This is a genomic window from Microbacterium ureisolvens, assembly GCF_019511645.1.
Lineage (GTDB): Bacteria > Actinomycetota > Actinomycetes > Actinomycetales > Microbacteriaceae > Microbacterium > Microbacterium ureisolvens_A.
Genome location: NZ_JAEUAX010000008.1, coordinates 57,265 through 145,640 on the forward strand (window position 1 = coordinate 57,265; position 88,376 = coordinate 145,640).

At 70.3% G+C, this 88,376-nt stretch carries 77 protein-coding genes (1 of these 77 running past the window's edge); 16 read left to right on the plus strand and 61 right to left on the minus strand.

What is annotated here, in order from left to right; genetic code table 11:
- On the plus strand, positions 1-1,732 hold the 3' portion of the coding sequence (locus JNB61_RS14515) for an acyltransferase family protein (RefSeq protein ID WP_220340093.1). 278 nt of this gene lie to the left of the window's left edge; only the last 1,732 of its 2,010 coding nucleotides appear in the window; its start codon lies off the left edge, out of view; it ends in the stop codon at positions 1,730-1,732.
- 308 nt (positions 1,733-2,040) lie between these two features.
- Here JNB61_RS14515 and rplQ read toward each other — a convergent pair whose 3' ends face one another.
- The 47 genes from rplQ to JNB61_RS14750 form a co-directional block, all read right to left on the minus strand.
- Positions 2,041-2,589, minus strand: a complete 549-nt coding sequence (gene rplQ / locus JNB61_RS14520; RefSeq protein WP_159846847.1) for a 50S ribosomal protein L17 — start codon at positions 2,587-2,589, stop codon at positions 2,041-2,043.
- 74 nt (positions 2,590-2,663) lie between these two features.
- Positions 2,664-3,653: a DNA-directed RNA polymerase subunit alpha gene (locus JNB61_RS14525; RefSeq protein WP_116194480.1), complete on the minus strand. Its 990-nt coding sequence runs from the start codon at positions 3,651-3,653 to the stop codon at positions 2,664-2,666.
- 165 nt (positions 3,654-3,818) lie between these two features.
- Entirely contained in the window at positions 3,819-4,217 is a 399-nt protein-coding gene (gene rpsK / locus JNB61_RS14530; RefSeq protein ID WP_018171470.1) for a 30S ribosomal protein S11, read from the minus strand.
- Positions 4,218-4,250: 33 nt separating this feature from the next.
- Positions 4,251-4,625: a 30S ribosomal protein S13 gene (rpsM, locus tag JNB61_RS14535; protein ID WP_045301516.1), complete on the minus strand. Its 375-nt coding sequence runs from the start codon at positions 4,623-4,625 to the stop codon at positions 4,251-4,253.
- A 169-nt stretch (positions 4,626-4,794) separates the two neighbouring features.
- On the minus strand, positions 4,795-4,911 hold the full coding sequence (gene rpmJ, locus JNB61_RS14540; protein WP_005050492.1) for a 50S ribosomal protein L36: 117 nt from the start codon (positions 4,909-4,911) through the stop codon (positions 4,795-4,797).
- A gap of 64 nt (positions 4,912-4,975) precedes the next feature.
- Positions 4,976-5,197: a translation initiation factor IF-1 gene (infA, locus tag JNB61_RS14545; RefSeq protein WP_018171468.1), complete on the minus strand. Its 222-nt coding sequence runs from the start codon at positions 5,195-5,197 to the stop codon at positions 4,976-4,978.
- A gap of 192 nt (positions 5,198-5,389) precedes the next feature.
- Positions 5,390-6,088 (minus strand): DsbA family protein, encoded by a 699-nt coding sequence (locus JNB61_RS14550; RefSeq protein WP_220291877.1) that lies wholly within the window; start codon positions 6,086-6,088, stop codon positions 5,390-5,392.
- Between the two features lie 10 nt (positions 6,089-6,098).
- Positions 6,099-6,956 (minus strand): type I methionyl aminopeptidase, encoded by an 858-nt coding sequence (map, locus tag JNB61_RS14555; protein WP_159846853.1) that lies wholly within the window; start codon positions 6,954-6,956, stop codon positions 6,099-6,101.
- A 4-nt stretch (positions 6,957-6,960) separates the two neighbouring features.
- A complete protein-coding gene (locus JNB61_RS14560; RefSeq protein WP_220340094.1) occupies positions 6,961-7,548 on the minus strand; it encodes an adenylate kinase in 588 nt (195 codons plus the stop codon).
- Positions 7,545-8,867 carry a preprotein translocase subunit SecY gene (gene secY / locus JNB61_RS14565; RefSeq protein WP_159846859.1) on the minus strand — a complete coding sequence of 441 codons (1,323 nt, stop codon included), beginning with the start codon at positions 8,865-8,867 and terminating at the stop codon, positions 7,545-7,547. Before secY ends, JNB61_RS14560 begins: the two co-directional genes overlap by 4 nt.
- Before the next feature lie 98 nt (positions 8,868-8,965).
- Positions 8,966-9,577, minus strand: a complete 612-nt coding sequence (gene rplO / locus JNB61_RS14570) for a 50S ribosomal protein L15 (RefSeq protein WP_159846862.1) — start codon at positions 9,575-9,577, stop codon at positions 8,966-8,968.
- Positions 9,577-9,762 carry a 50S ribosomal protein L30 gene (rpmD, locus tag JNB61_RS14575; RefSeq protein WP_018171461.1) on the minus strand — a complete coding sequence of 62 codons (186 nt, stop codon included), beginning with the start codon at positions 9,760-9,762 and terminating at the stop codon, positions 9,577-9,579. Before rpmD ends, rplO begins: the two co-directional genes overlap by 1 nt.
- On the minus strand, positions 9,762-10,451 hold the full coding sequence (rpsE, locus tag JNB61_RS14580; RefSeq protein WP_220291879.1) for a 30S ribosomal protein S5: 690 nt from the start codon (positions 10,449-10,451) through the stop codon (positions 9,762-9,764). The genes rpmD and rpsE overlap by 1 nt, the downstream gene beginning before the upstream one ends.
- Positions 10,448-10,807: a 50S ribosomal protein L18 gene (rplR, locus tag JNB61_RS14585; protein ID WP_045301506.1), complete on the minus strand. Its 360-nt coding sequence runs from the start codon at positions 10,805-10,807 to the stop codon at positions 10,448-10,450. Before rplR ends, rpsE begins: the two co-directional genes overlap by 4 nt.
- A 2-nt stretch (positions 10,808-10,809) precedes the next feature.
- On the minus strand, positions 10,810-11,346 hold the full coding sequence (gene rplF / locus JNB61_RS14590; protein ID WP_159846868.1) for a 50S ribosomal protein L6: 537 nt from the start codon (positions 11,344-11,346) through the stop codon (positions 10,810-10,812).
- Between the two features lie 6 nt (positions 11,347-11,352).
- Entirely contained in the window at positions 11,353-11,751 is a 399-nt protein-coding gene (rpsH, locus tag JNB61_RS14595; RefSeq protein ID WP_116194490.1) for a 30S ribosomal protein S8, read from the minus strand.
- A 135-nt stretch (positions 11,752-11,886) separates the two neighbouring features.
- A complete protein-coding gene (rplE, locus tag JNB61_RS14600; RefSeq protein WP_159846871.1) occupies positions 11,887-12,477 on the minus strand; it encodes a 50S ribosomal protein L5 in 591 nt (196 codons plus the stop codon).
- Between the two features lie 2 nt (positions 12,478-12,479).
- Positions 12,480-12,839 carry a 50S ribosomal protein L24 gene (rplX, locus tag JNB61_RS14605; protein ID WP_159846873.1) on the minus strand — a complete coding sequence of 120 codons (360 nt, stop codon included), beginning with the start codon at positions 12,837-12,839 and terminating at the stop codon, positions 12,480-12,482.
- Between the two features lie 4 nt (positions 12,840-12,843).
- Positions 12,844-13,212: a 50S ribosomal protein L14 gene (gene rplN, locus JNB61_RS14610; RefSeq protein ID WP_045301495.1), complete on the minus strand. Its 369-nt coding sequence runs from the start codon at positions 13,210-13,212 to the stop codon at positions 12,844-12,846.
- The gene (gene rpsQ / locus JNB61_RS14615; protein WP_056371390.1) at positions 13,209-13,523 is read right to left on the minus strand and encodes a 30S ribosomal protein S17; all 315 of its coding nucleotides are present in this window, start codon (positions 13,521-13,523) and stop codon (positions 13,209-13,211) included. Before rpsQ ends, rplN begins: the two co-directional genes overlap by 4 nt.
- Complete coding sequence (gene rpmC / locus JNB61_RS14620; protein ID WP_220291881.1) at positions 13,523-13,837, minus strand: 50S ribosomal protein L29; 315 nt, start codon at positions 13,835-13,837, stop codon at positions 13,523-13,525. Before rpmC ends, rpsQ begins: the two co-directional genes overlap by 1 nt.
- The gene (gene rplP / locus JNB61_RS14625) at positions 13,837-14,256 is read right to left on the minus strand and encodes a 50S ribosomal protein L16 (RefSeq protein ID WP_067354305.1); all 420 of its coding nucleotides are present in this window, start codon (positions 14,254-14,256) and stop codon (positions 13,837-13,839) included. The genes rpmC and rplP overlap by 1 nt, the downstream gene beginning before the upstream one ends.
- On the minus strand, positions 14,256-15,038 hold the full coding sequence (gene rpsC, locus JNB61_RS14630) for a 30S ribosomal protein S3 (RefSeq protein ID WP_159846877.1): 783 nt from the start codon (positions 15,036-15,038) through the stop codon (positions 14,256-14,258). Before rpsC ends, rplP begins: the two co-directional genes overlap by 1 nt.
- Positions 15,038-15,436 carry a 50S ribosomal protein L22 gene (rplV, locus tag JNB61_RS14635; RefSeq protein WP_045301488.1) on the minus strand — a complete coding sequence of 133 codons (399 nt, stop codon included), beginning with the start codon at positions 15,434-15,436 and terminating at the stop codon, positions 15,038-15,040. The genes rpsC and rplV overlap by 1 nt, the downstream gene beginning before the upstream one ends.
- A 22-nt stretch (positions 15,437-15,458) precedes the next feature.
- Positions 15,459-15,740: a 30S ribosomal protein S19 gene (gene rpsS, locus JNB61_RS14640; protein WP_045275479.1), complete on the minus strand. Its 282-nt coding sequence runs from the start codon at positions 15,738-15,740 to the stop codon at positions 15,459-15,461.
- Positions 15,741-15,752: 12 nt separating this feature from the next.
- Positions 15,753-16,592: a 50S ribosomal protein L2 gene (gene rplB / locus JNB61_RS14645; protein ID WP_220291883.1), complete on the minus strand. Its 840-nt coding sequence runs from the start codon at positions 16,590-16,592 to the stop codon at positions 15,753-15,755.
- 24 nt (positions 16,593-16,616) lie between these two features.
- On the minus strand, positions 16,617-16,916 hold the full coding sequence (gene rplW, locus JNB61_RS14650; RefSeq protein WP_159846879.1) for a 50S ribosomal protein L23: 300 nt from the start codon (positions 16,914-16,916) through the stop codon (positions 16,617-16,619).
- Positions 16,913-17,575, minus strand: coding sequence for a 50S ribosomal protein L4 (gene rplD / locus JNB61_RS14655; RefSeq protein ID WP_159846881.1), 663 nt, complete (start codon positions 17,573-17,575; stop codon positions 16,913-16,915). Before rplD ends, rplW begins: the two co-directional genes overlap by 4 nt.
- Before the next feature lie 4 nt (positions 17,576-17,579).
- Positions 17,580-18,239 (minus strand): 50S ribosomal protein L3, encoded by a 660-nt coding sequence (gene rplC, locus JNB61_RS14660; RefSeq protein WP_159846883.1) that lies wholly within the window; start codon positions 18,237-18,239, stop codon positions 17,580-17,582.
- Positions 18,240-18,247: 8 nt separating this feature from the next.
- Positions 18,248-18,556: a 30S ribosomal protein S10 gene (gene rpsJ, locus JNB61_RS14665; RefSeq protein ID WP_018171443.1), complete on the minus strand. Its 309-nt coding sequence runs from the start codon at positions 18,554-18,556 to the stop codon at positions 18,248-18,250.
- Positions 18,557-19,028: 472 nt separating this feature from the next.
- Positions 19,029-20,081, minus strand: coding sequence for a hypothetical protein (locus JNB61_RS14670; protein ID WP_220340095.1), 1,053 nt, complete (start codon positions 20,079-20,081; stop codon positions 19,029-19,031).
- 530 nt (positions 20,082-20,611) lie between these two features.
- Complete coding sequence (locus JNB61_RS14675) at positions 20,612-23,881, minus strand: hypothetical protein (RefSeq protein WP_220340096.1); 3,270 nt, start codon at positions 23,879-23,881, stop codon at positions 20,612-20,614.
- Positions 23,882-24,152: 271 nt separating this feature from the next.
- Positions 24,153-24,371, minus strand: coding sequence for an Rv0909 family putative TA system antitoxin (locus JNB61_RS14680; RefSeq protein WP_220291897.1), 219 nt, complete (start codon positions 24,369-24,371; stop codon positions 24,153-24,155).
- A 176-nt stretch (positions 24,372-24,547) separates the two neighbouring features.
- Positions 24,548-25,741, minus strand: a complete 1,194-nt coding sequence (gene tuf, locus JNB61_RS14685) for an elongation factor Tu (RefSeq protein WP_056371402.1) — start codon at positions 25,739-25,741, stop codon at positions 24,548-24,550.
- A gap of 158 nt (positions 25,742-25,899) precedes the next feature.
- Positions 25,900-28,014, minus strand: a complete 2,115-nt coding sequence (gene fusA, locus JNB61_RS14690; RefSeq protein ID WP_220291899.1) for an elongation factor G — start codon at positions 28,012-28,014, stop codon at positions 25,900-25,902.
- Between the two features lie 74 nt (positions 28,015-28,088).
- Entirely contained in the window at positions 28,089-28,559 is a 471-nt protein-coding gene (gene rpsG / locus JNB61_RS14695) for a 30S ribosomal protein S7 (protein WP_042538706.1), read from the minus strand.
- Positions 28,560-28,564: 5 nt separating this feature from the next.
- Positions 28,565-28,933 (minus strand): 30S ribosomal protein S12, encoded by a 369-nt coding sequence (rpsL, locus tag JNB61_RS14700; RefSeq protein ID WP_018171438.1) that lies wholly within the window; start codon positions 28,931-28,933, stop codon positions 28,565-28,567.
- A gap of 381 nt (positions 28,934-29,314) precedes the next feature.
- Positions 29,315-29,893 (minus strand): hypothetical protein, encoded by a 579-nt coding sequence (locus JNB61_RS14705; protein WP_220340097.1) that lies wholly within the window; start codon positions 29,891-29,893, stop codon positions 29,315-29,317.
- On the minus strand, positions 29,890-31,542 hold the full coding sequence (locus tag JNB61_RS14710; RefSeq protein ID WP_220340098.1) for a DUF5684 domain-containing protein: 1,653 nt from the start codon (positions 31,540-31,542) through the stop codon (positions 29,890-29,892). Before JNB61_RS14710 ends, JNB61_RS14705 begins: the two co-directional genes overlap by 4 nt.
- Positions 31,539-34,100 (minus strand): transglutaminaseTgpA domain-containing protein, encoded by a 2,562-nt coding sequence (locus tag JNB61_RS14715; protein WP_308291274.1) that lies wholly within the window; start codon positions 34,098-34,100, stop codon positions 31,539-31,541. The genes JNB61_RS14710 and JNB61_RS14715 overlap by 4 nt, the downstream gene beginning before the upstream one ends.
- Entirely contained in the window at positions 34,097-35,506 is a 1,410-nt protein-coding gene (locus JNB61_RS14720) for a DUF58 domain-containing protein (RefSeq protein WP_220340099.1), read from the minus strand. The genes JNB61_RS14715 and JNB61_RS14720 overlap by 4 nt, the downstream gene beginning before the upstream one ends.
- Positions 35,503-36,468, minus strand: coding sequence for an AAA family ATPase (locus JNB61_RS14725; protein ID WP_159846902.1), 966 nt, complete (start codon positions 36,466-36,468; stop codon positions 35,503-35,505). Before JNB61_RS14725 ends, JNB61_RS14720 begins: the two co-directional genes overlap by 4 nt.
- Before the next feature lie 49 nt (positions 36,469-36,517).
- The gene (locus JNB61_RS14730; protein ID WP_220340100.1) at positions 36,518-42,487 is read right to left on the minus strand and encodes an Ig-like domain-containing protein; all 5,970 of its coding nucleotides are present in this window, start codon (positions 42,485-42,487) and stop codon (positions 36,518-36,520) included.
- The gene (locus JNB61_RS14735; RefSeq protein ID WP_220291918.1) at positions 42,487-43,626 is read right to left on the minus strand and encodes a serine/threonine-protein kinase; all 1,140 of its coding nucleotides are present in this window, start codon (positions 43,624-43,626) and stop codon (positions 42,487-42,489) included. The genes JNB61_RS14730 and JNB61_RS14735 overlap by 1 nt, the downstream gene beginning before the upstream one ends.
- 171 nt (positions 43,627-43,797) lie before the next feature.
- A complete protein-coding gene (locus JNB61_RS14740; RefSeq protein ID WP_159846911.1) occupies positions 43,798-44,466 on the minus strand; it encodes a spermidine/putrescine ABC transporter substrate-binding protein in 669 nt (222 codons plus the stop codon).
- 72 nt (positions 44,467-44,538) lie between these two features.
- The gene (locus JNB61_RS14745; RefSeq protein ID WP_159846915.1) at positions 44,539-45,117 is read right to left on the minus strand and encodes a hypothetical protein; all 579 of its coding nucleotides are present in this window, start codon (positions 45,115-45,117) and stop codon (positions 44,539-44,541) included.
- A gap of 32 nt (positions 45,118-45,149) precedes the next feature.
- Complete coding sequence (locus JNB61_RS14750) at positions 45,150-46,109, minus strand: ABC transporter (RefSeq protein WP_220340101.1); 960 nt, start codon at positions 46,107-46,109, stop codon at positions 45,150-45,152.
- 114 nt (positions 46,110-46,223) lie between these two features.
- Between JNB61_RS14750 and JNB61_RS14755 the strand changes: the two genes are divergently transcribed.
- On the plus strand, positions 46,224-46,817 hold the full coding sequence (locus tag JNB61_RS14755) for a hypothetical protein (protein ID WP_220340102.1): 594 nt from the start codon (positions 46,224-46,226) through the stop codon (positions 46,815-46,817).
- A 22-nt stretch (positions 46,818-46,839) separates the two neighbouring features.
- Here JNB61_RS14755 and JNB61_RS14760 read toward each other — a convergent pair whose 3' ends face one another.
- Positions 46,840-47,454: a hypothetical protein gene (locus JNB61_RS14760; protein ID WP_220291933.1), complete on the minus strand. Its 615-nt coding sequence runs from the start codon at positions 47,452-47,454 to the stop codon at positions 46,840-46,842.
- 270 nt (positions 47,455-47,724) lie between these two features.
- Between JNB61_RS14760 and JNB61_RS14765 the strand changes: the two genes are divergently transcribed.
- The 4 genes from JNB61_RS14765 to JNB61_RS14780 all read left to right on the plus strand — a co-directional run bounded on the left by JNB61_RS14765 (position 47,725) and on the right by JNB61_RS14780 (position 52,885).
- Positions 47,725-48,516, plus strand: coding sequence for a hypothetical protein (locus tag JNB61_RS14765; RefSeq protein WP_220340103.1), 792 nt, complete (start codon positions 47,725-47,727; stop codon positions 48,514-48,516).
- Positions 48,513-48,932 (plus strand): phage holin family protein, encoded by a 420-nt coding sequence (locus JNB61_RS14770; RefSeq protein ID WP_220291937.1) that lies wholly within the window; start codon positions 48,513-48,515, stop codon positions 48,930-48,932. Before JNB61_RS14765 ends, JNB61_RS14770 begins: the two co-directional genes overlap by 4 nt.
- Complete coding sequence (locus JNB61_RS14775) at positions 48,932-49,606, plus strand: DUF3618 domain-containing protein (protein ID WP_220340104.1); 675 nt, start codon at positions 48,932-48,934, stop codon at positions 49,604-49,606. The genes JNB61_RS14770 and JNB61_RS14775 overlap by 1 nt, the downstream gene beginning before the upstream one ends.
- A gap of 264 nt (positions 49,607-49,870) precedes the next feature.
- Positions 49,871-52,885, plus strand: a complete 3,015-nt coding sequence (locus tag JNB61_RS14780) for an HYR domain-containing protein (protein ID WP_220291940.1) — start codon at positions 49,871-49,873, stop codon at positions 52,883-52,885.
- 161 nt (positions 52,886-53,046) lie between these two features.
- On the opposite strand, the gene rpoC is transcribed toward JNB61_RS14780, so the two are convergent.
- Both rpoC and rpoB read right to left on the minus strand, forming a co-directional pair.
- On the minus strand, positions 53,047-56,919 hold the full coding sequence (rpoC, locus tag JNB61_RS14785) for a DNA-directed RNA polymerase subunit beta' (RefSeq protein WP_159846938.1): 3,873 nt from the start codon (positions 56,917-56,919) through the stop codon (positions 53,047-53,049).
- A 41-nt stretch (positions 56,920-56,960) separates the two neighbouring features.
- Positions 56,961-60,461 (minus strand): DNA-directed RNA polymerase subunit beta, encoded by a 3,501-nt coding sequence (gene rpoB / locus JNB61_RS14790; protein ID WP_159846941.1) that lies wholly within the window; start codon positions 60,459-60,461, stop codon positions 56,961-56,963.
- Positions 60,462-60,759: 298 nt separating this feature from the next.
- On the opposite strand from rpoB, the gene JNB61_RS14795 reads away from it, so the two are divergent.
- The 3 genes from JNB61_RS14795 to JNB61_RS14805 all read left to right on the plus strand — a co-directional run bounded on the left by JNB61_RS14795 (position 60,760) and on the right by JNB61_RS14805 (position 68,051).
- Positions 60,760-63,393: a DUF4062 domain-containing protein gene (locus tag JNB61_RS14795; protein ID WP_220340105.1), complete on the plus strand. Its 2,634-nt coding sequence runs from the start codon at positions 60,760-60,762 to the stop codon at positions 63,391-63,393.
- 173 nt (positions 63,394-63,566) lie between these two features.
- Positions 63,567-65,756 carry a CHAT domain-containing protein gene (locus JNB61_RS14800; RefSeq protein WP_220340106.1) on the plus strand — a complete coding sequence of 730 codons (2,190 nt, stop codon included), beginning with the start codon at positions 63,567-63,569 and terminating at the stop codon, positions 65,754-65,756.
- Between the two features lie 69 nt (positions 65,757-65,825).
- Complete coding sequence (locus tag JNB61_RS14805; RefSeq protein ID WP_220340107.1) at positions 65,826-68,051, plus strand: caspase family protein; 2,226 nt, start codon at positions 65,826-65,828, stop codon at positions 68,049-68,051.
- 18 nt (positions 68,052-68,069) lie between these two features.
- On the opposite strand, the gene JNB61_RS14810 is transcribed toward JNB61_RS14805, so the two are convergent.
- Both JNB61_RS14810 and JNB61_RS14815 read right to left on the minus strand, forming a co-directional pair.
- Entirely contained in the window at positions 68,070-69,683 is a 1,614-nt protein-coding gene (locus tag JNB61_RS14810; RefSeq protein WP_308289235.1) for a 5-oxoprolinase subunit B/C family protein, read from the minus strand.
- Positions 69,677-70,432: a 5-oxoprolinase subunit PxpA gene (locus JNB61_RS14815; RefSeq protein ID WP_220340108.1), complete on the minus strand. Its 756-nt coding sequence runs from the start codon at positions 70,430-70,432 to the stop codon at positions 69,677-69,679. The genes JNB61_RS14810 and JNB61_RS14815 overlap by 7 nt, the downstream gene beginning before the upstream one ends.
- Positions 70,433-70,594: 162 nt before the next feature.
- Between JNB61_RS14815 and JNB61_RS14820 the strand changes: the two genes are divergently transcribed.
- Positions 70,595-72,436 (plus strand): dipeptide ABC transporter ATP-binding protein, encoded by a 1,842-nt coding sequence (locus JNB61_RS14820; protein WP_220340109.1) that lies wholly within the window; start codon positions 70,595-70,597, stop codon positions 72,434-72,436.
- A 79-nt stretch (positions 72,437-72,515) separates the two neighbouring features.
- On the opposite strand, the gene JNB61_RS14825 is transcribed toward JNB61_RS14820, so the two are convergent.
- The 3 genes from JNB61_RS14825 to JNB61_RS14835 form a co-directional block, all read right to left on the minus strand.
- Complete coding sequence (locus tag JNB61_RS14825) at positions 72,516-73,478, minus strand: ABC transporter permease (protein WP_220291970.1); 963 nt, start codon at positions 73,476-73,478, stop codon at positions 72,516-72,518.
- The gene (locus JNB61_RS14830) at positions 73,475-74,479 is read right to left on the minus strand and encodes an ABC transporter permease (RefSeq protein ID WP_159848995.1); all 1,005 of its coding nucleotides are present in this window, start codon (positions 74,477-74,479) and stop codon (positions 73,475-73,477) included. The genes JNB61_RS14825 and JNB61_RS14830 overlap by 4 nt, the downstream gene beginning before the upstream one ends.
- A 108-nt stretch (positions 74,480-74,587) precedes the next feature.
- The gene (locus tag JNB61_RS14835) at positions 74,588-76,246 is read right to left on the minus strand and encodes an ABC transporter substrate-binding protein (RefSeq protein WP_220340110.1); all 1,659 of its coding nucleotides are present in this window, start codon (positions 76,244-76,246) and stop codon (positions 74,588-74,590) included.
- 257 nt (positions 76,247-76,503) lie between these two features.
- Between JNB61_RS14835 and JNB61_RS14840 the strand changes: the two genes are divergently transcribed.
- The 3 genes from JNB61_RS14840 to JNB61_RS14850 all read left to right on the plus strand — a co-directional run bounded on the left by JNB61_RS14840 (position 76,504) and on the right by JNB61_RS14850 (position 78,533).
- Positions 76,504-77,367, plus strand: coding sequence for a spermidine synthase (locus JNB61_RS14840; RefSeq protein ID WP_220340111.1), 864 nt, complete (start codon positions 76,504-76,506; stop codon positions 77,365-77,367).
- A 96-nt stretch (positions 77,368-77,463) separates the two neighbouring features.
- Complete coding sequence (locus tag JNB61_RS14845) at positions 77,464-77,991, plus strand: hypothetical protein (RefSeq protein WP_159846970.1); 528 nt, start codon at positions 77,464-77,466, stop codon at positions 77,989-77,991.
- A gap of 50 nt (positions 77,992-78,041) precedes the next feature.
- Positions 78,042-78,533, plus strand: a complete 492-nt coding sequence (locus JNB61_RS14850) for a SprT-like domain-containing protein (protein WP_220340112.1) — start codon at positions 78,042-78,044, stop codon at positions 78,531-78,533.
- A 6-nt stretch (positions 78,534-78,539) separates the two neighbouring features.
- Here JNB61_RS14850 and JNB61_RS14855 read toward each other — a convergent pair whose 3' ends face one another.
- The gene (locus JNB61_RS14855; RefSeq protein WP_220340113.1) at positions 78,540-79,181 is read right to left on the minus strand and encodes a 2-phosphosulfolactate phosphatase; all 642 of its coding nucleotides are present in this window, start codon (positions 79,179-79,181) and stop codon (positions 78,540-78,542) included.
- Between the two features lie 110 nt (positions 79,182-79,291).
- On the opposite strand from JNB61_RS14855, the gene JNB61_RS14860 reads away from it, so the two are divergent.
- The gene (locus JNB61_RS14860) at positions 79,292-79,873 is read left to right on the plus strand and encodes a hypothetical protein (protein WP_308291275.1); all 582 of its coding nucleotides are present in this window, start codon (positions 79,292-79,294) and stop codon (positions 79,871-79,873) included.
- Positions 79,874-79,906: 33 nt separating this feature from the next.
- Here the strand turns inward: JNB61_RS14860 and JNB61_RS14865 are convergent, their stop codons facing one another.
- The gene (locus JNB61_RS14865; RefSeq protein WP_220340114.1) at positions 79,907-80,500 is read right to left on the minus strand and encodes an NADPH-dependent FMN reductase; all 594 of its coding nucleotides are present in this window, start codon (positions 80,498-80,500) and stop codon (positions 79,907-79,909) included.
- 140 nt (positions 80,501-80,640) lie between these two features.
- On the opposite strand from JNB61_RS14865, the gene JNB61_RS14870 reads away from it, so the two are divergent.
- Together JNB61_RS14870 and JNB61_RS14875 are read left to right on the plus strand one after the other, a co-directional pair.
- On the plus strand, positions 80,641-82,383 hold the full coding sequence (locus JNB61_RS14870) for a hypothetical protein (RefSeq protein WP_159846979.1): 1,743 nt from the start codon (positions 80,641-80,643) through the stop codon (positions 82,381-82,383).
- Positions 82,380-83,708: a hypothetical protein gene (locus JNB61_RS14875; RefSeq protein ID WP_220340115.1), complete on the plus strand. Its 1,329-nt coding sequence runs from the start codon at positions 82,380-82,382 to the stop codon at positions 83,706-83,708. Before JNB61_RS14870 ends, JNB61_RS14875 begins: the two co-directional genes overlap by 4 nt.
- Positions 83,709-83,760: 52 nt before the next feature.
- Here JNB61_RS14875 and JNB61_RS14880 read toward each other — a convergent pair whose 3' ends face one another.
- From JNB61_RS14880 to JNB61_RS14895, 4 genes are all read right to left on the minus strand, one after another.
- Positions 83,761-85,242, minus strand: a complete 1,482-nt coding sequence (locus JNB61_RS14880; RefSeq protein ID WP_374226643.1) for an ABC transporter permease — start codon at positions 85,240-85,242, stop codon at positions 83,761-83,763.
- Positions 85,239-86,015, minus strand: coding sequence for an ABC transporter ATP-binding protein (locus JNB61_RS14885; RefSeq protein ID WP_220291993.1), 777 nt, complete (start codon positions 86,013-86,015; stop codon positions 85,239-85,241). The genes JNB61_RS14880 and JNB61_RS14885 overlap by 4 nt, the downstream gene beginning before the upstream one ends.
- Before the next feature lie 151 nt (positions 86,016-86,166).
- Positions 86,167-86,805, minus strand: a complete 639-nt coding sequence (locus JNB61_RS14890; RefSeq protein ID WP_220292461.1) for a response regulator — start codon at positions 86,803-86,805, stop codon at positions 86,167-86,169.
- Between the two features lie 126 nt (positions 86,806-86,931).
- Positions 86,932-88,119, minus strand: coding sequence for a sensor histidine kinase (locus JNB61_RS14895; RefSeq protein WP_220340116.1), 1,188 nt, complete (start codon positions 88,117-88,119; stop codon positions 86,932-86,934).
- Positions 88,120-88,376: the final 257 nt, after the last annotated feature.

The window sequence follows — 88,376 nt, forward strand, 5'->3', positions numbered from 1 at the left end:
GGTGTGCTCGGCGCTCGCCTGGGTGGTCGGCGGCGACGTCCTCGTCGACCTCGACGCGCAGGTGCTGGGTGCCGCGACGTTCAGCTACAACTGGGTCTCGGTCGCGGGCGGCGGCGGGTACTTCGCGGCGGCGACGCCCGAGCTGTTCCGCAACTTCTGGTCGCTCGCGGTCGAGGAGCAGTTCTACGTGCTCTGGCCCCTGATCTTCCCGCTGTTCCTGCTGCTGCCGCGCGCGTGGATGCGCACGGCGGCCGCCTTCGCCCTGGCGGCTGCGTCTGCCGTGTGGATGGGTGTGGCGATCGCGGGCGGCAGCGACGTCACGCGGGCCTACTTCGGCACCGACACGCACGCGTTCGGGCTGCTGCTGGGCGTCGGCCTGGCTTTCCTGCTGGCGCGGGTGTTCCGGGTCACGGATGCTGCGCCCGCGGCGCTCGTGGCGACCACCAGCGACGGCGAGCGGGGGCCGCAGTGGCGCCCGGTGCCTGACGCGGCGCTCGTGGCGGCACGACCCCGCTGGGTCGACGCGCGCGCTGCGCGTCACATCTCCGGCGCCGCAGGTGTGTTCGCCCTGGCGGGCCTGGTCGCGCTCGCGATGGTGCCGCAGAGCTCCACGGCCGCGATGTTCCCCGGCGCCCTCCTCGCCGCGAGCGTGCTGAGCGCCGTCGCCATCGTCGCCGGGGTGTGGCCGGGGTCCTGGTTCGGCCCGGCGATCGACGTGCGGCCGATGCGCTGGATCGGCGACCGCTCCTACGGCATCTACCTGTGGCACTGGCCGCTGCTCGTGCTCGCCGTCGCGGCGTTCGCGCCCGATACGACCGTCGCCGCGGCGCCGATGTGGATCGGCCTCGGCGTGCTCGCGGCGACGGCCGCAGCATCCGCTCTGTCGCTCCGCTATGTCGAGACACCCGTGCGCCGTCACGGATTCCGCGCCTCGATGCGCCTGCTCGCCGCGCGCGTGCAGGGCGGACCCGGTGCCCGCCTGCGGGCGCTCGGCGTCGCCCTCAGCGGGGCGCTCGTGCTCGCGGGCGCGGGCGCTGCCATCGCCGTCTCACCCGACGAGACCAGCGCCGAGGCGGCGGTCGAGGCAGGGCGTGAGGCGCTCGAGAAGGCCCTGCGCGAGACCCCCGCGCCGATCGCCCCCAGCCCTTCCGCGACGGATGCTGCGCCCCCCACGACCACCGAGGTCACCGGCGACCAGATCAGCGCCGTGGGCGACTCGGTCATGCTCGCGTCGGCCGCGGGACTCGTGGAGCGACTGCCGGGCATCGAGGTCGACGCCGAGGTCTCGCGCTCGATGTGGGCCGGACCCGAGATCGTCGACGAGCTCGACGCCGCCGGGCGCCTGCGCCCCTACGTCGTGGTCGCCCTCGGCACGAACGGCGCGGTCGATCCCTCGTCGCTCGAGCACCTCGCCGACACCGTCGGCCCGAAGCGGGGCCTCGTGCTGGTGAACGCGTATGCCCCGCGCGACTGGATCCCCGGCGTCAACGCCGAGCTCACGGCGTTCGCGGACGACCACCGCAACGTCATCGTCGCCGACTGGTCGGGCGCCATCGCGCCCCACGAGGACCTGCTCGCCGGCGACCGGATCCACCCGGGCGCCGCGGGCGGGCGGATCTTCGCCGACACCGTCGCGGCCGCCGTCGACGAGCTGGCCGAAGAGCGCCGCGAGGACGCCGCCGAACGGGCCGACCGCCTCGCCGAGATCCTCAGCGCCGACCTCCTGCCCTGAACCTCCGGTCGGGTCGCGAGTCGCAGCATCCGTCCGGCTTGCCCGCTCGCCGGCTTGCCCGCTCGCCTGCTCGCCTGCCCGTCGCACGCTCGCCTGCCCGTCGCACGCTCGCCTGCTCGCCTGGCCCGTCGCACGCTCGGTCGCCCGCTCGCCTGCTCGCCGGCCGTCGCACGCTCGCCTGCTCGCCGGCCGTCGCACGCTCGGTCGCCCGCGAGCAGCCTGCCCAGACGCAGCGAGGCCCGCCACCCAGTGGGTGGCGGGCCTCGCGGTGCAAGGGTGCCGGGCTGCTGCGCCCGGCGGGATCCGCTTTACGCGGACTTCTCCTCGGCGGGAGCCTCGACGGCCTCCTCGGCCGCAGCCTCGGCGGCGGCGCCCTCCTCCTGCGACTCGGCGCCGGCTTCGGCGGCCTCGTCGGTGGCGGGGGTCTCCTCGGCCGGAGCCTCCTCGGCAGGAGCAGCCTTCGCCGCGGCGGCCTTCTTGGCCGACGGCTTCTTCGTCACGGGCTCGAGGACGAGCTCGATGACGGCCATGGGCGCGTTGTCGCCCTTGCGGTTGCCGACCTTGGTGATGCGGGTGTAGCCGCCGTCACGGTCCGCGACCAGCGGAGCGATCTCGGTGAACAGGACGTGCACGACTTCCTTGTCACCGATGACCGACAGCACGCGACGACGCGCGTGCAGGTCGCCGCGCTTCGCGAACGTGATGAGGCGCTCGGCGAGCGGACGCAGGCGCTTGGCCTTGGTCTCGGTCGTCTTGATCGACTTGTGGGTGAACAGCGCGGCGGCGAGGTTCGCAAGCAGCAGGCGCTCGTGGGCGGGGCCGCCTCCGAGGCGGGGACCCTTGGTGGGCTTGGGCATTCTCAGTTACTCCAGTGTGAAAAGTCGGTCGGGGGGACGGATGCCGCTATCCGCGGCATCCGGAACCAATCGGCTCAGACGGTCTCGTCGTCGTAGCCGCCGTAGAAGTGCGCGCCGTCGAACCCGGGGACCGAGTCCTTCAGCGACAGGCCGAGCGAGACGAGCTTGTCGCGCACCTCGTCGACCGACTTCTGACCGAAGTTGCGGATGTTCATGAGCTGCGTCTCCGAGAGGGCGACGAGCTCCGACACGGTGTTGATGCCCTCGCGCTTGAGGCAGTTGTACGAACGCACCGACAGGTCGAGGTCCTCGATGGGCATCGACAGCTCGTTCGAGAGGACGGTCTCGACCGGCGCCGGGCCGATCTCGATGCCCTCGGCCTCGACGTTGAGCTCGCGGGCCAGGCCGAAGAGCTCGGTCAGGGTGCGACCGGCCGAGGCGACGGCGTCGCGCGGGGCGATCGAGGACTTGGTCTCGACGTCCAGCACGAGCTTGTCGAAGTCGGTGCGCTCACCGGCACGCGTCGCGTCGACGCGGTACGAGACCTTGAGCACCGGCGAGTAGATCGAGTCGACCGGGATCTGGCCGGCCTCGGCGTACTCGTTGCGGTTCTGCGTCGCCGAGACGTAGCCGCGGCCGCGCTCGATGGTGAGCTCGAGCTCGAACTTCGCGGTGTCGTTGAGCGTCGCGATGACGAGCTCGGGGTTGTGCACCTCGACACCGGCCGGCGCCGAGATGTCGGCGGCGGTGACCTCACCGGCGCCCGTCTTGCGCAGGTACGCGGTGATGGGCTCATCGCGCTCGCTGGAGACGACCAGCTGCTTGATGTTGAGGATGATCTCGGTGACATCCTCCTTGACACCGGGAATGGTGCTGAACTCGTGGAGGACGCCGTCGATGCGGATCGACGTCACGGCTGCGCCGGGGATGGACGACAGGAGGCTGCGACGCAGCGCGTTGCCGATCGTGTAACCGAAGCCGGGCTCCAGCGGCTCGATGACGAAACGGCTGCGGAACTCCCCGATCTTCTCCTCGGTCAGAGTGGGACGCTGTGCGATGAGCACTATGTGTTCCTTTCGATCACGTGCCCGCTATATGACACGTGCGGTGGGTGAGGTGTTGAGTTTTACTCGGGGGATGCCTCGGGCCCTGCTGGTCTGCGGGGTCAGGGCATCCGTGAAGCGTGCGGTAGCCGGGGCACCCACGAGGGGTGCCCCGGCTCCGGGATGTCAGACGCGGCGGCGCTTGGGCGGACGGCAGCCGTTGTGGGCCTGCGGCGTCACGTCCTGGATCGAGCCGACCTCGAGGCCGGCGGCCGTGAGGGAGCGGATCGCGGTCTCGCGGCCCGAGCCCGGACCCTTCACGAAGACGTCGACCTTCTTGACGCCGTGCTCCTGCGCCTGGCGGGCAGCGGACTCCGCGGCCATGCCGGCGGCGTACGGCGTCGACTTGCGCGAGCCCTTGAAGCCCACGCCACCCGACGACGCCCAGCTGATGACGGCGCCCGACGGGTCGGTGATCGAGACGATTGTGTTGTTGAACGTCGACTTGATGTGGGCCTGGCCCAGCGCGATGTTCTTCTTCTCCTTGCGGCGCGGCTTGCGCGCGGCGGACTTGGCCTGTGCCATTGCTTTGCTCTCCTAAACCCTGGGGGCCGCGCCTTAGCGCGCCTTCTTCTTGCCGGCGACGGTGCGCTTCGGGCCCTTGCGGGTACGGGCGTTCGTCTTGGTGCGCTGCCCGCGCACGGGGAGGCCGCGGCGGTGGCGCAGGCCCTCGTAGGAACCGATCTCGACCTTGCGGCGGATGTCGGCGGCAACCTCGCGGCGGAGATCACCCTCGACCTTGTAGTTGCCTTCGATGTAGTCGCGGAGCGCGATGAGCTGGTCGTCGCTGAGGTCCTTGACGCGGATGTTCTCGTCGATCTCCGTCGCAGCGAGGATCTCGTTCGAGCGGGTACGGCCGACGCCGTAGATGTACGTGAGGGCGATCACCACGCGCTTGTCGCGCGGGATGTCAACGCCGGCAAGACGTGCCATGCGGTTCTCCTGAGAGTTGGTGGAGGTGTGGAGCAGTGTCGGTGCCCGGGCCCCCAGCCCGAGGTGTCCCCCGCTGTTCCTCTCGTCGAGGGCGGGTTCTGACGCTGCCGAGTGGCGTATTCAGTTGTGGGATCCGGATGCCTCGAGTCGAGGCATCCGGCAGACCTGATCAGCCCTGGCGCTGCTTGTGGCGCGGGTTGCTCTTGCAGATCACCATGACGCGACCGTGGCGACGGATGACCTTGCAGTGGTCGCAGATGGGCTTGACGGAGGGGTTGACCTTCATGATTTCTTCTCTTCGCTGTCTTCACCGGGCACGCCGGAGCGTGGGGTGTTACTTCTCGACCGGCCTAGCGGTAGCGGTAGACGATGCGCCCGCGGGTGAGGTCGTAGGGCGACAGCTCCACGACGACACGGTCCTCGGGGATGATGCGGATGTAGTTCTGCCGCATCTTGCCGGAGATCGTCGCGAGGACCTTGTGGCCGTTGCTGAGCTCAACGCGGAACATCGCGTTGGGCAGCGCTTCGGACACGACGCCCTCGATCTCGATGACACCGTCTTTCTTCGCCATACGCTCGCTAACACTTGTGCAGACCGGTCGATCTGCGGTGGATGGGATTCGGTGCGGCGACACGCCAATACAGGCGCAACGCACCAAAGATCAAGCATACGTGATAGTGGATGCCTCGGCAACCTGGTCCAGGTCCTTCCCAGCACGGACAGAACGGATGCCGGGGGGGCGCGGCATCCGTTCTCGGAAGGTCTACTCGAAGAGCGTCGCGAGGGAGCCCGCCGGGGGCAGCTGCGAGTTCGCGATGACCTCGCCGTTGACGGCAATGGTCGGCGTGCCGATCCCCTGGGACCCGGGCTGGATCGGGGTCTGTTCGGTCATCGTCGTGACGAAGCCGGCGTACGTGCCGTCGTTGACGCACGAGTCGATGCCCGTCACACCCACGCCGGACGCGATCTCGAGGATCTCGCTGTTCGTGAGACCGTTCGACCCCTCGGCGGGCTGATTCTCGAACATCGCCTGCAGGAACGGCAGGGAGGCGTCGGGGTCGGCTGCCGCGACGCAGTAGGCAGCGTTCGCCGCACGCGTCGAGAACTGGGTCCCGTTGGACTGGCTGTCGAGGATCGAGATCGGATGGATGCCGAGCGTGATGCTGCCGTCGTTCACCATGCCCTCGATCTCGGCGCCGTAGATCTGCTCGAACTGATTGCACACGGGGCACATGAAGTCGATGTACGTGTCGAGGCGGTCGGGACCGTCGCCGACGAGGATGGCTCCCGTCTCGGCATCGATGCCCGCGGAGGACGGGGTGTTCACCTCGGTCGGCAGCGGCTTGGGCGTCGCAGCGTTGTTGAGCGACACCACGAGGACGGTGACGAGCACGAGCGCCACCACGACGCCCAGGGTCACCCAGATCGCGAACCAGTTGGTCTTGCGGGCCGTCTGTGCCATGTCGAGCCTCCTAGGCGATCTCGCGCGGCGTGACGCCGAAGGGCGCAAGGCCCGCGGCGCCGCCGTCGGGTGCCGTGAGCACCCAGATTCCGTCTTCGTGAACCGCGACGCTGTGCTCCCAATGGGAGCCCGCCGTGCCGTCGATCGTGGAGACCGTCCATCCGTCGTCCTCGACGAACGTGGCCTGGTCGCCGATCACGACCATGGGCTCGATGGCGAGCACGAGTCCGGGACGCACCTCGGGTCCGGGATCGGCGACGCGGTAGTTGAAGACGGACGGCGACTCATGCATCTTGCGGCCGATGCCGTGCCCGACGTACTCGCGCAGGATGCCGTAGGTGCGGGCAGTCCCGTCCGAAGAGCGCGGCGAGTTGGCTTCGATGTACTCCTCGATAGCGGTGCCGACCTCGCCGATGTGCTTCGCGGTCGCGAGCGCGGCGATGCCTGCCCACAGCGACCCCTCGGTCACATCCGACAGGTGCTGCCGCGCGGCGACGACCTCGGGGCGGCTGTCGTCCGGAAGGACGAACGTGAACGCGGAGTCCCCGTTCCATCCCTTGTACTCGGCGCCGGCGTCGACCGACACGATGTCGCCGGGCGCGAGCACTCGGTCGCCGGGGATGCCGTGCACGACCTCCTCGTTGACCGAGGCGCAGATGGTGTGACGGTACCCGCGCACCATCTGGAAGTTGGACTTCGCACCCCGGCCGGTGATGAGAGCGGATGCCGCGGCATCCAGCTCCGCCGTGGTCACGCCTGGAGCGATCAGGCTGCGGGCCGCGTCGAGCGCCGCGGCCGTGATGAGCCCGGGCTCCACCATCGCCCGCAGCTGGGCGGGCGACTTGTAGATCGAACGGCGGAGCGACACGGGATCAGGCGGCGCGGCGGAGGCCGCGCCCCTTGAGCGCCGCGATGATGCGGTCGGTGATCTCGTCGAGAGAGCCCACGCCGTCGATGTGCAGCACGAGGTCGCGCGCCTCGTAGACGCCGACGATCGGGGCCGTCTCGCGCTCGTAGATCGCGAGGCGGTTCGCGATGACCTCTTCGGTGTCGTCGGTGCGACCCTGCTCCTGCGCACGCTGCGCGATGCGGGAGATGCTCTCCTCACGCGGCACGTCCAGGAGGATCACGGCGTCGAGCTCTTCGTCGCGGCCCTCGAGGAACTCGTCCAGGTGCATCACCTGGGCGACGTTGCGGGGGTAGCCGTCGAGGAGGAACCCGCCCTCTGCGTCCTCCTGCGAGAGGCGCTCGCGCACGACGGCGCTGGTCAGCTCGTCGGGGACGAGGTCGCCCGCCTCGATGATGGCCTTGACCTGGCTGCCGAGCTCCGAGCCGTCCGCGACGGCGGCACGGAACACGTCGCCCGTCGAGATGGCCGGGACGCCGAACGCCTCGGCGATGCGGATGCCCTGCGTTCCCTTGCCCGAACCCTGCGGGCCGACGATCAGAAGTCGCGTCATCGGAGGAGCCCTTCGTAGTGGCGCTGCTGGAGCTGCGCGTCGATCTGCTTCACCGTCTCGAGACCCACGCCGACGATGATGAGGATGGAGGCGCCGCCGAACGGGAAGTTCTGGTTCGCGCCGACCGTCGCCAGGGCGATGAGCGGCAGGAGCGCGATCAGACCGAGGTAGATCGAGCCCGGGAGGGTGATGCGGGTGAGGACGTAGTCCAGGTACTCCGCCGTCGGACGACCAGCACGGATGCCGGGGATGAAGCCGCCGTACTTCTTCATGTTGTCGGCGACCTCGACGGGGTTGAACGTGATCGCGACGTAGAAGTAGGTGAAGCCGACGATGAGGAGGAAGTACAGCGCCATGTACAGCGGGTGGTCGCCGCGCACCAGGTACAGCTGGATCCACGCGACCCAGGCGGGAACCTCTTCGCCCGCCTGCGGCTGGTTGAACTGCGCGATGAGCGCCGGGATGTACAGCAGCGACGAGGCGAAGATGACGGGCACGACGCCTGCCATGTTGACCTTGATCGGGATGTACGTGTTCGTGCCGCCGTAGGTGCGGCGACCGACCATGCGCTTGGCGTACTGCACCGGGATGCGGCGCTGCGACTGCTCGACGAAGACGACGAGCCCGACGACGACGATGCCGACGGCCAGCACGAGCAGGAAGACCTCGAAGCCCTTGGACTGCCAGATCGCCCACATCGAGGCGGGGAACGCGGCGGCGATCGAGGTGAAGATCAGCAGCGACATGCCGTTGCCGATGCCGCGCTCGGTGACGAGCTCGGCGAACCACATGATGAGGCCGGTGCCGGCGGTCATCGTGATGATCATGAGCAGCTGCGCCCACCACACGTCGTTCGTGAGGAGGTTCTCGCACTCGGGAACACCGGTGGTCCCGAAGAGCTGGCCGCTGCGCGCAACGGTGACGAGGGTCGTCGACTGCAGGAGCGCCAGCGCGATCGTGAGGTAGCGCGTGTACTGCGTGAGCTTCGCCTGGCCCGCCTGGCCCTCCTTGTAGAGGGTCTCGAAGTGCGGGATGACCACGCGCAGCAGCTGCACGATGATCGTCGCCGTGATGTACGGCATGACGCCGAGAGCGAAGATCGACAGCTGCAGGAGGGCGCCGCCGGAGAACAGATTCACCAGCGAGAGGAGGCCCTCGGTGCCGGCGGACTGCCGCAGACACGACTGCACGTTCGGGAAGTCGACGAACGGTGCGGGAACATGCGCACCGAAGCGGTACAGGGCGATGATCGCCAGGGTGAATGCGATCTTCCGACGCAGGTCGGGTGTGCGGAAGATCCGCGCGATGGCGCTGAACAAGAGGATTCCTCCAGAGGGGGCGTCGGCACGCAGACGTGCCGACGTCCAGGGTAACCCAGTGGGGGCCGGAGCAAGCTCCGACCCCCACTGTGCGCGTATTACTTGACGGCGCCGCCCGCGGCGACGATCTTCTGCTCGGCGGAAGCCGAGACCTTGTCGACCGACACGTTGAGCTTCACCGAGATGTCGCCGGTGCCGAGCACCTTGACCTTCTCGTTCTTGCGCACTGCACCCTTGGCGACCAGGTCGCCGACGGTGACGTCGCCACCGGCCGGGTACAGCTCCGCGAGCTTCTCCAGGTTCACGACCTGGTACTCCACGCGGAACGGGTTCTTGAAGCCGCGCAGCTTCGGGGTGCGCATGTGCAGCGGCATCTGGCCGCCCTCGAAGCCCACCTTGACCTGGTAGCGGGCCTTGGTGCCCTTGGTGCCACGGCCGGCGGTCTTGCCCTTCGAGCCCTCACCGCGACCCACGCGGGTCTTGGCCTGGTTGGAGCCCGGGACCGGACGCAGGTGGTGCACCTTCAGCACGCCCGGGCGCGAAGCCGGGACGTCCTTCTTGGCGGCGGCCTTCTTGGCGGGCGCCTTCTCAGCCTTGTCGGCCTTGGCGGCGGCAGCCTTCGCGGGGGCCTTCTTCTCGGCGGCGGCCTTGGGAGCAGCAGCCTTCTTCGGGGCCTTCTCGGCCTCGACGGCTTCGTTCTTCTCAGCCATCAGTCGATCTCCTCAACCTTCACGAGGTGCGCGACGGTCCGGACGTAACCGCGCGTCTGCGCGTCGTCGGGACGGACGACCGAGTCGCCGATCCGCTTCAGACCGAGCGAACGCAGCGTGTCACGCTGGTTCTGCTTCTCGCTCACCTTGGACTTGACCTGCGTAACCTTCAGGCGCGCAGCCATCAGACACCTGCCTTCGCAGCGGCCGCGGCGTCAGCCTCGGCACGGACGAGACGGGCGGGGGCGACCTGGTCGAAGTCGAGACCGCGACGCGCGGCGACCGCACGGGGCTCCTCGAGCTGCTTCAGGGCCTCCACCGTCGCGTGGACGATGTTGATCGTGTTCGACGAGCCGAGCGACTTCGACAGCACGTCGTGGATGCCGGCGCACTCGAGGACGGCACGCACCGGGCCACCGGCGATAACACCGGTACCGGCTGCGGCGGGGCGCAGCAGCACCACACCGGCAGCGGCCTCACCCTGCACGGGGTGCGGGATGGTCGAGCCGACGCGGGGCACGCGGAAGAAGTTGCGCTTGGCCTCTTCGACGCCCTTCGAGATCGCCAGGGGCACCTCGCGGGCCTTGCCGTAGCCGACGCCCACCACACCGTTGCCGTCGCCGACGACGACGAGCGCGGTGAAGCTGAAGCGACGACCACCCTTGACGACCTTCGAGACACGGTTGATGGTGACGACGCGCTCGAGGAACTGGCTCTCGTTGCGGTCGCGACCACCGCGGTCACCGCGGGTCTGGTTGCGCTCGCGACCACCGCGGCGCGGCTCGCGCTCGCGCTCGGCGGGCGCGTCAGCAGCCGGGGCCTGCGCCTCGGCAGCAGCCTGCTCGGTCACGATGTTCTCCTTGTTGTCACTCACAGGTTCAGACCTCCCTCGCGGGCGCCGTCGGCGATCGCCGCGACACGGCCGGCGTAGCGGTTGCCGCCACGGTCGAACACGACGTCCGAGACGCCGGCGGCCTTCGCGCGCTCGGCGAGAAGCTCGCCGACCTTGCGGGCCTTGGCGGTCTTGTCAGCGTCGGACGCACGCAGGTCGGTCTCGAGGGTCGAGGCAGAGGCCACGGTGTGGCCCTTGCTGTCGTCGACGAGCTGCACGAACACGTGACGCGACGAACGCGTGACGACCAGGCGGGGACGCTCGGTGGTGCCGACGACCTTCTTGCGAAGGCGGGCGTGACGACGCGCGCGCGCGTCGGACTTCGACTTCACAGCCATGGTTACTTACCAGCCTTTCCGGCCTTGCGCCGAACGACCTCGCCGGCGTAGCGCACACCCTTGCCCTTGTACGGCTCGGGCTTGCGGATCTTGCGGATGTTGGCCGCGGCCTCGCCGACGGCCTGCTTGTCGATGCCCGAGACCGTGAGCTTGTTGTTGCCCTCGACGGTCAGGGTGATGCCCGCGGGCGCCTCGACGAGGACGGGGTGCGAGAAGCCGAGAGCGAACTCGACCGCCGTGCCCTTCTGCGCGACGCGGTAACCCGTGCCGACGACCTCGAGACCCTTGGTGTAGCCCTGGGTGACACCGATGATGTTGTTGTTGATGAGCGTGCGGGTCAGGCCGTGGAGCGAACGCGAAGCGCGCTCGTCGTCGGGACGGGTCACGACGACCTGGCTGTCCTCGACCTTGACTTCGATGGGACGGGCCACGGTGAGCGTGAGCTCGCCCTTGGGGCCCTTGACGGCGACATCCTGGCCATCGACCGAAACGGTCACGCCGGCGGGGATGTCGATCGGAAGACGACCGATTCGCGACATGTCAGATCACCACACGTAGGCGAGGACTTCCCCACCCACGCCCTTCTGCTCTGCCTGACGGTCCGTGAGCAGACCGGAGGAGGTGGACAGGATCGCGACGCCGAGGCCGCCGAGGACGCGCGGGATCTCGGTCGACTTCGCGTACACGCGGAGGCCGGGCTTCGAGACGCGCTTGATGCCGGCGATCGACCGCTCGCGGTTCGGGCCGTACTTGAGCGTCAGCGTGAGGGTCTGGCCGACACGGGCGTCCGAGACCTCCCACGCGGAGATGTAGCCCTCCTGCTTGAGGATCTCGGCGATGTGGGTCTTGAGCTTGGAGCTCGGCAGCGACACGGAGTCGTGGTGCGCCGAGTTCGCGTTGCGCAGACGGGTCAGCATGTCTGCGACCGGGTCTGTCATTGTCATTTCTTGATTCCTTTGTTCACGAGGTATCGGCTGCCGTTACACGCCAGACGACCTTCCATGATTGCCGTATTCAGTTGTGGGTTCGGATGCTGCGACCCGGCCGTGTGCGCCGGGTCGCAGCATCCGTTTCAGGAATTACGCCTGCGCGTCGTCAGCCTTGAACGGGAAGCCCAGGGCGCGCAGGAGCGCGCGGCCCTCGGCATCCGTCTTGGCCGACGTCACGATGGTGATGTCGAAGCCGCGGACGCGGTCGATCTTGTCCTGGTTGATCTCGTGGAACACGGACTGCTCCTGGAGACCGAAGGTGTAGTTGCCGTGACCGTCGAACTGCTTGCCCGAGAGGCCGCGGAAGTCGCGGATGCGGGGCAGGGCGAGGTTGACGAGACGGTCGATGAACTCCCACGCGCGGTCGCCGCGGAGGGTGACGTGCGCGCCGATGGCCTGGCCCTCACGCAGCTTGAACTGCGCGATGGACTTGCGGGCCTTGGTCACGACCGGCTTCTGGCCGGTGATCTTGGTGAGGTCGTCGACCGCACCATCGATCACCTTGCTGTCGCGAGCAGCCTCGCCGACACCGGTGTTCACGACGACCTTGACCAGGCCGGGGATCTGCATGACGTTGTCGTAGCCGAACTCGTCCTGCAGCGCCTTCTTGATCTCGGCGTTGTACTTCTGCTTCAGGCGGGGCTGGATCTTGCCAGCCTCCACGGCAGTGGTGGTGCTCATGTTCAGAGGTCCTTGCCTGACTTCTTCGCGTAGCGCACGCGGACGGTGCGCTTCACGCCGTCCTTGGTCTGCTCCTCGACACGGTGGCCGACGCGGGTCGGCTTCTTGGTCGAGGGGTCGACGACCTGGACGTTGGAGATGTGGATGGGGGCTTCCATCGTCTCGATGCCGCCCGTCTTGGTGCCGCGCTGCGACTGACCGACACGGTTGTGCTTCGTGACGTAGTTCACGCCCTCGACGATGACGCGGTTCTGCTCGGCGAGGACTTCGAGGACCTTGCCCTGCTTGCCGCGGTCGCCGCCCTTGTCCTGCTTCTTGCCCGTGATGACCTGAACCAGGTCACCCTTCTTGATCTTGGCCATGAGGTCAGATCACCTCCGGTGCGAGCGAGACGATCTTCATGAACTTCTTGTCGCGAAGCTCACGACCGACCGGTCCGAAGATGCGGGTGCCGCGGGGCTCCCCGTCGTTCTTCAGGATGACGGCGGCGTTCTCGTCGAACTTGATGTACGAACCGTCGGCACGACGGGTCTGCTTGACGGTGCGGACGACGACGGCCTTGACCACGTCGCCCTTCTTGACGTTGCCGCCCGGGATCGCGTCCTTGACGGTGGCCACGATGATGTCACCGAGGCCCGCGTAACGGCGGTTCGAGCCACCGAGAACGCGGATGGTGAGCAGCTCCTTGGCGCCCGTGTTGTCGGCGACCTTGAGGCGGGACTCGTTCTGAATCACTTGGCCTTCTCCAGGATCTCGACCAGACGCCAGCGCTTGGTGGCGCTGAGCGGGCGGGTCTCGTTGATGAGGACGAGGTCGCCGATGCCGGCGGAGTTCGTCTCGTCGTGCGCCTTCACCTTGGAGGTGCGGCGGATGACCTTGCCGTAGAGCGGGTGCTTCACGCGGTCCTCGACCTCGACGACGATGGTCTTGTCCATCTTGTCGCTGACGACGTAGCCACGGCGGGCCTTGCGGTAGCCACGGGCGTCGGCGTCGCGAACGTCGTGCTCGCCGTGCTCGACCTCAGCGGCCTGCTTCTTGTCAGCCATCACTCGGCCTCTTCCTTCGCGGCCGCGGAAGTCTCATCCGACTTCTTGGCCTTCGTCTTCTTCGCCTTCGTCGCGGTCTCCAGCGGCGCGGGCGTGGCACGGATGCCGAGCTCGCGCTCACGGATCACGGTGTAGAGCCGCGCGATGTCGCGCTTGACCGCACGGATGCGGCCGTGGCTCTCGAGCTGGCCGGTGGCCGACTGGAAGCGCAGGTTGAACAGCTCTTCCTTGGCCTTGCGCAGCTCCTCGACGAGGCGCTGGTCTTCGAACGTGTCGAGCTCGCTCGGGGCGAGCGTCTTGGTGCCGATCGCCATTACGCGTCGCCCTCCTCGCGCTTGATGATGCGTGCCTTCAGCGGCAGCTTGTGGATGGCTCGGGTCAGGGCCTCACGAGCGAGCTGCTCGTTGACGCCCGCGACCTCGAAGAGGACGCGACCCGGCTTGACGTTTGCGACCCACCACTCCGGCGAACCCTTACCGGAGCCCATGCGGGTCTCGGCCGGCTTCTTGGTGAGCGGACGGTCGGGGTAGATGTTGATCCACACCTTGCCGCCACGCTTGATGTGACGGGTCATCGCGATACGAGCGGACTCGATCTGACGGTTGGTCACGTAAGCGGGCGTGAGGGCCTGGATGCCGAACTCGCCGAAGGAGACCTTCGTGCCGCCGGTGGCCTGGCCATCGCGCTTGGGGTGGTGCTGCTTGCGGTACTTGACCTTGCGGGGGATGAGCATTACGCCGACGCTCCTTCTGCCACGGGGGCCTCGTTGCGGCGCTCGCCGCCACGCTCGCCGCGGTCGCCACGCGGGCCGCCACGGCGGTCGTCGCGACGACGGTCCGACTTCGGCGCGTTGGCCTGCTCGCGAGCGAGCTCCTTGTTGGTCAGGTCGCCCTTGTAGATCCAGACCTTCACGCCGATGCGGCCGAAGGTGGTCTTGGCCTCGTAGAAGCCGTAATCGATGTTCGCGCGCAGCGTGTGCAGCGGCACACGACCCTCGCGGTAGAACTCCGAGCGGCTCATCTCGGCGCCGCCGAGGCGGCCGGAGACCTGGATGCGGACACCCTTGGCGCCGGCGCGCTGCGCGCCCTGCAGGCCCTTGCGCATCGCGCGGCGGAACGCCACACGAGCGGTGAGCTGCTCGGCGATGCCCTGCGCGACGAGCTGGGCGTCGGCCTCGGGGTTCTTGACCTCGAGGATGTTCAGCTGGATCTGCTTGCCGGTGAGCTTCTCGAGGTCGGCGCGGATGCGCTCGGCCTCGGCGCCGCGGCGACCGATCACGATGCCCGGACGGGCGGTGTGGATGTCGACGCGAACGCGGTCACGGGTGCGCTCGATCTCGATGTTGCTCACGCCGGCCCGGTCGAGCTGGGTCTGCAGGAGCTTGCGGATGCGGATGTCCTCGGCGACGTAGTCGGCGTAACGCTGGCCGGGCTTCGTCGAGTCCGAGAACCAACGCGACACGTGGTCGGTCGTGATGCCGAGGCGGAAGCCGTACGGGTGGACCTTCTGTCCCATTACTTGCTCGCCTTCTTGCTCTTGGCAGCCGGCGCCGTCTCCGCGACCTCGGGGGTCGAGAGCACGACGGTGATGTGGCTGGTGCGCTTCTTGATCTGGAAGGCACGACCCTGCGCGCGGGGCTGGAAACGCTTGAGCGTCGTGCCCTCGTCGACGTACGCGTTCTTCACGTACAGGTCCTGCTCGTCCAGGTACTCGCCGTCCTTGTCCGCCTTGACGCGAGCGTTCGCGATCGCGGCGGCGACGAGCTTGTAGATCGGCTCGCTCGCACCCTGCGGTGCGAACTTGAGGATGGCCAGGGCCTCCTCAGCCTGCTTGCCCTTGATGAGCGCAACGACACGACGAGCCTTCTGAGGGGTCACGCGGATGTGTCGCACGCGTGCGATGGACTCCACCATTTCTCTCTCCTCTGCCCCCGCGTCAGCGGCGGCGGCCCTTCTTGTCGTCCTTCACGTGGCCGCGGAAGGTGCGGGTGGGCGCGAACTCGCCCAGCTTGTGGCCGACCATGGTCTCGGACACGAACACGGGGATGTGCTTGCGTCCGTCGTGCACGGCGATGGTGTGACCCAGCATGGCCGGGATGATCATCGAACGGCGCGACCAGGTCTTGATGACGTTCTTGGTGCCGGCTTCGTTCTGGACGACGACCTTGCGAAGCAGGTGCTCGTCGACGAAGGGGCCCTTCTTAAGGCTGCGAGGCATCTTCCTCTACTCCTACTTCCGCTTCTTGCCGGCGTTGCGACGACGGACGATGTACTTGTCGCTTTCCTTGTTCGCGTGACGGGTGCGGCCCTCAGGCTGACCCCACGGCGAAACGGGGTGACGACCACCGGACGTCTTGCCCTCACCACCACCGTGCGGGTGGTCGACCGGGTTCATGGCGACACCGCGGACGGTCGGGCGGACGCCCTTCCAGCGCTTGCGGCCGGCCTTGCCCCAGTTGATGTTCGACTGCTCGGCGTTGCCGACCTCGCCGACGGTCGCGCGGCAGCGCGCGTCGACGTTGCGGATCTCGCCCGAGGGCAGACGCAGCTGCGCGTAAGGGCCGTCCTTCGCCACGAGGCGAACCGACGCACCGGCCGAGCGGGCCAGCTTCGCGCCGCCGCCGGGGCGGAGCTCGATCGCGTGGATCACGGTACCGGTGGGGATGTTCTTCAGCGGCAGGTTGTTGCCCGGCTTGATGTCAGCCGAGGCGCCCGACTCGACGATGTCGCCCTGCGACAGCTTGTTCGGCGCGAGGATGTAGCGCTTCTCGCCGTCGAAGTAGTGCAGGAGCGCGATGCGCGCGGTGCGGTTGGGGTCGTACTCGATGTGCGCGACCTTGGCGTTGATGCCGTCCTTGTCGTTACGACGGAAGTCGATGACGCGGTACTGACGCTTGTGGCCACCACCGATGTGACGCGTGGTGATGCGGCCCTGGTTGTTGCGGCCACCGGTCTTGGCGAGCGGGCGGAGGAGCGACTTCTCGGGCGTCGATCGGGTGATCTCGGCGAAGTCGGCCACCGACGAGCCGCGGCGACCCGGGGTCGTGGGCTTGTACTTGCGAATAGCCATATCTCTAGTCCTCTATCCCGACCGTCAGCCGACTGCCGTGAAGATGTCGATGGTGCCCGACTTCAGGGTCACGATGGCGCGCTTGGTGTCCTTGCGCTTGCCCGTGCCGAAGCGGGTGCGACGGGCCTTGCCCGTGCGGTTGAGCGTGTTGACCGCTGCGACCTTGACGCCGAAGATCTTCTCGATGGCGAGCTTGATCTCGGTCTTCGAGGCGCGGGGGTCGACGAGGAAGGTGTACTTGCCCTCGTCGATGAGCCCGTAGCTCTTCTCCGAAACGACCGGCTTCAGGATGATGTCGCGCGGGTCCTTGTTGATGCCGGTCATGCCGAGACCTCCTCGGTGGCGGCGCTCTTGGACGCGACGAACGCGTCGTAGGCGGCCTTGGTGAAGACGATGTCGTCCGAGACGAGCACGTCGTAGGCGTTGAGCTGGTCGGCCGGCAGCACGTGGGCGAACGCGATGTTGCGGACGCTGAGGACGCTGATGTCGTCCGAGCGGTCCACGACCACGAGCACGTTCTTGGTGGCGCCGAGACCGGTCAGGACCGCAGCGGCGGCCTTGGTCGACGGGGCACCCTCGATGCCGAACGACTCCACGACGTGGAGACGCTCGCCGCGAGCGCGGTCGCTGAGCGCGCCCAGCAGAGCGGCCGCGATCATCTTCTTGGGGGTGCGCTGCGCGTAGTCGCGCGGCTTCGGACCGTGGACGATGCCACCACCGGTCATGTGCGGCGCGCGGATCGAGCCCTGGCGGGCGTTACCCGTGCCCTTCTGCTTGAAGGGCTTGCGGCCGGCGCCCGAGACCTCACCGCGACGCTTGGTCGAGTGGGTGCCCTGGCGAGCCGCCGCGAGCTGCGCGACGACGACCTGGTGGATGAGCGGGATGTTCGTCTTGACGTCGAAGAGCTCGGCAGGCAGCTGGACCGAGCCAGCCTTCTTGCCGTCTGCCTTCACGACGTCGAGCGCGAGAGTCGAGTCAGCCATGAGATCAGGCACCCTTCACTGCGTTGCGGACGTAGACGATGCGGCCGCGAGCGCCGGGGACGGCGCCCTTGACGAGCAGCAGACCCTTCTCGGCGTCGATGGCGTGCACCTTGAGGTTGAGGACGGTCACGCGCTCGCCACCCATACGGCCGGCCATGCGCATGCCCTTGAAGACACGGCTCGGGGTCGACGAGGCGCCGATCGAGCCGGGCTTGCGGTGGTTGCGGTGCGCACCGTGCGAGGCGGAGACGCCCTTGAAGTTGTGGCGCTTCATGACACCCGCGGTGCCCTTGCCCTTGCTGGTGCCGACGACGTCGACCAGCTGGCCGGCCTCGAACGTGCCGTCCACCGTGAGCTCCTGACCGAGTGAGTAGTCAGCGGCGTCCGCGGTGCGGATCTCGGTGAGGTGACGGCGCGGGGTGACACCTGCGGCCTCGAAGTGGGCCGTGAGGGGCTGGTTCACCTTGCGGGGGTCGATCTGGCCGTAGGCGATCTGAACGGCCTTGTAGCCGTCGCGCTCCGGCGTGCGCACCTGGGTGACCACGTTCGGGGCGATCTCGATGACGGTGACGGGAACGAGCTTGCCGTTCTCATCCCAGACCTGGGTCATGCCGAGCTTGGTGCCGAGCAGGCCCTTGGAAATCTTGTTGTTGATGTCAGCCATGTCGAACCTCAGAGCTTGATCTCGATGTTGACATCGGCTGGAAGGTCGAGGCGCATGAGCGAGTCGACAGCCTTGGGCGTCGGATCGATGATGTCGATCAGACGCTTGTGGGTGCGCATCTCGAAGTGCTCGCGGCTGTCCTTGTACTTGTGGGGAGAACGGATCACGGCGATCACGTTCTTCTCCGTCGGAAGGGGCACGGGGCCCACGACCGTCGCGCCCGCACGGGTCACGGTGTCGACGATCTTGCGCGCCGACGAGTCGATGACCTCGTGGTCGTACGACTTCAGGCGAATGCGGATCTTCTGTCCCGCCATTGTCTGCTCACTCTCTTTCTCGCGTCATACCCCTGTGGCATTGGACGCACGTGGCGCAAAGCGCCATGGCACTTCTGCACCGCTTACGCAGTGCGTGCTGCACCGCTGTTCTGCTGTCAATCCGGATGCCGCGCCGAAACGCTGCTCCCGGCATCCGCCCTCCCCGCGCGCGAAGCAGAGCTCCGCCCGAGGTGGATTCGTGATGTGGTGGTTCTGCTGCCCGCGGCCTAGGACCCTGCGCGTTGCGCTGCCTATGCACTGCCCTGGCAGTGATCCGACGCACGCCAAGAGGGGCGTCGGAATGTGGAACCTCACTAGTCTACGTGCACCCCGGGCGTGTCGCAAACTCGGGCGTGTCGCGACGCGGGTATGCTCGGGCGTTTCTCAGCAGCGGACGGAAACGGATGCGGCATGCCCATGCGAAAGGGCGGCCGCGCTGCGCGCGACCGCCCCTTCACCTGGCTCTGCGGCGTTACTCCGCGGCGCCCTGACGGCGACGGTAGGCCGCGAACGCGACGGCCGAGACGCCGGCGAACAGCACGGCACCACCGGCGACCGCGAACATCGGGCTGATGCCGCCGCCCGTGGCCGCGAGGGCCTCGGAATCGGTCGACGTCGGCGTGCCGCCCGGGTCGGCCGGCGTCACGGTCGGGGTCGGGGTCGGGGTCGGCGTGCAATCCTGCTCGGACTCCTCGGCCGTGAGCTCGCGGGTCTGCGTCTCGGTGGTCGTGACGGTCGGCTCCGCGTCCTCGCCGTGGTAGACGGTCGTGTACACCTCGCGGGTCTGCGTCACCGTGGTGTCGCCGCACTCCCACTCACCGTCGACCCACTCGCCGTAGGTGGTCTTGGTGGTGGTCGGGTTGCAGTCCGCCCACTCCTCCTCGGTCAGCTCGCGGGTCTCGCGCTTCTCCTCCGTCTTGGCGTTGGCCTCGTCGAGGACCCACTCCTCCGCCTCGGCGTCCCACTTGTACGGCGTGGTCGTGATGGTGGTGACAGTGACCACGACCTCGTCGCCGCAATCGGTAGTCGACTCCTCGGTCTCGGTGACCTTGTCCTTCGGCTTCTCCGTCGGGTACTCGCCCTTGCAGACGATCCAGTGGGACACGTTGGCCTGCTTGCCGCCGTCGTTGGGCGGCGACGCGTACGCGACACCGGGCTCGGGGTTCTCGATCACGCTGTTCCACAGGCTGCCTGCCTTGATGACGAGCACCTCCCAGTGGTCGCCCGGCCACGACGAGTCGTACTCGTTGAGCGTCACGGTCTTACCGTCGTCGGTGATCCGACCGTGGTCGGTGTTCCCCTCGCTCGAGTAGCAAGCGACCGCGTTCGGATACTCCTCTTCCCAGTAGTCGGTGTGGTTCGTCTCCGACGTCCACTCGACCAGCTCCCCCTTCACGCCGACGGTGTCAGCGGGCCAGGCGTCAGGTGCGTCGTCCGCGGACGCCCCCGCGGTCACCAGCGGTGCCGCCACGAGGGCAGCGGCGCCCAGCGCCGCAGCCAATGCCTTGAATGTTCGATTGCGCACTGCAGACACAGTGGTCCTCCCCTTTTTTCGGCGCACGGCGCCGTCCCAGCGGTGCGCCGAAGCGCACCGTCATCCCAGCGGCGCACCAGCGAGGCACGCCGTATCTCCCAGCGGCGCACCGAGGCGCGCCGTACATCCCAGCGACGTGCGGGGGCACGTCGGTACTGCTGCGGCACGGGGGTACCGCGTTCCTTCAGTGCGCGGGGGCGCACCACCCACCCGTCGGGGGGACCGGGCGTCAGACCACACGCGGTTCGGGCCGAATGGGATCCGGGTTCCGCATCCTTCCCGAGGGTCGCGGAACAGGCGGAGAACCGCCTTCCGTGCAGGCTACCGCGACACGCCCGGATGCGCGAATCGACGCGCGGGACGGATGCCGCGGGCCGCGGCATCCGTCCCCTCGCATGTCTGCGACACGCGACCGAGCCCCTCGCCTTTGGGGTGCGAGGGGCTCGGTCGTCCGTTCGCTCACGCGGCGGGACTCGTGTGGGAGAGAGCGGGCCTTGGGGCGGTCCCGCTCTCCCTCACGTTCAGAGGGTTGCCTTGGCCTCTCCGCGGCGGCGGCGGGCGACGATCAGCATCGTCGTGCCTCCGAGCAGGGCGAGCACGCTGAGCAGGACCAGCAGCGGCGGCACCTGTCCGCCACCGGTCGCCGGCAGCGGCGGCTGCGCCGCGGGGCACACCTCGACCGACTGCGACGCCGAGACGGGCTCGTCGTCGGACGGGGTGACCGTGGCGGTGTTCGGGTGCTTCGCGCATGCGCCGTTGACCGTCGACAGGTCACGCGAGTACGTGAAGACCTTCTCGCCGTCGACCGCGTTCAGAACGACCTCGCCGCCGAACTCGGCCGCCGTGTCCGACACGGTGGCGGTGGCGTCCGTCGTGGCGGGCGTCACCTCGGCGAAGTCCACGTCGGCGGTCGCCTCCGCGGCACCCGAGGTGCCGAGCAGCTCCTCAGCGTCCCACGTGATGTCCACCGTGTTCGTCACGGCCGTCTCGGCGGTCGCGTCGGCCAGGGTGCACTCGTACGGGAACTCGACGGTGGTGCCGGCCGGGATCACGAGGTCATCGGTCCCGCCGACCTGGCACTCCCCGCCGGGCAGGGCGTCTTCGAGCGTGATGGCCACGTCCACGTCGTTCGGGTTGGTGACCGAGATGGTCCCCCACACCGCGAAGTTCGAGTCCATGGCGGCCGTCGGCGTGACGGTCACGGTGTACGCGAACTTCGCCGACGCACCGGCGCCCACCGTGGCGGAGGTGTGGTCCACCGTCTTGGTGATCGTCCAGTCGTAGTCGCGGTCGAACGAACCCTCAGCCGTCTTGCTGACCATGATGTCCTGGTAGTCGCAGACCGTGACGGTCTCGTCCGCCTGCTCCCCCGTCTCCTCGATCCATGCGGTGTTCGTGTAGTCGACGCAGGTGCCCGGAACGCCGTCGAGGGTCAGCTCGTACGGGAACTCCTGCGGGCCGTCCGCCCAGTTCGCCGTGCCGAGCACGACCGGGTTCTCGGGGTCGGTCATGTCGTCGATCACCGTGATGGTGTCGTTGACGAGGGTCATGTCCCAGTCGGCCTCCGTGATCTGCGCGGTGTAGTCCGCGCTCGAGTCGGGGCTCGACGCCTCGTCGGCGTCCCACGTCACCGTCGCCTTGTTGGACCCCGTGATGAACGGGCCGTCCTCCGAGAAGCTGCAGGTGTACTCGAACGTCCTGGTCGAGTTCGCGGGGATCGTCGCGTCGACGCCGTCCGTCACCGTGCAGGAGGCGCCCTCGAACGAGGGCACGTCGGTCACGGTCGCCGTCACATCCTCGTTGTTCGGGTTGAAGACGTCGATCTCGCCCTCCATCGCCCAGTCGGAGTCGGTCGCGGCACCCGGAGTCACCTCGACGACGTAGTTGAACGTCGCCTGACCGTTCTCGTCGACCGTCCGGACCGTCTCGTCGACGCTCTTCTCGATGTCCCACGCGTACGTCCGCGTCAGGCTCACCACGACGTTCTTCTCGATGGTCAGGTTCTCACCGGTGCAGACCTCGACGGTGGCGCTGTCGGACAGCACCGGCTGGTTGGACGTCGCCGCGATCGACGCGGTGTTGTCGTACTCCTTGCACGCGCCGGCCGCGACATCGTCGCCGAGGTCACGCGAGTACTCGAAGACCGTGGGCTTGGTGACGTCGGTGACGGTCTTGGGGCCGCCGAACTCGGCGGCCGTGTCGGACACGGTCACCGAGGCATCCGTCGTCGTGCTCGGCGCCACGCCCGCGAACGTGAAGTCCGCGGTCGCGTTCGTCGAGCCGGCGGGGATCGCCGACGAGTCCCAGGTCACGGTCGCGGTGTTCTTGCCGGCCGTCCCCGAGGGGAGCGTGCAGCTGTACGCGACCTGCGCGGTGCCGCCGTTCTTCGGCACGACGGGCAGTTGCTGGGTCGTGATCACACACTGTGCGCCGGGGATCGAGTCCGTGACGCCCGTGATCGGCACGTCGATCGGGTTGGTGTTGGTGACCGTGATCACGCCGGTGACCGTGTAGCCCGAGTCGATCGGCGCCGAGGGCGTGACCGTGACGGTGTAGTCGAACGTCGCGTTCTCACCGGGGCGCACGGTGGCGCTCGCCGGGTCGACCGTCTTCTCGATCTGCCAGTTGTAGTCGCGGACGAACGAGGGGACCGCGGTCTTGGTCGCCGTCAGCGGCACACAGGTCGACGGCGGGGTGATGCTCAGCGGACCTGCCCAGGCCTGGATGTTGCCGCCGAGCTCGTTGTTGTTGCCGGTGAACGAGCGGATGTAGACCGAGGAGCCCAGCGTCGGCGGGCAGCCGGGCTTGACGTTGGCGAGCAGAGCGAGGTTGAGGCCCACCTCGACGAACGTGCCGTCGGCGTTGGTGACTCCCATGAAGCTGTTCGCCGGGAAGTTGCTGGTGATGCAGGTGCCAGGGTAGTTCGCGGTGCTGGTGTACGTGCACACGCCCCGGAGGATGGTGCCGTCGTTGCCGCTCTGGTCCATGAAGAAGACCGTCCCGCCGAGCGAGCGGTCGGGCTGGGGCACGTTGCCCTCACCGCCGGAGCGCGTCGGAGCCTTGGTGATCTCGATGATGAAGCCCGACGAACCGGTGCCGCTGGCTCGGTCCCACGCGGCGAACAGGATCGGGTCGCCGTCCACCGTCGTCGACCACGCCTGCGCGTTGAGGATCGTGGCGTGCTGGGACGGGCTTCCCGCGGCATACCACGTCGACGGGTCGCTGTTGTCGTTGGTGGTCTTGTACGGGCCGTGGCTGTTCGTGCTCGCGTCGGGCACGCTGTCCCAGTCCTGGCCACCGCAGTTGACCGGGCGGTCGCCGTCGATCTCGAAACCGTAGAAGAGCGGCGGACACGCGAGTGCCACGACGTCCTCCTCCTCGGGCGCGGCGAGCGCGGCGACCGGAGCGGCCGGCTCCTCGGCGGCCGGCTCCTCAGCCTTCTGCTCCTCCACCGGGGCCGCAGGCTCTTCGGCTGCGGGCTCCTCGGCGGCCGGTTCCTCCGCCGCGGGCTCTTCCGCGGCCGGCTCCTCCGCAGGCGGCGGGGTCGCAGCATCCGTCGATGTCGTGGCGGTCGTCGTGGCCTCTGTCGTTGCGGCGGGGTCTGTCGTCACCTCCTCCGCCGAAGCCGGGGACATGCCCGAGAAAACGAGCGAACTCGCGACGATCGCCGCGAGTCCTCCCACATACCAGCGGTTCTGCAGCGCGATCCTGCGCTCCTGATTCCGCTCCTGACGCATGCGGCTGCGCAGACCCTCAGACTTCGAGGCGCGCACGAAAGTACGACTGAACATTTCCTTCACCCTTGGTCGAAACGACACAGGGTGCCCCAAGATGGAGCCCCTCCCAGCACGCAACGGCCAGCGAAGTAGGCGTCCCCAGTTGATCCCCAAATGGTTCGGCGTTCTCCCCAAACACGAGCCGAAGCGTGTTCCCGCCGCCAAACGTATTCGGGAGACCGCGGCGCGTCAAGGCGCCGCGCGAAAGTCGCGGTGTCTTCCGCGGTTGTCCTGAGCAGACGAAGGAGCGGCCCGGGTCGCCCCGGGCCGCTCCTCCAAGATCGCGCTACTGGTTGCCGACCGCTCCGTCGACATTCCCGCGGATGTCGTCGACCGTGTCGTGGTGCTCCTCGGGCACGACCTTCTTCGCGAGCCCCGAGGCGCCGTCCAGCACCTTGTCGCTGATGTCCTCGGCCTGCTCGGACTTCAGGAACTCGCCGATCTTGTCCTTGTTCTGCTCATACAGGCCCTTGCCCTGATTGACGAGGTCGTCGAAACCGCCCATGCTCACTCCTTCGCGCGCCTCCGGCGACGCGCCCAGCCCTATCCTGTCGGGACGGATGCCGCGGCGGAACCCCTGCGCGCCGCGCGGGTTCTCCCGGCGCGGCGGCGCCCGCAGAACGCGGAGAAGCCCCCGGGATCACTCCCGGGGGCTTCTCGCAGCAGTTGCGCCGAAGAACCTTACTTGAGGATCTTCGTGACCGTGCCGGCGCCGACGGTGCGGCCACCCTCACGGATGGCGTAGCCGAGGCCCTCCTCCATGGCGATCGGCTGGATCAGCTCGACCGTCATGTCGGTGGTGTCGCCGGGCATGACCATCTCGGTGCCCTCGGGCAGCGTGATGACGCCGGTGACGTCGGTGGTGCGGAAGTAGAACTGCGGACGGTAGTTCGTGAAGAACGGGTTGTGACGGCCGCCCTCCTCCTTGGACAGGATGTACGCCGTGCCCTCGAAGTTGGTGTGCGGGGTGACCGAACCGGGCTTCACGACGACCTGGCCGCGCTCGACGTCGTCACGCTTGGTGCCGCGCAGGAGCAGACCACAGTTCTCGCCGGCCCAGGCCTCGTCGAGCTGCTTGTGGAACATCTCGATACCGGTGACGATCGTCTTCTGCGTCGGGCGCAGACCCACGATCTCGACCTCGGAGTTGATGGCCAGCGTGCCACGCTCGGCGCGGCCCGTGACGACCGTGCCGCGGCCGGTGATGGTGAAGACGTCCTCGATGGGCATGAGGAACGGCTTGTCCTTGTCACGCACCGGGTCGGGGATCGACTCGTCGACCGCCTCCATGAGCTCGAGGATCTTCGCGGTCCACTCGGCGTCGCCCTCGAGAGCCTTGAGGCCCGAGACGCGGACGACCGGAGCGTTGTCGCCGTCGAAGTCCTGCGACGAGAGGAGCTCGCGAACCTCGAGCTCGACGAGCTCCAGGATCTCCTCGTCGTCGACCATGTCCGACTTGTTCAGCGCGACGAGCAGGTAGGGCACGCCGACCTGCTTGGCGAGCAGCACGTGCTCACGCGTCTGAGCCATCGGGCCGTCGGTGGCGGCGACCACGAGGATCGCGCCGTCCATCTGAGCGGCACCGGTGATCATGTTCTTGATGTAGTCGGCGTGACCCGGGGCGTCGACGTGAGCGTAGTGACGCTTCGGGGTCTCGTACTCGACGTGCGAGATGTTGATCGTGATACCGCGCTGACGCTCCTCGGGAGCCGAGTCGATCGACGCGAAGTCGCGCTGCACGTTGGTGGCCGACGGGTACGTGTCGGCGAGCACCTTCGAGATTGCGGCGGTGAGCGTGGTCTTGCCGTGGTCGACGTGACCGATCGTTCCGATGTTCACGTGCGGCTTGGTGCGCTCGAACTTGGCCTTAGCCACTGGGTCCTCCTCAGGACGTTCGTGTAGAGGTTCCGGGCGCTGGTGTGCGCCGGTCGTCTACGGGGATATCTCCACCTTAGTAGAGACGGTTCTGGTGATTCTGTGTGAAGTTGTGCCGCCGGGATGCCGCGTCACCGAGGCATCCCGGCGGAAAAGGGTTACTCGCCCTTGACCTTCTGGATGATCTCGTCGGCCACGTTGCGAGGAACCTCGGCGTAGCTGTCGAACTCCATCGAGTAGACGGCGCGGCCCGAGGTCTTCGAACGCAGGTCGCCGATGTAGCCGAACATCTCGGACAGCGGGACCAGCGCGCGGACGACCTTGACGCCCTGGGCGTCTTCCATGGACTGGATCTGGCCACGACGCGAGTTCAGGTCGCCGATGACGTCGCCCATGTACTCCTCGGGAGTACGCACCTCGACGGCCATGAGCGGCTCGAGGATGACGGGGTTCGCCTTGCGGACGGCCTCCTTGAAGCCCATGGAGCCCGCGATCTTGAACGCCATCTCGGACGAGTCGACGTCGTGCGAGGCACCGTCGATGAGGATCGCCTTCACGCCCACCATGGGGTAGCCGGCGAGCACGCCGACGTTCATGGCGTCCTGGAAGCCCTGGTTGGTCGGCTCGATGTACTCGCGCGGGATGCGGCCACCGGTGACCTTGTTCTCGAACTCGTACGTCTTGTCGGCCGTGACCTCGAGGGGCTCCAGCGCGAACTGGATCTTGGCGAACTGACCCGAACCACCGGTCTGCTTCTTGTGCGTGTAGTCGTGACGCTCGACGGTCTTGCGGATCGTCTCGCGGTACGCCACCTGGGGCTTTCCGACGTTGGCCTCGACCTTGAACTCGCGCTTCATGCGGTCCACGAGGATGTCGAGGTGCAGCTCGCCCATGCCCTTGATGACCGTCTGGCCGGTCTCGGCGTTCTGCTCGACGCGGAACGTCGGGTCCTCTTCGGCGAGCTTCTGGATCGCGAGACCCAGCTTCTCCTGGTCGGCCTTGGTCTTCGGCTCGATGGCGACCTCGATGACCGGCTCCGGGAACGTCATCGACTCGAGGACGACCTGGTTCGCGCTGTCGGCCAGGGTGTCACCGGTGGTGGTGTCCTTGAGGCCGATGACCGCGTAGATGTGGCCCGCGGTGACCGAGTCGACCGGCATCTCCTTGTTGGCGTGCATCTGGAAGATCTTCCCGATGCGCTCCTTCTTGCCCTTGGTCGCGTTGACGACCTGGGCGCCCGAGTCGAGGTGACCCGAGTAGACGCGGATGTAGGTGAGGCGACCGAAGAACGGGTGCGTCACGATCTTGAACGCGAGCGCCGCGAACGGCTCGTCGCGGTCGGCGTGGCGCTCGATGATGATCTCTTCGTCCTTCGGGTCCTTCGCCTCGATGGCGGGGACGTCGAGGGGCGACGGGAGGTAGTCCACGACGGCGTCGAGCATCGGCTGCACGCCGCGGTTCTTGAACGCCGAGCCGCAGAGCACGGGGTAGAGCTCCGAGGCGATGGTCAGCTTGCGGATGGCGCCCTTGATCTCGGCGACCGTGAGCTCCTCACCGCCGAAGTACTTCTCGAGGAGGTGCTCGTCGGACTCCGCGACCGTCTCGAGCAGCTTCTCGCGGTACTCGGCGGCCTTGTCGGCGAGGTCGGCCGGGATCTCCTGGATCTCGTACTTGGCGCCCATGGTCACGTCGCCCTTGGCGTCGCCGGGCCACACCAGGGCGCGCATCTCGACGAGGTCGATGACACCCACGAAGTCGTTCTCCGCGCCGATGGGCAGCTGGAGCACGAGCGGCTTGGCCTTCAGGCGGTTGACGATGGTGTCGACCGTGAAGTAGAAGTCGGCGCCCAGCTTGTCCATCTTGTTGACGAAGCAGATGCGGGGCACGTCGTACTTGTCGGCCTGGCGCCAGACGGTCTCGGACTGGGGCTCGACGCCCTCCTTGCCGTCGAAGACGGCGACCGCGCCGTCGAGGACGCGCAGCGAACGCTCGACCTCGACCGTGAAGTCGACGTGGCCGGGCGTGTCGATGATGTTGATCTGGTTCTTGTTCCAGAAGCACGTGACGGCGGCCGACGTGATCGTGATGCCGCGCTCCTGCTCCTGCTCCATCCAGTCGGTGGTGGCAGCGCCGTCGTGCGTCTCGCCGATCTTGTGGTTGACGCCCGTGTAGAACAGGATGCGCTCGGTCGTCGTCGTCTTGCCGGCATCGATGTGCGCCATAATGCCGATGTTGCGGACCTTGTTGAGGTCGGTGAGCACTTCTTGTGCCACGGGGTGTCCTTAGCTGTTGAAGATGGTAGCGGGCCCGCCGCTCCCGCTGGTCGCGGGAGCGGCGGGGATGCTGGTTACCAGCGGTAGTGCGCGAAGGCGCGGTTCGACTCGGCCATCTTGTGGGTGTCTTCGCGGCGCTTGACCGCGGCACCGAGGCCGTTCGAGGCGTCCAGGATCTCGTTCTGGAGGCGCTCGGTCATCGTCTTCTCACGACGGCCCTTGGCGTAGCTCACGAGCCAGCGGAGGGCGAGGGTGTTGGCGCGGTGAGGCTTGACCTCGACCGGCACCTGGTAGGTCGAGCCACCGACGCGGCGCGACTTGACCTCGAGGGTCGGGCGCACGTTGTCGAGCGCCTTCTTGAGCGTGGCGACGGCGTCCTGGCCGTTCTTCGCCTCGACACCCTTGAGGGCGTTGTACACGATCGACTCGGCGAGCGACTTCTTGCCGTCGACGAGGATCTTGTTCACGAGCTGGCTGACGATCGGTGCGCCGTAGACCGGGTCGTTGACGACGGGGCGCTTCGGGGCGGGTCCCTTACGAGGCATCTTTCTCAGCCCTTCTTCGCGCCGTAGCGGCTGCGAGCCTGCTTACGGTTCTTGACTGCCTGGGTGTCGAGCGCACCGCGGACGATCTTGTAGCGGACACCGGGGAGGTCCTTCACACGACCGCCGCGCACCAGCACGAGCGAGTGCTCCTGCAGGTTGTGGCCCTCGCCGGGGATGTACGCGGTGACCTCGGTGCCGTTGCGGAGCTTGACACGGGCGACCTTGCGCATCGCCGAGTTCGGCTTCTTCGGGGTGGTGGTGTACACGCGGGTGCAGACACCCGCCTGCTGCGGGTTCGCCTTGAGCGCCGGCGCCTTGGTCTTCGAGACCTTGGGCGAGCGACCCTTGCGAACCAACTGCTGAATGGTTGGCACGTTCTCTCCTTGTTGAGCTGTGCGGTGCCTATCGGCTCCGCACAGGTGCTGCACGGTGACAGCGTCGTGGTCTCCCCCGCGGCTCATGGATCTTTCGATTCGTGACGCTGCGGGCTCACGCTGACCCACCGACGCGCCAGAATGACTGTCGCGCTTTTCGTTGGTGGGTATGCCGTGGGGGTGGCCTGTTCGCAGGCCGTTCCCTGAGATGCGGCGCTCGCGCCGGTTCCCGCACCGAGGCACGGTCGACGGCGCGCGTGAGCGCACACCCGATCCATGATACGTGGGTTTCGGGGGCCGGGCAAACGCAGAAGCACGCCGCAGGCGCAACCCCGTGACGACACGCCGCGGCACGACCGAGATCACCCTCGGCCGCGCCCATCAGCCCGTCGTCAGCAGGGCGATGAGTGCCAGCGCGGCGGCGATGACGAGGATGGATGCTGCGGCCACGACGGCGATCGTCCGCCGGCGGCGGCGACGCCTGCGGACCGCATCGGCGGCCGCGGTGTCGACGTGGTGCTGAGGCGCACGGCGGGCCGGCTCGGCGCGCACCGCGGTGACCGGAGGGACGGCGCGCGCCCGGTACGACGCGGATGCCGAGGTGGGCCGAGCGGCGACACGGCCGCGCGCGGGGGATGCTTGGGCGGCAGGTTCCGCGGCGAGCGACGGCGACGGAGCCCGCCTCGGCGCCGCGGAGGCGTCCACAGGCTCAGGTGCCGGCGGATGCGCGGTGCGCCGCGGTCCGGCCGGCGCCGACTCGGTCGCGGCCTGCGTGGGCACCTCGGATTCCGAGGGGACGACCCATCTGGCCGAGATCACGGTGGCGTCCGCCGCATCGGCCTGGACCTGGGCGCGCCGTGACGGCAGGGTCCGGTCGTCGGGCGCGTCGTCGTGCTCCGGCGCCGGCGCCGGGTCGTTCCGTCGGGAGAGGGCCGTGCGCTCGTCGTCGGGATCGATCACCCGTCGCTCCGCCGCAGCCGGACCTCGGCGTCGCCCAGCAGGAAGCGGTCGCCGGCTTCGACCTCGACGCCGGCGGGGGCCTCGACCTCAGTGCCCATCACGGTGGCGAACAGCACGCCGTTGGTGGAGTCGAGGTCGGTCACGTACCACTTGTCGTCGCGCAGCTGGAGGCGCGCATGCGTCTTCGACACCGTGCCGTCCTGGATCGACACCAGCTGCGCGCCCGGGTGCTCCGGGTCGGCGGCGGGACGGCGGCCCAGGATGACGACCTCCGACGAGAGCGCCACCGGCTCGCCGGTCGGCGGCACGAGCGCCCAGTCGGTGCGCTTGCGGCGGGCGATGATCGTCTCCTCGAGGGTGTCCTGGTCGTCGGGGATCTCGGGCTTGGTGTGGAACGCCGACACCGACGACCGCGCCGAGCGCGGGGAGCCGGCATCGGGCGCGCCGGAGATCGCCGACACCGGGCCGGAGGCCTCGGGGAAGGCGTCCGCCTCGCTCATCGGGGAGCGCGCGGGCGCCCATGGCTCGTGGTCTTCGTTCGACGCCGACGGGGCCGGCACGCGCGTGACGGGCGGCCGGGTGATCCCCTCCTCGCCCGTCGTGGCGGCCTCGGGCGCCGTGAACGGCTCCGCGGCGGTGCGAGCGGGACCGGCGGTCGCCGCGGCCGCGGCGGCGGGCGGGACGGCCGCGAGCGGCGTGGCCGGCACCGCGGAGATCGGCGCGGGAGCGCCGGGCACGGCACCCGTGACCTCGTCGCTCAAGTCGATGCCGTCGAGCGCGAAGCCCTGCCAGCGGTCAGCGTCGCCGGAGCCGTTCCCGTTCCCGTTCCCGCTCATCTCGGCCGGCGGCGCGGAGACCGGGCGACCGGGCAGCGGCGGCGGCGTCCATCCCGCGGCGGGCGGGGCGACGTCGGCCTCACCGGATACGGATGCCGCGGCAGCGGGCGGGGCGGAAATACCGGGCACGGCGGGATTCACGGGCACGGCGGAGGTCACCGGCGCGTGGGCGACAGGCGGCGCGGGGGGAGCAGGCGGCATGGCGGGCGCGGGGGCCGCCGGCGCGGCACCGGGCGCGGGCTGAGCGTACCCCGACGGGGGCGCGAACCCGTCGCCCGCGCTGGTCGGTGCGGGCGGGAACGCCGGCGGCGCGGGTGGATAGGCCGTCGGCGCATCTGTCCGCGCGGACGCGGGAAAAGGCGGCAGCGACGCAAGACCGGCCTCGCCCGGGGTGCGGCGCGCACCGGCGCCGAAGGAGGCGCGAGTGGCGGCATCCGTCTCCCGTCCGACCCAGCGCGCACTCCCCCAGCCGACGATCGACGCCCAGACCGGGAACGCCAGGAAGCCGAGGACGGTCATGCCCGCGCCGTAGCCGAACGCGACGTTCACGCGGAACAGCGCGATCGCCCACACCACGAGGAACGCGATGTTGACGAAAGGGATGAACGCCAGGATCACGAGCCACGGCGAGAGACCGGCGAGACGGAGCAGGACGATCGTGTTGAGGACCGGCACCCAGGCCTGCCAGGCCTCGACGCCGGACTTGCGGAACACCGCCGACAGCGCGAGCGCGGTCCAGACGTAGAGTCCGGCGAACAGGAGGAGGCTGATCAGGGTGCCTACGACGGCTGCGGTGGCATCTGGGGCGTTCATGGCATGGGACGCACGGGCTCGGCCCGTCGTCTCCCCCTCTCGGCGATTCTCGTGCGGCCGCCCGGTTCGGGCGCCATCGGACGGAACAACGATCTCAACGATACGGTCGCGAGCGCACCGCGCCAGAACCCGCGCTCGCGTCGCAGGGCGCGTCGCTCGGCGTCGACGGCCGCCCAGTAGCCCTTCACGTCGTCGACGGACAGGTCCGCGGGCGAGAAGACGGCGCGGTCCGCGTCCCGCGCGAGCGCGGCCCCGGCGGGCGTCGCGAACGCGGCGGCGAGCTCTGAGCGGGTGGCGGTGCGGGATGCCGCGCGGCCGGTGTCGAGCGCGGCGTCGACGTACTCGTCCCATCCACCGGCGATGCGGGCAGCGGGCGTGCCGGTGCGGCGACGGGACCGGCGGCGCGCAGCCTTCGTCCCGATCACGATGAGGAAGGGACCGAGCGCGAGCACGAGCACCACGAGCACGATGCCGCCGACGCGCAGCACCGGCCAGAGCCACGCGAGGTCCGCTCCCGCCTCTTCGTCGTCGGGGCTGTCGGTGGCCGAGTCCTCCTGCGCGGGATCCGGTGGCACGACCTCCTCGACCGACTCCGGGCGCACCTCGGTGACGTTCTCCGGGTCGCGCTGCTCGGTCGTATCGAGGCTCGGCGACTGCGCGTGCTGGGGCGTCACGTCGATGGCGACCCAGTCGCCGGCTGCCGACTGCACCTCGGTCCACGCGCTGAGATCCTGTGCGCGGCAGACGCCCTCGTCGCACGTAGCGAGCCCCGGCTCCGCGGCGGACAGCCGCGCGCCCATCACGACCCGGGACGGGAAGCCGAGCTCGCGGGCCATGAGCGCCACGGCGACCGCGAACTGCTCGTCGTCGCCGACCGCCGCGACGTAGTTGCCGGATGCGACGGCCCGGGGGTCCGTCTCGCGTTCGAGCAGCCGCGCGAACATCGTGTCGACGCGGGCGAGCGAGTGGCCCGAGGCGCTGGGCTGGAACGTGTAGTCGGGGATGGCCGCCACCCACGCGGGCTCCTGTTCCCCCTCGGCGAGACCGTGGCTGAGATAGCCGCGCTCGCGAAGAAGCGCCACAACCGACTCGAGGGCGGGCCCGCCCGATCCGACGGCGTGCTCGTCCATCCACGTGCGGAGGCTGTCCGGCGCGGCGACGCCGCCCGGGCTTCCCGGCGCGTCGAGCTGCGCGAGCTCCGTGCCGGCAGGCTCGACGCCGCGGACGACGAAGGCGTCCCCCGCCTCGAACCCTCCCCCCGCCGTCTGCACCGCCGCGGACGCCGAGGCGTTGTAGTAGAACTTGTCGGCCAGCGACGCGGCACGGTCGCCGTCGAATGCGACCGCCTCCAGGCGGCCGGCGGTCGGCATCCAGATCCCGTCCCAGTCGTCGATCTCGATCCGCGCCGCGACCGGCGTGCCTTCACCGGCGTCGAGGGCCGAGGGCACGCGGACGAACCGGCCGGCGTCGACGGCGCCCTCGCCGCCCGAGCGGAACACCTCGCCGTCGTACGCGTCGAGGGTCGCGAGCCGGATCCGCTCGGGGAGCCCGCCCACCACGCCGTCGGTCACGACGGGCTCGACCGTGAACAGCACGTCGTCGGCGCGGGCGTCGGCGAAGAGCGCGCGGTACTGCGACAGCGGGCTCACCTCGGCGGACAGATCGATGTCGGGGCCGACGGCCGAGCGCAGCACCTCGCGCTCCGCACCGCGGGCGGCGAAGGGCACGATCGCGACGGCGAGCACGAGAGCCACCGCCACCATGCCGGCGCCGAGGGCGGTGCGCCGGCGGTCGGCGGCTGAGGGGCGGCGCGAGATGCGGACGCCGCTGGATGCCGCGGCGCGCTGCAGCGCCCGCACACGCTCGTCGTGCGTGCGCCAGGCCAGCCACAGCAGGCATGCCACGAGGCCGGCGACGCCGATCCCGGTCTCGAGCGGCGCGTAGAGCAGGACCGGGCCGACCGCGAGCGGAGCGCTCACGGTGGCCCGGCCGAAGAATAGCCCGAACGTCACCATTCCGAGCGCGACCGGCACCGCGGCGTAGGCGGCGCGATCCTCGCGCCACGCGAGGAGCAGCACCGTGCAGGTGCCGACGAGGAACACGACGAGCGCGGGCACCAGCAGGTTGCGGTACGAGCCGACCGGCAGCTCGACGGTGACGAGATCCTTCCAGCCGAGCACCAGCCCGGCGGCCAGCTCGCCGAGACCGCGCACGACGTCGTCCGGGGAACCCAGACGCGAGGGCACGGCGAGCGGCACTCCCAGCACGAGGATCGCGAGGGCCAGTGCGCCCGCGACCGCCCATCCGCTCCAGCGGCGCCACCATGCCACGGCGGCGATCCCGCCGGCGACGACGGTGCCCGCGACGAACAGGAGCGCGAAGGTGCCCGAGCGGTAGATCGGCCACGCCGCGACGGCCGCGATGACGGCGATCGCCGCGGCGAACCCCGCGCCGATCCACACACGGGCGCCGAACTTCGGTGCGCCGGGCCCCCGGCTCTCGGCCGCGCCCCGGGGCGCAGCATCCATCCGCGCCATCGCGGGGATCGGCCCGCTCACGACGCTGCTCCCCGCAGCAGGAGACCCGAGAGGTCTTCGAGGGTTCCGACGGTGAGCACGGTCATGCCCGACACCGGCTGCATGCGCGGATGGGCGCGCTCGTCGCAGATGACGCCCACCACGGCGGTGTCGGCGGGGAACGCGAGGGCGGCCTGCTGCAGCCTCGTGAGCGGCACGCGTGAGCCGACCACGACGAACGCGATCGACAGCCGCTCGCCGGACTCCGCCGCCAGCCGGCACACCTCTCCCACGGGCATCGTGCTCTCGAGCAGGTCGACGCCGCTGAACCCGTCCAGCATCGGGCGCGGCGCCGCCGACGGGATGTGGCGGATCGCGCGCAGCCGCCCGCGCACGACGCGCGGGATCTCGGACCCGGTCACGATCTGCACGTCGCGGGCATCGTGGACGGCGCGCAGCCCCAAGGACGCCGCGCACGACACGGCGAGCTCGAACTCGTCGGGGTCCGCGAACTCGGCTTCCCAGGCCGCGAGCACCACGGCCATGCGCGAGCGCCGGGACTCCTCGTACTGGCGCACCATGAGCCGCCCGGTCTTGGCCGTCGACCGCCAGTGGATCTGACGCCGGGAGTCCCCCGGCGCGTACTCGCGGATGGCATGGAACGACATGTCGGCGTCGACCAGACGACGCGTCGGCGCGCCCTCCAGGTCGCGGATGAGCCCGGCGCTCGTCGACGGCAGCGAGACCGTGCGCGGGTGCACGTAGAGCTCGTGCACGTCGTGGAACGAGTGCTCGCGTCGCAGCATGCCGATCGGGTCGCTGCGCACCGTCGTCGCGGGCCCGACCGTCACGATGCCGCGCGCGAGTGCCGGGATGTCGAGCGGCTGCTCGACGGCGTGACCGGGACGCAGCAGCGGCACGCCGAACTCGACCAGACCGGCCCCGACGGGAATGTCGATCCGGCCGGGCAGCGCCGTGCGGTGGCCGTCGTTGCGCACGTGGATGCGGCCGGTGACCCCCTCGCCCGCGACGATCCGCTCGTGCGTCAGGGTGAGGTCGACGTCGTACGCGCGGGCGCCGAAGAGGAACGGCACGGCAGCGACGAGAAGGACGACGGATGCTGCGCCCGCGACCATGAACTCCACCCAGCCGAACACGACCCCGAGCACGAGCCCCGCGGTCGCGGCGACGGCCACGAGGGCTCCGGCCGGCCGGATCGTCTGCGCTGCCCACTGCGCCGCGGTGGTGATCCCCGAGCCCGCAGCCCGCCACACGCGCGTCCACCACACGGCGGCGCGCACGAACGCACGCCCGCGGCGCGACTCGCCGACGCTCGTGGCCGTCGCGGTCACGTGCGTGCGGCCGGTCGTGCCGGTCGCCTGGACGGTGCGCGTGATGCGCGGCTCCACCGTCGCAGTGGAGCCGCCGCGGCGCTCGGGACTGCTCATACCGCTTCGCGCCTCGAGGGCGGTGCGACGTCGAGCAGCACCTGCCCGACCACGGTCTCGGGGGTGACGCCGTCGAACTCGGCTTCCGGGTGCAGGATCAGGCGGTGCGACAGCACCGGCACCGCGAGCGTCTTGACGTCGTCGGGGGTCGCGTACGTGCGGCCCTGCGACGCGGCGCGCGTGCGGACGGCCCGCGTCAGGGCGAGGGCGCCGCGGATGCTGACACCCAGGCGCACCTCGTCGGCCGTGCGCGTGCTGTCGACGAGGCGGGCGATGTAGTCGAGCACGAGCGCGTCGACGTACACGTCGGCGGCGAGGTCGGCCATGCCGACGAGCGCCTGCGGCGTGATGATCGGCGAGAGCTCGGCGGTCGCGACGGCAGCGCCGTCGAGGATGCGGACGGTCGCCGCGTGGTCGGGGTAGCCGAGCGACGTGCGCATCATGAAGCGGTCGAGCTGCGCCTCGGGGAGGCGGTAGGTGCCGGCCTGCTCGACGGGGTTCTGGGTAGCGAGCACGAGGAACGGCACGCCGGCCTCGCGCGAGACGCCGTCGATCGTGACGCGCCCCTCCTCCATCACCTCGAGCAGCGCCGACTGCGTCTTCGGGCTCGCGCGGTTGATCTCGTCGGCGAGCACGATGTTGGCGAAGATCGGGCCCGCATGGAACTCGAACACGCCCTCCTTCTGGTCGTAGACGCTCAGCCCCGTGATGTCGCTCGGCAGCAGGTCGGGCGTGAACTGGATGCGCGTGTTCGTGCCCTGCACCGACTGCGCCATCGCCCGCGCCAGCGACGTCTTGCCGGTTCCGGGCACGTCCTCCAGGAGCACGTGGCCGTCGCTGAGCATCGCCGTGAGCACGAGCTCGACGACGTGGCGCTTGCCGAGAACGGCGCGCTCGACGTTGTCGGCGATCTGCCCGAACGTCTGCGCGAACCAGTCGGCCTGCGCCTGTGTGATCGTCATGTGGTGTCCTTCGTAGTCTGCGGGGGTCGGGGCGAACGGATGCTGCCGCTCAGGGTGCGGGCTCGGGATCGGGGTTGCCGTTGTTGGGCTGGCACGTCGCCGAGAAGGTGGTGTTCACCGGTGACAGCCCCCACCCCTGCGCGCTCCAGTCGACCGTCACCGCGATGCCCTCCACACGCACGGCGCCGACCGGCACCTCCCACGTGCCTGCGGTGTGCGCGAGCAGCTGGTTCTGCTTGTCGTAGTAGCGCAGGCCCGCGTTGCCGAACGTGAAGGCTGCGGAGGAGCCGTTCGGAGCGTTCGACGACTGGCCGCGATACGCGAGCGGGCTGCCGCCGACGCACGAGGTGACCGTCCAGTTCGCCTGCACCTGGTACGGGGCGCTGCCGGCGCGCGGAGTCACCGTCGACCACGCGGTGGCCGTGCCCCAGAAGTCGTGCACGTAGCGCACCTGGATGCCGGGGTCCTGGCCGAACACCGTGCTGCCGCTGCTGCCCCAACCCTGGAACTCGGCGTGGTTGCGGTTGGGGAGCCGCTCCGTCGTCGTCGGGTTCTCGCGGATCACCCAGTCGGCGCGCTGCGCCTGCACGTTCGGCCTGCCGTCGACGACGAACGTCCAGCCCTGCGGCGCCCTGCCCGACTGCTGGGCGCGGACGGTCGCTGTCGCCTCGGCGCGGCCGAAGGACTCCTCATCCCACCACGACTCGACGCACATCCGGAACCCGTACTCCTCGCCGTCCTCCAGCCCGGGGAACGAGGCCGTCTCGCCGCCGTCGATGACCCTGCAGCGATCGCCGTCCTGCACGATGCCGTACCGCAGCGCCGAGCCGTCGCCGTTGCGCTGCGCGGTGGCTCGCGCCGTGACCGTGGCGGTGCCGTCGCCGTTCGACACCGAGCTCAGGGTGAGCTGCGGCGACAGCGGACTGCCGATGCCGTTGGTCTGCACGGTCGTTGCCGCCCCCGACGCACTGCCACCGAGGCCGGGGGGCAGGTCGTAACTCGAGTACGGGGTGACGGTGACGATCGTGCCGGTGTTGCTGCCCACGCGGAACCGCGGCACCTCGACGCGGGTCTGGTTGCGGCTCACCCCCACCCGCACGGTCTCGCCGGCAGGGCTCGCGATCTCGAGGCTGCCGGTCTCGCCGGCCTCGATCCCGTCGATGACCAGCGAGACGATGCCGCCCGCGCCGTCGCCCGTGACGACGGGAGCCGCGGTCACGCTCGTGGGCGCGAGCGGTGCGTCGTACGCCCACGCGACCGTGCGCACGCCGGTCTTGGACTCCCCCACGGCATTGACGGCCCATGCGTCGTACGTCCGCTGCTCCCCGTTCGGCGCGGGAATCGGGGGGCACACGCCGTCCACCGCGCAGCGCGCGACCTCCTGTCCGCCGGAGCGGACGACGAAGCCGGTGAGCGCCGGGTAGGCCGACCGTGCCTCGCCCGGATCGACCCGCAGCGTGACCGTTCCGTCGGCATATGCCGTCTGAGTAATACTGGCGGGCGCCTTGGGGTACCCGAGCAGGTCGAGCAGCACGCGGCCGTCGCGTTCCGCGTTCGTGACGCGGCCCTGGGCGTCGCGCACCGAGAACGCGGCGGTGCACGTCGCGCCCGGGGCATCCGTCGTCCACGTCGCCCTGATCGACGTCGCCGACGCCACCTGGAAGCCCACCCCGGCGCATGCCCCCGTGGGCCGCACGTCGACGACCTCGAGCGGCGTGCGCGGCAGCGGGTTGACCTCGCCGCCGGCGCCGATCACCGGGATCGTGCACGACGACCCTCCGGCCTGCGAGCACTGCTGCACCACGGAGCCGCCCTGAGGGAGAGTCGAAGGAGCCGCACCGACGCGGAGGATGAGCCGCGCCGGCGTCACCGACGGGTGGCTCGTGACGGAGACGAGAACGGCCTCCTCGGAGCCGGGGACGGCGCGGTCCGCGCCGGTGACGGTCACGACGGAACCCTCCTGAGCGACCCCGAACGCGGTGCCGGAATGCTCGGTCGCGTAGACGATGCCATCCCAGTCCGGGCGCAGCTGCCACGTGGTCATGTTCGCGAGGTCGAAGGTCGCGGTCTCGCCCGGCCCGACCGTGATCGATGCCGGGCGCAGCTCGGGCTGCGGGTCTCGCGGGCGCACCACGATCGGCACCGACAGGTACGTCCAGTCCTCCTGGCCGCCGAGGCGCACGGGCACCTGGCACGCGTCGACCCACGGGGCGCCCGCGCCCGCGTCGTAGCGGACGACGGTGCCCGACTCGATCGTGCAGGATGCCTCGGCGCGCGCACCCGACGCCCGCACATCGTCGCCGAGCTCCACGACGGCGCCCCGCGGGCGCGCGACGAGGCCGGCCATGTCGAAGGTGGTGGACTCGAGCTCGGTGACCTCGGGGGACGCCGCGTTCGCCCGCAGCGTCAGGGCCAGGTCGTCGTCGCCCGGCACGCGGAGGAAGCCGTAAGAGGTGACCTCGCCCGCAGCGCTGTCGCCGGTGACGGCGAACGGGATGAGCTGCGTGGTCTCGGGCAGCGCCCCGCGCAGCCGCGAACCCTGGACCGAGACGCCGTCCGGGTCGCCCCACAGCGACAGCTCGAGGTCGTCCACGTCGCCGCCCGACCAGGTGACCTTGCCGGTCAGCACGTCCACGCCGCGCGGGAAGTCCTCGCGGGTCTCGACGGTGAGGTTGGTGTCGGCGACGATCGGGAAGTCGGGCACGCTCTCGCGCACGACCCGCACGACGATGAGGCCTCGACCGGTGTTTCCCGACGAAGACTCGACGTCGTAGAGGAACGACATCGTCGCCGGCTCGTCGCCGGCGGCGATCCGGACCGTGGTGTCGTCCGCGCCGACGATCTGCGCGCCCAGCCGCGCGTACTCGGGGTTCTCGCTGCCGTCGACGAGGGTCGCCGGGACGTCCGGGCGGATGTCGGTGATCCGCAGCTCGCCGAGCGTCGGGTCGACGTCGTTGGAGAGCGGGCTGACCCGGATCGTGTTGCCCCGGCCTGCCTGCACCTGGACGTAGTCGGTGAAGGTGACCGGACTCGGGTTCGCCTGGCTGTCGAGCACTCCGATGCGCACCGTGCCGTCGGCCGTCGCACCGAACGCGTCGACCACGCGGTAGCGGAAGGACACCTGACCGCTGTCCCCGGGCACGCTCGTGTACAGGATCGACCCGCCGTCGGCGGTGACGGTGGCCGCGCCCCGCTCGGGCTGCTCGACGATGCGGTCGAGGGTCACGACGTCGCCGTCGGGGTCGGTGCCGAAGTCGTCGAACTCGATGAGCGCCGACTGGCCGCTGAGCACGCGACCCTCGAGGGTGTCGGCCGAGGGTGCGCGGTTGGCCTCGGCATCGATCACGGTCACGCGCACCGTCGCGGTGTCGGCGAGTGCCGGCGCGCCCGTGGTGAACACGGAGTACTCGATCGCGTACTGGCCCGGCTCGTCCGGCGCGAGGTAGCGCAGCAGGTCGCCCGACGCGAAGGCGAGCGCCCCTTCCGACGACGAGCGCACGGATGCCGGGTTCAGCGTCGGCCTCCCGCCGGCGGGCGAGATGTCGTTATCGAGCACCGGGATGTCGATCTGGGAGCCGGAGCGCACCATCACGGAGTCGTCCACGGCGATCGGGGCGAGCTCGGGTGCGGGCGGCAGCAGGTACACCGTCGCCTCTCCCTCGACGCTGGCGCCGGCGTCCTCCGTCCCGTCGCTCACCACGTACGAGACGATGCCGAGGCGGCCGGCGGCGCCGTCCGCCGTCGTGCCCGACACCCGTAGGTGGTTCTGCCCGACCGCGTCGACCGACAGCGTGGCCCCGTCATCGGCCCGCGCGACGACGTCGCTGAGCAGCAGCACGCGGCGCGTCGGGTTCGAGACGGCGTCGAAGATCTCGAGGGTCGCGTCCTGCTGCGGGTGCACGAACGCCACCACCGGCGAGGTCGCCAGCTGGGCAGGCGCGTCGGTGGGCAGCAGCGTGATGCGGGCGGTGCCGGTCGCCTCGCCGACCCCGTCGGTCACGGTGAAGTCGACGCGGAACGTGCCCGGATCCTTCGCTGTGAAGTCGAAGGCGGTGGAGCCGCTGACCGCGGTCGCGGTGGCCGCCGCGTCGTCGAGCACGCGCACGGATTCCAGTGACAGGGTGCCGGCGGTGCCCGTGACGTGATCCGCGACGTCGACGGTGATGGCGGACGCGACGGTGTCGGTCACGGCGAACGACTGCGCCGCGAGCTGGGGCTGGGGAGACACCTTCACCACGAGCGGCTTCACCGTCGTCAGACCCTGGGTGTCGGCGACCGTGACCTCGAGCTCGACGAGCTGCTCCCCGCCGTCGCCCGCGTCGTCGTGCTGGTAGACCACGTCGCCGCCAGGGGTCGCCGCGACGCTGCCGACGCCGCTCGCGTTCTCGACCGACAGGAGGAGCAGGGGGTCGCCTTCGGGGTCGACCCAGCCCGGCAGCACCGGCACGGTCACCGTGCCGCCGCGCGCGACCTCGGGCTCCGGCCACTCGACGAGGCACCGCTCGACGCCGCACCATTCCGGCGCCGAGTCGGTCGCGGCACCCGCCACCGTGACGGTGACGGTGGTCGGCTCGGAGGTCAGGCCGTTCGCGGCGGTGCCGTCGGTGACCGCGTAGGAGAATGTCGCGGAACCCGTCGCGCCCGGCTGCACGCGGATCGCGAGGCGCTGGTCGTCGTCGGTGACCGACAGGGTGCCGAACCCGGGGTCGAGCCCGCTGACCGATGCGGGGTCGATGGTGAGCACGTCCTCGTTCGGGTCGTGGTCGTTCATCAGCACGGGAAGCGATGCGAGCGCGCCGGCCCGCACGCCGAACGCGTCGGGCTCGGCGACCGGCGGCTTCGGGTCGAGCACGACCTGCAGCTGCTCTTCGCTCGGCACGGCGGCGGGGTCGGGGCGCTCGTCGAGGCTCCAGTCCTGGCTCGACGAGATCAGCGCGCCGTCGGGCACCGACCACGCCCAGCCGGAGCGGGTGTCGTTGAGGATGACCGCGGAGGCGCTCGCGACGAACACGGGACGCTGCTCGGCGCCGATCGTCTGGTCGCCGTAGTCGAGAGGCGCCGTGGTGCCGCTCGAGCGCCACAGGAGACCGCCCGCGTCGCCCTGGCCGAGCCACGCCGCGTAGGTCTCGCCGTCATGAGCGACCGGCTGCGCGGGCGTGCCCAGCACCGTCCCACCGCCTCCCAGCGGCGTCTCCATCGGTGACCCGTCGGCGGGCACCCGCACCAGGCCCGTGTCGTCCGCGAGATAGACGGCGGTGCCGCTCGGATCCGGTGCGCCGACGACCACCGCACCCGTCGTCGGCGCCTGGACCGCGGCATCCTGTCCGCGCAGCCACACGTCGCCGTCCTCGGTGTCGATCACGGCCCACGTGTCGCCGGCAGCGGTGATGGCCGGCGCCTCGAGCCCGTCGGCGTCGAGCGCGTCGCGGCCGCGCACCTCGCCGGCCTGGAGGTCGTAGCGCAGCACCGAGCCGTCGGCGCCCGAGTACGCGAACAGCGTGCCGCGCTCGTCGACGGCGATCGCCTCGGCGGTGTACTGCGGGGCGTCCGCGTCGTCGGCGCCGAAGGGATCGAGCTGCGACGACGTGCCGCTCGAGAGCCGCCCCGCGTGCACGGCGCCGGAGTCGGTGAGGTAGGCCACCCAGTCCCCGGCGGTGACGACCTCGGTCGTGCCGGACGGGGTCTTCTGCGAGGACCGCAGCGCCTCCTCGTCGAGATCTGCGGGCATCGCGGCATCGATGCGCGTGAGCGTCGAATAGCTGTCGCTGAAGAGGTATGCGGCGTCCCCCGTCTGAACCACCTGGTCGGGGTTGCTGATGCTGCGGACGGTGTCGAGCTCTCCGACCGCAGTGTTCACGCGGGCGTAGCGGCGGCCGTCGCCGGTCTGGAGCGCCCACACGGCGGTGTCGACGTCGGGCGTCTCCTGGGCGTCGAGCCCCGGCCACACGATGCTGATGCCGATCACGGTGGCCGCCACCGCCCCGGCGGCGGCGAGGCCGGTGATCGCGCCCCGTCGCATCAGAGCACCCCCACGGCCATCAGCGCCACGACGACAGCGCCGGCCCCGGCGACGACCCCCGCCCCGATGCCGATGGCCCAGGGCAGCACGGCGCGCCCGCGCCGGCGGGCCGGCGCGGAGATCTCGGTGTCCTCGTCACGGGCGAGCTGCGCGACGCCGGTGCCGGCGCGCGCCTTGCGCGTGAGATCGCGCTCCACGTGCGAACGTGCGGGCCCGCGCAGCGCCGAATCCGCGAAATCGACGGGGGCGGATGCCGGAGACCACTCCGCATCCGGGATCTCGAGCGGCGTCGGCGAGAGGCCGAGCCCCGACTGCACGTCGCGCAGCGCCTCGCCGAAGGCACGGGCGGAGTCGTAGCGGCGGCCGGGATCCCGGCTCATCGCGGTCGCGAGCACGGCCTGCAGCGACGCGGGGACGTCGGCCCGGGGGATCTCGACGTAGGTGGCGCGCGCGATGCGCTTGCGCAGCAGCTCCTTGGTGTTCTGGCCGCGCTCGCGGCGCTCGAACGGGCTGTGTCCGGCCAGCAGCGAGTACACCGTGGCGCCGAGGCTCCACACCTCGCTCGTCACCGTGCCGCTCGTCTGCTCGGCGATGACCTCGGGAGCGCTCCACGGGATCGACATCGCGAGCACCTCCCCACCGCTCTTGCGCTGCAGCGAGGCCGAGATGCCGAAGTCCGCGAGCACGGGCGTGCCGAACGTGGTGATGAGGATGTTGCTCGGCTTGACGTCGCGGTGGATGAGGCCGGCGCGGTGCGCCGACTCGAGCGCGCTCGCCATGCGCACGCCGATCGCGAGCACCTCCTCCACGGGGATGCGCTCGACCCGGTACCGCTGCGCGAGAGAGCCCGGGCAGTACTCCATGACGATGTACGGGCGGCCGTCGGCCGAGATGCTGGCCTGGTAGACCGTGACGATCGAGGGGTGGGCCGACAGGTGCGCGAGGACGTCGGCCTCGGCATTGAACATGCGCCGCAGCTCCGGGTCGCGCACGTCGCTCGGCATGACCTTCACCGCGACGTTGCGGCGGGGCATGTCCTGCTCGTAGAGGAACACGTCGGCGAATCCGCCCGAGCCCAGTGGGCGGATGTAGGCGAGTCCCGGAAGGATCGGAGGCGCCGAGGGAAGCCGTGCAGCCACCAGCACACCTCCCGCAGTCCGCTACCGTCACACCCATGCCGCCTGAGACGGCAAACCCGGTCATGCTAACAAAACCCACCTCCCGAGAAGCCGCGTGGCGGGCGGGATGTGGAGAGTGGGAGCGCGTGCGACAGGCCGGCGCCGGACCGTGCCGCAGAGACGGGGCCGGCGTCAGTCTAGCCGCGGAGCGTCCCCGGGGTCGTGCGGGTCGAACGGTGCGTCGAGGGACCGGGTGAGATCGGCGAGCATCGCCTCGATCTGAGGCTCGACGTACTCGGTCACCGCCGCCTGGATGCGCAGGCGATGGTGCAGCAGGATCGTGCACACCTCGCGGCCCACCATGTTCGCGTAGTCGTCGGCCAGCCCGACCTCCTGGCGCAGCGCCGCCTTGGCCTCCTCGCTGAGCGGGGGAAGCGCCGGCACGTGCGCGTCGGCCTCCTCGGCGAGACCCGCGATCGTGAACAGGAACGGCGCGCCCGGCACCGGATCGGGGTCCATCGGCAGGCCCTCGAACTCGGGGTCGAGTCCCTCACCGGGGCGATAGCTGCGCGCCCGGTTGCGCGCGGCCTGCTGGTCGAGCTCGGCCTGCAGCATCGGCAGATTCAGCGCGGTGTACTCGGCGACCGACCGATCCACGATCGTCTTGATGCGGGTCGACAGGCCGTGCTGCACACCGTGCGGCACGTCGGCGCCGAGGCCTGCGGCCGAGAGCACCGGCGACCCGAAGCAGCGGCGGCAGGGGGCGGTCCGGCCGTGGTGGGTCGCGGGCTCCCAGCGGGGCACCCACGCGAGCCAGGCGTCCACCGCCTGGCTGACCTGGGTCTCGAGCGACCGCTCCACGCGTTCCACGCTAGTGCTCGGCATTCGTTCTCGCGCGGATTTCCGCGGCTTCCGGCGTCTTTTGCGCCCACGTCACTCGTCGAACTCGTCCTCCCAGGGCCAGCGTGGGCGGCGCGCGTGGGTCCGCACGAGGGCGATGCCCGACCACGCCGACACGAATGCGGCCGCGGCGACGACGAGCCCGAACCAGGTCGTGGCGAGCCTTCCCACCACCGCCGTCGCGACGCCGAGGTCGGCGCCGGTGAACACGGCGCCGAACCACACTCCCCCCAGGTACGCGAGGAAGGTGGCGGCGGTCGTCCACGCCGCACCCCAGTACGACGGATGCTGCGCCCCGGCGCCCGTCCCCGTCCCCGTGCCCGCGGGGGCCGGGGCGGCGTCGCGGGCGGGGGCCGCGGCATCCGTCCGGTATCCGGCACGAGCGATCGCGGCCCACAGCCCGCCGGCGAACGCGAGGGTCGCGCACACGACACCCGCGACCCCGGGAACCTGTCCGAGCCCCGGGGTCGCGATGACGTCCTGCGACGTCGCCAGGCTGGTCATGCCGAGCCCGAAGATCAGGAGCGCGACGAAGCCCATCGTCGCGAAGGCCAGGGCGACGGGCGGTCGCACGGGTCCTTGCGACGGTCCCTCCGAACCGTCACCGGCCATGCCGTCAGCCTACGTCGCGGAGCGGACGCGACTCACTGCTGAACGAGCTGCGGGCCCGCCTCGAGCGTGCGCTCGTACTCGCGCTGCGCCTCGATGTTGAGCTCCGTGACGCGCCTGCCCCGCGCGGCGGCCCAGGCTCCGAACCAGATCGTGAGCTCGCGGCCGATGACGAACGCGGCGATCGCGAGCGGCGTCAGCAGCTCGGCCTCGACGAGTTTGGCGCCCTCGCTGGCCGTGAGATTCCAGAACGGCGCCTGGAACAGGGCGCCCAGGATGTGACCGCCGTAGGCGGCGACGCCGACGAGGATGCCGAAGACGACCCACGCACCCCACCTGCCGCGGTTGATGATGGCGCCGAGCAGCCAGAACGCGATGAAGAACACGACGACCGGCACCCACAGCGACCAGGTCGCGAGGGCCTCGAGGGCGGTCGTGCCGACGTTCGTGCCGGTCACGTCGCCCTTGATCGCGCCGACCCCGAGCCACACGGCGAGGTAGAGCACCGCGAAGGCCACCGCGGCCAGCAGGCCGATGGCTCCCGCGGCCGCGCGATTGCCCCGCGGACGCGGGGCCTCGGGCGCCTGCACGAAGATCGGCTGCGGGGCTGGCGCGGCGACGACCGCGGGCTCGGCGACGACGGGCTCGCTCGGGGTCACCGCGGGCGGTACCACGACGGTGGGCGAATCGTCGGGAGCGGGAGCGGGTGCTGCGGTCGACGTGTAGCTCAGGGATGCCGCCTCGGGTGAGTCCCACGGGTCGGGCTCCGCCGCCGGCGACTCGGCGGCGGTGGTGGTGGCCTCGGCGGACGCGTCCGCGTGGGAGGCGGCGGGGGTCTCTGCGGCAGGAGTCTCAGCGGCGGGAGTCTCGGCTGCTCCGGCGTCACGGCGGGCGGCCTCGGCGTCGGCGAGGCCTTCGTTCGCACGGCCGACGACGTCGTCGACGCCGTGCGGCTCTTCGACGGGTTCGCCGTAGGACGACTTGGGGTCACTCATCGCAGGCACTCCTCACGCAGGGCTCCTCCCTGCAGAGGCAGAGTAGCCCGCAGTTCCGCGCACACGACGGAGGCGTGCCGGAGGAATCCGCGCCTGCCCCACTACCCTGAGCCCATGGCACCACGGGCGTTCCGGCTCGCCGCGGCCGCGGCATCCACCCTCCTCGCGTTCGCCCTGCTCACGGCGTGCGCGCCCGACGCACCCTCGGGGGGCGGACTCACCTTCACGCCCACGCCGTCGACCTCGTCGTCGGCCTCCGCGAGCGCCACCCCCACACCGACGCCCACCGCCGGCGCCGAGATCCCCGACGACTGCCGCGCGATCCTCACCGCCGACGTGCTCGTGGAGCTCGAGGGCGTGCCGCTCAACGACCCCGCCTTCGGCGCGTCCGGGCCGCAGCCGGACGGCAGCCTGGTGTGCGTGTGGCGCGACCCCGCCGCCGACACGACGGGCCTGGTCACCAAGATCGCCTATATGTCGCGCGGGCCCGCGCTCGACATGCTCAACAAGCTCGTGACCGACGAGGGCTACACCTGCTACACCCCCGACGGCGGCACCCGCTGCGAGAAGACGTGGCAGAACGAGACGTACCCCGTCACCGACGGACGCACCCTGTTCTGGCGCGACGACATCCTCATCGACACGCAGTACTCGCAGCTCGCGCCCACGGGCTACACGGCGGCGGTCGTCGCGAGCATCTTCGGCTGAGTCAGCCCGGGACGGCGCTGAATCAGCCCCAGACGGCGCGGTCGAGTCGAGGACCGTAGTCCTCCGGATGCCAGTCCGTCTCGACGCTGACGAGCCATAGGCCGTCGCGCAGGGTGTGCTCCTCGCGCACCGCCCCCCGCGTGCGGTCGCAGACCGTCGCGTCGTCCGACGTGCGGCAGATGAACCCGTCGCCTGCGAGCGCCGCCTCGGCGATCGTGGCGGCGTCCGCGTCGACCTTCGACAGCGTCGTGACGACGCCGCCCGAGTCGAACCGCCATGTGCACGTCACCAGCACCTCCGGCGCTGCGGCGTCGGCGAACGCCGTCGCCTGCGTGGCGGGAGCTGCCATCGACTGGTTGAGCAGCGACCCCTCGCGCCACGTCAGCTCGTTCCACAGGTCGTCGGAGTACAGGGTCCGGCAATCCACCGCGCCGCCCTCTGCCGCGGTCTGCGCGGGCGTGCGCTCGGGCGTCGCCTCCGGTTGCGGCGCGGTGGCGGCGCGCAGCGTGTCACCGACCCAGGCGACGGCCACGGGCACCATCGGCAGGGCCAGCCACACGAGCGAGGCGACCACCGCGGCGCACAGCAGCCCGGCGGGCACGGCGATCCACCGGTTGCGTCCGCCGATCCTCGCCATGGGGCCCCCACCTCCGTCTCCACGGTAAGCCGGGATCCGCGCTTCGCCGGCTCGGCGCGCGCGCGGCATTCGAGGATGCCGTGAGGCGCAGCATCCGTCGTTCGCTCTTGCCGCCTCGATGGGAAGGGGCTGTGCAGGATACTCCGCCGCCCGGCAGAGTGCCACCCTCTCTTCACTTCGGGGCCTCATGACGGACGGTATTGGTCACGGCGGATCCCCGAGGTCCGGCACATCGCCGGTCCGACGCCGCACGTGAGATGGAGGAGGAGCATGTCGACTTACGACACCGATCCGTATGCGACCCAGAGCACGGGTACGGGCCAGAGCACGGGCTCAGGCGACATGAAGGAGCGCGTCGTCGACGGCGTCGCCGAGGTGGACGCCGGTGCCATGTACGTCGCCGGAGTCGCCGGTGACGAGGCCAAGAGCGTCGCGCACGACGCGAAGGACGCCGCTCGCGGGTTCCTCTACGAGGCCCGCACGGAACTGTCGGACCAGGCGTCGAGCCAGCAGCGCCGCGCCGCGAGCGCGCTGCGCAGCACGAGCGATGAGCTCACCGGCCTCGCCGATGGCACGGCGACGGGCTCGGGCGGAATGGCCACCGACGCCGTCCGCGCTTTCGGCCAGCAGACGCGCCGCGTCGCGGACTGGCTCGAGCAGCGCGAACCGGCCGATGTGATCTACGAGGTCCGCACGTTCGCGCGGCGGCACACCGGCGCCTTCCTGGCCATCGCCGTGGGAGTGGGGCTTCTCGCCGGCCGGGTGACCAAGGCGCTGGTATCCGACGCCCACGACGGTGAGCGGCGTGCAGGCGGCACGCTCGGCCAGGGCGGCGCGCGGCCGGCCCTCGTGACGGGCTCGCCGACGACCGCCGGAACCGCTGCGGCGGGCTACGGAGGAACGGCTGCCGGGGCGGCGACCGTGGGGACGACCGGGTACGCGGGCGACACGCCCATCGGCGACGCGCTCGCGGGCGACCCGCTGACCACCGGCACGGACCCCGCCGTCACCACCGGCGCAGCAGGAGACGAGTGGTCCGCGACGGGAGAGGGACGACGATGACGGACATGCCCACGCCGTCTCAGCAGAAGGCGGCCGAGACTTCGCTGGGCGAGCTGGTCGGCGAGGTCTCCCGTGACCTGTCGACCCTGATGCGCAAGGAGCTCGAGCTCGCCAAGGCCGAGCTCTCGGAATCGGCGAAGCGTGCCGGTGCGGGGGCAGGGCTTCTCGGCGGCGCCGGATACGCGGGGATGATGGCTGTCTTCTTCCTGTCGGTGGCTCTCTGGTGGGGTCTCGGCGACCTCATCGACAGCCTCGGCTGGTCGGCCGTCATCGTCGCCGTCCTCTGGGGCATCATCGCCGCCATCCTCTACGCCGTCGGGCGCAACCGACTGAAGACCGTGCAGGGGGCCCCGAAGACGGTGGAGACCGTGAAGGAGATCCCCGACGCGCTCAAGAGAAACCAGGAGAACCGATAATGAGCAACGCAGATCAGATCCGCGCGGACATCGAGGTGACGCGCGACGAACTGGGCCGGGACGTGGACGCGCTCGCCGACAAGGTCTCGCCGCCGAAGATCATGGAGCGGCAGAAGACCCGGGTCCGGCAGGTGCTCGGTGACGTCAAGGGTCGCGTGATGGGCGTGGCGGACGACGTCGGCGATTCGGCCTCCTCGGCGGGCCACTCCGTCTCAGACGCGATCGGCACCGCCGGCGAGGCGGTGAAGGACCTCCCGCAGAAGGCGCGACGGCAGACGCAGGGCACGCCGCTCGTGGTCGGCCTCCTCGCGGCCGGAGCGGGTTTCCTCGTCGCGAGCCTCATCCCCACCACCGACGCGGAGAAGCGCTGGAGCACGCAGCTGCGCGACCAGGCGCAGCCGCTCGTCGACAAGGCGGTGGACAAGGCGAAGGATGCTGCGCAGGAGGTTGCGCAGAACCTCAAGGAGCCGGCGAAGGACGCCGTCGAGCAGGTCAAGGAGTCGGCCGTCTCCTCGGCGGAGACCGTGAAGGAAGAGGCGCAGAGCACGGCCGAGCGCGTCAAGGAGAACGTCGCGCCCAGCAGCGGCTCGACCGGGATGACCGGCTCGACGGGCAGCGGGTCCGGTACGGGCACAACGGGTACGACGGACACAACGACGCCCACGCAGTACTGAGCGACGCGGCATCCGTTCCAAACGAAGACGAAGGGCCCTGGCGGATGCCAGGGCCCTTCCCTCGTCGGTGGGAGCGCGGTCGCCGGCCGCCGAGCGCGGCCGGCGCCCCACCTGAGGAGATCCTGAGCCGCTTCCATTGCCCTTGGGACTTCACCTCACTTAGAGTCCCCACCGGAGGGGTTTTCGCTGTGGGGGCGAAACACGCTGTTGTGCTCTGACCCATCGTCGAGCCAGCGACCCGGGCACCATGGGGGAGGTTCGACGATGCCGTCGAAGAAGCCGTTCATCCGTTCGTCCGCGAGTGGGGAGGCCACCCGCGCGCCACGACGCTGGAGGGCGCCGCGCGCGCTCGCGGTGGTGGTGGCAAGTGCACTCGCCGTCTTCGCCATACCGGGCGTCGCGCACGCGGATATCGTCACGAATACGGTGACCGCCGCGGGCGAGAATGTGATGTTCGCGGGCGACACGACGAGCATCGGCTACGTGATCACGAACGTGAACATCAACGGCGGCGACACGCAGAACAGCTGCAATCCGGCCAGCGACGGCTCCAGCGCCACGCTGACCGTGAATGTCCCGGCAGGGGTGACGGTCACACCCGCCAGCCAGGTCTACTCCGCCTGCGGCACCGCCCGATACTTCGAGTTCGGTTCGAACACGGTGGGAACCTACTCCATCACTGTGACAGTGTCTGACACGGGTACCGGCACGTACAACACGGCCCCCGCCGCCTTCACGCTGACGGTGAAGGCACCGGTCGTGGTCAACACCGCTCCCACTGTGGCGGTCACCGGAGTCACGAACGGCGCCTCGTACGAGTTCGGCAACGTGCCGGCCGCAGTCTGCGACGTGACCGACAAGGAAGACGGCAGCTCGAGCTTCGACGCGAGCCTGAGCACGCTCGCCGGGCCGCGCGCCGCCGAAGGCCTAGGCAGCCAGACGGCGAGCTGCGACCACACCGACGCCGGCGGGCTCAACGCCAAGGCGTCGGCCAGCTACAGCATCGTCGACACCACCACGCCGCTGGTCACCGTCGCCGCCCCCTCGGCGAAGGAGGCGACCGGCGCACTCACCCCGGTCACCTTCACCGCGAGTGCGCACGACGCCGTCGACGGAGACACGGCGGTCGCATGCAAGACCGAAGAGGGCACCTCGTACGCGTCGGGCGACGCATTCCCCGTAGGCACGACGACGCTGATCTGTTCGGCGACGGACAAGGCGGGCAACACGGGCGTGAGCGACTCGTTCGACGTGGTCGTCAACGACACGACCGCACCGGAAGTCAAGACCTCCTCCAACCTCGTTGTCGGCAACGACGTCGCCACGGTGACATATGACGCGGCGACGGCGATGGACCTCGTCGACGGCGCGGTGTCGGCCACCTGCACGCCGGAGTCCGGCACCGCTTTCGCACTCGGCACCACCACTGTCACCTGCTCGGCCACCGACAAGGCCGGCAACGAGGGCAGCGCAACCTTCACCGTCGAGGTGCAGGATGTGACCAAGCCGATCGTGACCGTGCCGGCGAATCTCTCGGTCGAGGCGTCGGCCGCGAACGGCGCGACAGTGACCTACGGCGGCGTGAGCGCTGTCGACGATGTCGACGGCGACGTCGAGGTCACGTGCACCGCGGCATCCGGTACGGTCTTCGCCCTCGGTGACACGACGGTGACCTGCTCAGCCTCCGACAAGGCCGGGAACACCGGCAAGAACTCCTTCATCGTGACCGTCGCAGACACCACGGCTCCGACCGTGAAGGTGCCGGCAGACATCGCCGCCGAAGCAACCTCCGGCACCGGTGCGGTCGTGACCTTCAGCGCGTCGGCGAGCGACGTCGTCGACGGCGACATGCAGGCGACGTGCGCGCCCGCGTCCGGTTCGAAGTTCGCGCTCGGGAAGACCGTGGTCATCTGCTCGGCGATCGATGCTGCGGGCAACCCCGCCGACAAGAGCTTCTCGATCACCGTGAGCGACACGACCGCGCCCGACGTGAAGGTGCCCGCCGACGTGACGGCGGAGGCCACCGACCCCGACGGCGCTCAGGTGACGTACGGCGACGCCTCGGCTCTCGACATCGTGGACGGGTCGATCACCCCCACCTGCGCGCCGGCTTCGAACAGCACGTTCAAGCTCGGCGCCACCACCGTGACGTGCACCGCCACCGACGCGGCCGGCAACACCGGCGAAGCCGAGTTCACGGTGACGGTCCGCGACACGACGAAGCCCGAGGTGAACGCGCCCGCCAACCTGGTAGTCGGCAACACCTCGCCCCTGGGAGCTGCGGGTGTCGTCTACGGCGGCGCCACTGCCCACGACCTCGTCAGCGGTGACCTTCCCGTCACCTGCACGCCGCCGTCGGGCAGCTTCTTCGGTCTCGGAGTGAACACGGTCACGTGCTCCGCCGAGGACGGTGCGGGCAACGTCGGTTCGGCCGAGTTCACGATCGAGGTGCAGGATCAGACCAAGCCCATCGTCACGGTCCCGGCCGACATCGTCAAGGAGGCCACCGGGGCGAACGGCGCCACGGTGAGCTACTTCGGGGTGGGCGCGACCGACGACGTCGACGGTCCGCTCACCCCGATCTGCAGCACGGCCAGCGGTACGGTCTTCCCGCTCGGCACGACGACCGTGACCTGCTCCGCGACCGACAAGGCAGGCAACAAGGGCGACAACACGTTCACCGTGACGGTCGTCGACACCACGACCCCCACCGTGACGGTGCCCGACGACCGGTCGGCAACGGCGACGTCGGCCGACGGTGCGGCCGTCGCATATGCGGCGCCGACGGCGAGCGACATCGTCGACGGGAGCGTCGCGGCCAGCTGCGACAAGCCGTCGGGGAGCGTGTTCCCGCTCGGTACCACCACCGTGACCTGCACGGCGACCGACAACGCCGGCAACACGGGAGAGAAGTCGTTCACCGTCACGGTGACCGCGGCGTGGTCGCATGTGCTGCAGCCGATCAACGCCAACGGCAGCTCCATCTTCAAGCTGGGCAGCACGGTGCCCGTGAAGTTCACGCTGACGGGCGCCAGCGCCGGGATCAGCAACCTCGTCGCTCGACTGTACGTCGCGCGCATGACGGGAGCGGCTGCGGGAACCGAAGTGGAGGCGATCTCGACCGCCGCCGCCACCACGGGCAATCTCTTCCGCTACGACGCGACAGCCGGCCAGTACATCTTCAACCTCGGTACGAAGACGCTGAGCGCCGGGACCTACCAGTTGCGGATCGACCTTGGCGACGGCGAGACGCACACCGTGAAGATCACCCTGAGGTAGGCGCCCGGTAAGCGAAGAAGATGGACCGGTCCTGAGGGCCGGTCCATCATCGTGCGGCAGTCGGCGGCCGAGTCGCAGCATCCATTGCCCGCCAACGGCGAAGGGCCCTGGCGCAAGCCAGGGCCCTTCGTTCGAGCATCGGGGTCGTTCAGACCCGAAACTCAGTTGTAGTCGGTGGTGAAACCGTCGGTGGAGAAGCTGTCGAAGTCGACGTAGCTCAGGTCGGCGTCGGTGTACGCGCCGTCCGAGGCGAAGATGCGGTTGGGGTACCGCTCGCTCTTCGCCTCCTCCGTCGCCTCGACCGTGACGTTGCGGTACTTCGCAAGACCGGTTCCGGCGGGGATGAGCTTTCCGATGATGACGTTCTCCTTGAGGCCGACGAGCGGGTCGCTCTTGCCCTCCATGGCCGCCTGCGTGAGGACGCGGGTGGTCTCCTGGAACGACGCGGCCGACAGCCACGACTCCGTCGCGAGCGACGCCTTCGTGATACCCATCAGCTCGGGACGACCCGATGCGGGGCGCTTGCCCTCGCCGACCGCCTCGCGGTTGATCTGCTGGTAGCGCTTGAAGTCGACCAGCTCGCCCGGCAGCAGCGTGGTGTCGCCGTGGTCGACCACGGTGACCTTGCGCAGCATCTGACGGACGATGACCTCGATGTGCTTGTCGTGGATCGGCACACCCTGCGAGCGGTACACGCCCTGGACGCCGTTGACGAGGTACTTCTGCACCTCGCGGGCACCCTGCACGCGCATGACCTCCTTGGGGTCGAGCGTGCCGACCTGCAGAGGCTGACCGACCGTGACGTGCTGGCCGTCCTCGACCAGGAGCGTCGCGCGCTTCAGGACCGGGTAGACGTGCGGCTCGTCGCCGTTGTCGGGCGTGAGGATGACCTTCTTCGACTTCTCGGTCTCGTCGATCGTGATGCGGCCGTCGGCCTCCGCGATCGGCGACGCGCCCTTCGGGGTGCGGGCCTCGAACAGCTCCTGCACGCGGGGAAGACCCTGCGTGATGTCGTCGGCCGAGGCCGAACCACCGGTGTGGAACGTACGCATCGTCAGCTGCGTGCCGGGCTCACCGATCGACTGGGCCGCGATGATGCCGACGGCCTCGCCGATGTCGACGATCTTCCCGGTCGCGAGCGAACGGCCGTAGCACTTCGCGCAGACGCCGACCGCCGAGTCGCAGGTGAGCACCGAGCGCACCTTGATGGACTCGACGCCCGCCTCGACGAGCTTGTCGATGAGCACGTCGCCGACGTCCTCACCGGCCGAGGCGACGACCTCGCCCTTCGGGTCGACCGCGTCGGCCGCGAGCGTGCGGGCGAACACCGAGTTCTCGACGTTCGCGTCGCGCACCAGCGTGCCGTCGGCGCCCGGGGCGGCGATGGTGAACTCGAGGCCCTTCGACGTGCCGCAGTCCTCCTCGCGGATGATGACGTCCTGCGAGACGTCCACCAGGCGACGGGTCAGGTAGCCCGAGTCGGCCGTACGGAGGGCCGTGTCGGCCAGACCCTTACGGGCACCGTGCGTCGCGATGAAGTACTCCGCCACCGACAGACCCTCGCGGTACGAGGAGATGATCGGGCGCGGGATGATCTCACCCTTCGGGTTGTTCACGAGGCCTCGCATACCCGCGATGTTGCGGATCTGCAGCCAGTTACCACGGGCGCCCGATGAGACCATGCGGTTGATGGTGTTGTCGGCCGGGAAGTGGTCGCGCATCGCCTTCTGGACCTCGTCGGTCGCCTCGGTCCAGATCTTGATGAGCTCCTGACGACGCTCGGCGTCGGTGGTGAGACCCTTCTCGAACTGGCCCTGGACCTTCGCGGCCTGCTTCTCGTAGCCGGCGACGATCTCGGCCTTGTTCGGCGGCGTGAGGATGTCGCTCAGCGCCACCGTGACACCCGAACGGGTGGCCCAGTAGAAGCCGGCGTCCTTGATGCGGTCGAGCGAAGCTGCGACCTCCACCTTCGGGTACTCCTCGGCGAGCTTGTTGACGATCTGCGACAGCTTGCCCTTGTCTGCCTGCTCGCGCACGAACGGGTAGCCCTTGGGGAGCGTGTCGTTGAAGATCGCCTGGCCGAGCGACGCGTCCACGAGCCCGTGGCGCTCGTAGCCCTCGGGGGCTTCGCCCTCGAGGAACGCGAGACCCGGGATGCGGATGCGGACCTTGGCCTGCAGGTCGAGGGTGCCCTCGTCCTTCGCCAGGATCGCCTCGCCGACGGAGCCGAACACGCGGCCCTCGCCGGTCGCACCCTCGATGACCGTGGTCAGGTGGTGCAGGCCGATGATCATGTCCTGCGAGGGCAGGGTCACCGGGCGGCCGTCCGACGGCTTCAGGATGTTGTTCGAGGCGAGCATCAGGATGCGGGCCTCGGCCTGGGCCTCGACCGACAGCGGCAGGTGCACGGCCATCTGGTCACCGTCGAAGTCCGCGTTGAAGGCGGCGCAGACGAGCGGGTGCAGCTGGATGGCCTTGCCCTCGACGAGCTGCGGCTCGAAGGCCTGGATGCCGAGGCGGTGCAGCGTGGGCGCGCGGTTGAGCAGCACGGGACGCTCGCGGATGATCTCCTCGAGCACGTCCCACACCTCGGGACGCGTGCGCTCGACGGCGCGCTTGGCCGCCTTGATGTTCTGCGAGTGACCGAGGTCGATCAGGCGCTTGATCACGAACGGCTTGAACAGCTCGAGCGCCATCTGCTTGGGCAGACCGCACTGGTGGAGCTTCAGCTGCGGACCCACGATGATGACCGAACGGCCCGAGTAGTCCACGCGCTTGCCGAGCAGGTTCTGGCGGAAGCGACCCTGCTTTCCCTTGAGCATGTCGCTCAGGGACTTGAGGGCGCGGTTGCCGGTACCGGTGACGGGGCGACCGCGGCGGCCGTTGTCGAACAGCGCGTCGACGGCCTCCTGCAGCATGCGCTTCTCGTTGTTGACGATGATCTCGGGAGCACCGAGGTCGATCAGGCGACGGAGGCGGTTGTTGCGGTTGATCACGCGGCGGTACAGGTCGTTGAGGTCGGAGGTCGCGAAGCGGCCGCCGTCCAGCTGCACCATCGGGCGCAGCTCCGGCGGGATCACCGGAACGACGTCGAGCACCATCGAGGCCGGGCTCATGCCGGTCTGCAGGAACGAGTTGACGACCTTGAGGCGCTTGATCGCACGGATCTTGCGCTGGCCCTTGCCCTCCGAGATCTGCAGGTGCAGGCTGTCGGCCTCGGCCGCAAGGTCGAAGGCCTCGAGACGGCGCTTGATCGACTCCGCGCCCATGTGGGCCTCGAAGTACTGACCGAAGCGGTCCTGGAGCTCGTGGAAGATCTCGTCCTCGCCCTTGAGCTGGCCGACCTCGAGCGTGCGGAAGTCCTCCCACACCTTCTCGAGACGCGTGATCTGGTCGTCCGTACCCTTGCGGATAGCGGCCATCTCCTTCTCGGCGGCGTCCTTGACCTTCTTCTTCTGGTCGGCCTTGGCACCCTCCTCCTCGAGCGCGGCGAGCTCCTCCTCCAGCTTCTGGAGGCGAGCGGCCACACGCGCGTCGCGGCGGTCGGCGAGCGTCTTGAGCTCGAGGCGGATGTTGTTCTCCTGCGTCGAGAGGTCGCGGTGACGCGCCTCCTCGTCGACGGAGATCACCATGTAGGCGGCGAAGTAGATGACCTTCTCGAGGTCCTTCGGCGCCATGTCGAGCAGGTACCCGAGGCGCGAGGGCACGCCCTTGAAGTACCAGATGTGCGTGACGGGCGCGGCGAGCTCGATGTGGCCCATGCGCTCACGGCGGACCGAGGACTTGGTGACCTCGACGCCGCAGCGCTCGCACACGATGCCCTTGAAGCGGACGCGCTTGTACTTGCCGCACGCGCACTCCCAGTCGCGCGAGGGTCCGAAGATCTGCTCGCCGAACAGACCGTCCTTCTCGGGCTTCAGGGTGCGGTAGTTGATGGTCTCGGGCTTCTTGACCTCGCCGTAGGACCAACGACGGATGTCGTCAGCGGTGGCCAGGCCGATGCGAAGCTGATCGAAAGTGGTTGATTCGAGCACTGGTTCTCCTGTGTCGGAAATTCGTTCGTTACCTGGCGCGCTTAGATCTCGTCGATCGACGAGGACTCGAAGCGGCTGGAGATGTTGATGCCGAGCTCTTCAGCGGCGCGGAAGGCGTCGTCGTCGGTGTCGCGGAGGTTGACCGCCGTGCCGTCGGCCGAGAGGACCTCGACGTTCAGGCAGAGCGACTGCATCTCCTTCATGAGCACCTTGAACGACTCAGGGATGCCGGGCTCCTGGATGTTCTCGCCCTTGACGATCGCCTCGTAGACCTTCACGCGGCCGAGGATGTCGTCGGACTTGATCGTGAGGAGCTCCTGCAGCGCGTACGCGGCGCCGTAGGCCTCGAGGGCCCACACCTCCATCTCACCGAAGCGCTGGCCACCGAACTGCGCCTTACCACCGAGCGGCTGCTGGGTGATCATCGAGTACGGGCCCGTCGAGCGCGCGTGGATCTTGTCGTCCACGAGGTGGTGCAGCTTCAGGATGTACATGTAGCCGACCGAGATCGGAGCCGGGAACGGCTCGCCGGAGCGGCCGTCGAACAGCTGCGTCTTGCCGGACGAGTCGATCAGGCGCTCGCCGTCGCGCGTGGGCAGAGTCGAGTCCAGCAGACCCGCGATCTCGGCCTCGAACGCACCGTCGAACACCGGCGTGGCGACCTTGGTGCCTGCGGGAGCCTCGAGAGCCTGCTCGGGCAGCTGAGCGGCCCACTCCGGGGTGCCCTCGACCTTCCAGCCCTGCTTGGCGATCCAGCCGAGGTGGAGCTCGAGCACCTGGCCGAAGTTCATTCGACCGGGGATGCCGAGCGGGTTCAGGATGACCTGGACCGGCGTGCCGTCCGCGAGGAACGGCATGTCCTCGACCGGGAGGATCTTCGCGATGACGCCCTTGTTGCCGTGACGGCCGGCGAGCTTGTCGCCCTCGGTGATCTTGCGCTTCTGGGCGATGTAGACCACGACGCGGCGGTTGACGCCCGAGCCGAGCTCGTCGTCGCCGTCCTCGGCGTTGAACTCCTTGACCGCGATGATCGTGCCCTGCTCACCGTGGGGCACCTTCAGCGACGTGTCGCGGACCTCGCGGCTCTTCTCGTTGAAGATCGCGCGGAGCAGGCGCTCCTCGGCCGACAGCTCGGTCTCGCCCTTCGGCGTGACCTTGCCGACGAGGATGTCGCCGGGACGCACCTCGGCGCCGATGCGGATGATGCCCCGCTCGTCGAGGTCCTTGAGCAGGTCCGGGCTCACGTTGGGGAGGTCACGCGTGATCTCCTCCTTGCCGAGCTTGGTGTCGCGGGCGTCGACCTCGTACTCCTCGATGTGGATCGAGGAGAGGGTGTCGTCCTTCACCAGGTCCTGGCTGAGGATGATCGCGTCCTCGAAGTTGTGACCCTCCCACGTCATGAACGCGACGAGGAGGTTCTTTCCGAGGGCGAGCTCGCCGTTCTCGGTCGCGGGACCGTCGGCGATGACCTCGCCGGCCTCGACGCGCTCACCGGCCGAGACGACCACGCGCTGGTTGTACGAGGTGCCCTGGTTCGAGCGGTCGAACTTGCGCAGGAAGTAGTCCTGGGTGCCGCCCTCGTCGAGCTGCACGGTCACGACGTCGGCCGAGACCTCGACGACGACACCGGCCTTGTCGGCGGTGACGACGTCACCGGCGTCGATCGCGGCGAAGCCCTCCATACCCGTGCCGACCACCGGCGACTCCGAGCGCAGGAGCGGCACGGCCTGACGCTGCATGTTCGCACCCATGAGGGCGCGGTTCGCGTCGTCGTGCTCGAGGAAGGGGATGAGGGAGGTCGCCACCGACACCATCTGGCGCGGCGAGACGTCCATGTAGCCGATCTCCTCGGAGTGGAAGAGGTCCACCTCGCCGCCGTTGCCGCGACGGGCGAGGACGCGGTCCTGCGCGAAGCTGCCGTCGGCCTTCAGCTCGACACCGGCCTGCGCGACGATGTAGTCGCTCTCCTCGGAGGCGGTCAGGTAGTCGATCTGGTCGGTGACCTTGCCCTCGACGACACGGCGGTACGGCGTCTCGATGAAGCCGAACGCGTTGATGCGGGCGAACGACGCGAGCGAGCCGATCAGACCGATGTTCGGGCCTTCCGGCGTCTCGATGGGGCACATGCGGCCGTAGTGCGACGGGTGCACGTCACGGACCTCGACGCCCGCGCGCTCACGCGACAGACCGCCGGGGCCGAGGGCCGAGAGGCGGCGCTTGTGCGTCAGACCCGCGAGCGGGTTGTTCTGGTCCATGAACTGCGACAGCTGCGACGTTCCGAAGAACTCCTTGATCGCAGCCACGACGGGGCGCACGTTGATCAGAGTCTGCGGCGTGATCGCCTCGATGTCCTGCGTGGTCATGCGCTCGCGGACGACGCGCTCCATGCGGGACAGACCGGTGCGGACCTGGTTCTGGATGAGCTCGCCGACCGCGCGGATGCGACGGTTGCCGAAGTTGTCGATGTCGTCGACGTCGAGGCGGATCTCGGCCGGCTTGCCGCCGCGCACGCCGTCGAACGTGACGTCGCCGCGGTGCAGGCGCACCAGGTACTTGATCGTCGCGACGATGTCGTCGACCGTCAGCACCGAGTCGGTGAGCGGCTTGTCGAGACCGAGCTTGTGGTTGATCTTGTACCGGCCGACCTTGGCGAGGTCGTAGCGCTTCGGGTTGAAGTAGAAGTTGTCCAGGAGCGCACGGGCGGCCTCGGCGGCGACCTGCTCGCCCGGACGGAGCTTGCGGTAGATGTCGCGAAGGGCGTCCTCCTTGGTGAGGATGGTGTCCTTCGAGAGCGTCTCCTCGATCGAGTCGAAGCCGGCGAACTCGGCGAGGATGTCCTCGCTGGTGAGGCCGAGGGCCTTCAGGAAGACGGTGACCGACTGCTTGCGCTTGCGGTCGATGCGCACGCCCACCTGGTCGCGCTTGTCGATCTCGAACTCGAGCCAGGCGCCGCGCGACGGGATGACGCGCGCCGACACGATGTCCTTGTCGGAGGTCTTGTCGGGGGTCTTGTCGAAGTAGACGCCGGGCGAACGGACGAGCTGCGACACGACGACGCGCTCGGTGCCGTTGATGATGAACGTGCCCTTGTCGGTCTGGAGCGGGAAGTCGCCCATGAAGACCGTCTGGGTCTTGATCTCACCGGTCTGGTGGTTCATGAACTCGGCCTCGACGTAGAGCGGGGCGGCGTACGTCTTGCCGCGCTCCTTGCACTCCTCGATGGAGTACTTCTCGGGCTCGAGGTACGGGTTCGTGAACGAGAGCTGCATGGTCTCGCTCAGGTCCTCGATGGGCGAGATCTCCTCGAAGATCTCCTCGAGGCCCGACACCTCGGGCACGTCGGTGCGGCCGGCGGCCTTCGCGTCGGCGACGCGGGCCTTCCAGGCCTCATTGCCGACGAGCCAGTCGAACGACTCGGTCTGCAGCGCGAGAAGGTCGGGGACCGTCAGCGTGTCGGAGATCTTGGCGAACGAGAGGCGGGAAGCTCCGCGTCCGTTCTTGGGGGTGGTGGTGGGGTTGGATGCGTTGCTCGCAGCAGCCAAGGGGATTACCTCCGTGGGCCCGTGGGGCTCGTTTCCTTGTCGTCAGGTGGAGTGCTCGTCATCCCCGAAACCCGCGCGGCACTCCTCACGTGAACGTGAGGGGGCGCAGGCACAGCCGACCACCATATGAGGGCAGGGGGAATCCAAGAGCGCAAAGACCCACTATACGTCGCACGACGCGCCGTGTCCAGTCGGATTCTTGAAAAGTTCTGGATGCTGCGGTATAAGCCCAGAGCCTCCGATACATCGATGCACTGAAACCGTGGCGGAATCGCCCAGATCGCGCCAATATATGCACATGACTGGGGTGGAACACCCCGTGATCCGTACGCCCGACCAGCGGATCCGGGTGTTCGTGAGCTCGACCCTGCGCGAGCTCGCGGAAGAACGCGAAGCAGTGCGGTCGGCCATCGAGCGACTCCGACTCGCGCCCGTGATGTTCGAACTCGGCGCCCGCCCCCACCCGCCCCGAGACCTCTACCGCTCCTACCTCGCCCAATCCGACATCTTCATCGGCATCTACGGCCAGAGCTACGGCTGGGTCGCCCCCGACGAGAACGTCTCCGGCCTCGAAGACGAATACAACCTCGCCCCCGCCGGCATGCCCAAACTCATCTACGTCAAAGACGCCGACACCCGCGACGAACGACTCACCCACCTCATCGCCCGCATCCAAGCCGACGACACCGCCGCCTACCTCCACTTCCACAACGCCCAAGACCTCGAAGACCACGTCGCCGGCGACCTCGCCATGCTCCTCGCCGAACGCTTCGACGAATCCCGTGCGGCGGAGGCGCCCGACGCCGATGCGGCCCCGGTGAGCCTGGTCGGCCGCGTCCCGGTGCCCTATACGACCACCATCGGCCGCGAGGCCGACATCGACGCGGTACGCACGCTCCTGGCGCGGGGGACCGACCGTGTCGTGAGCCTCATCGGGCCGGGCGGCATCGGCAAGAGCCGGCTCGCGATCGAGTCGGCGCTGGCGTGCGGCGACCTCTTCCCGGACGGCGTGTACTTCGTCCTCCTCGAGGGCGTGCTCGAACCGGGGCTTCTCCTGCCGACGATCGCCTACTATCTCGGCATCCGTGACAACGGCGAAGCCGCGCTCGAGGAGCGCATCGCCCACGCCCTCGCGGATCGCCGCGTGCTGATCGTGCTCGACAACTTCGAGCAGATCGTGGATGCCGCACCCGTCCTGGTGCGGCTGTACACGGTGGCGCCGACGGCGACGTTCCTCGTGACGAGCCGGGTCGTGCTGCGCATCCGCGGCGAGCGCGTGTACGAGGTGCCGCCGCTCACGACGCCCGCCGGTGACGGCCCGGCGAGCCTGGACCGCACCACGCGCTCGGCCGCGGTCTCGCTGTTCGTCGACCGCGCACGGGCGATCGATCCCCACTTCGACGTGACGCCCGGCAATGCCCGGGATCTCGCGGACATCTGCCGCAGGCTCGAAGGCCTGCCGCTGGCGATAGAGCTCGCCGCCGCGAAGGTCAGGATCCTGAACCCGGCGCAGATCGCGACGCGTCTCGAGAAGAGCCTGCCGCTGCTGACGGCGGCGGTGCGCGACCTGCCCGAGCGGCACCGCACGATGAGGGCGACGATCGACTGGAGCGTGAGCCTCCTGCCGCCCGAGCAGCGCGACCTCCTCGAGGACCTCGGAGTGTTCGCGACGAGGTTCACGCTCGACGCCGTCGAGGCGCTGGGCGAGGGCAGTGCGTGGGGCACCCACGCGATCGACGCCCTCGCCGCGCTCGCGGACGGCTCGCTCGTGAAGCAGAGCGAGCTCGGCGGGCGGCGGGTGTTCTCGCTCCTGGCGATCGTGCGCGAATACGCCCTCGGACGCCTCAAGGAGCGCGGCGACGCCGAGCGCGTGCGCCGCGCCCACGCCGATTACTACCGCGCGCTCGTCGAGCGCATCGCCCCTGATCTCGGCGGACGCGGCCAGGCCGACGCCGTGGTGCGCCTCGGCCTCGATCTGCCGAACCTCCGCGCGGCCGTTCGCCACCTCGTCTACACGAACCGGCTCGACGACGCCGGCGACTTCGCGTGGTGCCTGCTGATCTACTGGTGGATCTCGGGCTTCTTCGCAGAGGTGCGGGTGTGGATGCTCGAGCTCCTCGAGAAGCAGCACGAGCAGCCGATCACCCCGCACACCCGCGCGATCGCCTGGTTCTTCGCGCTGTGGGGGGAGATGTGGCAGCGCCCCAGCGAGCAGGTGGTGGCCGGGCTCGGCGAATGCGTGCGCCTCTTCCGCGAGAGCGGCGACGAGGACGCGGCGGCGATGGCCCTCGCCGCCCGGGCCACGGCGCGCGTGCAGTTCTCCCATCTCGACACCGACAAGGCCGAGGCGGAACTGCGCGAGGCGGTCGTGACGCTGCGCCGTCTCGGCAACACGTGGGCGGAGGCGATCACCGAGGTCTCGCTCGGCCGGCTCGCTTGGGTGCGCGGTTCCACCGACGACGCGCTCGCGCACTTCGATCGGGCCACCTCGGTCGCCGAGTCCCGCGGCGATCTGTTCACGACCTCCGTCGCCGGCAACCTCCGCTCGCGGCTCAACTTCCAGCTGGGCCGCATCGACGAGGCGGAACGCGAGTTCGTGCACACCCTTCTCATCTCGGTCGGACTGCACTACGACGAGGGCGTCGCGTATGGGCTCGAGGGGGTGTGCGCGGTCGCCGCCGCGCACGGGGAGGCCTGGCGGGCGGCGGCGCTGGCTGTGGCGGCCGGAGAGATCCGCCGGCGCATCGGCATCTTCGACGTGGAGGCCTTCACCGTCCACACGCCGTATCTCGAGATCCTGCGCGGCCGCGATCCGCAGAGCGTCGAGGCCGGTGAGCTCGCCGGGGCCGAGCTCACCGTCGCCGAGGCGGTGCAGCTGGCCCTCTCCGAGGAGGAGTTCGAGAGCGTCGCCGAGGCGCTGCGCGCCTGGTAGCACGACGGATGCTGCGGGCCGCGGCATCCGTCTCTCCGAGGTATCACGACGGGGCGCGGCGCGCTCTGGTGCGGTGAGGCGTGCGCTCGTATGCTGTGCACCGGACTGCACTCCTCGGATTCATGTGGGTGACGGTGCCCGTGGGGAACGGGCAGCGGAGCGAGGGGGTCGGGATGACTCTGGTTCCGGATGTGCCGCGCGTCGAGGTCGACGCCGACGACGATGCCCTCGAGGTGCTTCTGGACCCCGCCCCGCCCGGGACCGGCCCCGATCAGACGGGCATCATGCTGCTCGCCGACGCCGTTCTGCACGCGCGGGCCGACACCGCCGCCACCGTGCGCGTGAGCGGGTCGGACGACTTCCACTACGCCGTGATCGTCTCGGACGACGCAGGGACGCGCCTCGTCCGCCTCGAGCCCGACGCCGACGGCTACTCCGCGCGCATCGCCGTGCGCGGCGGCGAGAGGGTGCACCTCAGCGTCGTCGCGAGCGACTTCGAGACCGGGATGGCCGCGCTCGAGGAGAGGGTCGCACAGGGCGGCATGGGAGCCGGGGGCGAAGAGGCCACGACAGCAGGGCCACCGCCCGACCTCGGCGACGTCTTCGGCGGCGGGTTCACCGTGGGGGGACGATCCCCCGGGCTCGCGCCGCCACCCATGGCCGCTCCGGCGCCCCCGCCGCCGCCCATGGCTGCTCCGGCTCCGGCAGCCCCGCCGCCGCCCGCGCCGCCACCCGGACCCGTCCCGGCGCCCGGCCCCACGGCGCGACCGGCACCGCCGTCGACAGGGGTCGCGGGCGCCGCGCCCGTGCCCGCGTTCGTCGACGCGGCGATCCCGTCGCGGCTGGTGCAGGGGATGGGGTTCGAGGCGGTCGTCCGGGTGTCGCTGCACGATCTCGCGCCCGCCGCGGGCACCGCGCACCTCAAGGCTCCGGCGAGGTTCGACCCGACGCGCGAGATCGAGGTGGCCCTGCAGCTGCGCGGTCTGTCGTTCGCAGGCGGGCAGCCGTCGTCCGTCACCACCACACTGCCCGCCGCGGCCGACGAACCTCGAAGGCTCGTCTTCCAGCTCGTCCCGCGCGATCCGGGACGCGGTCACATCACCGTGAAGTTCACTCAGCCGCCGGCGGTGGCGACTTTGGCCACGCTGGCGCTGAGCGCCCCGATCCTCCCCGCCGATGCGGGTGACGCCGGCACCGGCGACGAGCACGTGGTCGAGGCATCCGTCGCCGTCCCGCCCCGCAGCATCGCGGACCTGCCGACACTCGCGATCGACGAATCCATCGCGAGTGGCCGCAGCGAGCTCGTCATCACCGCGAAGATCGGCGACGCGGTGGCGCGCCACACGGCGCACCTGCCCGACAAGGCGGGCTACGTCGAGCAGATCTACGCGGACCTCGCGGGCATCCGCGCCGCCTACGAGAAGGAGGCGAAGGCCGACGCCGAGGCGGCCGCCGTCACCGCCCGGCGCGAGATGCGCTCGCTGGGCGCACGGATCGCGCGCGAGCTCCTCGGCGACGAGGTCAATTCTCTGCTGTGGAACAGGAGGCGGCGGATCCCGCAGCTCGTGCTGCAGACGTCGGGCGAGCTCGACATCCCGTGGGAGATCGTGCACCTGGTGCCCGTGGGCAGCCAGCGACCCGATCCGGATCGGTTCTTCCTGGGCGATCTCGGGCTCATGCGATGGATGTACGGGACGCCCAGGCCCACCGTCATCCCGGTCGACCCGCGGCGCGTCGTCGCAATCGCGCCGAGCTACGTCAACCGGCGTCTGCGCCTGCCCCGCGCACGCGAAGAGGTCACGGTGCTCAAGAAGCTCCTGGGGCGCACGCCGCGAACGGCGGCCGACTCGGCGCAGCTGCGAGCCGCGATCTCGCAGGGCGAGTTCGACCTGCTCCACTTCGCCGGGCACGGCCGGTGGCGGGACGTGGCGCCGCTCGGGCAGGAGATCGCGTTCGCCCGCTTCTCCCTGCGGCGAAACGACGAGTCCGCCTCCTACACGGACTCCGATGCCCGCCGGGACCTGCCCGAAGCAGGCACGGATCACGCGCGGGAATCCACGCCGTTCGTGTTCCTGAGCGCCTGCGATGTGGGACGCCTGCGCTCGGGAGCGACCGGTCTCGGCGGCTTCGCCGAGGTGTTCCTGCGGGGCGGCGTCGGGGTGTTCATCGGGTGCTCGTGGGCTGTGCGCGACGACGTCACCGCCGTGTTCGTCCGCACGTTCTACGAGAACGCGCTGCGCGACGGCACCACGCTCGGCGAGGCCGTCCTCGCGGCGCGACGCGCCGCGCGCGAGGCGGGGGATCTCACCTCGCTCGCGTTCACCGTGTTCGCCGATCCTCGCGCCAGGTTCGAACCCCGATGACCGGCCCGCGAACGCGGTCCGCACGCACGACGGCCCACCGCAATCCACCAGCAGACAGGACGTGACACCATGCCCACCACCACAGCCCCGCGCGGGGCGAGCCTGACCGCGGCGGATCTCGCCGCGCTGCGCAAGCACGTCGTCCACACCGCCGACGGAAAGCTCGCGCAGACGGCGCCCACCAAGCCCCGCACCGTCGAGGAGTTCGCGACCACGGCCGACGACGTGCGCCGGATCGTCATGACCGACCTCGCGGCGTTCGTCGAGAGGCAGACCGGGAAGGCGGCGAAGGGAGATGTGCCGCCGCCGGTCCCGGTCCTGATCTGGGCGCACGGCGGACTCACCGACAAAGGCGCCGGTCTCCAGACCGCCCACCACCAGGTGGCGTGGTGGAAGAAGAACGGCGTGTACCCCATCCACCTGGTGTGGGAGAGCGGGCTCTTGACCACGCTCGCCGACGTCATCTCGGGCAGGGCCACCGGCAAGCGGGGCTTCACCGACATCACGGATGCCGCCGTCGAGGCCGCCGCGCGCGTGCTCGGCGGGCGCAGATTCTGGGACGACATGAAGCTGGACTCGGCGGCCGCGTGCCTGCCCGCCATGAAGGACGGCGCCCGCGGCGGGGCGGACGTCCTCGCCGGTGCGCTGCGCGAGTACATGGCGGCCAACCAGGGGGCGATCGAGATCCACGTCGCCGGGCACAGCGCGGGGTCGATCTACCACTCGCACTTCGTTCCCCGGCTGTTCGACGGCGCCGATGCGGTCGATCACGTCGCCAGCGTGACCTTCCTCGCACCGGCGGTGCGGTTGGACACCTTCGAGGCGACGCTCCTTCCGCTGGCCGAGACCGGGAAGATCCACGACGTCGCCATCTTCACGATGGACGAGACCCACGAGAAGCGGGACAACACCGCCGGGGTCTACCGCAAGTCCCTCCTGTACCTCGTCTCGCGGGCATTCGAGGCCGAGAAGGGGGCCAAGATCCTCGGGCTCGACGAGCACCTTCGCACCGCGGGGCGCACCATGGCGTACCTCGGCGACGACCCGGGCCGCCTCGTGAAGGGTCCGATCTCGAAGGGGCGTCTCAGCAGCACGCAGGCGACGTCCCACGGCGACTTCGACAACGACGTGGAGACGATGATGAGCCTCGCCCGCCGCGTCGTCGGCGTGCCCGACAGCGACGAGCCCGACGGTGTCGCGGAGTTCCCCCCGCGGGCGCGCGAAGTCGTGCTCGACGCAGCGGGCTCGCGCACGCCGCGCCCGGAGCCGACGGGGGTGCGCGGCGCCGTGCCCCGCAAGCTCGCGCTGTGCATCGGGATCGACAAGTACCCGAAGGACCCGCTCGGCGGCTGCGTCGCCGACGCGAATGCCTGGGGTGCGGCCCTCGAAGCCGCGAAGTTCGACGTCGAGTACCTCCGGGACGGCGACGCGACGCGCGACGAGATCCTCCGGGCGATGCTCGACAAGGTCTCGACCGCGCGGGACGGCGACATCATCGCCATCCAGTTCGCCGGGCACGGCACGTTCGTCCCCGATCTCGACGGCGATGAGACCGACGCGTTCGGCGCGAGCGACGAGGCGCTCTGCCCCGTCGACTTCCGCGGCGGCGAGCTCATCGTCGACGACGACCTCGCTGCGATCTGGGATGCGATCCCCGACGGCGTCGCGGCGACGCTCTTCTTCGACTCCTGCCACTCCGGGACCGTCAACCGCGGCCTGACGCGCTCGGAGTTCGGCACGAAGCAGTACCCCGCCGGCGCGACACCCCGCATGACGGTGCTCGACGGCGAGGAGGAGGAGGCCTTCCGCAGCAAGCGGGCGGCCGCCCTCGGCGACGAGTTCCGCCGCGCCGCCTGGGATCGGGTCGTCGCCGTCGAGACCGACCGCGCGGCCGAGGCCCCCGCGCCGCGCGGAGACCCGCGCGAAGTGCTCGTCAGTGCGTGCCAGCCCGACCAGGTGGCGCTCGAGACGAACGGTCACGGCGTCTTCACGACCGCGGCTCTCGCCGTGCTGGCGAAGAGCCCCGGCCTCACCAACAGCGAGTTCGTCGCCGCCGTGTTCGACATCATCGACGACGACTACGAGCAGCGGCCCCTGCTCTCGGCGGCCGGACCACTCGCGTCGCGAGTGCTGCTGACGTCGCTGCACGATGTCGTCGAGAAGCAGAAGCTCGTCACCGACACCGACACCGACACCGACACCGACGGCGGGCGTTCGCCGGCGGACGTGCGCACCGCCGCGATCGTCGCGATCCTCAGGGCCACGGCGGATCTGCTGGAGTCCGCCACCGAGTAGCCGATCCGGTCGGGGGCGTCAGGCGGCCGGGCGTGCGTGGCGGAAACGGATGCGGGTGCCCGGTCGGGCCTGGGCGACGAGATCGAGGCTCGCATCGGTCACGACGGCGATGACGGGGTAGCCGCCGGTCACGGGGCCGTCGGCGAGCAGGATCGTGGGCCGTCCGCTGGGCGGCACCTGCAGCGCTCCCGGCACCATGCCCTCGCTCGCGAGCTCGCCCGGGCGCACGCGCGAGAGCTCCGGCCCGTCGAGGCGTGCGCCGACGCGGTCGGCGTGGTTCGAGACGCTCCACACCGTCTCGTAGAGCGTCGCGAGCGCCGCCGGGGCGAACCAGTCGGCGCGCGGCCCCGGCGCGAGCTCGAGTTCGAGCTCGTCGTCGTGCGGTGCGCCCCAGCCCGCAGGGGGCGCCACCGGGATCGGTGCCGCCGCCTCGGCGCGCACGCCGACGACGTCGCCCGCGCGCAGCGCCGCGGGCCCGAGTCCCGCCAGCAGGTCGGTGGACCGCGAGCCCAGGGCGACGCGCGCATCGAGCCCTCCCCGGACGGCGACGTATCCCCGCGCGCCATGCGCGAACCAGTCGAGGTGCAGCTCGGTGCCGGCCGGCCACGCGTGGGCCTCGTACGGGTCCACCTCGCGCCCGTCGACGCGCACCGTGCCCCAGGCACCGGTGACCGCGACCCAGAGGTCGGCGTCGGCCGTCGCACGCAGCCCGCCCATCGTCACCTCGAGCGCCGCAGCGCCCTCGGCGTTGCCGACCAGTCGATTCGCCGTGCGCAGCGCCCCGCGGTCGAGCGCCCCCGACACCGCGACGCCGACGGACGCGGCGCCCTCCCGCCCGAGATCCTGCACGGTCGTGAGCAGTCCCGGTTCGACGACACGGATGCTGCGACCGGCGGTCGCAGACCCTCCTCGCTGGTGTCCGAGATCAGGAGATCCGGCGGACGCAGGAGGACTCGGCGCGAACCGCCCTGTTCTCGCCAGATCTCCTGGTTCCGCCGACGCCCGTTGCGCGCGCGGCCGGAACCGCACCCTCGCCCCCGGTGCGAGCAGCGCGGGGGACGCGGCATCCGGGTCGAACAGGCGTGCCGCGGTCGTGCCGATGAGCCGCCAGCCGCCGGGCGTGTCGCGAGGGTAGGCGCCGGTGAAGACGCCCGCGAGGCCGACCGAGCCGGCCGGCACGCGGGTGCGGGGTGACTCGAGCCGGGGCACGTCGAACGGCCAGTCCTCGCTCACGAGGTAGCCGAAGCCGGGGGCGAACCCGGTGAAGGCCACCCGCCACCGGGCGTCGGCGTGGCGCCGCACCAGCTCGTCGACGTCGACGGCCAGCAGTCGCGCGGTATCGGCCAGATCGGCCCCGTCGTACGCGATGTCGAGCTCGACGAGCGGGGACGCGGCATCCGATTCCCGGATCGCCGTCGTCGCGGCGGCGAGGGCCCACGAACGGGCTGCCGACAGCGGCAGCACGCGCGGATCGATCCGCACCAGCACGGTGCGGGCTGCGGGCACGAGGTCGGTCACGCCTTCCGGACGCGATGCGGCGAGGGCGGTGTGCAGGGGGAGCACGTCGTCGAGCGCGCCGACCTCGAGGAGGAACGCCCGCTCCCCCATCGGCCGGACCCGCGGGTTCACCACGGCGACCGCACCTGAACACCGGCGACGTCGAGCGCCGCGCGCACGGCGCGAGCCAGCTCGACGGCCGACGGCGAGTCGCCGTGCACGCACAGCGAGGCGGCGGCCGCTCGCACCAGGGAGCCGTCGACGGCCTCGACCACGCCCTCGCGCGCGAGACGCACGGCACGCTCGGCCACCCGCTCGGGGTCGTCCAGAAGAGCGCCCGGCTGCGTGCGCGGCACGAGCGAGCCGTCGGGCAGATAGCCGCGATCGAGGAACGCCTCATGCACGAACGGCAGGCCGACGGATGCTGCGGCCCGCTCGATCTCGCCGGGCAGGCCCAGCACCGGCAGAGGCCGGCCGAGCAGCGCCGAGCGGTCCGCGATCGCCCGGGCGACGGCATCGGCCTGCTCCCGGTCGGCGGTGACGGCGTGGTACAGCGCTCCGTGAGGCTTCACGTAGCGCAGGTCGGCGCCTGCGTCGGCGAGCGCGGCGAGCTGCCGTGCGACGGCGGTGGTGAGCGCGCCGGGGTCGATCACGACGGCGACGCGACCGAAGTTCGCCCGGTCCGGATACGACGGGTGCGCCCCGACGGCCACGCCGAAGCGCTCCGCACGGATGACGGCCTCGCGCATCGAGGCCGGATCGCCCGCGTGCCCGCCGCAGGCCACGTTGGCGCTCGAGATCACCGCGAACATCGCCTCGTCGTCGCCAGTCGGCACTCCGTCGACGGTCTCGCCGAGGTCCGCGTTGAGGTCGATCGCCGCCATGGTTCCACGCTATCCCTGCGCGCCGGCGCCGGCGCGGGCGCCGGCGCGGGCCAGACACCGGCGGGGGCATCCTGCTCACCGCGCAGCGCGCCTCGTTACGGATCCGTAAAGGCTGGCGGCCGACAGGTGCGCATTGCGACACCGCGGGGCAGGATGGAGCGCATGGCCCGAACCACCTCCCGTCTCGCGGCCGGAGCGCCGCTGCTCCAGGTGCGAGACGTCGCCGTCCAGTTCCAGACGATCGACGGCCCGGTGCACGCCGTCGAGGGCGTCGACCTCGACATCGCCGCCGGCGAGACGCTCGCGATCGTCGGCGAGTCGGGCTCGGGCAAGTCCACGACCGCGATGGCCACGATCGGGCTGCTGCCGGGGAACGGCAAGGTGACCCAGGGCAGCATCCTGTTCGAGGGGGAAGACCTCGTGGGCGCACCCGAGAGCGTCATGCGCACCATCCGCGGCCGCTCCATCGGACTCGTGCCGCAGGATCCCATGTCGAACCTCAACCCGGTCACCAGGATCGGCACGCAGATCGCCGAGACCCTGCTGGCCCACGGGCTCGCGACCCGCAAGGATGTCGACCGCAAGGTCGTCGAGACCCTCGCCGCGGCCGGGCTGCCGAACGCGCAGGCCCGCGCCAAGCAATATCCGCACGAGTTCTCGGGCGGAATGCGTCAGCGCGCGCTCATCGCGATCGGGCTCGCGTGCGACCCGAAGCTGCTCATCGCCGATGAGCCCACGAGCGCCCTCGATGTCACCGTGCAGAAGACGATCCTCGACCAGCTCGAGCGCATGACCGGCGAACGCGGCACGGCCGTCATGCTCATCACGCACGACCTCGGGCTCGCCGCCGAGCGCGCGTCGCGCGTCGTCGTCATGAACCGTGGGCGCATCGTCGAGCAGGGGCCTGCGCGGCAGATCCTCGAAGACCCGCAGCACCCGTACACCCAGGCTCTCGTCAAGGCCGCACCGTCTGTCGCGGCGGTGAGGCTCCGGCCGGAGGTGTTCCGCAAGACGGCGCCCGGCACGCCGCGGCCCGACATCGCTCCGGCGGACGAGAAGGCTTCGGCCGCATCGCCGGCAGGCGAGAACGCCACGGCAGACGAGACCGCCGCGGTCCCGGCGACGAGCGCCGCCTCCGCCGAGGCCCGTGACACCCGGCCCACCGCCGCGCCCATTCCCGGCGCCCCCGCGACACCTTCCGCCGAGGCATCCGCCCCCGACAACATCGTCGAGGTGGAGGGTCTCACGAAGATCTACCAGGTGCGCGGCAGCAAGGAGGACTTCGCCGCCGTCACGGATGTCTCCTTCTCGATCCCGCGCGGCGAGACCGTGGCGATCGTGGGCGAGTCGGGGTCGGGCAAGACCACCACCGCGCGCATGCTGCTGAAGGTGATCGAGCCGACCTCCGGTTCGATCCGGTTCGACGGCGTCGACGTGGCGACCCTCAAAGGGCGGCAGCTGCGCGACTTCCGCCAGCGGGTGCAGCCGATCTTCCAGGACCCGTACTCGTCGCTGAATCCGATGTTCTCGATCGAGCGCATCATCACCGAGCCGCTGGACTTCTATCGGCGGGGCTCGTCCAAGGAGCGCGCGAAGCGGGTGCGGCAGCTGCTGGACGACGTGGCGCTGCCGCAGACGATGCTGCGCCGCTATCCGTCGGAGCTGTCGGGCGGCCAGCGCCAGCGCGTGGCCATCGCCCGCTCACTGGCGCTCTCCCCCGACCTCATCGTGTGCGACGAGCCGGTGTCGGCGCTCGACGTGCTCGTGCAGGACCAGATCCTGACGCTCCTGGGCGACCTGCAGCGCGAGTACGGCCTGAGCTACCTCTTCATCTCCCACGACCTCGCGGTGGTGCGCCTCATCAGCGACTACGTGTGCGTCATGAAGGACGGCGAGCTCGTCGAGGCCGCCTCGTCCGAGGAGATCTTCACCAACCCGCGCGACCCGTACACGCGGCGCCTCCTCGCGTCCATCCCCGGCAACGAGCTCGACATCGCCGTCTGACCGGCGCCCCTCCGGGATCCCGCAGGGGTGGATCTGCGCACGCTCGGCGTGCGCAGACCCACGTTGACGAGGTCGCGGCTCAGCGTGCCCGCGTGCGCGGATCCATGGCCTCGCGGAGCGATTCGCCGAGGAGGGTGAAGCCCAGCGCCGTCACCGTGATGCAGATGCCGGGGAGGATCGCGATCCACGGGTTCACCGCGAGCTCGAGCTGCGCGTAGGTGAGCATGCGCCCCCACTCGGCGGTCTGCGGGACCCCGCCGCCGAGGCCGAGGTACGACAGGCCGGCCGCCTCGATGACCGCGGTCGCGAGCGTCAGCGTGGCCTGGACGATCACCGGCCCGATGGCGTTCGGCAGGACGTGACTCATCGTGATGCGGCCACGGCCGAGGCCCAGGGTCGCCGCCGACAGCACGTAGTCGCTGGATCTCTGCTGGAGCATCGACGCGCGCAGGAGGCGGGCGAAGATGGGCACCTGTGCCGCACCGATCGCGATCATGATCGCCAGCGGCGTCTGTCCCATCAGCGCCGCGATCGACACGGCGAGCAGCAGTGACGGCACCGAGAGCAGGATGTCGACGAACCGCATCACGAGCGTGTCGACCCACCCGCCGAAGGTCGCGGCGACGAGGCCCAGGAGCATGCCGCCGACCAGGCCGAGCAGGGTCGACACGACGCCGATCACCAGCGAGGCGCGGGCACCCCAGATGAGCTTGGACAGCATGTCGCCGCCGAAGCGGTCGAGGCCGAGCGGGAACCCGGGGATCTCGCCGGGGCCGGGGATGTGACCGGGGGTGATGTACTTCTGCCCCGGCAGCTCTTCGGGGCCGTAGGGCGCCAGCCACGGGGCGAAGACCGCGACGAGCACGAAGATCGTGATGATGACGGCGCCGACCCATGCGCTCGGGTTGCGGCGCAGCCGCCGGAACACGTCGCGCCAGAATCCGCCGCCGCGGGTGCGGGCCGCCAGGAGCTCCCGGTCGTCGACGGAGGTGTCGTCGACCGGTCCGCCGCTGGGGGCGGGAGGAAGCATCGCGGAAGTCATGAGACCCTCACTCTCGGGTCGATGAAGCTGTACGAGACGTCGACGGCCAGGTTGATGATGGCGTAGATCACCGCGATGAAGAGGATGAACCCCTGCAGCACGGGGTAGTCGCGCGTGAAGATCGCCCGGGCGAGGAACGACCCGATCCCCGGGTAGGCGAAGACCGACTCGGTGAGGATCGCACCCGACAGGAGCAGTCCGAACTGCAGGCCGATCGTGGTCACGACCGGCAGCAGGGAGTTGCGCATGATGAACCGGCCCCGGATGGTGCTGCGGGAGATGCCCTTCGCCATGCCGGTGCGCACGAAGTCCGAATTCTGCACTTCGAGCACCGATGCCCGGGTGATGCGCGTGATGATCGCGAGCGGGATCGTCGCCAGCGCGATGCCGGGGAGGATGAGGTGCAGGAAGGCGTCCCACGCGGCATCCCACTCGCCCGTGATGATGCCGTCGAACACGTAGAAGTTCGTGTAGTGCGTGGCGTCCAGCCGCGGATCCTGACGGCCGTCCGACGGGAGCCAGCCGAGCTGGATCGCGAAGACCCACTTGAGGATGACGCCGAGGAAGAACACCGGGATCGTGATGCCGATGAGGCTGCCGAAGACCGCCAGGTGGTCTGCGGCCTTTCCATGGCGCCGGGCGGCCCAGTAGCCGACGGTGATGCCGACGGCGACCGCCAGGACGATCGCGAACATCGTGAGCTCGAGCGTGGCGGGGAACCGCCGGATGAACTCCTCGGTCACGGGCCGCTGCGTCTGGATCGAGACGCCGAAGTTGCCTTGCAGCAGTTGACCCAGCCACGTGAAGTACTGGGCGATCAAGGGCTCGTTGAAGCCGTACTGCTCGTTGATCTCGGCGACGGCCTCGGGAGTCGCGCGTTCGCCGAGGAGCGCGACGGCGGGTCCTCCCGGGAGCGCGCGCACCCAGAAGAAGAGCAGCAGGGTCAGTCCGAACAGGGTGGGGATGAGCAGCAGGATGCGCCTGCCGACGGTGCGTAGCAGCACGGGGAGTTCTCCGGGTGGGGCGACGGTCGGTCGCGGGCGAGCGGACGGAGGTGACGGATGCCGCTGCCGGCGCCCAGCGCCGGCAGCGGCATCCGTCCTACAGCGTCACTCGCTGAGTTCCACCATGTTGTACACCTCGTCCTGCACCGGGCTCGCCGGGTACGACGTCACGCGCGCGTCGAACGCGAGCGTGGGCACGGGGTGGGCCAGCGGCACACCGGGCAGGAACTCCATGATCTGCTCGTTGATCGCCTGGTAGGCCGACTCCTGCTCCTCCTCGGTCGCCAGACCGCGTGCGTCGGTCAGCGCCTGGAAGAGCTCCGGGTTGTCGAAGCCCCACTCGTTCGTCGGCAGGCCGAAGAAGGTCCCGACGAAGTTGTCCGGGTCGTTGTAGTCGCCGGTCCAGCCGAGCAGGTGGATGCCGTGGTCGGTGCCGCCCTGGATGAGGTCGAGGTACTCGACCCACTCGTTCGTCACCGGGTTGAGGACGATGCCGACCGCCTCGAGCTGGCTCTGCAGGTTCGTGAAGATCTGCTCGGGGTTGGGCATGTACGGCCGCGAGATGTTCACGGGGTAGTTGAACGTGATCGTCAGCGGGTTCGCCTCGGTGTAGCCCGCCTCGACCAGGAGCGCCTTGGCGGCCTCGGGGTCGTACGGATACTCGGTGACGCCCTCGTTCCAGCCGATGACCGCGTCGGGCATGAACTGCGTGGCCGCGACCGTGCCCTCGGGCAGCACCTGCGTGATGAGGGCGTCCTTGTCGATCGCCTGCGCGATCGCCTGGCGCACCTTCACGTCGCCCAGGCCCGGCGCCGCCTGGTTCATGCCGAGGTACAGCACGTTGAACGGGTCGCGGTTGACGAGGTTGAAGCCGGCGTCCTCCAGGGCCTGCAGGTCGGCGGGCGCGACGAGGTCGTACCCGTCGATGCTGCCGGCCTCGAGCGCCTGGCGGCGCGCCGTCGTGTCGCCGATGACGCGGAAGATGACCTCTTCCACGACGCCCTGCTCGCCCCAGTAGTCGGGGTTGGCCTTCAGCACGACCTGCTCGCCGGGCGAGGACGAGTCGAAGACGAACGGGCCGGTTCCGGTCGGGTGGCTCTGGCCGTACTCGCTCTGCACCGGTGCCTCCTCGGTGCCGCCGACCTCATCGGCGCCGTACTCCTCGAGGGCCGTCGGGCTCTGGATCGAGAAGGACGGCAGCGACAGCGCCGGGATGAAGCCGGCGAACGGCTGCTTCAGCGTGATGGTCGCCTGCGTCTCGCTGTCGGCGGTGCAGCCGCCGTAGATCGACTCGTCGCCGAAGCCGCGCATGATGACGCCCCAGTAGTAGGCCATGCTCTGCGAGGCGGCGACGCCGGTGAAGGCGTTCTGGCGGTCGAAGTTGTAGCAGACCGCCTCGGCGTTGAAGTCGGTGCCGTCGTGGAACTTCACGCCCTCTTCGAGGGTGAAGACGTAGGTCGTGTCGTCGGGCTGGTCCCAGCTCTTGGCGAGCAGCGGCGCCGGGTCGGCGGTGCCGGGCACCGTGCCGACGAGGCCCTCGAACATCTGGCGTGCGACGCGGAACGTCTCGCCGTCGCTCGCGAAGGCGGGGTCGAGGCTCGCGGGGTCGCCCGACGCCCCGAAGACGAAGGTCGTGTCGACGTCGCTCGCCTGGTCGTCCCCGCCCCCGTCGTCGCGCTGGCTCGCGCAGGCGGTGAGGACGATCGCGCCGACGGCGACCGCGGCGGCGCCGGTGAGCCAGCGCCTTCTCGCAGTGTGGAGCATGTGCTGTGCACCTTCCATGTCGTGTGGGCTCCGCTGCACATCGTCGTGGAGCAGAGGTGCGCGCAGCCCTCAGCGGGGAGTGATGCTCCGACGCTACCCGCGAAGGAGCGCATCGAGGATTACACCTGTGTCTCGATTGTGTTTCGACAAGGATGGATGCCTCGCACTGGGCGAACTGCATCATGCCCGCGCAGACTCGCGGGCAGATGTGTCAGTCCCTGCGTGTTCGTGAGGCCCGGACGGCTAACGTGGAGCGCATGGCACGCGCGCGGGAGGAAGCATCCGTCCCCTCCGTCCGGCTGTCGGACGGCACGCTCGCCCGCGTGGTGCGCTCGCCCTTCGCGGGCGGGTGGGAGCTCGACGTCGACGGGACGCCGCAGTCGCACGTGGACCTCGACGATCCGACGCACCTGCACTTCGAGTACGTCGCGCGCATGGGCGCGGTGATCGACCGGCTCCGGATGCCGGGGCAGCCGCTCACCGCGATCCATCTGGGTGCCGGCGCGCTCACGATCCCGCGCTACATCGAACGGACGCGTCCGGGTTCGCGGCAGCAGGTCGTCGAGCTCGAGCCGGCGCTGTGGGACCTGGTGCGCGAGAATCTGCCGCTTCCCCGCGGCGCCTCGATCCGGGTGCGCATCGGCGACGCGCGCGAGGCGCTGGGGCGCCTGCCCGCGGGCCTGGTGGGCGCGGCCGACCTCGTCGTCTCCGACGTCTACTCCGGCGCCCAGACGCCCGCGCACCTCACGACGGTCGAGTTCTTCACCGAGGCGGCGCGGTTCCTCGCACCCGCCGGCGTGCTGCTGGTCAACGTCGCCGACGGCGCGGGTCTCGCGTTCGCCCGCCGCGAGGTCGCCACCGTGCAGGCCGTGCTCGAGCACGTCATCGTGCTCGCGGAGGTGCAGACGCTCAAAGGTCGCCGCTTCGGCAACCTCGTCATCGCCGCGTCCCGCGCGCCGCTTCCGACCGAGTGGCTGCCGCGGCTCATGGCGGCCGGGCCGCACCCCGCCAAGGTCGCCGAAGGCCGGGAGCTCGACGAGTTCGCGCGGGGCGCGCGGGTGGCCACCGACGCCGACGCCACGCCGTCGCCCAAGCCCTCGGCATCCGTCTTCACCCGCTGACCGTCACGGATCCGCCGGCCCGGCGTGGCACGACCGCGACCCGGGAGAGGGCAAGGCACACTGGATAGGCCACCGGCGCGGCGAAGGGAGTCAGACGTGAGCTACATCAGCGGGTACGACCCCGACACTCTCCGCGAGAAGGTGAACGCGAGTCAGTGCAGGGAGCGGCTGGAGGAGATCGGCGACCAGCGGAGCCTTCCTGCTCTCCTCGAGCGGGTGTGGCTGCTCAAGGTGCTCGATCGCGCGGACGAGGCCCTCGTCATCTCGGAGCAGTCGGTGCGCGTCGCGCGCATGGCGGGCACCCGCAAAGACCTGCTGCGAGCCCGCATCCTGCACGCCACCGTGCTGCAGGCCCGCGGCGCGTACGCCGCCGCCGAGCAGGAGCTCACGACGTGCGCCGAGGAGGCGGACGGCCAGGGCTGGGCCGGCATCGGGGCCTTCGCGTACCAGCACCGTGGCAAGGTCAACTACGACGCGGGCGACTTCGAGGCCGCCCGCAAGGACTTCAAGCGGGCACTGTTCCTGCGCCAGGAATCCGGCGCCACCGAGGACCAGCTCGAGTCCACCCTCCTCGCCATCGACGCCGCCGACCGGCGCCGGGCCGCAGCATCCGTAGCCAGCTGAGGTGGGCACCGAAACCCTGAGTGTCGGAGATACGTTCTAGTCTCGCGCACATGTCGGATCTGCATCGCGTGCGGCACTGGGCCGAGGCCCTGATCGCCCTCCACCTCGACGGCTCGTGGAGCTTCGCGTTCGACAACGCGAAGCGCCGGGCGGGGCTGTGCGACTACACGCACAAGCGCATCAGCGTGTCGCGCTACCTCGCCGCGCGGTACGACGACGACACCAACCACCAGACGCTGCTGCACGAGGTGGCGCACGCGCTGGCCGGCCCGCGGGCCGGCCACGGCGCCCGGTGGAAGGCCGTCGCGCGCGAACTCGGCTACGTCGGCGGCACGACCCACAACGGCGAGACGGCGACCGAGCTCGCCCCCTGGATCGGCGTCTGCCCCGCAGGTCACGTCGCGTACCGCCATCGCAAGGCGACGAGGCCCACGTCGTGCGCCAAGTGCGCCCCGCACTTCGACGAGCGCCACGGCTTCACCTGGACCCGCCGCGAGATCACCCGCGCGACCCGTCTGGCCGCGATGACCCCGCGCGACTGACCCGCGTCAGTACGCGGCGAAAACCCCGTCGCGCAGCACGGGAACGACGGATGCCGCATCCACGGCGGCCGCGTTCAGCACCTCGTCGCGCGCGTCACGGGCGAGAAGCTCCTGCCCCGAGCCGCCGGCCGTGAGCAGGTGGCGCAGAGCGCCGCGCAGCCCGCGGAACGCCTCGCACGCGGCGGCGGCCTCCGGCGAGGTGTGGTCGACGCCGAGATCGCCGAGCGCGTCGACGATCGCGCCCGCCCCCAGCTGGTCCTCGACCGCGAATCGCAGCGGGGCCCCCCGCTCCCGGCCGGCGAGCTCGCCCGCAGCGATCACCGCGATGCTCGTGCGCGCGGCGCGCTCGTGCTGGATGTCGAGAACGGCCCGGGCGACCGCCGCGGCGTTGCGGAGGGATCCGAGGAGCACCACGGCGCCGGAGTCGGCCGCCGCCTGGGCTACCGCCGCGCCGTTGATCGATTCGGCGTGCGCGGCTCCGTCGAGCGCCACGCTCTCGCCGCGGGCGACGGCATCCGTCACCGTCGTGGAGAACCGCAGCACGTCGACGACCACGACGACGTCGGCGGCGGCGAGGCGCCGGACTCCGTCGATCCCCCAGTCGTGACGAACCTGGTAGCGGTGCTGGTCGAAGGGGCTCTCGGGCATCCGTCCAGCCTAGGCGGCAGCATCCGTCTCCCCGTCTGGGCGACAGCCGCGTTCGGATCGCGCGTCTCACCGAGACGACACGTCACCTCCGCGCATATCGTGCGCGCTCGGTGAGGTCGCACGATGTCGGCGCTCGGCGCAACCCCGGATTCGGTGAGGGAGCGGGTGCGACACTGGAGCGCATGCGGATCCTGCTGAAGTTCGTGATCGACTGCGATGCCGACGCCGCGTGGCGGGCGGTGCATTCGCCCCGGGCGGTGGCCGAGCTCTACGGGCCGCTGATGGACCTCGCCCCGCTCGTGCCGAGCGGCCTGCCGACCTCCTGGACCCCCGGCGACGACGTGCCGGTGCAGCTTTCCGCGTTCGGCGCGGTGCCGATGGGACGGCAGCTCATCCACGTCAGCGAGCGCTCGGTCGACGAGCCGGGCGGCCGGGTCCGGATCTTCCGCGACAGCGGCATCCCGCTCACGGGTCCGCTCGCCAGCCTCGACGTGTGGGACCACCAGATGGCGGTGTCCCCCGCGCCCGGTCAGCCCGGCAAGACGCTGTGGCGCGACCGGCTCGTCATCGGCGGCCCCACCGCACCCCTTCTCTGGCCGGTGCTGTGGGGCGTGTGGCAGTGGCGGGCCGCGCGTGTGCGCGCCCTCGCCCCCACGTGGGCTCACGACCCCGAATCGCTGCCCGAGGAGTGAGCGGATGCTGCGTGCCGCAGCATCCGTGATCCATCACCCCTGCGGAATGACGGTCAGGACCCGCGCGACGTATTCGAGGAACTTCGCCATGAAGGTGCGCAGGAACTTCTCGGTCTCGGCGTCGGTCACGCGTCCGTCGTCGTCGATCAGACCCGGCGTGATCTGGATGTACGCCTCGGGCGACGTCATCTGCCGGGCGTTGAGGTAGCTCAAGGTGCTGCGGAGGGTCTGCTGGCCGACTGCAGTGCCGATCTTTCCCGGCGACCCGCCGATGACCCCGGTGGGCTTGTCCTCCCAGGCGCTGTCGCCGTAGGGCCGGCTCCCCCAGTCGATCGCGTTCTTGAGCGGCCCGGGGATGGACCGGTTGTACTCGGGAGTGACGAACAGCACGGCGTCCGCCGATCCCACGGCCTCCTTGAACTCGCGTGCGACCTGCGGATAGTCCGCGTCGAGGTCGCGGTTGTACAACGGGAGGTCGGCATAGGAGATCTCGAAGAACTCGAGCTCCTTCGGCGCCAGACGCTGAAGCGCCTCCGCGAGTTGACGGTTGACGGATTCGCGGGAGAGGCTGCCGACGATCACGCCGACGCGGTAGGGCGGTTCGTGCTCAACGATCTCGATCTGCATGCCGCCAGCCTGCACCCGTGACCGCCGGCCACGCACCCCCTTGCGCTGGGGGCGGTTCGGGTATCACGCCCGCACGGGAACCCTCTTCCAGAGCGGGGGAAGTCGCTGCATTGTGGGAGCCGTAGACCTGGGGGTGTGACATGGCCGACGGTGTCGATTTCGCGGAACCGGCCGACGAACCGCGCACTCACGTCACGCTGCGACTCATCGCGCAGGATCCGTCGGTCAGCGGGGATGACGCGCGGATCCTCACCGCCCACGTGAAGGTGCCGTGGTCGCGCATGGAGGACGGACCCCGCGGGGCGCGGCTCCACGTGGTGGACTACGACACCGCGACCGGCAGGTACGTCAAGCACGAGCCGCTGGGCACGGACGACCTCTTCGCGGACGCCGCCGACGAGGTCCTGCGCACCGACTGGGCCTTCCATGCGCAGCACGTGTACGCCACCGCCGCGCGCACGCTCGCCACATTCGAGACGGCGCTGGGGCGGCGGCTGCCGTGGGGCTTCCGCAGCCACCAGCTGTTCCTGGTGCCCCACGCCTTCGCCGAGGCCAACGCCTACTACTCGTTCGAGGATCGCGCGCTGCTGTTCGGCTACGTTCCTCCGGCCGACCCGACCGGCGAGGCGATCTACACCTGCCTGAGCCACGACGTCGTGGTGCACGAGACGACGCACGCCGTGCTCGACGGGCTGCGCGGCCGGTTCCTCGAGCCGAGCCTGCCCGATCAGGCCGCGTTCCATGAGGGCTTCGCCGACATCGTGGCGCTGCTGTCGGTGTTCTCGATGCGGCCCGTCATCGAGCAGGCGCTCGGCAAGCCCGACAAGAGCGGGCGCATCCCCCGCAGCCATGTGACTCCCGAGGCTCTGCGCAGGAACATGCTCGCGCGCGTGGCCGAGCAGATCGGCAGCGTGCTGACACAGGGGCGCGGCGCACTGCGGGAGTCGGCGCTGAACCCGCCGCCCGCCGACTGGGCGAAGCGGGCCGACTTCCTCGAGCCGCACCGGCGCGGCGAGGTGCTCGTGGCGATCGCCTTCGATCTGCTCATCGAGATCTGGGACAAGCGCCTTCAGGCGCTGTTCTCGCGACCGAACGGGGAGGCGGTGACCGGCAAGGGGGTCACCGTCGACCGCGCGCGGGCCGCCGAGGAGGGCGCGAAGGCGGCGTCGCAGCTGCTGACGATGCTGATCCGCGGGCTCGACTACCTGCCGCCCGTGGAGTTCGACTTCGGCGACCTGCTCAACGCGGTGCTGCTGGCCGACCACGAGGTCGTGCCCGACGACGACCTCGGCTACCGCAGGCTCCTGGTCGACGGGTTCGCCAGGGCCGGCATCAGGCTCCCCTCCGGTCGCGTGACCGACGTGCTCGAGTCGGAGCTGCCGCCGCGCTATCTCGGGATCAACTTCGCAGGGCTCCGCAGCGACCGCGACGAGGTGTCGCGCTTCCTCTGGCAGAACGCCCGACGCCTCGACGTGTCGACCGACTACTACACCGTCATCGAGTCGGTGCTGCCGACGCAGCGCATCGGTCCGGACGGGCTCATCGTGCCGGAGTCGGTCGCGACGTACGTGCAGATGGCCGACATGACCGCCCGCGAGTTCACCGACGAGTCGGGGCTCCAGCTCTCCCCCGCGATCGATCCGCAGACGCCCGTTCAGCTGTTCGGCGGCGGGACGCTGATCTTCGACCAGTTCGGGCGGCTCAAGCTGCACATCCAGAAGCGCCTGGACGACTGGCGTCGTCAGCAGCTGCGACTCGACCACCTCGCGCGCACCGGCCGCATCGACGCGAAACGCCGCCTCGGCTTCTCGGACGGCGCCGCCCGCGGGCAGACGTTCGCCGAGCTGCACCGCACCGAACGAAGCTCCGGGGAGGCATGGTGAGCACTCCGACGCGCGTCCGCGTCCGCACGTACCAGGTCGGCTTCGGCGACTGCTTCCTCGTGTCGGTCGAGTACGACGAGCCCCTCCCCGACGGCCGCGCCGAGCGGCATCTGCTCATCGACTACGGCACGAGCCACGCGCCCCGCGAGGGCATGGCCCGCGGCCGCATGGGCGATGTGGCCGCCCTCATCGAGAAGCACACGGGCGGCGAGCTCGACGTGCTCGTGGTGACGCACCGGCATCGCGACCACCTGCGGGGGTTCGAGGTCGACGCCGGGGCGGCGATCATGAGGAGGCTCGCCCCGAAGCTCGTGCTGCGGTCGTGGACCGAGGATCCGCGGCTGCCCGCGACCGCCGATGGGCCGGACGGCGCGGGACTCGACGCCGCCGAGCCGCCGAACGGCCTCAGCCGCGCCGCCGTGCGGTACGCGGCGCTGCTGGCGCAGGCGCAGGACCACGTCGCGAAGCTGACGCAGCTGGTGGGCCTCGACGACGAGGTGAAGGCCGCTGCCGAGGACCAGCTCAAGAACGCCGAAGCGGTCGCCCTCCTGGACGAGCTGTCGCTCGGCGAACGGGGCCGCTACCTCCACGCCGGGATGGAATCGGGGATCGAGGGCCTGGTTCCGGGGATGCGCGCGACCGTGCTCGGCCCGCCCACCGTCGACCAGGACCCGCGCGTCGCGAAGCAGCGAGAGGACGATCCGGAGTACTGGCTGGCCGCGCTCGGCGCCTCGCTGCGCGTCGTCGGCTCGGCCGCCGATGCGGGCGCCGACGCCCCCGCGCCGATCTCTCACGGGCCGGGACCCGTCCGCTGGCTCATCGACCGCCTCGCGGACCAGCGGTCGCACTCGGCGGCACGCCTGGTGCGCGACCTCGACGACGCCCTCAACAACACCAGCGTCATCCTGCTGCTCGAGATCGAGGGCCTTTCGATGCTGTTCCCCGGCGATGCGCAGATCGAGAACTGGCGGCTCACCCTGGAGCGGCTGAAGGACGAGCCGCAGCTGCGCGACCGGCTCGCCGGCATCGACCTGTACAAGGTCGGGCATCACGGCAGCCGCAACGCCACCCCCCGCTCGCTGCACGCGCTGTGGAAGGACCGCAAGGCCGACCGCCCACGGCTCGCCGCGGTCATGTCCACCCGCCAGGGCGTCCATGGCACGGGCGACGGCGCGGTGCCGCAGCCGCAGCTTGTCACCGCCCTCCGCGAGGTCGCCGACCTCTACTCGACCGACGACCTCACCGGCGGCGAAGAGTGGATCGAGCTCGAGGCCGACGCCGCGGGCGGCCCCTTCCGCCCCGTCCCGTTCGTCCAGGACGGGTGACGGATGCTGCGTCGCGAAGCCCTGCGCCGCAGCATCCGTCACCCGGCCGGTCTCAGTCGGCGAGCGCCTCGACCGGTGCGACACGCGTCGCCAGGCGCGTCGGCACGACCGCCGCGACGAGGGTGAGGACGGCGGTCGCGACCACGATGATCGCCACCGGGAGCCACGGCACGGCGGGAGCGACCAGCGTCGGCGCCGAGAACGAGGGCGGCATCGGCACAGCGCCGAGGAGCGACTGCGCGCCCGCCCAGCCGTAGGCGATGCCCAGCACGAGCCCGGTGACGGTCGCGGTGATCGTGATGTGCGCGGCCTCGAACAGCACCATCCGGCGTACCTGCCCGGTCGACACGCCGAGCGCACGCAGCAGCCCGAGCTCGCGGCGGCGCTGCACCACGCCGATCGTGAGGAGGTTCACGAGCCCGACCGCGGCGATCACCGCCGACACGGCGACGAGGCCCATCATGATCCCGGCGAACGTGTCGAGCAGCGTGGTCATCTCCTGCGGCGCCTCGCCGCCCGCCGAAGTCGTGAGCACGACCTTCACGGTCTCGAGCGCCACCGCGAACATCGTCACGAGCGTCACGCCCATCACGACGCCGATGGCCATGCGGCTGGAGCGCTCGGGGTAGCGGAGGGCGTTCTCGGATGCGAGCCGCGCCGTCGCCGACGAGCCGAAGAGCCTGCCCACCAGCCGCAGCACCGGCGGCATCACGAGCGTGGCACCGAGTGCGAGACCGGTGAACGAGAAGATGCCGCCGAAGAACGCGACGATCACACCGAGCGGCGCGACGAGACCGATCGCGATGCCTCCCGCGAGCAGCGCACCACCGATCGCGAACAGCGTGATCGCGGCGCCGTTGCGCGCTGTCTTGCGCGTGTAGGCATCGTGGGACGCCTCGACCGAGCCGCCGAGTGCCTGCAGCGGCGTCACGGCCAGCACCCGCCGCGAGCCGGCCCACGCCGCGGCCCACGTCGTGAGCGCGACCACGACCGCCGGGATCACGAGCACGGGCTGCACGACGGCGTACTCGACGTCACCGATGCCGAAGGCGACCCCGGCCAGGACGACGCCCGCCCATGACACGAGAGTGCCGCCGACGAGCCCGAGCACGGCGCCGATGACTCCGACGACGAGCCCCTGGCGCGCGACCTCGGTGCGCTGCGATCGCGCGGACGCGCCGATGAGCCGCAGCAGGGCGATGCGGCGCGTCCGGCCGGCGATGACCGTCGCGAAGGTGTTCGCCGTGACGATGGCCGCAACGTACACCGCGACCCCGATCAGCAGGAAGCTCATGATCGCGAGCACCGCGGCGAGCGTGCCGCTCTCCCCGATGAACGGGTCTGCCCGAAGCACCGCGGCGATGAACCCGGTGGCGCTTAGCAGGATCGCACCGAACGCGCTCGAGATCCCGGCCACCAGGATGCTCGCCCCCATGCCCCGCTCGCGCAGCCACGCCGGCGGCGAAGAGGCGCTTCGCGAGACCGACGCCGTGGGCCGAGGCATCCGTCGTCCCGTCTCGGCGATCGCGGTCACGACGTCACCGCCACGGCGCCGAGCTCGGAGGCGAGCATGTAGGCCGAGATCTCCTCCGCGCTCTGGCGGGGCTTGTCGGCGACGATGCGCCCGTCGCCGAGGAACAGCACGCGGTCGGCGTGCGACGCGGCGACCGGGTCGTGCGTCACCATGGCGATCGACTGGCCGTGCTCGCGGGTGGCCGCGGCGAGGAGCGCGAGCACCTCGCGCCCGGAGCGCGAGTCGAGGTTGCCGGTGGGCTCGTCTGCGAACACGAGGTCGGGCGAGGTGGCGAGGGCTCTGGCGATCGCAACGCGCTGCTGCTGGCCGCCCGACAGCTGGTGAGGCCGGTGGTTCAGACGCGATGTGAGGCCCAGCCGCTCGACGAGGCCGTCGATGCGCGCCCGCTCGAGTGCGGTCGGACGGCGACCGTCGAGATCGAACGGCAAGAGGATGTTCCCGAGAGCGTCGAGGGTCGGCACGAGGTTGAACGCCTGGAAGACGAAGCCGACGCGACGGCGGCGCAGGATCGTGAGCTCGAGGTCGGAGAGGCCCGTGATGTCGGTGTCGCCGATCCACGCGCGGCCGCTGGTCGGGGCGTCCAGTCCCGCCATGATGTGCATGAGCGTCGACTTGCCCGAGCCCGACGGGCCCATGATCGCGGTGAACTCGCCACGGCGGATGCCGACGCTCACGCCCTCGAGCGCGTGCACCGTGCTCTCGCCGGTTCCGTAGGTCTTGGTGAGCTGCTGCACCCGGGCGGCGAGCCCGAGGTCGGTCGATGAGAGTTCCATGCCTACGACGCTATGGACGGGCCGCTGTCGCGCGCGTCGGCCGTTCGACGCATCCTTCGTACATCTCCAGGATGACGCGCCACCTTCGCCCTCCCGGTGCACGCACCTCCTTCATCGTTGAGTTGGCGGGGAGGAAGACGACGGGGACGAGCTAGGCGAGGCCGTGCTCGAAGGCGAAGACCACGAGCTGCACGCGGTCGCGGAGCGCGAGCTTGGTGAGAATCCGGCTGATGTGGGTCTTCACCGTGGCCTCGGAGAGGAACTCGCGCGCAGCGATCTCGGCGTTGGAGAGCCCGCGCGCGGCGAGTGCGAAGATCTCGCGCTCGCGCTCGGTGAGCTCGGCGTATGCGGGCGGGACCGGCCGGGGCGCAGCATCCGTGAATCTCTCGAACAGATCGCGGGTGGCGGATGCCGCGATCACGGCCGACCCCGAATGCACGGTGCGGATCGCCGCGAGGAGGAACTCCGGGTCGGCGTCCTTGAGGAGGAAGCCGCTCGCGCCCTGGCGGATCGCGCGCGCGGCCGCCTCGTCGAGGTCGAACGTCGTGAGCATCACGATGCGCGGCGGCTCGGGGTCGCCGAGGAGCTCGGCGGTGGCGGCGAGGCCGTCCATGACCGGCATGCGGATGTCCATGAGCACGACGTCCGGTCGCGCCTGGCGCACGGCATGGATCGCCTCGCGGCCGTCGGAGGCCTCGGCCACCACCTCGAGGTCGGGCTGCGAGTCGACGAGCATGCGGATGCCGGCGCGGAAGAGCGCCTGGTCGTCGACGAGTGCGACGCGGATCATGCCCGGCCCCCTTCGTTGTCCCTGTTTCCGTCCTTCATGTCCCGATTCCCGCCGCAGGAAGCCCCGCCGGCGAACGAAAGCAGGACACGCTCGGTGCGGCGCCACGACTCGTCGCGAAGAGCCTCCTCATGAGGACGCCCCGACCGGGATCTGGGCCCGCACCGCGAAAGAGCCGGACTCCTCCGCGGCCTCGAGGCGGCCGCCGGACAGCTGCGCGCGCTCGCGCATGCCGATGAGTCCGTGCCCCGGTCGGCCGGTCGCAGCACCGGGAGCCACGGGGTTGCGGACCCCGATCTCGACGCGGTCGGAGAGCCACTCCAGCCGCACATCGACCGGACCGCCGGGAGCGCCGTGCCGCAGCGCGTTCGTGAACGCCTCCTGCAGGATGCGGTAGACGGCGAGCTGCACCGCGGCCGGAGGCTCTCCGGGCGGGGCGGGATCGACGTCGACGCGCAGCTGCACCCCGGCGGCACGCACCTGGGCGTACAGCTCCTCCAGGTCGGCGAGGGTGGGTTGCGGCCCATCGCCCTGACGGTGGCGCAGCTGCCCGAGGAGCAGGCGCACATCGGCGAGCGCCGCCCGGGCAGTAGTCGAGATCGTGGACAGCGCCTCGGTCGCCACCGCAGGATCGGATGCTGCCGCATAGCGCGCGCCGTCGGCCTGGGCGATCACGACCGCGAGCGAGTGGGCGACCACGTCGTGCATGTCGCGCGCGATGCGCACCCGCTCGTGCTCGGCGGCGGTCTCGGCCTCGGCGCGCTGCTGGGCCTCTCGGTTCTCGCGCGCCCGCACCGCGGTGCGCACGAGGGCGCCGATCGTCCACGAGAGCCCGAGGGCGAAGGCCGCGGCCACGAGCATGACGAGCGCCAACGGCAGCGTCTGCCACGACAGGCCGCCGCCCGCGAAGACCGGCCCCGCGAACAGGTAGACCGTGATCACCAGCGCGCCCACGAGCGCCGAGGCGAAGCCCGCCCAGTAGACCAGCCGCGACCCGTACGCCGCGGTGGTGTACAGCACGCCGAAGATCGCGACGTCCGAGAAGCTGGGCGGTCGCCCGAGCCCCATCTGCACGAGCGCGCCGACCCACGCGATGCCGAGCGCGAGCATCGGCGACAGGCGACGCAGCGCCAGCGCGCCGCTGAACAGGGCGGCGATGAGCAGTCCGGTGATGACCTGCCCGAGCGACCCGAGCCGGGACTCCAGCCCCCACGCGCCGGCGGCCAGCACCGTCTCCACCGGCCACGCGATGAGGAAGAACGCGACCGCCACGATGACGTCGACGACGAGCTGGGACGTCTTCAGGCGGCGGAACACCGTCTCACGCTACGCGAGGGCCTGGGGCCGCGGCATCCGTCCCGCGCTGTATCCGCCCGCGGCGAGGTCCGTCCAGCGATGTACGGCGACGGATGCTGCGGCACGCCTCGTCCCGGATCCATAAGGTCTGCCCACCCGACCATTGCGCCGCACCGGGCGAGGCTTTACTGTCGCGTCACAGGCCGAAACCGACGGGAAATGTCGGATGGCCAGGATCGGGAAGCGGGGCCGGTCCATCGATCGGATCCTGTCTCTTA

Excerpts from the sequence above, each read along its gene's own strand:
- rplQ (WP_159846847.1), bottom strand. The coding sequence starts at position 2,589 with ATGCCCAAGCCCACCAAGGGTCCCCGCCTCGGAGGCGGCCCCGCCCAC.
- rpsK (WP_018171470.1), bottom strand. The coding sequence starts at position 4,217 with ATGGCACAGGCCAAGTCCGCCGCGCGCAAGCCGCGCCGCAAGGAGAAG.
- rpsM (WP_045301516.1), bottom strand. The coding sequence starts at position 4,625 with ATGGCACGTCTTGCCGGCGTTGACATCCCGCGCGACAAGCGCGTGGTG.
- rpmJ (WP_005050492.1), bottom strand. The coding sequence starts at position 4,911 with ATGAAGGTCAACCCCTCCGTCAAGCCCATCTGCGACCACTGCAAGGTC.
- infA (WP_018171468.1), bottom strand. The coding sequence starts at position 5,197 with ATGGCGAAGAAAGACGGTGTCATCGAGATCGAGGGCGTCGTGTCCGAA.
- JNB61_RS14550 (WP_220291877.1), bottom strand. The coding sequence starts at position 6,088 with ATGGCACAGACGGCCCGCAAGACCAACTGGTTCGCGATCTGGGTGACC.
- JNB61_RS14560 (WP_220340094.1), bottom strand. The coding sequence starts at position 7,548 with ATGACGCGACTTCTGATCGTCGGCCCGCAGGGTTCGGGCAAGGGAACG.
- rplO (WP_159846862.1), bottom strand. The coding sequence starts at position 9,577 with ATGGCTGAGAAGAACGAAGCCGTCGAGGCCGAGAAGGCCCCGAAGAAG.
- rpmD (WP_018171461.1), bottom strand. The coding sequence starts at position 9,762 with ATGGCTGCGCGCCTGAAGGTTACGCAGGTCAAGTCCAAGGTGAGCGAG.
- rplR (WP_045301506.1), bottom strand. The coding sequence starts at position 10,807 with ATGGCTGTGAAGTCGAAGTCCGACGCGCGCGCGCGTCGTCACGCCCGC.
- rplF (WP_159846868.1), bottom strand. The coding sequence starts at position 11,346 with ATGTCGCGAATCGGTCGTCTTCCGATCGACATCCCCGCCGGCGTGACC.
- rpsH (WP_116194490.1), bottom strand. The coding sequence starts at position 11,751 with ATGACAATGACAGACCCGGTCGCAGACATGCTGACCCGTCTGCGCAAC.
- rplE (WP_159846871.1), bottom strand. The coding sequence starts at position 12,477 with ATGAGCACCACCACTGCCGTGGAGGCTGGCAAGATCCAGCCCCGCCTG.
- rplX (WP_159846873.1), bottom strand. The coding sequence starts at position 12,839 with ATGGCCAAGATCAAGAAGGGTGACCTGGTTCAGGTCATCACGGGCAAG.
- rpsQ (WP_056371390.1), bottom strand. The coding sequence starts at position 13,523 with ATGGCTGACAAGAAGCAGGCCGCTGAGGTCGAGCACGGCGAGCACGAC.
- rpmC (WP_220291881.1), bottom strand. The coding sequence starts at position 13,837 with ATGGCGATCGGCACCAAGACGCTCGCCCCGAGCGAGCTCGACACGTTC.
- rplP (WP_067354305.1), bottom strand. The coding sequence starts at position 14,256 with ATGCTCATCCCCCGCAAGGTCAAGTACCGCAAGCAGCACCACCCCAAG.
- rpsC (WP_159846877.1), bottom strand. The coding sequence starts at position 15,038 with ATGGGACAGAAGGTCCACCCGTACGGCTTCCGCCTCGGCATCACGACC.
- rplV (WP_045301488.1), bottom strand. The coding sequence starts at position 15,436 with ATGGTGGAGTCCATCGCACGCGTGCGACACATCCGCGTGACCCCTCAG.
- rpsS (WP_045275479.1), bottom strand. The coding sequence starts at position 15,740 with ATGCCTCGCAGCCTTAAGAAGGGCCCCTTCGTCGACGAGCACCTGCTT.
- rplB (WP_220291883.1), bottom strand. The coding sequence starts at position 16,592 with ATGGCTATTCGCAAGTACAAGCCCACGACCCCGGGTCGCCGCGGCTCG.
- rplW (WP_159846879.1), bottom strand. The coding sequence starts at position 16,916 with ATGACCGGCATCAACAAGGACCCGCGCGACATCATCCTGAAGCCGGTC.
- rplD (WP_159846881.1), bottom strand. The coding sequence starts at position 17,575 with ATGGCTGACTCGACTCTCGCGCTCGACGTCGTGAAGGCAGACGGCAAG.
- rplC (WP_159846883.1), bottom strand. The coding sequence starts at position 18,239 with ATGGCTGACATCAACAACAAGATTTCCAAGGGCCTGCTCGGCACCAAG.
- rpsJ (WP_018171443.1), bottom strand. The coding sequence starts at position 18,556 with ATGGCGGGACAGAAGATCCGCATTCGCCTGAAGTCGTACGACCACGAG.
- JNB61_RS14675 (WP_220340096.1), bottom strand. The coding sequence starts at position 23,881 with ATGTTCAGTCGTACTTTCGTGCGCGCCTCGAAGTCTGAGGGTCTGCGC.
- JNB61_RS14680 (WP_220291897.1), bottom strand. The coding sequence starts at position 24,371 with ATGGGCGGTTTCGACGACCTCGTCAATCAGGGCAAGGGCCTGTATGAG.
- rpsG (WP_042538706.1), bottom strand. The coding sequence starts at position 28,559 with ATGCCTCGTAAGGGACCCGCCCCGAAGCGCCCCGTCGTCAACGACCCG.
- JNB61_RS14710 (WP_220340098.1), bottom strand. The coding sequence starts at position 31,542 with ATGAACGCCCCAGATGCCACCGCAGCCGTCGTAGGCACCCTGATCAGC.
- JNB61_RS14720 (WP_220340099.1), bottom strand. The coding sequence starts at position 35,506 with ATGAGCAGTCCCGAGCGCCGCGGCGGCTCCACTGCGACGGTGGAGCCG.
- JNB61_RS14725 (WP_159846902.1), bottom strand. The coding sequence starts at position 36,468 with ATGACGATCACACAGGCGCAGGCCGACTGGTTCGCGCAGACGTTCGGG.
- JNB61_RS14730 (WP_220340100.1), bottom strand. The coding sequence starts at position 42,487 with ATGCGACGGGGCGCGATCACCGGCCTCGCCGCCGCCGGGGCGGTGGCG.
- JNB61_RS14745 (WP_159846915.1), bottom strand. The coding sequence starts at position 45,117 with ATGGCCGGTGACGGTTCGGAGGGACCGTCGCAAGGACCCGTGCGACCG.
- JNB61_RS14750 (WP_220340101.1), bottom strand. The coding sequence starts at position 46,109 with ATGAGTGACCCCAAGTCGTCCTACGGCGAACCCGTCGAAGAGCCGCAC.
- JNB61_RS14755 (WP_220340102.1), top strand. The coding sequence starts at position 46,224 with ATGGCACCACGGGCGTTCCGGCTCGCCGCGGCCGCGGCATCCACCCTC.
- JNB61_RS14760 (WP_220291933.1), bottom strand. The coding sequence starts at position 47,454 with ATGGCGAGGATCGGCGGACGCAACCGGTGGATCGCCGTGCCCGCCGGG.
- JNB61_RS14765 (WP_220340103.1), top strand. The coding sequence starts at position 47,725 with ATGTCGACTTACGACACCGATCCGTATGCGACCCAGAGCACGGGTACG.
- JNB61_RS14770 (WP_220291937.1), top strand. The coding sequence starts at position 48,513 with ATGACGGACATGCCCACGCCGTCTCAGCAGAAGGCGGCCGAGACTTCG.
- JNB61_RS14775 (WP_220340104.1), top strand. The coding sequence starts at position 48,932 with ATGAGCAACGCAGATCAGATCCGCGCGGACATCGAGGTGACGCGCGAC.
- JNB61_RS14780 (WP_220291940.1), top strand. The coding sequence starts at position 49,871 with ATGCCGTCGAAGAAGCCGTTCATCCGTTCGTCCGCGAGTGGGGAGGCC.
- JNB61_RS14795 (WP_220340105.1), top strand. The coding sequence starts at position 60,760 with ATGACTGGGGTGGAACACCCCGTGATCCGTACGCCCGACCAGCGGATC.
- JNB61_RS14800 (WP_220340106.1), top strand. The coding sequence starts at position 63,567 with ATGACTCTGGTTCCGGATGTGCCGCGCGTCGAGGTCGACGCCGACGAC.
- JNB61_RS14805 (WP_220340107.1), top strand. The coding sequence starts at position 65,826 with ATGCCCACCACCACAGCCCCGCGCGGGGCGAGCCTGACCGCGGCGGAT.
- JNB61_RS14815 (WP_220340108.1), bottom strand. The coding sequence starts at position 70,432 with ATGGCGGCGATCGACCTCAACGCGGACCTCGGCGAGACCGTCGACGGA.
- JNB61_RS14820 (WP_220340109.1), top strand. The coding sequence starts at position 70,595 with ATGGCCCGAACCACCTCCCGTCTCGCGGCCGGAGCGCCGCTGCTCCAG.
- JNB61_RS14825 (WP_220291970.1), bottom strand. The coding sequence starts at position 73,478 with ATGACTTCCGCGATGCTTCCTCCCGCCCCCAGCGGCGGACCGGTCGAC.
- JNB61_RS14835 (WP_220340110.1), bottom strand. The coding sequence starts at position 76,246 with ATGCTCCACACTGCGAGAAGGCGCTGGCTCACCGGCGCCGCCGCGGTC.
- JNB61_RS14840 (WP_220340111.1), top strand. The coding sequence starts at position 76,504 with ATGGCACGCGCGCGGGAGGAAGCATCCGTCCCCTCCGTCCGGCTGTCG.
- JNB61_RS14850 (WP_220340112.1), top strand. The coding sequence starts at position 78,042 with ATGTCGGATCTGCATCGCGTGCGGCACTGGGCCGAGGCCCTGATCGCC.
- JNB61_RS14855 (WP_220340113.1), bottom strand. The coding sequence starts at position 79,181 with ATGCCCGAGAGCCCCTTCGACCAGCACCGCTACCAGGTTCGTCACGAC.
- JNB61_RS14865 (WP_220340114.1), bottom strand. The coding sequence starts at position 80,500 with ATGCAGATCGAGATCGTTGAGCACGAACCGCCCTACCGCGTCGGCGTG.
- JNB61_RS14870 (WP_159846979.1), top strand. The coding sequence starts at position 80,641 with ATGGCCGACGGTGTCGATTTCGCGGAACCGGCCGACGAACCGCGCACT.
- JNB61_RS14885 (WP_220291993.1), bottom strand. The coding sequence starts at position 86,015 with ATGGAACTCTCATCGACCGACCTCGGGCTCGCCGCCCGGGTGCAGCAG.
- JNB61_RS14890 (WP_220292461.1), bottom strand. The coding sequence starts at position 86,805 with ATGATCCGCGTCGCACTCGTCGACGACCAGGCGCTCTTCCGCGCCGGC.